The sequence below is a fragment of the Pseudomonas sp. PF05 genome, from assembly GCF_056521845.1.
The window spans coordinates 113,501-224,234 of sequence record NZ_JBWLPW010000004.1 but is presented as its reverse complement, the minus strand read 5'-3'; the positions used below and the strand labels follow the sequence as shown (position 1 = coordinate 224,234).

The window sequence follows — 110,734 nt, the reverse complement described above, 5'->3', positions numbered from 1 at the left end:
CGCCACCAATGACGGCGACGTCGTAAACCTCGGCGAGAGGGGGCGTAGGCAAGGTAGAAGTGGGCATCGGCTGGCCTCGGGCTCTTTTTCGCAATATTTGAATTCGAACATAAATGTTCATTTGCGAAAATACTAGCCCATAAAGACGGCAACAGCCAGTCAACTTCGATTGAAAATACTGATCAAGGGAAGCTGAAAGGAAAATTTTCGAACATGGAAGGGCGGGGGAAGGTGCCAGGGCGCGCTTTTGTGGCGAGAGGGGTTTGTGGGAGCAAAGCTTGCTCGCGAAACAGGCGCCTCGTTCTATGGAGAAACCGTGTTGCCTTCATCGCGGGCAAACCATGCTCCCACAGCAGCCTCGCCACAAGGTATTGAGGCGGTCGTCAGACCACCTCCAGCCGAATCTTGTGCTGGCTCAGCAATTGCGCCAGGGCCGGCACCGGTTGTTGGTCGGTTACCAGGCAGTCGATCAGGCTGATCGGGCCCAGGCGGACCATGGCATTGCGCCCGAATTTGCTGGAGTCCGCCGCCAATAGCACTTGCCGGGCGTTGGCGATGATGGCTTGGGAAACCCGTACTTCCTGGTAGTCGAAGTCCAGCAGGCTGCCGTCTTCATCGATCCCGCTGATGCCCACCAGGGCGAAGTCGACCTTGAACTGGTTGATGAAGTCGACGCTGGCCTGACCCACCACGCCGCCGTCACGCCGTACATTGCCGCCGGCGATCAAAACTTCGAAGTCGTCCTTGGCGCTGAGGATCGAAGCCACGTGCAGGTTATTGGTGATGACCTTCAGATGGTTGTGATTGAGCAGCGCCCGGGCGATGGATTCGGTGGTGGTGCCGATGTTGATGAACAGCGAGGCGTGATCGGGGATCTGGGCGGCGATGGCTTCGGCGATGCGTTGCTTCTCGTCGCGCATCTGATCGGCGCGCATGGCGTAGGCGGTGTTTTCCACGCTTGAGTCGTAGGCGGCGCCGCCATGGTAGCGACGCAGCAGGTTCACTTCCGCCAGTTGGTTGATATCCCGGCGAATGGTTTGCGGGGTGACGACGAATAGCTGCGCCATTTCCTCGATGCTGACATAGCCGCGTTCGCGGACCAGTTCGAGGATTTGTTGCTGGCGGGGAGGCAGATTCATGGGGCTTCCTTTGGGCTGCCGTACAAAATTTGCCCATGATGCCGCAGGAATCCACTCCCGACCAGTTTCAGAACCTTATCAGGCTTTATTCAGCGTCTTCATGGGGTTCCCAGTCACGGGTGCGGCTGACCGCCTTCTGCCAGCCGGCGTAGAGTTTTTCCTTTGCCTGTTCGTCCAGCTGCGGTTCGAATTCGCGCTCGATCACTGCTTTGCCGCGCAGTTCTTCCAGGCTGCCCCAGAAGCCGCACGCCAGGCCCGCCAGGTACGCAGCACCCAGGGCGGTGGTTTCGCGCATTTTCGGGCGTTCGACCCGGGTACCCAGGATGTCCGCCTGGAACTGCATCAGGAAATTGTTCGCCACCGCACCACCGTCAACGCGCAGGGCCTTGAGGCGTTCACCCGAGTCCTGCTGCATGGCGTCGAGTACGTCGCGGGTCTGGTAGGCAATCGACTCCAGCGCCGCGCGAATGATGTGATCGACGCGTACGCCGCGGGTCAGGCCAAACAGCGCGCCACGGGCATAGGGGTCCCAATACGGCGCGCCCAGGCCGGTGAAGGCGGGCACCAGGTACACACCGTTGCTGTCCTTGACCTTGTTGGCAAAGTATTCGGTATCCAGCGCGTCGTTGATGATCTTCAGTTCATCGCGCAGCCACTGGACCGTGGAGCCGCCATTGAAGACCGCGCCTTCCAGGGCGTAGGCCACTTCGCCGCGCGGGCCGCAGGCGATGGTGGTAAGCATGCCGTGATTGGATTTGACGGCCTTGCTGCCGGTGTTCATCAGCAGGAAACAGCCGGTGCCGTAGGTGTTTTTCGCCTGGCCCGGCTCCACGCACATCTGGCCGAAAAGGGCCGCCTGCTGGTCGCCGGCAATGCCGCCGATGGCGATACCGCTCTTGGTGCGGCCATAGATCTCCGAAGAGGACTTCACTTCCGGAAGCATTTCGCGGGGGATGTCGAGGATCTCGAGCATCTTCGCGTCCCATTCGAGCGAGTGAATGTTGAAGAGCATGGTGCGCGAGGCGTTGGTGTAGTCGGTGACGTGGACCTTGCCGCCGGTGAATTTCCAGATCAGCCAGCTGTCGACGGTGCCGAACAGCAGTTCACCGTTTCGCGCACGTTCGCGGCTGCCTTCGACGTTGTCCAGGATCCACTTGAGCTTGGTGCCGGAGAAATACGGATCGGTAACCAGGCCGGTGGTTTCGCTGATGTATTGCTCGTGGCCATCGCGCTTGAGTTGCTGGCAGATTTCGGTGCTGCGCCGGCATTGCCAGACGATGGCGTTGTAGATCGGGCGGCCGGTGGTCTTGTCCCAGACCACGGTGGTTTCACGCTGGTTGGTGATGCCGATGGCGGCTACCTGGTCATGGTGCAGGCCAGCCTGGGCGAGGGCTTCGACCATGACCGCGCTCTGGGTGGCGAAGATTTCCATCGGGTCGTGTTCGACCCAGCCAGCCTGTGGGTAATGCTGGGCGAATTCGCGCTGGGCGGTGCAGACCACGTTGGCGTCACGGTCGAAGATGATCGCACGCGAGCTGGTCGTACCCTGGTCGAGGGCAATGATGTAGTTCTTGTTCTGTATGTCGGTCATGTCGATTGCCTCGGGTCTTTCTATAAAAGGGAGACTAAATAAAGGAAGAAGCCACGGCGCAGACTGGAATGGCAGGAGTCTGCGTCGACTGTTTCAGGATGTTCTGGGCTTGCCGTCAATGGCCGGTTCTGCATCCTTTGTAGCAGTTATGGCGCTGGGCAGGTGGCGGGCAATCAAGCCGCGATAGGCCGCAGCACCCAGGCACGCACCCACAATCGGCGCAAAAATCGGCACCAGGAAGTACGGGATGTCGCGTCCACCCGTGAGGGAAATTTCACCCCAGCCGGCGAAGAAAGTCATCAGTTTAGGACCGAAGTCTCGCGCCGGGTTCATCGCAAAACCCGTCAGGGGCCCCATGGAACTGCCGATCACCGCAATCAACAGGCCGATCAGCAATGGTGCCAGTGGGCCACGGGGCAAGCCATTGTTGTCATCGGTCAGGGACATGATCACGCCCATCAGGATGGCCGTGATGATCATCTCCACAAGGAAGGCTTGGCCGGTGGACAGCGCTGCGTGCGGGTAGGTGGAAAACACCGAGGCCAGTTCGAGGCTCGCTTCGGTGCCTCGAATCATGTGCCGGGACTGTTCGAAATCGAAGAATAGATTGCTGTAGAGCGTGTAGACCAAGAGGGCACCGCAGAAAGCACCGGCCACCTGGGAAACTATATAGAGAGGCAGTTTGCGCCTTTCGAAGTCGGTGAAAATGCACAGGGCAATGCTGACGGCGGGGTTGAGATGGGCACCGGAAATGCCTGCGCTCAGATAGATCGCCATGCTGACGCCGACGCCCCAGATGAGGCTGATTTCCCACAAGCCGAAACTGGCGCCCGCGACCTTGAGCGCTGCGACGCAACCGGTGCCGAAAAAAATCAGTAGGGCAGTGCCCAGGAATTCGGCCAGGCATTGGCTGGACAGGGACGGCTGTTGTAAAGCAGTTGTCATTCAAACCTCGGTTTTTTGTTGTTTTGCTGCGCTTTCGATAAAGCTCGATTGCGCGATCTTCACCGAGGCAGGATCCCCATCCTGATCTCGGGTTGCTGCTTGAGACATGTGATATGACTTTTAGTTTCGAAAAAATATAGACAAGAAACGCTGATGTCAAAGGTCGAAAGTGAACCGTCGGTCACATTTCAACTATTCGTGGCGTGAATGACTCCTCTGCTGGCGACGCATCACCGGTACTCGCGGGGCCGTCCCAAGCCTTTTCGCTGGCGATGGCTTAGAATTCGGCCACTCTTTTTTTGATTTCCTTGTCAGGAGCAGTCATGACACCCGCGTTGGATCTGCTTAAGAAAGTGCGCGCCGAACATCGCATCCACAGTTACGAACACGATCCCAAGGCCGCGTCCTACGGTTTGGAAGCGGCGGAAAAGCTCGGGCTGGATCCGGCGCAGGTGTTCAAGACCTTGTTGGCGGCGAGTGAAAAAGGTGAACTGTTGGTGGCGGTGGTGCCCGTGGCCGGGAGCCTGGACTTGAAAGGCCTGGCCCATGCCGCCGGGGTGAAAAAGGTCGAGATGGCCGACCCAGCTGCCGCGCAGCGTTCGACCGGTTATTTACTTGGCGGGATCAGCCCGCTGGGGCAGAAGAAGCGCCTGCGCACTTTTATCGACAGTTCCGCACAGCCGCTCGCCAGTATGTTTGTCAGTGCCGGACGGCGCGGGTTGGAAGTCGAGTTGGCGCCTTCGGTTTTGAAGGAGCATACCGGGGCGGCGTTTGCTGACATTGGGCGTGCTTGAATAAAAACGGATGGCGGTTGCGCAGCCAGGCGGGAGCGAGCGCCCTCGTCACAAGGGTGTGAAGGGTTAAGCCTGGAGTCAGATTTTGATCCCGCGCTGTAGGGTGAAAATTCTGCTGATCTGTCTCTGGATAAGCCGTGCCGCTGCACCGCATGCTGGCGCATCAAAAAAAGGAGAAGAGCCATGCAGCTTGCGTTTCATCAGGTCGATGCGTTCAGTGATCGGCCGTTTGGCGGTAACCCGGCAATGGTCTATCGACTCGACGGCTGGCTTGCCGATGACTTGATGCAGAAGATCGCCGCCGAACATAACCTGGCTGAAACTGCGTTTCTGGTGCGTGAAGGCCAGCATTGGCATATCCGCTGGTTCACGCCCACCACCGAAGTCCCGCTTTGCGGGCACGCCACGTTGGCCAGCGCTTATGTACTGTTCGAGGTCTATCACGAAACGGTCGAACGACTGGATTTTATCTGCAAGTCCGGTTCGTTGAGCGTTACGCGTGAGGGTGATCGGCTGTGGCTGGATTTTCCGGCCATCGTACCTGCCGAGTTGGGTGCATCCCTGGCCGTCCAGAGTGCCTTGGGTGTCGAAGCTGTGGATGTGCTGAGCTCCAACGAACTGTTCGTGGTGCTGGAATCGGAGCAAGCGGTGCTCGATTGCAAGCCGGACATGGCGGCCCTGGCGAAACTGCCTTGGCCGGGCGCTATCGTGACCGCACCCGGGAGCAAGCATGATTTTGTCTCGCGTTATTTTGCTCCGGCGATCGGCATCAACGAAGACCCGGTGACCGGCTCGACCCACTGCAGCCTGATTCCCTATTGGTCCAAGCGCTTGGGCAAGCACGGCCTGACGGCTTATCAATGCTCGGCCCGGGGCGGGGCGTTGTTCTGCCGGTTGGAGGGTGAGCGGGTGAAGATCGGCGGGAATGCGAGGTTGGTGGCCAGTGGGACGTTGTCCTTGGGCTGATAGCATTTTTCTTGGCGAGGGGATTTATCCTCGCTGGTTTACGCCCTGTAGGAGCTGGCGAAGCCTGCGATCTTTTGATCTTTTGATCTTTCGCTTGAGATTCAAGTGTCTGGGGAAAGATCGCAGCCTCGTTGCACTCGACAGCTCCTACACAGCTCCTACACAGCTCCTACACAGCTCCTACGCGGTGCTATAGCGCCGCACACCGCTGTCCACTGGCGGGATGTGCGCCGCGGTGCTGCCCGAGGCCTGGAACAGCACCAGGTGTTCAGCCGCCACGCGGATGCCGACACTGTCGCCGAGCTGATGGTCGGCGTGGCTGGGGAAGATCGATTCCAATTGCGCGCCTGTTGGCAATTGCAGGCGATACAAGGTTGAAGCGCCCAGGAAGGTCTTGCCGACAATGCTGGCGGTGAGCGGGCTGTCCGGTGCATAGACGATATCGTCTGGGCGCAGCAACACGTCCACCGCACCGCCAATGGGCCAGGTGTAGGCCCGGTTACCGCGCAGGGTGCCCAACTCGGTTTGCACCGACTCCGGGCTGTCGAGCCGGCCGCGAATGAAGTAGCCCTGGCCAATGAAGCTGGCGACGAATGGCGTCAGCGGTTCGTGATACAGGTTGTAGGGCGTGTCCCACTGTTCCAGTCGGCCTTCCTTGAATACCCCGACGTGGTCACTCACGGCGAAGGCTTCTTCCTGGTCGTGTGTGACCAGGATCGCGCTGGTGCCGCGGGCCTTGAGAATATCCCGCACTTCATGGCTGAGCTTGCGTCGCAGCTCGCCATCGAGGTTGGAGAACGGCTCATCGAGCAACAGCAGCTGTGGTTCTGGCGCCAGTGCGCGGGCCAGGGCCACGCGCTGTTGTTGGCCGCCGGACAGTTCATGGGGAAAGCGTTTGCCCAGGTGCTTGAGGTTGACCAGTTCCAGCAGCTCTTCGACGACGCGATCCTTGTCTGGATGCTTGCGAATGCCAAAGGCGATGTTCTCGGCCACGCTCAGGTGGGGAAACAGGGCATAGTCCTGGAACACCATGCCGATACGGCGTTTTTCCGGGGCGAGGGTGAAGCCGGGGCGGGAGATGGTTACACCAGCCAGTTGGATTTCACCCTCGTGCACCGGTTCGAAGCCGGCGATGGCGCGCAACGTGGTGGTCTTGCCGCACCCGGACGAACCGAGCAGGCAACCGATATCGCCGGCATTGAGGTGCAGGTTGAGGTTCTGCACGACCCGCTGGTTTTGGTAGCCGCAGGCCAGGTCATGCAAATTCAGCAGCAGCGAATGGCTCATGCGTGGTGATACGCCGGCTCGACAAGGAACTCGAGCAGTGCCTTTTGCGCGTGAAGGCGATTTTCTGCCTGGTCCCAGGCCACCGAGCGCGGGTCGTCCAGCAAGTCGAAGCTGATCTCCTCGCCACGGTGGGCCGGCAGGCAGTGCATGAACAGCACGTCGGCATCCGCCAGGTCGAGCAAGGCCCGGTTGACCTGCAGCGGCGCGAACAGCTTGAGGCGCTTGGCGGTTTCTTCTTCCTGGCCCATGGAGGTCCAGACGTCGGTGCTCACCAGGTGCGCACCGGCCACGGCCTGTTTCGGATCACGCACGATGGTCACCCGCTCCCCGGCCTTGGCGAGCAGCTCGGCATTGGGGTCATAACCTTCAGGACAAGCAATGCGCAGCTGGAAGTCGAATTGCATCGCCGCTTCTATATAGCTGTTGCACATGTTGTTGCCGTCGCCGATCCAGGCCACGGTCTTGCCCTGGATCGAGCCGCGGTGTTCGAGGAAGGTCTGCATGTCGGCCAGCAACTGGCAGGGGTGCAGGTCATCGGACAGGCCATTGATGACGGGTACGCGGGAATGGGCCGCGAACTCGGTCAGGGTGCTGTGGGCAAAGGTACGGATCATTACTGCGTCGAGCATGCTCGACATGACGATGGCGCAATCGCTGACCGGTTCGCCACGGCCCAGTTGGGTGTCGCGGGGCGACAGGAAGATCGCCTGGCCGCCCAGTTGGATCATGCCGGCTTCGAAAGAGATGCGGGTGCGGGTCGATGACTTCTCGAAGATCATCCCCAGCACGCGGTTTTTCAAGGGCTCGAACAGTACGCCGCGGTTACGCAGGTCCTTGAGCTCCACGCCTCGACGGATCACGCCGAGCAACTCATCGGGCGTGAAATCCATCAGGGAGAGAAAGTGCCTTGCGCTCATGATTGACTACCTTTTTGTAACTGACCGCAGATGCTCAAAGCCTTGTTTATTCAAAAAACGGGCGAGACCTGCGGCAAAAGCCGCACGGGGCGACGAAATAGGGGAAGGCGCGATCTTATAATTAAATGTCGCGTCTTACCAATAGGGCTACGGTTTTTGGGGATTTCAGCGAGGCCATCACGCGAATGCGATGGCATATTTGTGGCCGGTTTCCTGACAGCAGCAACCCATTTGTACACTGGCGCAGCTTGGCTTGGCAATCAAGCGCGGCGGGTGCGCCATGGATGAGGGGCGGTTTATGCCGTGGCACCCCATCCTTTCGCTTGTCTGCTGTGGTTGTGAAACATTTCCTAATGCAAAGGCCTGGGTTATAAATGAGCCACAGCGGTACAGGAGCCCGAAATGGATTCGAAAGAGCAACAATTGATGGAATTGCTGGGGCTGACTGCACGCTCGCTGACGCACCTGACGGCTTCGGTGACTTCCATGTCATTCGAATTGCTGCGCAGCGATGACGAGGTGACCAAGGCCGCGGGCCGCCGGATGATTGATCGCATGGCCACTATCAGCAGCGGCCTCGACGAGCATTGGCGGCTGATTGGCGAGCTCACGGGTGTGCCCATTGCCCAGGAGCAGGTGGAAACCGTCGAAGAAATCCAGATGCTGGCGCCGCCTCCCGACCAGCCTTGATGCCCTGTCATCGGTGGGCCTGATGCCCGGCGATTCACAGGACGAACGTCGCTGGCGCTGCCGGGAATCACGCGCCATAGTTTTGTTCCCGCGGCCGAAAGTGCCCGCCACGAATAAAACAGAGACTGGCCATGACCAAGACTCTCCACCACCGTGCGTGCCATTTGTGTGAAGCCATCTGCGGCTTGACCCTCGAAACCACCGAAACCGACGGCCAGGGCCTGGCGATCACCTCGATCAAGGGCGATGCGCTGGACACCTTCAGCCGGGGTCACATCTGCCCCAAGGCGGTAGCCCTGCAAGATATCCAGAACGATCCGGATCGCCTGCGCCAGCCCATGCAGCGCATCGGCAATGAATGGCACCCCATTGCCTGGGACGATGCCTTCGCATTGGTGGCCGAGCGCCTGGCGGATATCCAGGCGCGTCACGGCCAGAACGCGGTGGCGGTCTACCAGGGCAACCCCAGCGTGCATAACTATGGGCTGATGACCCACAGCAACTATTTCCTGGGCCTGTTGAAAACCCGCAGCCGTTTCTCGGCGACCTCGGTGGACCAACTGCCTCATCACCTGACCAGCTACCTGATGTACGGTCACGGCCTGCTGCTGCCGATCCCGGACATCGACCACACCGACTTCATGCTGATCCTGGGCGGCAACCCGCTGGCTTCCAACGGCAGCATCATGACCGTGCCGGACGTGGAGAAGCGCCTCAAGGCGATCCAGGCCCGTGGCGGCAAAGTGGTGGTGGTCGATCCGCGTCGCAGCGAAACGGCGGCGATTGCCAACCAGCATGTCTTTGTACGCCCCGGCGGCGATGCTGCGTTGCTGTTTGGTTTGCTCAATACATTGTTCAGCGAAGGCCTGGCCCGTGGCAGCCACCTGCCGGTGGACGGCCTGGACGAGGTGCGCGAGGCCGTCGCCACTTTCACGGCTGAAGCCATGAGCCCGCTCTGTGCGGTGCCGGCAGCGCAGATCCGGCAATTGGCCCGGGACTTCGCCGCCGCGCCGTCAGCGGTGTGCTACGGGCGGATGGGGGTGTCGACCCAGGCGTTTGGCACGCTGTGCCATTGGCTGATCCAGGTGATCAACCTGGTCACCGGCAATCTTGATCGAGTGGGCGGGGCGCTGTGCACCGAGCCGGCGGTGGACCTGGTCGCCACCACCTCGGGCGGGCATTTCAATCGCTGGCAGAGCCGTGTGTCCGGGCGTCCTGAATATGCGGGGGAGTTGCCAGTGTCGGCCCTGGCCGAGGAAATGCTCACCGAGGGCGAAGGCCAGATTCGTGCGCTGGTCACCGTGGCTGGCAACCCGGTGCTGTCCACACCCAACGGGCGACAATTGGAGCAGGCCCTGGACGGGCTGGAGTTCATGGTCAGCATCGATTTGTACATCAACGAAACCACGCGTTACGCCGACCTGATCCTGCCTTCGACCTCGGCCCTGGAAAACGATCATTACGACACCACGTTCAACCTGTTCGCGGTGCGCAACGTGACCCGTTTCAACCGGGCGATCCTGCCCAAGCCCGAGGGAGCGCTGCACGACTGGGAAATTTTCGTCGGCCTGGCCAAGGCTTTTGCCGCCCGGACCGGCAAGGAACTCAAGCCGACCATGCCACCGGCGCAGATGATCGATTTCGGCCTGCGCAGTGGGGCATATGGCGACGCCTCGCCGCACAAGCTGTCCCTGGCCACCCTGTTCGATCATCCCCATGGCGTCGACCTCGGCGCACTCAAGCCCAACCTGGCTGCGCGCCTGAAAACCGAAAACCAACGTGTGCAGGCCGCGCCGGCGGTGATTCTTGCCGACCTTGCGCGCTTTGCCGCGTTGCAGGCGCCAAAACCGGATGAGTTGCTGATGATTGGCCGTCGCCATGTGCGCAGCAACAACTCCTGGATGCATAACTTCCATCGACTGGTGAAGGGCAAGCCGCGTCATCAGTTGCTGATGCACCCGGATGACCTCGCCAGTCGCGGCCTTGTCGACGGGCAACGGGTGACCGTCAGTTCGCGGGTCGGCGTCATCGAAGTCGAGGTGCTGGGCAGCCTGGACATGATGAAAGGCGTGGTCAGCCTGCCCCACGGCTGGGGCCATGCCCGGCCGGGCGTGCAGATGACCATTGCCAGCGGACAGCCGGGCTCCAGCGCCAACGACCTGACCGATGATTGTCAGCTCGATGAGTTGTCCGGCAACGCGGCGCTTAACGGCGTACCGGTGAAGGTGGCGGCTGCGTAAAATTGTCTCTGGAGCACGTTCGGCTTTCCGTTACAATGCGTCACCGTGTCGACAACTTAAGTCGCAAAAGTTTTAAGCCGAGGTGCTCCATGGATATCATCGAAACGATTAAAGACCAGATTGCCAACAACACCATCCTGCTTTACATGAAAGGCTCGCCGAACGCGCCACAGTGCGGTTTCTCGGCCAAGGCTGCTCAGGCGGTAATGGCGTGTGGCGAGAAGTTTGCCTACGTGGACATCCTGCAGAACCCGGAAATCCGCGCCAACCTGCCCAAGTACGCCAACTGGCCAACCTTCCCACAGCTGTGGGTGGGTGGTGAGCTGATCGGTGGTAGCGACATCATGACCGAGATGGCCGCTGATGGCTCCCTGCAGACCACGATCAAGGCAGCGGTGGAAGCAGCTGCGGCGAACAAGACCGAAGCCTGATTTATGGACGTTTTCGGCGTGGCCTGAATTCAGGCAATAAAAAGCCCCGCCTCTCGAAAGAGGGCGGGGCTTTTTAGTGGCGTGCTTTCGGGGAAGCTTACTCTTCACCCATCTGCGATTGCAGGTAGTTCTCAAGACCGACTTTGTCGATCAGGCCCAATTGGGTTTCCAGCCAATCGATGTGCTCTTCCTCTGACTCGAGAATATCTTCCAGCAGTTCGCGGCTACCGAAGTCGCCAACGCTTTCGCAATGGGCGATAGCGGCCTTCAGGTCGGCGTGGCCGGTGCGCTCGATACGCAGGTCGCACTCAAGCATCTCGCGAGTGTGTTCGCCGATGTGCAACTTGCCCAGGTCCTGGACGTTCGGCAGGCCTTCGAGAAACAGGATGCGCTTGATCAGCTTGTCCGCGTGCTTCATCTCGTCGATGGACTCGTGGTACTCGTGCTTGCCCAGCTTGTTCAGGCCCCAATCCTCGTACATGCGCGCATGCAGGAAGTATTGATTGATCGCGACCAGCTCATTGCCGAGGATCTTGTTGAGATGCTGGATGACTGTGTTGTCGCCTTTCATGATCAGACCTGCCCTGTAATAGCTGTATATAGGGCAGAGTTTGAGCCGCGCATTTACGAGTGTCAAACCTAAGTTATTGAATAATAAATGAAAATTAATCGGAATAAGAATGTTTGTGTTCCGCGTCTGAACGCTAAGCATTTGATTTACAGGCATAAAAAAACCGGACACTGGGTCCGGTTCCTTGAAATGCTGTTCATCACGCCGCGGTAAATTCTACCGGGTAGGGGATCGAGGCCTGTGCCGTTTGCACTTTGGCGAGGGTTTCACGAACCACTTCCTTGGCCAGGCAGGCACATTTGCCGCATTGGCTGGCTACGCCGGTGGCCTGGCGGACTTCGCGATAGCTGCAGCAACCTTCGTAGATTGCTTCGCGGATTTGCCCGTCGGTGACGCCAGTGCAGAGGCATACATACATAAGTAAGAACCGTCGCTGGTTGTGACTCAATTGAGATGGATCTTAATGTTAACGAGAATGATTGTCAAAGTGGTTTCTCGAGGTTTTGCGCTAGAGTGTTGCCAGGCTGACGGACGGTTCATCCAGGACGACTGAGGCAGCATGAAACGGGGCGGCAATTTTTCGGTGCCACCGAAAAACCGTTGAAGACAGTCCAAATGCGCGGTGTATGATGATCGGCCCTTGCAAGCGGGTTCGTGTCACAGGGCTGTCGCCTGAGGGTGACAGGCTGGCCCGGACCTTGTTTTCACGCTATTACATCAGGAGATATCCAATGAGCGTACTCGTAGGCAAACAAGCCCCAGACTTCACCGTTCCAGCCGTCCTCGGCAACGGCGAAATCGTCGACAGCTTCACCCTGTCCTCGGCCATCAAAGGCAAATACGGCCTGGTGTTCTTCTATCCGCTGGACTTCACCTTCGTCTGCCCGTCCGAGCTGATCGCACTGGATCACCGCATGGATGATTTCAAGGCGCGCAACGTCGAAGTGGTCGCTGTTTCGATCGACTCGCACTTCACCCACAACGCCTGGCGCAACACCCCGATCAACAATGGCGGTATCGGTCAGGTGAAATACACCATGGCTGCCGACATGAAGCACGAAATCGCCAAGGCCTATGACGTAGAGTCCGAAGGCGGCGTGGCTTTCCGTGGCGCGTTCCTGATCGACGACAAAGGTGTTGTCCGTTCGCAGATCATCAACGACCTGCCACTGGGCCGTAACATGGAAGAACTGATCCGTCTGGTCGACGCGCTGCAATTCCACGAAGAGCACGGCGAAGTTTGCCCGGCCAACTGGAAAAAAGGCGACAAGGGCATGACCGCTTCGCCTGAAGGCGTTGCTGCTTACCTGGGCGAGCACAGCGACAAGCTGTAAGCGCACCCCAGGCATAAAAAACCGGCCCATGATGGGCCGGTTTTTTTATAGGTGTTTCAAACCTGTCGGCTGAAACACGGGACCTTATGGCGAGGGAATTTATCTGTGGGAGCAAGGCTTGCCCGCGATGGCAGCGATGCGGTCTTCCAAAAAACCACTCGCCTGCATCGCGAGCAAGCTTTGCTCCCACAGAGTGTCACCGACAGACACAATGGCTCTGCTCTTTAGTCGTCGAAATCCTGCCAGCCACCCATCTCTTTCCACCGGTTGACGATGCCGCAGAACAGCTCGGCGGTCTTCTCGGTGTCGTAGCGGGCCGAGTGGGCTTCACGGCCATCGAAATCGATGTCGGCCGCCTGGCACGCCTTGGCCAGGACGGTCTGGCCGTACGCCAGGCCTGCCAAGGTCGCGGTATCGAAGCTGGAGAACGGGTGAAACGGGTTGCGCTTCATGTCCAGGCGCGCGACGGCGGCGTTGAGAAAGCCCAGGTCGAAGCTGCTGTTGTGGCCGACCAGGATCGCTCGCTTGCAACCGTTGGCCTTGAGTGCCTTGCGCACGCCACGGAAGATGTCGGTCAGGGCCGTTTCTTCGCTGACTGCCATGCGCAACGGGTGATCGAGCTTGATCCCGGTGAATTCCAGGGCCGCCGCTTCGACGTTGGCGCCTTCGAACGGTTCGACACGGAAGAAATAGGTGTGGTCAGGGAACACAAAGCCTTTTTCGTCCATGCCGATGGTGGTCGCGGCGATTTCAAGCAAGGCGTCGGTGGCGGAGTTGAAACCACCGGTTTCTACGTCGACGACGACCGGCAGATAGCCACGGAACCGAGCGGCCATGGGATGGCGGGCGCCGCCCGAACCACCGTTGCCGTCCAGTTCGTCGTCGAAATGATCTTCACTCACACGTTTTCCTCCAGCAGGCGCCAGCGCAGTTTTTCACCGGCGCGCAGCGGGATGACAGCCAGATCGCCGAAAGGCAGGCTGGCGGGGGCAGTCCACTCGTCGCGGACCAGGGTAATACGATCGGTGTTTACCGGCAGGCCATAGAACCGTGGGCCATGCAGGCTGGCGAAGCCTTCGAGTTTGTCCAACGCGTTGCGCTGTTCGAACGCCTCGGCGTACATCTCGATGGCGGCATAGGCGGTGTAGCAACCGGCACAACCGCAGGCCGCTTCCTTGGCGTGCTGGGCGTGAGGGGCCGAGTCGGTGCCGAGGAAAAACTTGGCGCTGCCGCTGGTGGCGGCGTCCAGCAAGGCTTCCTGATGGGTATTGCGCTTGAGGATCGGCAGGCAATAGAAGTGCGGCCGGATCCCGCCCACCAGCATGTGGTTGCGGTTGTACAGCAGGTGATGGACGGTAATGGTCGCGCCGACGTTGGCCGGGGCCTCGTTGACGAACTGCACGGCATCGCCAGTGGTGATGTGTTCGAAGACCACCTTGAGGGTCGGGAAACGCTCCACGACGCGGCGCATGTGCTCGTCGATGAAGATTTTCTCGCGGTCGAACACGTCGACGTCGCCCCGGGTGACTTCACCATGGATCAACAACGGCATGCCGACTTCGGCCATGGCCTCCAGCGCCGGGAAAATCTTGTCGATGCTGGTCACACCGGAATCGGAGTTGGTGGTGGCGCCAGCCGGGTACAGCTTGGCGGCATGGACAAAACCGCTGGCCTTGGCGTCGCGGATCTCTTCGGGCTGGGTGCGGTCGGTGAGGTACAGCACCATCAGCGGTTCGAAGCGGCTACCGGCCGGGCGCGCGGCGAGGATACGCTGGCGATAGCCGTCGGCCTCGGCGGCGTTGCGCACGGGCGGAACCAGGTTAGGCATGATGATTGCGCGCCCGAAGGTGCGCGCGACATCGGCGACGGTATGGGTCAACACAGCACCATCGCGAAGATGAATATGCCAGTCGTCGGGACGCAGCAGGGTCAGGCGGTCGGACATTGGGGGGCTTCCAGGCGGGTCAAACTCTGGGGAATGCTACCGGAAAAGACCGATTCAGGCACCCGCTATCAAGTTCTGCCGCAACTTACCGATAGCTCCTACAGGTGTGCCGCGAATCCGTGCAGCGCCCCGGACAGGCGTCATGCCCCCCTGGCATGCGTCGATCTTTGTATAAAAGTCAGTGGAGCCTCCCGTGCGCCAGCGTTATCTAGCCTTGCTCAGTGTGTTTGCCAGCCTTCCCGCCATGGCGCTCACTTTCCAGACCCGTCTGGAGAGCATTGAGTGGACGGTCGAAGGCGACAAGTTCGAGTGCCGGCTGAGCCAGCCGATCACTGATTTTGGCAGTGGCGAATTCGTGCGTCGGGCCGGCGAACAGGCTACGTTTCGCCTCAAGACCTACAACCCGATGCTTGGCGGTGGTTCGGCAACCCTATTGGCGGCCGCCGCACCGTGGCAACCGGGGCGGGGCGATATCAACCTGGGGTCGGTCAGGATCGGCAGCGGCGATGTACTGTTCAACAGCTCCCAGGTCCAGGCGGGCCGCTTGATCAGTGGACTGATGGAAGGTCGCAGCCCCGTGGTGCGCCGCAACGCCGAAGACGGCCGGGTCTCGGAGGTACGCCTCCTGCCGGTGCGTTTCAGCAAGGCTTTCAGCGATTATCAGGGTTGTGTAGCGAAACTGTTGCCGAAGAACTTTGAGCAGATCAAGCAAACACAGATCGGCTTCCCCGGCGACGGAGTGGTGCTCGACACCCAAGCCAAGGCCCAACTGCAGGTGATGCTCGATTTCATCAAGGCCGACCCGAGCGTCAACCATGTCGAGCTAGATGGCCATTCTGATAACAGTGGCAACCGCTTGACCAACCGTGAGCTGTCGCGCCGCCGGGCCCTGGCGGTCCAGGACTTCTTCAAGGCCAATGGCTTCCAGGAGTCGCAGATTACCCTGCGCTTCCACGGCGAGCGTTACCCCCTGGTGCCCAACACCAATGCCGCCAACCGTGCCAAGAACCGTCGAGTGGTCGTGCGCCTGGAGCGCGTGGCGCCGACCGAAGCGCCGGCACCTGCTGCGCAGCCCGCGCCCACTGCGGCGCCGGCCAAGACACCCGCCGTCGCGCCCGCCGGGGCGACTTCGCGCACGTCCTGAGTCGATTTTGACCGTCGCACGCTCGACATAATCTGTCGCTTCGTCGTCATAAGCTGTCGCGCCCCTGTAAATTATCCGCGCTGGACGTTAGACTTCACGGCTTTCCGTACAACCCGTGGAGTGATGGCATGGCGGACGTAAACAAGGTCGTTCTGGCGTATTCCGGCGGCCTGGACACTTCGGTGATCCTCAAGTGGCTGCAGGACACTTATAACTGCGAAGTGGTGACCTTCACCGCTGACCTGGGACAGGGCGAAGAAGTCGAGCCTGCACGCGCCAAGGCCCAGGCCATGGGCGTCAAAGAGATCTACATCGATGACCTGCGCGAAGAATTCGTCCGCGATTTCGTGTTCCCGATGTTCCGCGCCAACACCGTTTACGAAGGCGAGTACCTGCTGGGTACGTCCATCGCCCGTCCGTTGATCGCCAAGCGCCTGATCGAAATCGCCAACGAAACCGGCGCCGACGCCATTTCCCATGGCGCCACCGGCAAAGGCAACGACCAGGTGCGCTTCGAACTGGGTGCCTATGCCCTCAAGCCGGGCGTGAAAGTCATTGCCCCGTGGCGTGAATGGGACTTGCTGTCCCGTGAAAAACTGATGGACTACGCCGAGAAGCACGCGATTCCGATCGAGCGCCATGGCAAGAAAAAATCCCCGTACTCGATGGATGCCAACCTGCTGCACATCTCCTATGAAGGCGGCGTGCTGGAAGACACCTGGACCGAGCACGAAGAAGACATGTGGCGCTGGACCGTCTCCCCGGAGAAGGCTCCTGATACCCCGCAATACCTGGAACTGACCTATCGCAACGGCGATATCGTCGCGCTGGACGGCGTTGAGATGAGCCCGGCCACCGTGCTGGCGACCCTGAACCGCATCGGTGGCGAACACGGCATCGGTCGCCTGGACATCGTCGAAAACCGCTATGTGGGCATGAAGTCCCGCGGCTGCTACGAAACCCCAGGTGGCACCATCATGCTGCGTGCCCACCGGGCGATCGAGTCGATCACCCTGGACCGCGAAGTGGCTCACCTCAAAGATGAGTTGATGCCCAAGTATGCCAGTCTGATCTACACCGGCTACTGGTGGAGCCCTGAGCGTCTGATGCTGCAACAGATGATCGACGCCTCCCAGACCAACGTGAACGGTGTCGTGCGCCTGAAGTTGTACAAGGGCAACGTGATCGTGACCGGGCGCAAGTCCGACGACTCGCTGTTCGATGCCAACATCGCGACCTTCGAAGAAGACGGCGGTGCCTATAACCAGGCTGACGCGGCCGGCTTCATCAAGCTCAACGCCCTGCGCATGCGCATCGCGGCGAACAAGGGTCGCAAGCTGTTCTGACCTTGGCTGTACAAAGAAAACGGCCTGCTTCGAGCAGGCCGTTTTTTTACCTCTTCTTTTGCGCAGGCCCATTCGCCGTAGCGCTGCCCCACGATCGCTCATTCATCCTGCCCTGGTGCGGCACGCTCGGTGCTGTTGTAGATGATGCACACAACGATGCCAGTGCGCTTTACGTGCACAGACTGGCAGGTTTCGATCAGATGCCCCGATTGGCTGCACACAATGAAAAGCGTGTCCGCTGATTCGCGCCCGTGTCGTTGAAAACGTATCAACAGCCACTCTTTGGCCTTTCCCGCCCGGCGCAGGATCCGTTTACGCCGACAGGGCGAATCATCCATGGTCTTTATGAAATGTTTGCTCTTGCGAAAATCTGAAGGTGAGTACAGGGAACGATAATTGAAATTGAGGGTGATGAAAAAAAGCAGCAATAGATAAAAAGGAAAACTGATCAAGAACCAAAGATAGTATTCACGATCGTCATCATCCAGAAAGGGTAACGAAATGGCTGCGGACGTTTCGGATAAAGTTGCAAATATGGCAATGAGAGTCATGGGGTTGGTGATGGTTTTCAAAGGTTTGTTCATGGTAAATGCTCATGAAATATTCATGCTCGGTGAGTGGGCTGGAAAGTGGTTGTCTATGCTTGATAAATATAGGTGTGGTTGCAAAGGCTGCCGATGCTGGATGTCGGGTGCCTGAGTGTGTTTTATATATGAATCTTCTTCCTGGAGTGAGTGGAAGGTAGTTTTAACAGTAAATAATTCAGTTACTTTCTATGAGTGAAGTGTTTTTCAACGGGGTTTCCGCAGCTGGGTATGGCGCTGAAAGAGCGCATTGTTCATAGGGTTGCCGGGTTGTTGAGAGAGGTCATTTTTTCTCGGTAAAAAAATTCATGACACATTTTTTCTGGGGTAATTCGTAGGAATTTTCTGTATAGCTTGTAGGTTCTGTCTCTCGGTGCGAGCGTTCAGGGGGGGGCAGCATGCCAAGGTAGAAATGACTAGGCTATTGTGCGTGCTCTAAAAATTCGAACAGCGAAGTTGGATTTGCCCATGAATAAAGTGCTGATCGTGGATGATCATCCCGTCATTCGTCTTGCTGTACGTTTGCTGATGGAGCGTCATGGTTATGAAGTCGTTGCCGAAACCGATAATGGCGTCGATGCTTTACAGTTTGCCCGCGAACTTATGCCCGATATCGTCATTCTCGATATCGGTATTCCGAAGTTGGACGGATTGGAAGTCATTGCTCGCCTGACGACTATTCCTTCACCCATGAAGGTGTTGGTGCTGACTTCCCAGTCGCCGGGACATTTTTCGATGCGCTGTATGCAGACGGGGGCGGCCGGATATGTATGCAAGCAACAGGATCTTACCGAGTTACTGAGTGCTATCAAGGCAGTACTGTCCGGCTACAGTTACTTTCCCAACCAGGCACTGCATACGGTGCGGTCGAGTCTGGGCAATGCCAGTGAGTCCGATATGGTCGATCGATTATCGGGGCGCGAGATGATGGTCTTGCAGCAACTGGCGCGCGGAAAGACCAACAAGGAGATCGCCGATGGAATGTTCTTGAGCAACAAGACCGTCAGTACCTACAAGACGCGCCTGTTATTGAAGCTCAATGCCCGTTCGCTGGTCGACCTGATCGAACTGGCACAGCGCAATGGGTTGGCGTGAGTTTACGGAACACGCGTACAGTAAAAAGCCTCCATCAGGGAGGCTTTTACGTGTCAGAGGTCAAAGTCATAATCGGCCAGTTGCTTCTGCAGGCGGCGCTCTTCCAGCAGGTTATCAATGGTGCGGCGCTTGCTCAGGTTGGTTTTCGCCACTTCCACGACCACAGGTTCGACGTCGTCGGCCTCAGCGGCGATGAATTCGTCTTCTACATCCAGTTGTTCTTTGCCAGCACTCATGGGTTCGACTCCAGGCTAAGACTGCCATTGGCGCTCCTTATATCCATAAACCACGGGCGGGTAAAAAAGATTTTTTCAATCGATGGATCGATAAAAGCAATAGCGTCTCAATCGTCGGAGGTCTTGTGCTTGTATTCGCATAAATCTTCGATTCGGCAGCTGCCGCAGCGAGGCTTGCGGGCCAGGCAAACGTAACGCCCGTGAAGGATGAGCCAGTGATGGGAGTCCAGCAGGAATTCCTTGGGGACAAATTTCATCAGTTTCTTCTCGACCTCCACCACGTTTTTGCCGGGGGCCAGCCCGGTGCGGTTGCTGACGCGGAAAATGTGGGTGTCGACCGCCATGGTCAACTGCCGAAACGCGGTATTGAGCACGACATTGGCGGTTTTGCGGCCGACCCCCGGAAGGGCTTCCAACGCTTCGCGAGTCTGCGGGACTTCACCGCCGTGGCGCTCGATCAGCAGGCGGCAGGTCTCGATCACGTTTTTCGCCTTGCTGTTGAACAGCCCGATGGTCTTGATGTACTCGGACAATCCTTCGACGCCCAGGGCATGGATCGCCTCCGGCGTATTGGCCACCGGGAACAGTTTGGCCGTGGCTTTGTTGACGCCGACGTCGGTGGACTGGGCTGACAGAATGACTGCGATCAGCAACTCGAACGGCGAGGAATAAGCCAGTTCGGTTTTCGGTTCCGGGTTGTCCTCGTGAAAGCGACGAAATATTTCCAGGCGTTTTGCGGCGTTCATGGGCGCGGCGTTTCCTTAACGGATGAATGGGGTTTGGCGGTCGTCCAGGCCTGTCGGGCCGCCAACAGCAGCCCAAGCAGAATGAACCCGCCAGGGGCGAGCAGGGCCAGGGGCAGGCCGCTGCCGATCAGCCCACGCACGGCGCCCAGGCTGATCATCAAGAGGCCAAACAGCCCGGCCAGCCTGAGGCGGCCGGACCAGCGAGACTCAACGAAGAAACCTTCGTGCTCCAAGGTCACGCAGCTCAGGGCGATCCAGCCAACGTAAAGGCTCAACGGTCGATAAAGCTCCAGCGCCCAGGCCTGGACGACAAGGCCAGTGCAGGTGGTCAGGGTCGCGGCCAGTACGATGGAGGCGAGCAGCCGTTGACAGGCTGTCAGGCGTTGCCGGACAAGCCCCATTGCCAAGCCATGGCTGAAAAGAACCCAGGCCCAGGCCAGCCATAACCCCAGCGCGCCAACCAGCGAACCGCTCGCGCCAACCAAAGGGACGAGCAGCAGGCCGTGTGTCAGTGCCCATGGCTTATTCATTTGCAGCCACCCCCATCAACTGAGCCTTGTGCTCGTCGAAGTAACGCAACGCATCGTGAACAGCCTGCAGGACCGCCCGGGACGTCACTGTCGCGCCTGTCAGTTGATCGAACTGGCCCTGGTCCTTTTTCAAGGCCCAGCCGCTGTCATCAGGCGCCTGGCGTGATTTACCCGTGAAAGTCTGCAACCAGGCATTCGGCCAGCCGGCAATCGCCGCGCCCAATCCGGGTGTCTCGGATTGACGCAAGGTCTTGACGCCCAGCAACCGGCCTTGTGGCTCGATGGCGATCAACAATTCGATGCTGCCTTCATAACCCAGCGCCTGGCTACGCAGCAGCACGGCGCTGGGTTGGCCGCTGCGAGTCGCCAGGTAGCCACCCAGCAGCGTGCTATGGGCCAGGGGCACCGAGGCTGTGACAACGGGGTGCGCCAAAGGCTGGTTATCATAGTGGTCGGTGGGCAGCACCTCGAGCAAGGCCCTGTTCGCCAGTGCTTGTCGCTGGGCCTCGATGCGCCCGGTCGTGCCCAGGTGCGTGAGGTAAGTGGCACCGACACCCAGGCCGATCAACAAGGTCAGGAGTGCCACGCCGACGGGATTGTTCATGTCAGTGGCCGCCGTTGTCGCGCCTCGGCAAACCGGTCCAGCGCCGGCACGCCGAGGTTCATCAGCAACACCGCGAACGCCACGCCGTCCGGGTAGCCACCCCAGGTGCGTATCAGATAGACCAGCAACCCCATGCCCGCGCCAAACAGCAGGCGGGACAGAGGGGCCTTGGCACCCGAGACCGGTTCGGTCGCGATAAAAAATGCGCCGAGCATGGTTGCGCCGCTGAACAGATGAAACAGCGGCGAGCCATGGGAGTCGGAGCCCGAGCCGTTCCAGCACAGCAGGCTGACGATGGACAGGCTCACCAGCATGCCCACCGGTGCATGCCAACTGAACACCCGTTGCTGCAGCAGAAACAGACCACCCGCCAGGAAGGCCAGGTTGACCCATTCGACACCCCGGCCCCCGAAGCGTCCGAACGCCGGATCGTTGGCGAACAGTTCATCGACGGTCAGGCTCGTGTTGATCCGCACACTTTCCAGCGCGGTCGCCCCGGCCCAGGCATCGGGCGTCGGATGAGCGCCGAATACCTGCTGCAAGCCTTCAGACAGGCCCATGCCGTGGAGCGCCGGCCAGTGACTCATCTGGGAAGGAAACGCCACCAGTACCAGGGCGTACCCGAGCATCGCCGGGTTGAACGGGTTGCTGCCGACGCCGCCCCACAGGTGCTTGCCCAACAGCAAGGCGCAAGCGGCCGCCGTGACGGTCAGCCACCAGGGGCAATAGGCCGGCAAGGCCAGGGCCAGCAGCGTGGCGCTGACCAGCGCGCTGCCATCGTTCAGGTCGGGCTTGAGTGGCCGGCGTCGCAGGCGCAGCACCAACGCTTCGACCGCCAGCGCAGTGACGCCGGACAACAGCAAGTTGAGCGCCACGCCCCAGCCATGGAACCACAGCAACGCCAGCGTGCCGGGCAGTGTCGCCAGCAACACTCGCGTCATTGCTTGGCGCAGCCGTTCGTCCACTGGCTCAAGAGGCGGCATGGGCGTCCACCTGGCGTTCGGCATCCTTCACCGCTTGTTCCAATGCCTGCAGTTGTTCATCCGATGCCGTAGCTGCCCGGGCTTTGCTGAGTTCGGCGCGGCGCATCGCCAGTTGGATCTTGGCCCGCTTCAGCTCGGCGTTTTGCGTCGGTGCAGGGGTTGGCGCGGCCGCGGGTGCGGCGTTTTCCAGTTGGCTCAAGGCCTGTTCGGCCGCTTCGAACTGGCGTTGCAGCACGATCAGTTGCGACTGCTGCTCGAAGGTGGGCGGGTGGCCGAAGGCTTTCAAGGATTTGTTCAATTGCGCCCGGCTCATGGCCAGCTCAACCTTGGCTTTTTTCAAGGCGGCATCGGCGGTGGCGGCTTTTTGCGCGCGCACGCGTTCCAGTGCCGCTTGTACGGGATCGAGTGCCTGATCCTGGGTTTGAACCTGGGCCTGCGCCGCTCGCTGGGCCCGAGCCAGGCGTTCGGCCTGGCGCTGCTCTTCTTCGCGGCGCAGGCGCGCATTGCGTTGTTCGAAGCGGCGCCGGGCATGATTGCGCTTGGCGGTTCGCGCCTGCTGTTCTTCGGCGCTGAAAGCCAGGCCGCCGACGATCGGCAGCACGTTTGCCGTCGGCAGAGGGTGCATTTCAATGCAATCGACCGGGCAGGGCGCCACGCACAGATCGCAGCCTGTGCATTCGTCGATGAGGACGGTGTGCATCAGCTTGGCCGCGCCGACAATCGCGTCCACCGGACAGGCCTGGATGCACTTGGTGCAACCGATGCATTCGGCTTCACGGATAAAGGCGATTTGCGCCGGGGCCACGCCGCGGCTGGTGTCGAGCTCCAACACCGGTATTTTCATCAGCTCGGCCAGGGCGGCGAGGGTTTCACGTCCCCCGGGCGGACATTTATTGATCGGCTCGCCCTGGGCGATGCCTTCGGCGTAGGGCTTGCACCCGGGATGGCCGCACTTGCCGCATTGGGTCTGCGGCAGCAGGGCGTCGATACGTTGAATCAGGTTCATGTTTTGACCAGCCCGCGCAATCCGAGAAAGGCCACCGCCATCAGCCCGGCGCTGATCAACTGAATCGGCAGGCCCCGAAAGGGCAAGGGAATATCGTTATTGAAGGTGCGCTGGCGCAGATCGTCGAACAGGCTCAGCACCAGCCAGAAGCCCAGCCCGGCGCCCAGGCTCAGGGCCACGGCGTGGACCAGGCCTCGGTCATCCTGGCCGTTGAGCAGCGTGACCCCCAGTATGCCCGCATTGCCGAGCAACAGCGGCCACAACCCCTCGAACGGCATTGCCGGGAGCCCGCGTGCCAGCAGGCGCAGCAAGGGGGCGATCAGCAACACGCTCAAGGACAGCCACGCCAGCAGGCGCAGCGAGACCAGGTTTGTCGGCGCCAACAGCCCATGATCGACCAGATAGCCCAGGGTGCCGACGATCAGCATCAGGCATGCCGTCGCCAGCCCCAAGGCGTGTACCTGCCTCCTACCGTTGACCGCCAGCAGCGGATCGACGCCCAGCGGCCAATGCAACACCAGGTTGTTGATCAGGGCAGCGCTGAACAGCGTGAGGACGATTTCGGTCATGGGCGTGTTGGCGACAAAGGGCCTGTTACAAGATTAGGCATTATCCGGCACGCCGCAGGCGTGGGCCAGATATGAAAATCCCACAGCCACCGGCATGGCGGCTGTGGGATCGGTGCAGCGAGCGGTCGTGTTACTTGATCCGCTGGCCCGGCTTGGCGCCGCTGTCAGGGCTCAACAGGTAGATTTCCTCGCCGCCGGGGCCTGCCGCCATCACCATGCCTTCGGAGATGCCGAAGCGCATTTTGCGTGGCTTGAGGTTGGCAATCATCATCGTCAACCGGCCTTCGAGCTTGGCCGGGTCCGGGTAGGCACTCTTGATGCCGGAGAACACGTTACGTTGCTCATCGCCGATGTCCAGGGTCAGGCGCAGCAGCTTGTCGGCGCCTTCGACGGCCTCGGCCTTGACGATCAGCGCCACGCGCAGGTCAACGGCGGCAAAGGCGTCGAAATCGATTTCCGGCGACAGCGGGTCCTTGGCCAGCTCGCCATTGCCGGCAGGCGCGCCGGTGTCGGTCTGGCTGGCGGCCAGGTCTTCCTTGGAGGCGTCGATCATGGCTTGCACCTTTGCGGCGTCGATACGGGTCATCAACGGCTTGAACGCGTTCAACTGATGGTTGCTCAGCAGCGTCTGGTGATCGTTCCAGGTCAGTGGCGCGACGTTGAGGAACGCCTCGGCATCGGCAGCCAGCAGCGGCAGCACCGGCTTGAGGAAAATCACCAGTTGGCGGAACAGATTGATGCCCAGGGCGCAGATCGCCTGGACTTCGTCCTGTTTGCCTTCCTGCTTGGCCAGGGACCAGGGCGCCTTGTCGGCGATCCAGGCGTTGGCGCGGTCGGCCAGTGCCATGATTTCGCGCATGGCACGGGCAAAGTCGCGGGACTCGTAGGCTTCGGCGATGCTTGGCGCGGCCGCCAGGAAGGCGTCGGTCAGTTCCGGCGCGGCGTTGCCAGCGACCAGGACCCCGGCGTTACCCTTGTGGATGAACCCGGCGCAACGGCTGGCAATGTTGACGACCTTGCCCACCAGGTCGGAGTTGACCTTCTGCACGAAGTCTTCGAGGTTCAGGTCCAGGTCGTCGACGCCGCGACCGAGCTTGGCCGCGTAGTAGTAACGCAGGTATTCCGGGGACAGGTGGTCCAGGTAGGTCCGGGCCTTGATGAAGGTGCCGCGGGACTTGGACATTTTCTGGCCGTTGACGGTCAGGTAGCCGTGGACATTGATCGCGGTCGGCTTGCGGAAACCGGCGCCTTCGAGCATGGCGGGCCAGAACAGCGCGTGGAAGTTGACGATGTCCTTGCCGATGAAGTGATACACCTCGGCCGTGGAGTCCTTGCCCCAGAAGGCGTCGAAGTCCAGCTCCGGGGTGCGGTCGCAAAGGTTCTTGAAGCTCGCCATGTAGCCGATGGGCGCATCCAGCCACACGTAGAAATACTTGCCGGGTTCGCCGGGGATTTCGAAGCCGAAGTACGGCGCATCGCGGGAAATGTCCCACTCTTGCAGGCCGGAGTCGAGCCATTCGGAGAGCTTGTTGGCCACCGCGTCGTGCAACGTGCCGCTGCGGGTCCAGGTTTGCAGCATCGCCTGGAAATCAGGCAGCTTGAAGAAGAAGTGCTGGGAGTCCCTGAGCACCGGGGTGGCGCCGGAAATCGCCGATTTCGGGTCTTTCAGGTCGGTCGGTGCGTAGGTAGCGCCGCATTTTTCACAGTTGTCGCCGTACTGGTCTTCGGTGCCGCATTTCGGGCACGTGCCCTTGATGAAGCGGTCGGCCAGGAACATGTTCTTTTCCGGGTCGAAATACTGGGTGACCGAACGGGTGGCGATGTGCCCAGCGTCACGCAGCTTCAGGTAGATCTGGCTCGACAGCTCACGGTTTTCTTCGGAGTGAGTGGAGTGGAAATTGTCGAAGTCCACCAGGAACTCGGCAAAGTCGGCGCTGTGTTCGGCCTGGACGTTGGCGATCAGTTGTTCCGGGGTGATGCCTTCCTTTTCCGCGCGCAGCATGATCGCCGAACCGTGGGCGTCGTCGGCGCAGACATAGATGCACTGGTTGCCGCGATGTTTCTGGAAGCGCGTCCACATATCGGTCTGGATGTATTCCAGCATATGGCCGAGGTGAATCGAACCATTGGCATAGGGCAGGGCGCTGGTGACGAGAATCTTGCGTGGCTCGGACATGGGGCTCGGCTACTTGATGAAACGGAGGTCGGCCACTATAAAGCGCCGGCGGCTTTTTTTCACCCTTCGGGGCTGTTTCGGGGTGCATTGCCGGGAGCAGCAGAGCACAACTGTGGCGAGGGGATTTATCCCCGCTGGACTGCGCAGCAGTCCCAAAACATTCGAACCTGACCAGTTTGGTCCACCGAGGCGCCTGGTTTTGGGGTCGCTTCGCAACCCAGCGGGGATAAATCCCCTCGCCACAAAGATATCCGCGCGACAGTAATCGGGTCGCCACACAAGCATGCGCGGCGTAGGATAGCGGCCTGTTTTCAAGTCTTGTTATCGGAGTTGCCCATGAGCGCCGTCAATCGCGCAGCGGTGGAAGCCGTCCTTCGCCAGTACACCGACCCTTACCTGAACCAGGACCCGGTCAGCGCCGGATGCGTGCGCGCCATCGACATCCAGGGCGATCGCGTCAGCGTCCAGCTGGAAATCGGCTACGCTGCCGACCTGTTCAAGAATGGTTGGGCGCAGATGCTGCAAATGGCGATCGAGGCCCTGGACGGGGTGAGCGCCGCCAAAGTCGACATCACCAGTGTGATCGCCGCCCATAAGGCCCAGGCGCAGGTGCCGGGGCTGGCGAACGTCAAGAACGTGATCGCCGTGGCTTCGGGCAAGGGTGGCGTGGGCAAGTCCACCACCGCGGCCAACCTGGCCCTGGCCCTGGCGCGTGAAGGGGCGAAGGTCGGGATTCTCGACGCCGACATCTACGGTCCGAGCCAGGGCATCATGTTCGGTGTTGCCGAGGGCACCCGGCCCCAGGTCAAGGACCAGAAGTGGTTCGTGCCAATCCAGTCCCATGGCGTGGAAGTCATGTCCATGGCCTTCCTGACCGACGACAACACGCCAATGGTCTGGCGCGGGCCGATGGTTTCCGGCGCCTTGCTGCAACTGGTCACGCAAACCGCCTGGGGCGACCTGGATTACCTGGTGATCGACATGCCACCTGGCACCGGCGATATCCAGCTGACCCTGGCGCAGAAAGTCCCGGTGGCCGGTGCGGTGATCGTCACCACGCCTCAAGACCTGGCCTTGCTGGACGCACGCAAGGGCGTGGAGATGTTCCGCAAGGTCAACATCCCGGTGCTGGGCGTGGTGGAGAACATGGCTGTGCACATCTGCTCGAACTGTGGGCATGCCGAGCATCTGTTCGGCGAAGGGGGCGGGGAAAAACTGGCGAGCCAGTACGGCGTCGAATTGCTGGCTTCGCTGCCGCTGTCGATGCTGATCCGCGAACAGGCCGACGGCGGCAAGCCGACAGTCATCGCTGAACCGGACAGCCAGATCGCCATGGTCTATCAGGAACTGGCCCGCCACGTGGGCGCGCGGATCGTGTTGCAGGAGGCTGCGTCACCGGCGATGCCGAACATCACCATGAGCGACGATTGACCGGCTGAACAGCAATCCCATGTGGGAGCGAGCCTGTGGGAGCAAACCTGTGGGAGTAAACCTGTGGGAGCACAGCTTGCTCGCGATAGCGGTTTTAAAGCCACAGATGTGTTGTATGTGACGCCGTCATCGCGAGCAAGCTGTGCTCCCACAAGCCCACTCCCACATTTGGTTATGCGCTGGGTTTAGATCCGCAACCCGCCATCCATCTCCAGGATCCGACCGGTGTAATAGTCGTTCTCGAAGATATACGCTGCCGAATGAGCGATCTCCTCGGGCTTGCCCATGCGCTTGAGTGGGATCCCCGAGGTCATTTTTTCCAGGGCCTCGGGCTTCATGCCCAGGGTCATCTCGGTTTCGATGAAACCCGGTGCGATGCCCGCCACGCGGATGCCGTAGCGCGCCAGTTCCTTGGCCCAGGTCACGGTGGCGGCGGCCACGCCGGCCTTGGCGGCGGAGTAGTTGGTCTGGCCGACATTGCCGGCGCGGGAGATCGACGAGATATTGATGATGGCGCCGCTGTTCTTCAGCTCGACCATTTTCGCCGCCACTTCACGGGTGCACAGGAATACACCGGTGAGGTTGACGTCGATCACGGCCTGCCACTGGGCCAGGCTCATCGTGGTCATTTCGCCGTCCTTGACCTTGAGCAGCAAGCCGTCGCGCAGGATCCCGGCGTTGTTGATCAGGCCGTGGATCGCGCCGAAATCCTCGGCGACGCGGGCGACCATGTCGATCACCTGCTCTTCATTGGCGACGTTGCACAGGTACGCCCGGGCTTCGACGCCCTTGGCTACACACGCGGCAACCGCCTGGTCGAGTTTCTCCTGGTTGAGGTCCACCAGGGCCAGCTTCGCGCCTTTGCCCGCGAGATACTCGGCCATGGAGCGGCCCAGGCCCTGGCAACCGCCGGTGATAATGATTACTTTGTCAGTGAGTTGCATGCTCATGTCCAGGTGGCGCAGCGGTGGAGGGGACCTTCGGGGACGTCTCTCGATTTGCGACGGTGTAGCCCGGTTGCACACGAGAACTGCCCTATCGGTGTATCGGAACATTACTCCAGTCGCCTGACCGTTTTCTAGACGGATTTCATTAAAGGAGTCATAAATTGAGCGTTGAAGCTGTCAAGCATGCCCGCGAGCTGCTGCTCAAGGAATACCGTGGAGTGCTCTCCACTCATTCCAAATCCATGCCCGGCTTTCCGTTCGGCTCCGTGGTGCCCTATTGCCTGGACGATCAAGGCCGGCCACTGATCCTGATCAGCCGGATCGCCCAGCACACTCACAACCTGCAAAAAGACCCCAGGTGTTCGATGCTGGTGGGCGAGCGGGGCGCCGAGGATGTGCAGGCCGTGGGGCGCCTGACCTACCTGGCCGAGGCCCGCAAACTCGAAGACAGCGCTGCCATCGAGGCTGCCGCCGAGCGTTACTACCGCTATTTCCCTGACTCGCAGAACTACCACAAGGCCCATGATTTCGATTTCTGGGTGCTTGAGCCGGTGCGCCATCGCTACATCGGCGGCTTTGGCGCCATCCACTGGATCGACCAGCTCACCCTGGCCAATCCCTTCGCCGGCAAAGCCGAAACCAGCATGATCGAGCACATGAATGCCGATCACGCCAAGGCCATTGCCCATTACGTGGAACTGGCCGGCCTGCCGAAAAGCGAACCGGCGCAATTGGTGGGCATCGACAGCGAAGGCATGCACCTGCGTATAGGACAGGGCCTGCACTGGCTGGCGTTTCCGACGCCTTGCAACACCCCGACACAAGTGCGCGAAGCCTTGGTTTATCTGGCTCACGCCGAGCAATGGCCGAAAAATGCCGAGGTCGACGCTTGAATTCACGAAAGGGCGACGTCATTTAGGTTTTCATAGCAAGGCATTCTTGCGTTGAGGAACCATTTGATGCGCCCTTTTTTGTTGCTCTTTCTGCTGTTCCCGGTGTTGGAGCTGTTCGTATTCGTCAAGGTCAGCGGTGCGATCGGGTTTTTCCCGGCGCTGCTGCTGGTCATTCTCGGCTCGATGCTCGGCGTGTTCGTGCTGCGCATTGCTGGCCTGGCCACGGCTTTGCGTGCCCGTGAAAGCCTGAATCGTGGCGAGTTGCCTGCCCAGACCATGCTCGAAGGCCTGATGCTGGCCCTGGGTGGCGGCTTGTTGATCCTGCCTGGTTTTATCAGCGACGTGCTGGGCCTGGTCATGCTGTTGCCGTTCACCCGTCGGTTGCTGGCCAATAAAATGCGCCAGCGCGCCGAAGAGCAGGCGATTCGTCAGCGCGCCTTCGCCGATGACCTCCAGCCCCGCGGCGGTCCGGCTCCGCGCGAGCCTTTGGGCCGCGAGCCCGACGTGATCGAAGGCGAATTCGAACACCGCGATTCCAAGTAAAACCTGCGACACGGCGCCTTCGGGCGCCGCGTTCATTTTGGCTGCGCGCAGTAAAAAATTTTCTGCCCCGCCCTTGTAATCCACTTGTGCGCCCTTATGTAACGGTCACCGCAAGGTTTCCGGTGGTGACACCGGACAGACTTCCGCGGTTCGACTGACGAACCGCACCCGGCTCTGCCGGCTTTGTTAAACCCGCCGGGACTACACCGGCCGATGAAAACCAAAAATTAGGAGAGATCGACAATGAAGCTTCGTCCTCTGCATGACCGCGTCGTCATCCGTCGCAGCGAAGAAGAGAAGAAAACCGCTGGCGGTATCGTCCTGCCAGGTTCGGCTGCTGAAAAAGCCAACCACGGTGAAGTTCTCGCTGTAGGCCCAGGCAAGGCACTGGAAAACGGTGAAGTACGTGCGCTGGCCGTGAAAGTGGGTGACAAGGTTGTGTTCGGCCCTTACTCCGGCAGCAACACAGTGAAAGTCGACGGCGAAGACCTGCTGGTAATGAGCGAGAACGAAATCCTCGCTGTTCTCGAAGGCTGATTCCCCCGCCCATTTTCCCGTTACTACAAAGTATTTAAGGAATATCGATCATGGCTGCTAAAGAAGTTAAATTCGGCGATTCCGCCCGCAAGAAAATGCTCGCCGGTGTCAACGTCCTGGCTGACGCAGTAAAAGCGACCCTGGGCCCGAAAGGCCGTAACGTGATCATCGAGAAGAGCTTCGGCGCTCCGACCATCACCAAGGACGGCGTTTCCGTAGCCAAAGAAATCGAGCTCAAAGACCGCTTCGAAAACATGGGCGCGCAACTGGTCAAAGACGTTGCCTCCCGTGCCAACGATGACGCCGGCGACGGCACCACCACCGCGACCGTCCTGGCTCAATCGATCGTCAATGAAGGCCTCAAAGCCGTCGCTGCCGGCATGAACCCGATGGACCTCAAGCGCGGCATCGACAAGGCGACCATCGCCATTGTCAAAGAGCTCAAAGCCCTGTCCAAGCCATGCGCTGACACCAAGGCAATCGCTCAGGTCGGCACCATCTCGGCCAACTCCGACAACTCCATCGGCGACATCATTGCCGAAGCCATGGAAAAAGTCGGTAAAGAAGGCGTGATCACCGTTGAAGAAGGCTCGGGCCTGGAAAACGAACTGTCGGTCGTAGAAGGCATGCAGTTCGACCGTGGCTACCTGTCCCCGTACTTCGTCAACAAGCCGGACACCATGACCGCCGAGCTCGACGGCCCGCTGATCCTGCTGGTGGACAAGAAGATCTCCAACATCCGCGAAATGCTGCCAGTGCTGGAAGCCGTTGCCAAAGCCGGCCGCCCACTGCTGATCGTGGCTGAAGACGTTGAAGGCGAAGCCCTGGCGACCTTGGTCGTGAACAACATGCGTGGCATCGTTAAAGTCGCTGCCGTCAAGGCACCAGGCTTCGGCGACCGTCGCAAGGCCATGCTGCAGGACATCGCCGTACTGACCGGCGGTACCGTTATCTCCGAAGAGATCGGCCTGAGCCTGGAAAGCACCACCCTGGAGCACCTGGGTAACGCCAAGCGCGTGATCCTGTCCAAGGAAAACACCACCGTGATCGACGGTGCTGGCGTCGAGACTGACATCCAGGCTCGCGTGACTCAGATCCGCGCACAAGTGGCCGAGACTTCGTCCGACTACGACCGTGAAAAACTGCAAGAGCGCCTGGCCAAACTGTCTGGCGGCGTTGCAGTGATCAAGGTTGGTGCCGGTTCCGAAGTTGAAATGAAAGAGAAGAAAGCCCGCGTTGAAGACGCCCTGCACGCGACCCGCGCAGCCGTCGAAGAAGGCGTGGTACCTGGCGGCGGCGTGGCACTGGTTCGCGCTCTGCAGGCTATCTCCGAGCTGAAAGGCGACAACGATGACCAGAACGTGGGCATCCAGTTGCTGCGTCGCGCTGTAGAAGCCCCGCTGCGCCAGATCGTTGCCAACTCCGGCGACGAGCCAAGCGTTGTGGTTGACAAGGTCAAGCAGGGTTCGGGTAACTACGGTTACAACGCTGCTACCGGCGAATACGGCGACATGATCGAAATGGGTATCCTGGACCCGGCCAAAGTGACTCGTTCGGCTCTGCAAGCGGCTTCGTCGATTGCCAGCCTGATGATCACCACTGAGGCGATGATCGCTGAAATCAAGGAAGACGCTCCAGCTGGCGGCGGTATGCCAGACATGGGCGGCATGGGTGGCATGGGCGGCATGATGTAAGCCAGCCTTACCCCTGTAGCGAAAAACCCCGCCTGCGAAAGCAAGCGGGGTTTTTTATTGCCTTGGGTTTGCCCCTGCATTGAGCTGGGCCCGACTGTCTCTGTGGGAGCAAAGCTTGCTCGCGATTGCGGTGGGTCAGCTTGCCAGGATGTTGAAGCTGCCATCGTATTCGCGAGCAAGCTTTGCTCCCACAGGGTTTGTCCGAGGCGCTTTCAGGCGTTGGCGGGCTGACTCAATGCTACGCGATCAGTCATGACGGCCGGTCGGTACAGGATGTAGTAATAACACCCCAGGCAAATCAGCCAACAGAACACCGCTGTCCACACGTTGTGGGAGAAGAAGTGCGCCCCTTGCATCATCCGCCCCACCGAGAACACCGTTCCCAACGTGAAGGCGAATATAAGGGTCTGGCGGGCCAGGCGTGGGCGGCGGTCGCGCAGGACGAAGAACAGCGCAAACAACGTGAACCCGGTGGCGGCGTGACCGCCGGGCCAGCATCGACCGGGTTTGTCCGTGGCCGGGCGCGGGCTTAGCAGTTCGCTGTAGGTTTCCTTGCCACCGAATTCCTTCAGGCTCCAGGGGCATTGCACCGCCGTCACCGCTTTCATTGGCGTGACGAAGGACGTCGCCAGTGCCAGGGACAGCACCAGGCAACCGAGCTCGCGCTTGAACGGTTTGAGCCAGCTGATGAAGAATGAGCTGATGAATCCCAGGACCGCCAGCACGGAGAATACGATAACCACCTGTTTGGCTCGATCGTGCAGGATGTCTTCCAGAAAAAAGCTGTGCCGACCGATGAATCCACCCGACATCGGGTCGTAAAACAGCTTGGCCACGTCCATGTCCAGCGTGGTCAACTCCAGCAACACCAGCGTCGCTGCGACGACGACAGGCAGGCCCAGGGCAAGCCAGAAATTCAGGGGTCTGGAAGCGGGTCGGATGACGGTGGAAACCATGGCAATACCTTTGATGGGAGTTTTCGTAAAGCAGCGCGTTGCGCAGTCTGGCCTGCGTTGCGTCGGGACGGTGTGAATGCTGGGTGAAAAACTCGTCAATGCCAACGAGTCCCGTGCCTGGGCTCACTTGCCCGCTCCCACAGAGGCCTGAGCTGCCGCGACCCGATACAACCCTAGCCGTGAGGCACGCTTGGCCGTAAGCTGCGCGGGCCAAGATGGCCGTTAACTGTGTACGCAGAGGTGCCCATGCGAATTCTATTGGTCGAAGACAACCGCGATATCCTGGCCAACCTGGCCGATTACCTGGGGCTCAAGGGCTACACCGTCGATTGTGCCCAGGACGGTCTGTCGGGGTTGCACCTGGCCGCGACCGAACACTACGACCTGATCGTGCTCGACATCATGCTGCCGGGCATCGATGGCTATACCTTGTGCAAGCGCCTGCGTGAAGACGCCCGGCGCGATACACCGGTGATCATGCTCACCGCCCGGGATCAGTTGGACGATCGTCTGCAGGGTTTCAAGTCCGGGGCCGATGACTACCTGATCAAACCGTTTGCCCTGTCGGAACTGGCGGCGCGGATCGAAGCTGTCATGCGTCGGTCCCAGGGTGGTGGCCGCCGTGCCTTGCAGGTCGGCGACCTGAGCTACGACCTCGATACCCTGGAAGTGACCCGTGAAGGCAAGCTGCTCAAGCTCAACCCCGTAGGCCTCAAGCTGCTGGCGGTATTGATGCAGAAAAGCCCTCACGTGCTGCGCCGCGAAATCCTCGAAGAAGCGTTGTGGGGCGATGACTGCCCGGACAGCGACAGCCTGCGCAGCCACGTCCATCAACTGCGCCAGGTGATCGACAAACCGTTCGACAAACCGTTGTTGCACACCGTACATGGCGTCGGCTATCGCTTGGCCGAGGGCCGCGATGGAGTTTAAGCAGAGCCTCGCCCAACGGATCATCATCGCCTTTGCGCTGATGAGCGCATTGGTGGCTGGCGCTTTCGCCATGGGCATCGTGGCGACGGTCCATTTGGTCGAAGAAAAACTGATTTCTGCCGGGCTTGGCGGCGATCTGCAGCGCTTGCTCTTGATGGACAGCGTCTCGGACTGGAACCATCGCCCGGAACCCGACCAATTGTTTTATTTCAGCGGCGGTCCAGGTGACTTCGAGTTGCCCAAGGACCTTCGCCATCTGGAACGTGGTTTCCACGAAGTGTTTCGCGAGCAGTTGTCGTATCACGCCATGGTCGAGATCGTTGACGGCCGGCGCTACGTGTTGCTGCAAGACCAGAGTGATTTCGAAGAGCGCGAGCGGGTGCTGTTTGCCGTGGTGCTGGTGGGCTTTGTGCTCAGCCTGGCGCTGGCGGTATTTTTGGGCTGGGTCCTGGCGCGCCGGGTGATGGCGCCGGTGGTTCGCCTGGCCCGGCAAGTGCGCCATCGCGACCAACTCCTGGGCCTGGCTCCGCCACTGGCCCCGGATTATGCCGCCGATGAAGTGGGTGAACTGGCCGTGGCGTTCGACGCAACACTGGGGCGCTTGCGCCAGGCCCTGACCCGGGAACGATTGTTCACCAGCGACGTGAGCCATGAGTTGCGCACACCGTTGATGGTCTTGGCGACCTCCTGTGAATTGCTGGCGGAAAACCCGACACTGGACCTGCGTGGTCGCACCCAGGTCGAGCGCATCAACAGAGCCAGTGAAGAGATGCGCGAACTGGTGCAGACCTTCCTGATGCTCGCCAGGGCCCAGCGTGAAGACAATGGCATGTCGCCTCGGCTGAACCTTGCACAGGTGGCTGAAAATCTCCTCGGCGTGTGGCGCGACCCCATCGAATCCAAAGGTTTGACGCTGATCTTCGAACCGGGACAAACCCTCGACACCTTGTATAACGCCACTTTCCTGACCGCCGTCATGGGCAATTTGCTGCGTAATGCCTTGCACTACACCGACCAGGGGTTCATCCGTCTCTCGTTGACTGCCACTGGCTTCGTGGTCGAGGACAGCGGCGTGGGCATCCCGGAGGAGAAGCGCGAGGCGATGTTCGAGCCATTCGTGCGCGGCAACGAAAAGCGCGGCGAGGGGCTGGGGTTGGGGTTATCCCTGGTGCAACGGATTTGCGAGAACCAGGGCTGGACGGTGAGTCTCAGTACGATGGAACCCAATGGTTGTCATTTCGAAGTGGAATTGAATCCAAAGGGCTAAGCGTATGCACGGAAAAGTCTTGTAAATATTTATGGCATTTACGTGACTTCATTTTCACAGAGACATGACATCTCGAATCATAAAGTGGGCCGATCAGTCACGGAGCCCCCTTTATGTCCAAACCCATCAAGCTGGACTTTTCCGAAAAATACGACGAACAGCACGCCAAGAAATATTTTCATAAGCATCGCAGTGGCTTGAGTCGCCGTCTGTCCAACCAGCGAGACCAACAACTGGCCCGGCGTGCATTGGCGCTTGTCGGTGACCCTGGCCTGGTATTGGACCTGCCGTGCGGTGCCGGGCGCTTCTGGCCCTTGTTGGCCGAAAAACCGAACCGGGTCATCATTGGCGCGGACAATTCCGAGGCCATGCTCAAGACCGCAATGGAGGCTCAATCGGCCGATGTGGTGAAACGGGTACAACCCTTGCACACTTCTGCATTCGACATTGCCTTGCCTGATAACGCCGTCGACAGCATTTTTTGCATGCGCCTGTTGCACCACATCGGTGAACCCGCGCATCGACTGGCGATTCTCAAGGAATTCGAGCGCGTTACCCGTGATAGCGTGATCGTTTCGTTATGGGTCGATGGCAATTTCAAGGCCTGGAAACGCAAGCGTCAGGAACGCACTCGTGGGCAAAAAGACTACCAGAATCGATTTGTGTTACCGGTTGCTACAGTAGAGGATGAGTTTCGGCAGGCAGGGTTTCGCATTCAGGAACGGCTGGATTTTCTACCGCTCTATGCCATGTGGCGAGTTTATGTATTACGCAAGAGGTAAGGGCATGGGTGTGCAGGCAGTAGAGGCATCAACGAATTTTCCCGGTGACTTTGAAGATTTCTGGAGCCAGCAGGGAGAGTGGGTGGAAGAGCCCAATGTACGTCGCGGCGGTGAAAGCGGCGTACAACGTATCAAGAGCAAGGACGGCAAACTGCTTTATGCCAAGCGTCAGACCGGACATATTTATCGTAGCTGGTTGCACCCGTTCGGTAGACCGACCGTGCTGCGCGAGCAAGACGCACTCCTGGCGTTGACCCGACTGGGTGTTCGCGTCCCCCAGCTCATTTTCTGTGGCGCCCAGCGGGACCCGGTTCACAAGTGGCGTGCGCTGCTGGTGACCCAGGCGCTGGAAGGATTTGAAGAGATCGAGCACTGGTATGCCGGAGGTGGCCGCGAGCGCCATGGCGAAGCGGTGCATGATCAAATCCTCCTGGCGCTGGCTGAAAACCTGGCGCGCATGCACAAGGGCCGTTGGCAACATGGCTGTATCTATATCAAGCACGTCTTTGTACGCGTAACCGGGGAGGGCGAGGCGGCCAAGCCCGAGGTGGCTTTGCTCGATTTTGAAAAGTGTCGCCAGCGCCTGACCGCCCAACGTGCGGCATCCCATGACCTTAAGCAGTTGCGGCGCCACTCGTCGTTTAGCGACGCTGACTGGAAAAAACTCGTCTACTTTTACGAGGCGGCGTTTGGCAGCGCTATCAAAGGTTTATAGCGATGAAATTAGAAATTGCTAGAGGTTTGTTTTTAGTCGCAGCCCTGGCAGTTGCATCAATGGCGGTGGCTGTATGGGAGCAGCCCCGCTCGCAGATCCTCAGCGCTTCCAATGCTGATACGTATTGTCCTTTGCCACGTGTGGCAAAGGTCAGCGAGGCGATCCAGCCGGACGATGATCTGCTGCTGTTCATGTTCAGCCTGTCCCAGGGGATGAGGCCGCAAAGTTGAGAGACATGAAGCCAAAATAAAGGCCTCGCTTGTGCGAGGCCTTTATTTTTGTTTTGGTTTTTTAGAAGGCCACTACAAGCCTCCAGTCAAACACCCAACCCGTGGCGAGGGAGCTTGCTCCCGCTGGAGCTTTATGGGCGGGAGCTGTGTAGGAGCTGTCGAGTGCAACGAGGCTGCGATCTTCTCATTGCTCATTGAGTCAAGAGCGAAAGATCAAGATCAAAAGATCGCAGGCTTCGCCAGCTCCTACAGAGCCGAGCGGGAGCAAGCTCCCTCGCCACAAAAACTCCCGTACCAGCAAGTTTGCTTCAACACTCCTCAGGCTTTGTCCGGCTTGGCCAGCAGCGTGTAGACGCAAGGCAACACGAACAACGTGAACAAGGTGCCAATCGACATCCCGGTGGCGATGACCGTGCCGATGTCGAAGCGGCTCACAGCCCCGGCGCCTGTGGCGAAGATGAGCGGCACCATGCCGAACACCATGGCTGCGGTGGTCATCAGTACCGGCCGCAGACGAATCGACGCAGCTTGTTCCACGGCTTCGCGCGGTGTCAGGTTCTGTTCCCTGCGCAGCTGGTTGGCGAATTCGACAATCAGGATCCCATGCTTGCTGATCAGGCCAATCAGCGTCACCAGCCCCACCTGGGTATAGATGTTCATGCTCGACCAGCCTAGGAACAGCGGGATCAAGGCGCCGCAAATCGACAGCGGCACGGTCACCAGGATCACCAGCGGGTCCCGGAAGCTTTCGAACTGTGCGGCCAGTACCAGGAAGATGATCGCCAGGGCCAAGGCAAAGGTCACCCACAACGCGCTACCTTCCTGTACGAATTGGCGCGAAGCCCCGGCGTAGTCGAAGGCAAACCCCACCGGGGCTTCCTCCCGGGCAATCTGGCGGACGGTCTCGATCGCCTCGCCCATGCTCACGATGGGAAAGCCCGAGATGGTCACCGCATTGAGCTGCTGGAACTGGTTCAGTTGTCGCGGCCGCGCCCGGTCGCTGACCTTGATCAGGGTCGACAGCGGGAGTGATTCACCCTTGGCATTTTTCACGTAGTAGTTGTTCAACCACTGCGGGTTGTCCCGGAAGGGGCGTTCGACCTGGGCAATGACCTTGTAGCTGCGTCCCTCGAGGGTGAAGCGGTTGATCTCAGCCTCGCCCAGCAGTGTCGCCAGGGTACCGCCCAGGTCCTGCATCGAGACGCCCATCTGGGCGGCCTTGGCGCGATCGATATCCACCACGACTTCGGGCTTGTCGAACGCCAGGTCAATGTCCATGAAGGCGAACTTGCCGGATTCCAATGCGCGCTTTTTGACCCGCTCGGCAATCTCCAGCAGCGTCGCATAGTCCTTCGGCGAGTTGATGACGAACGCGAACGGCAAGCCTTCACCGGTCCCCGGCAGCGAGGGCAGGTTGAAACCGAAGATCTGCAAGCCAGGCACGCTTTCCAGCTTGGCCTGGACCTCTGGCAGGATTTCCATCTGGGTACGGCTGCGTTCGTTCCAGGGCTTGAGCAGAAAGCCCCCGATGCCCGACTGTACGCCGTTGTAGCCGTTGATCTGGAACGAGGAGTAGTACTCGGGGAACTCCTTGAAGATAGTAATGAAGTGATCGGTGTACGTGTTCAGATAGTCAAGGTTGGTGGGTTGCGGAGCGGTGGCCATCATGAAGATGATGCCCTGGTCTTCGTCGGGTGCCAGTTCGGATTTGGTGAACATGATCAGCACCGGGATCAGCAGCAGGACGATCACGGCGAACACCAGGACCACCGGCCGGGTGTTGAGCGTGCCATGGAGCATGCGCTGGTAACGGCTCTTCAAGCTTTCGAAAGCCCTGTCCAGCCGATGAGCCAACCCCGAGGGGTTCTCGTCGTGGCGCAGGAGCATGGCGCACATCATCGGTGACAAGGTCAGGGCGACGATCCCGGAGATCACCACCGCCCCGGCCAAGGTCAATGCGAATTCCTTGAACAAGGCTCCGGTCAGGCCCTGCAGCAGGCCGATCGGCGCGTACACCGCGGCCAGGGTGATGGTCATCGAGACCACCGGCATGGCGATTTCCCGGGCACCTTCTATCGCGGCGTCGAATGGGGTCTTGCCTTCCTCGATGTGCCGGTGAATGTTTTCCACCACCACGATGGCGTCGTCCACTACCAGACCGATGGCGAGCACCATGGCCAGCAGGGTCAGGAGGTTCATCGAGTAGCCCATCAACTGCATGAAGAACATCACGCCGATCATCGACAGCGGAATGGTCACCACCGGGATGACCACCGAACGCAGGGCACCGAGGAACAGGAACACCACGACGATCACGATCAGCACCGCCTCGAACAGGGTTTTCACCACTTCGTCGATGGAGGCCTGGATGAACAGGGTGGCGTCGTAGGCGATCTCGGCCTTGAGGTTGGCCGGGAGCTGGGCCTCCATGTCCGGCATGATCTTGCGCACTTCCTTGATCACATCCAGCGGGTTTGCACCGGGCGTAGCCTTGATCCCGATGTACACCGAGGGTGTGCCACCAAAGGAGCTGATGGTGTCGTAGTTCTCGGCACCCATCTCCACGCGGGCCACGTCCCGCAGCAACACGCGGCTGTCGCCCTCGGTCTTGAGCGGGATCGCGCCGAAGGCCTCGGCGGACTTGAGTTCGGTATTGGCGTTGATGCTGGTGACCACATACTCGCCTTTCACTTCACCGGCGGCGGAGAGGAAGTTTTGCTGGCGCACGGCATTGGTCACGTCGGCCGCAGTCAGGCCGAAACCGGCGAGCTTGACCGGGTCCAGCCACAGGCGCATGGCAAAGACCTGGTTGCCGAGGATCTCCGCCTCAGCCATGCCTGGCAGGGTCGCCAGTTTGGGCTGGATCACCCGCGACAGATAGTCGGTGATCTGCGGGTTGCTCAGTTCCTTGCTGAAGAAGCTGATGTACATCAGTGCCGAGGCATCGGCGGCCTCGCGGCTGAGGACCGGGTCCTCGGCATCCTGGGGCAACTGGTTCTTGACCTCGTTGGCCTTGGCCAGCAATTCGGTAAAGAGCCGGTCGCTGTTGGAGCCGATGCGGGCGTAGACCGAAATCACCGAGAAATTCTGGCGGCTGACCGAGGTCATGTAGTCGATGCCCTCGGCACTGGCCAGGCTCTGTTGCATCGGCTGGGTGATGTAGCCCTGGATGGTCTCGGCGTTGGCCCCGGGGTAGGCGGTGGTCACCGTGATCAGGGCGTTCTCCATTTGCGGATACTGGCGCAGGGGCAACTTGCTCCAGGCCTGGAAGCCCAGCAGCACGATCAAAAGGCTGACCACGGTGGCGAGCACCGGACGGCGGATGAACGGATCGGTAAAAGCCATGGGGGTTCCTTGATCAGTCCGCGCGGGGCGGGCTGTTCTGTTCGGTCAGGGTCTTGTCGTCGCTGATGGCGATCGGCGTACCGTTATCGAGCTTGAGCTGGCCGGCGATCACGACTTGCTCGCCGCTCTGCACGCCTTTGGTCACCAGCACCTGCCCGTCGCGTCGCTCGCCGGTTTCTACGAAACGCCGTTCAGCGATCAGCACCGGCTGGCCCTTGTCGTTTTTCTCGACAGTGCCGTCGGCGGTTTTCTTCTGGCTCACCACGTACATCGAGTTGCCGTAGAGGGTGTAGGTCACGGCGCTTTCCGGCGCGACGATTCCGGCGGCCACATCCGGCAGGATCACCTCCAGGTTGGCGAACATGCCGGGCAGCAGCTTGTCGTCGGGGTTGGCCAGGGTGGCACGTACCAGGACGTTGCGGGTGCTGTCCTCCACCTTGGGGTTGATCGCGCTGATGGTGGCGACGAAGTTTTGCCCGGGATAGGCCGAGACACTGACGTTGACCGACTGGGCAACGGCAAGCCTGGGCACGCTTTGCTCAGGGACGTAGAAGTCTACGTAGAGGCTGCTGAGGTCCTGCAGGGTGGCGATCACCGTGCCGCTGGCCAGGTAGTCGCCAACGTCCACCTGGCGAATGCCGACGGTGCCGCTGAATGGCGCCAGAATCTGTTTTTTGGCCAGCGAAGCCTTGAGCTGGTTGACCGTGGCCTGGTTCTTCTTCAGTTGCGCCGAGAGCCGGTCGAACTCGCCCTTGGAGATCGCCTGGCTGCCCACCAGTTGTCGGCCGCGCCCGAAATCCAGTTGCGCCAGGCCAAGGTCGGCTTCGGCAGTTTCCAACAGGGCGCTTTCGACGTCACTGTCCAGTTGCAGGAGCGGCTGGCCGGCCTTGACCTTCTGCCCGGACTGGAACTGCACCTTCTGCACGGTCCCGGCGATTTCCAGGCTCAGGTCCACCCCTTGCAGCGCCTTTAGGCTGCCAACGGTGGGCAGACGGGTTTGCCAGGGTCGCTGGGCGACCGTAGCCACGGCCACGCTGACCGGCGGTTTGGGGGCAGAAAACATCTGGATCTGCTGGTAGACGGAGAAGGCCTTGTAGCCGGCGAGCAACAGCACCACCAGCAGGACAACACCCAACATGATCAGCATGCGGCGTCGCAGCATGTTCCACTTCCTTGGAAAGAGCCGAGAGAAAATACAGACAGGCGGGCACATTACCCTGAGTGTGCGGGCTATTCCAGATGTTCGCAGGCGGTTGGTGCGTGGGTTTTTTCCGAAAAAACAGGGAGCTCGGCACCGAGGGTGCTTCGCTCCCTGGCTCAGGCCAGATGCAAATGGTTGTCCCAGAGCCCTGCTGGCAGATCCAGTGGTTTTGCAACCAGTTGTGTCTGCCGGCAATCGTAATATCGGCAACGCCCTTGGCCCGAGGTCACGACAAACCCGTCGGCCACCGCGCCCACACCGGCACAGTCCGGCAGCGGCGCATCCAGGCGTACTTCGCCACTGTCCAGGTCCCAGATAAAGAAGCGGTTGCCACGGGGTGCGGTCAGGGCCACCAGGCGCAGGTCGCTGTGCACGGCGACGCTGGCGGTGTAGTGCCCCATGGCCTGCAATTGCTCTTCGGGCACCGGGAACGCCTGGAACGGCTGGCCCGGCCGCTTGATCGCCAGCAATTGCGACGACTCGTGGGCAGCGCCCATGAACTGCTGGCCGGAGACGATGGTGCCGTCGCTGGCGATGCCCAGGTGGCGCACGCTGTTCATCGATTGGGCGAGGGTTTCCTTGCTCAGCAGGGTGCCATCGCGTTGCATCAGCACCAGGCTCGGCTCCATGGCGTCGAGGTTCATTTCGACCCGGCTTTCGGCCTCGGTGCGAATGCCGCCATTGGCCACCACCAGCGTTTCGCCATCGGGCATCCATGACACCTGGTGCGGACCGATGCCATGGGTGGACATCTCGCCGCTGTGCACCAGTCGCTCGCCTTCGAAACGGTACACGCCCAACAGGCCGCGTCCAGGGTCGGTGGTGTCGTTCTCGGTGGCATACAGCCATTCGCCGCTTTTGTGGATCACCGCGTGGCCATAGAAATGCCGGTTCGGCAACGAGGTGATGGTTTGCAGCAGCGTCCCGTCGCGCAGGTCGATCAGGTAGCTTTCGGTGCCTGGACGACGGGCAACGAACAGCGCAATCGGCTGCGTCGGATGATTGATGATGTCATGGCAACGCTGGCCGACCTGGGTGGCGAACACCCGGGTGCCGTCCAGTCGATAGCCGACGGCGTAGTGCTTGCCGTCGCCATCGTCCCGTGCCGAAAGCAGGAGCGGACTCTTGTCCTTTTGCTTGAACAGCGTCCAGCCGCCCAGGGTGACGACGCCGAGCAGCAAGCTGCCCAGTGCCAGGACCTGACGTCGAAACATGATCAGTCACCGTCGTTGGCATTGAAGCCCAGTTGAATGCCCAACGCCTTGGCCAGTTCGCCCTCGTGCAGGCGATGGACGACGTTGAGGCTGTCATACAAATCGTTGAGTTGCTGGCGCCCGGCGTCATCGTTGAGCATTTCGATCAGCGAACGCTGGCTGCTGGCGAACAACTTCAAGGAGGCATCGTAGGCGGCATCGATCTTGTCGGCCAATGGCTTCTGGTCGCTTGGCAACAGGCCCCGCAGACCCTTGTTGTCCACGCCTGCCCAGACGGTTTTCGCTGCGCTCAGGCTGGCCTCCAGGCCCTGCAACGACGACTGGCTGCGCCAGGCATCGGCCTGGAACGGCTGTGGCACGCCTTTGCTCTGGCGGCCCATCGGTGTGCCGAGTTTTTTCTTCAGCGTATCCAGGGCGGTAACCTGGACCCGCAGCAGATCGGCGATGGCCTCGTGGGAATCGGCGTAGCGCTGGTTGGGGAACTTGCTCATCTGGGCGAGCATGCCGTCGTTGGTGTTCCAGCGCGACAGGATATCTTCGGCCAGTTGTTTCTGGCGTTCGCCGATGGCGGTGAGCAGCGGGCAGTACTTGGCTTTTTGCGTGCTGTCGGCCATGTCGATCTTGGCGTCGAACAGCAGGTATTCATAGGCCGAGAGGCCCTGGACCACGACACTGGACTTGGCCAGGCCAGCGGCGTCGATCTGTGGCTGGCTGTTGACCAATTGCTCGACCTGACGGCCCACCAGGTTTTTCTTGTCCGGCCAGAACTGCACCTGCCAGGCGCGGTTGCCCTCGGCCAGCGGACCGATCAGCAGCGGTTGCAGCTCGGCCCAGGCTTTTTGCGCCTTGAGGAAATCGGCGCGGGCGGTTTCCAGGTTTTCCTTGCCTTGGCAGAACGCCAGGGCGCTGGTCGCCAGTTGCCGGTCGGCATCGACCCAGCGGCTGTAGGTCGGCAGGATCACTTGCTTGGCGATGGCGGCCGAGGTGACCGCTTGCGGGTCCTGGGGCGAGCAGGCGCCTAGGGCGATGGCGGCGAGGCTGGTGAACAACAGCTTGGGACGGAACATGTCGTGCTCCCACTTCTGGAAAAGGCGTTTAAAGGGAATTCAGAAAGGCCAGCAACGCAGTGCGCTGCTCGGCATTGAACGCTAAAACCTGGCGCTGCGCCGCTTGTGCCTCGCCGCCATGCCACAGCACGGCTTCGAGCAGGTTGCGGGCCCGGCCGTCATGCAGGAACTGGGTGTGGCCGTTGACGGTTTCGGTCAGGCCGATGCCCCACAGTGGCGGGGTTCGCCAGTCACGGCCGCTGGCCTTGAATTCGCTGCGGTTGTCCGCCAGGCCTTCGCCCATGTCGTGCAACAGCAGGTCGGTGTAAGGGCGGATGACCTGGTTCGCCAACTCCGGTTCGGCGGCGTTGGCGGCGGTGGTGTATTTCGGTGTGTGGCAGGACTGGCAACCGGCCTGGAAGAACAGATTCTTGCCCGCCAGTACCTGGGGTGAACTCACCTCGCGCCGGGCCGGTACGGCGAGGTTGCGGCTATAGAACAGCACCAGTCGCAGGATGTTGTCGCTGACTTCCGGTTCGCCGTCGGGGCCATTGCCGCTGGGCGCGCGCTTGCAGTCGACCTGGGTCTGGGTGCAATCGTCGAAGGGCCGCAGGCTTGTCGTCAGGCCCATGTCTCCAGAGAATGCGTGGACGTTCTGTTGGTTGAGGTTGGGCTGTCCGGCCTTCCAGCCAAACCGTCCAAGGACGGTTTTTTGCTGGACATCGTCCCAAACCTGGTTGGGACGCCCGGCGATGCCGTTTTTCTCCCGGGCCTGGGCTTCGGCGTTTGCCAGGATGGCCTCGTCAGGGATGGCCTCCAGCAGCCCAAGGCCGATCATCGGTGGGGCGACGCGGGCGGAAAAACGCGTGTCCGGGTGCATCGGCCCATAGGCCAGTTGGGTGATCTGCAAATCCGGCTTGCGCAGTTCCACGACGGTGCCGTCCTTGAAACGCACCGGAACCTTCGTGTAGTCGACCCGCACTTTGCCTTCGGGGGCGACGCCGGGCACGGACATGTCTTGCAACTGCCCGCCGTAAACCGGTTCCGGCACCACCCCCAGTTGTTCGATGACCTTGGCGTAAGGCGGCGCGTCGGGGATCGACAGGCGTACCAGCATCGATACTGCGGTGGGCGCGTCCGGTGCTGGCGGGTGGCCGCGACCGTCCTTGATATGGCAGTTCTGGCAGGCGTTGGTATTGAACAAGGGCCCGAGGCCGTCGCGGGCGGTGGTGGTCGCGGGGGCGATCACCCAAGGGCTGCGGAAGAAACTGTTGCCGACGCTGAAATCCACACGGCGCGAGGGCGGCAGGTTGGCCGAGGGCAGGGAAAAGGCGTTCTGATCCGTCTTGCGTACCGTCGCGGCGCCACCGGAACGGGCTTCACCCGGTTCGGCCTGGGTAAAACGCGGGGCATCATCGCAGGCGCTCAAGCCCAGGGCCATGAACAGCGCACATAAACGAAGAGGCAACGACGGCATCGGGCGTCCTGGGAGATGAGTGAAAACGAGGGCGCAAAGTCTAACAGGGCGGGGCAGTTTGAATAAGAGGAATTATCGTTTGGTTTGAAGGAGGCTGCATGATTCTGACACTGCGTAGGAAGGGCTGTGTCGCAGCGGTGTAGGAGCGGTGTAGGAGATGTGTAGGAGCTGTGTAGGAGCTGTGTAGGAGCTGACGAGTGCAACGAGGCTGCGATCTTGCCCCAGACAATTGAATCTGGAGTGAAAGATCAGAAGATCAGAAGATCAGAAGATCAGAAGATCAGAAGATCAAGATCAAGATCAAGATCAAGATCAAGATCAAGATCAAGATCAAGATCAAGATCAAGATCAAGATCAAGATCAAGATCAAGATCAAGATCAAGATCAAGATCAAGATCAAGATCAAGATCAAAAGATCGCAGCCTTCGGCAGCTCCTACAGTGTGGTGCCTTAAGGCTGGACGACAGCCCCCGGCACCAACGGCAACTCCAGCGTCGCGATGAACCCGCCGTCGGGATGATTGCCCAGCACCAGGGTGCCGCCATGGCGTTCGGCGGCACGGCGTGCGATGGCCAGGCCCAGGCCGTGACCGGCGGCGGTCTGGCCGGGTGCGCGGTAGAACGGTTCGCCCAATTGCCCCAGGTGTTCGGCCGCAACACCTGGCCCATGGTCGCGCACACTGATCAGGATCCGTTCGCCCTGGCGCGCCGCGCGCATCTCGATCGATTGCCCGGCCGGATTGAAGCGCAGGGCGTTGCGCAGCAGGTTGTCCACCGCGCGCTCGATCATGGTCGGCCAGCCCTTGAGGGTCAGGTCCGCCTCGGTTTCGAGCTGCACGGTTTGTTCCGGTGAGGCCAGTTGCGCATCTTTTTGCAGGGTGACCAGCAAGCCGTTGAGTTCCACCTCTTCGGCGCTGGCGTTGTCGGCATCGACCCGGGCCAACACCAGGATTTCACTGATCAGCGCTTCCAGGCGATCGCATTCGCGGGTCAGGCGCGGCCAGAGCCTTTCACGCTCCTCGGGGCTGGCCCGTTCGGCCAATGCCAGGGCAATGCGCAGCCGGGCCAGGGGCGAGCGCAGTTCATGGGACACGTCGCGCAGCAGTTGTCGCTGGCTGGCGATCAAGCTTTGCAGGCGCGCGCCCATGCGGTTGAAGTCAGTGGCCAGTACGCCGAACTCATCCCGCCGGTTGGCCAGCTTGGCGAGACTGTTCTGCTGATAGGCGGCCTGGCCCAGGTCATGCACTGCGCCGCGCAGGCGACTCAGCGGGCGGGTGATGGAAAGCGTCACCAACAGGCTGAACAATGTCAGCACCACCAGCGCGATCCCTAGCGCACTGATGGGCCAGAGCAGGCTGTCGCGGTGCCAGGCGTCGAGTTCGGGATGGGGGATGCGGTAGATGAACAGATACGTGTCACCGGTTTTGGCACTGGTGAATTCGTCGGTCAGCCGCCGCCAGGGCAGGCGTCGCTCGTTGTTGTTCTGCCTAGCCTCGAAGGCTGCGGCGCGATGTGGGAAGGTGCCGCGCACCACCGGGTCGCCGCTTCCATTGAACACTTGGACGTCGACGTGATACTGGCGCTTGCGCTGTTGCAGGATGTCCTGGGCGGCATCCTCACCCTGGCTTTCGTAGGTTTGTGTCCACTCTTCGGGCAGGGTGTTGAGGCCTGGGTGGCGACTGAGGATCCAAGCGTCCTGATTGAGCATGTGGCCCATCAAGAGTGAAAGCCCTGCAACCAGGGCGATGGCCAGCCAGAAACTGGCCAGGATGCGCCAGAACAATGAACGCACGGTAAATCCTCGAAAACAAAGAAAGCCCAACGGCGACTTGCCGTTGGGCTGGGGGCTTCAGTGCATTATTGCGCTTTTTGCGGCTGTTGCGCTTTCCAGGCCTTGAACTCAGCCCACTCGGCGCGACGCTCGGCCTGTTTCTTCTGGATCGCGTCGAACTCTTTCTGTTGCTCAGGCTTCAACAGGCCGCGGATCTGGGCATCGATCTTCTGATGCCGGGCTTGCATTTCGTCCTGCATGGCTTTCTGGTCGGCTGGCGACAGCTTGGCCAGGTACTTGTCTACCAGTTCGCGTTGTTCGTGGCGCTGTTCGCCCATGATCCGGCGAATCTGCTGGCGTTGTTCGCGGCTCAGGTCCAGTTCGCTGTACGGGCCTTTGTCATGCATCATGCCGCCGTGGCGTGGGCCATCCATCGGCCCCATCGGGCCGGCGTCTCCAGGCATGGCCATGGCGACGGTCGGCAGGGCGGCAGCGAACATCAGAGCGATAAGGGTCTTGCGCATGGTGTGTCTCCTTGTCTCATTCCCGGTCAGTTCCGGATGAGTACAGATTACGGAGATCAAGGTCAGCGGCGGTCAGGGGTGGGTAAAGCTTGGGTAAAGACGTTTTGGTGCGGACCTGACAAATCTGCAGGGCCGGACACACAGCCCTGTGGGAGCAAGGCGTGCCCGCGATGAAGATAACGCGGTCTCCAAGGGAACCCAGGCGCCTGCATCGCGAGCAAGCTTTGCTCCCACAGCCCAGCGGCGCAGTGCCTTAAAGGCTGTAGTAGTAACCCCGGCTACGCAGCGCCACGATGCGCGGGCGGCCGTCGGGGTGGGGGCCGATTTTCTTGCGCAGGTTACTCACGTGCATGTCGAGGCTGCGGTCGTACAGGGTCAGCTTGCGGCCCAGGGCGATCTGCGCCAGTTCCTGCTTGTCCAGCGGCTCGCCCGGCTGCTTGAGCAACGCTTCGAGCAGGCGGCTTTCGGAAACGGTGAGGGCCTGTTCCTGTTCATCGATGCTGACCACGCCACGCACCGGGCTGAAGGTCAGGTCACCCAGTTCGATCTGGCTGGACACGGCCGTCGGGTGGCTGCGGCGCAGCACGGCGCGCAGGCGGGCGGTCAGTTCTCGTGGGTCGCAGGGCTTGGCCAGGTAGTCATCGGCGCCCAGTTCCAGGCCGAGGATCCGGTCCAGCGGTTCACCCCGGGCCGACAGCATCAGCACCGGCAGCTCCGGGTGATCGCTACGCAATTGCTTGAGCAGCTCCAGGCCACTGCCGTCGGGCAGCATCACGTCCAGTACCACGGCCGCCGGCGCGGTTTCGGCCAGGGCCCTGCGGGCACTTTGGCCATCGTGACAGGCACGGACCTGAAAACCTTCCTGGCTTAACCAGCTTACGAGGAGCTCGCACAGCTCCTGGTCATCGTCTATCAGTAACAGCTCGCTCATGACTCACTCAATTTAGCCATTGCCGACGTTGTCTACGTCCACCGCTGGCAAAGATACCGCAGAGCAGGGCCAATAGCGCTACCCCGGCACCGATGACAAACCATTGCTGTTGATCGGTCAACAGGCGCGGCAGGGGGCTTGCCTGGGCTTCCTTGAGTTGCAGCTTCAGGCGCTGGTTTTCCTGGCGCAACCGGGCCAGCAAGGCGCTCTCGCGTTCGTTGCCGGCGCTTTGCAATTGCTTGCTCAGTTCTTCGCGCTGGCGTTCGCTGTCTTTCAAGCGTTGCTGCAGTTCGGCGATCTGGCCGCCGGCACTCAGGGACAAAGGCGTCGAATGATTGCCCTCGGTGCTCTCCTCGCCATGGGCGGGTGCCCCGATCGCCAACGTGACCAATAACAGGCACAACGGACCTTTGCGCATTGCAACTCCTGAATTCCAATCGAGATTAGACAGGTTATCGGCAGGCAAACGAGAATAATGAGCAACTGAACGCAATGAGCCGCGAAGACTCATCGCGCCCGGGGGATTTACGGCATGACTTGCTTGAATGGCTTGACCACGACGCTGGCATAGACGCCGGCCTTAACGAACGGGTCTGCCTCGGCCCAGGCTTGTGCAGCGGCCAGGGAGTCGAATTCGACCACCATCAGGCTGCCACTGAAACCCGCGGCGCCCGGATCATTGCTGTCCACCGCCGGATGCGGGCCGGCCAGCACTACGCGGCCTTCGGCCTGGAGTTTTTGCAGGCGCTCCAGGTGCGCGGGACGAGCGGCCTGGCGTGTTTCCAGGGAGTTGGCGACGTCGGTAGCAATGATTGCGTAGAGCATGTCAGTCCTCGGTTTTTGGCGTGGTGGGGTCGGCATCATGCAGATGACGGGACAGGTAGATACCCTGGCCAATCAGGAACAACAGCGTCATGCCCAGGCTACCGAAGACCTTGAAGTCGACCCAGTAGGCCTGGAACGTGAACGCAACGAACAGGTTGGCAGCGCCGCAGAACAGGAAAAAAGCGATCCAGGCGATGTTCAGGCGAGTCCAGATCAGGTCCGGCAGGCTCACGGCATGGCCCATGATGCGCTTGATCAGCAGGCGGTCACCGACGAAGTGGCTGCCGATGAAGGCCAGGGCGAACAGCCAGTTGACCACCGGGGCCTTCCATTTGAGGAAGGTTTCGCTGTGGAACGCCAGGGTCAGGCTGCCGAACACGAGGCAGGCGATCAGGGTCAGCCACTGGCTCTTCTCGAGCTTGCGCTGGGACACGAACAGCGCGCCGTAGACCACCAGAGAACTGATGATCAGCACTGCCGTGGCGCTGTAAATACCGCCTACAGTCAAGGAATGACCGGCGATGTCGACGGCCCGGGGATCAAGTTTGTAGACGATGAAAAACAGCAGGAGCGGGATGAAGTCGATGAATTGTTTCACAGTGGCAGCCAGAAGCAGGATGTGGCGGCATAATAACAAACATCCTTGGCCGCGATAGGGCCAGCTGATTTGAGGTAACAAACTCTCGTGAATGTTGATTTGCACTGCCATAGCACGGCCTCCGATGGCGCCCTGGCGCCTGCGGTTCTGGTGGCGCGGGCGTTCGAGCACGGCGTGCGAGTCCTGGCCCTGACCGATCACGACACCCTTGAAGGCCTCGACGAGGCCCGCAGTGCCGCCACGGCGCTGGGCATGCAGCTGGTCAACGGGGTCGAGTTGTCCTGTACCTGGGGTGGGGCAACCATCCACGTACTGGGCTACGGTTTTGATGTGAATGCCCCGGCGCTGGTCCGGGCCATCGCCGACCTGCGCGATGGTCGCTGGCTACGCTCCGAGGAGATCAGCCGCAAGCTGGCCCTCAAGGGCATGCCCGGTGCACTGGACGGCGCCCGGCAGCTCCAGCAGGCGCTGGGCGACAGCGGCAACGCACCGGCCCGGCCACACTTTGCCGACTGGATGGTGCGCGAAGGGTTCGTCAAGGACCGCGCCGAAGCGTTTCGCAAATGGCTGGGGGCCGGCAAGCTGGGGGACGTCAAGCAGCATTGGCCGACGCTGGAAGAAACTGTCGAAACCTTGCGGGCCGCTGGTGCCTGGGTCAGCCTGGCGCATCCGTGGCACTATGACTTCACCCGCAGCAAGCGCCGCCGCCTGGTCGCCGACTATATTCAAGCAGGGGGCCACGCCATCGAGGTGGTCAATGGCCATCAGCCGGCCGAGCAGGTCGGCAGCCTGGCGATCCTGGCCCGTGAGTTCGGTCTGCTGGTCACCGCCGGCAGTGATTTCCATGGCCCTGGGGGCTGGTCCGAGATCGGCGAATACCGCCCGTTGCCGGAAGATCTGCCACCACTATGGTGTAGATTCAAACATGATCCCGTTACCGCCGCCGTCTGAACAGGTAGAACACGTGAGTCAATTTTTCCAGATTCATCCGGAAAACCCGCAAGCGCGCCTGATCAAACAGGCCGTGGAAATCATTCGTGGCGGTGGCGTGGTGGTCTATCCCACCGACTCGTCCTACGCCATTGGTTGCCAGATCGGCGACAAGAATGCCGTGGAGCGGGTAAGACGCCTGCGTCAACTGGACGACAAGCACAACTTCGCGCTCATCTGCAGCGACCTGTCGCAGTTGGGCCTGTTCGCCAAGATCGACACCGGCACCTTCCGCCTGCTCAAGGCGCATTTGCCGGGGCCGTACACCTTCATTCTCAATGCCACGCGGGAAGTCCCACGGCTGTTGCTGCACCCGAAAAAACGCACCATCGGCCTGCGGGTGCCAAGCCATCCCATTGCCCTGGCGCTGCTGGCAGAACTGGGTGAGCCGCTGATGAGCGTGACGCTGATCATGCCCGGCGAGACCGAGCCGCTGACCGATCCCTATGAGATGCGCCAGATCCTCGAGCATCAGGTGGACCTGATCATCGACGGCGGTTTTGGCGGCATGTCGGCGTCTACGGTGATCAACCTGGCCGATGGCGAGCCCCAGGTGGTGCGTGTTGGTTGTGGCGATCCGACGCCGTTCATGGTCGAGGCCTGAATGTCCGCCGTGGAAACCGCCGTGGACAGCGCAGACAGCCAGGCCGGCGCGCAGCAGGAGCTGCCGTTCGCCATGGTCTATGGCCAGGCGGTCATGGAAATGCCCCTGGACCTGTACATTCCGCCAGATGCGCTGGAAGTGTTCCTCGAAGCCTTCGAGGGCCCGCTTGACCTGCTGCTGTACCTGATCCGCAAACAGAACATCAACATCCTCGACATCCCCGTGGCGGAAATCACTCGCCAGTACATGGGCTATGTCGAGTTGATGCAGTCAGTGCGCCTGGAGCTGGCGGCCGAGTACCTGGTGATGGCGGCCATGCTGGCCGAGATCAAATCGCGGATGCTGCTGCCGCGCTCGGCTGAGGTCGAAGCGGAAGAAGACGACCCGCGGGCCGAGCTGATCCGCCGCTTGCAGGAGTACGAGCGCTTCAAGGTCGCAGCCGAAGGCCTCGATGGCTTGAACCGGGTCGGGCGCGACGTGGTGGTGCCCAAGCTCGATGCCCCCGAGGCGCGGGCGCGCAAGTTGCTGCCGGATGTGAGCCTGGAAGAGTTGCTGATGTCCATGGCCGAGGTTCTGCGCCGGGGCGATATGTTTGAAAGTCACCAGGTCAGCCGCGAAGCGCTGTCCACCCGCGAGCGCATGAGCGATGTGCTGGAGCGGCTCAAGGGCGGCGGTTTCGTGCCGTTCGTCGAGCTGTTCACCGCCGAGGAAGGGCGCTTGGGGGTCGTCGTGACGTTTATGGCGGTCCTGGAATTGGTCAAGGAATCCTTGGTCGAGCTGGTGCAGAATGAGCCGTTCGCAGCGATCCACGTGCGGGCACGAGCCGAATAACGAGCAAATCAATGAATCTGACTGAACCCCGCGAGCTTGCCCCCTTGCTTGAAGCTTTCCTGTTGGCCTCGGGAAAGCCGCAATCGATGGAGCGCCTGTTCGAACTCTTCGAAGAAGGCGAGCGGCCTGAGCCGGCCGTGTTCAAGAAAGCCCTGACACTCTTGGGCAAATCCTGCGAGGGGCGGGCTTTCGAGCTCAAGGAAGTGGCGTCCGGTTATCGCCTGCAGATCCGCGAGAAGTTCGCGCCATGGGTCGGGCGCCTGTGGGAGGAGCGGCCGCAGCGCTACTCCCGCGCCATGCTCGAAACCATGGCGTTGATTGCCTATCGCCAACCGATCACCCGCGGCGAGATCGAGGATGTGCGGGGCGTGGCGGTCAACAGTCATATCGTCAAGACGCTGTTGGAGCGTGAGTGGATCCGCGTCGTCGGCTATCGCGATGTGCCGGGCAAACCGGCGATGTTCGCCACCACCAAGGCCTTTCTCGATCACTTCAACCTCAAGAACCTGGACGACCTGCCGCCGCTGGCCGAACTGCGGGAGCTGGAACCCGAACCGATGCTGGAGTTCGACGACGCCCCGGTGCCCCAGGGCCTGCAGGAGCTGGCCGACGCCAGTGCCGAGCCGGAGGAGCCGAAGGAAGAGACCAGCTTCCACTCTTTGTTGCTGGAGCTGGACACCATGGAGGAGGGCTTGAAGACCGATTTCGACGACCTGCTGCGTGAGGGGCCGGAGCCTGACAGCGAGACGGATGAGTTGCCGGAGCCCGACAGCGAGTCGGAACCCGAGCCTGAGCCTGAGCCTGAGCCGGAAGAGGACATCCTTGGTGTTGCCCAAGCCCGGGAAAAACTGCTGGCCGCTGTCGCCGCCCTCCAGCCGCCGGAACCCGAACTGAGCGACGAAGAAGCCGAAGCCCGGGCCTTGGCCGAAGCGATCGAGAACGAACGGCGCCAGTTCGACGATTGATTGATACACCGCGCTCACATTAAGTAGATGGGCGCCACCGGTCGGCGGAAAAAGTGTCGGGCGCTGGTTGATCAGCTAGTCTCTGATGCGCAATCGCCTCAACGAGCGTATGATTCGCGACCCTTTGGCGATCCCTTCGTCGAAGACCCGTTTTCAAAGCGTCAGGCCAAGCCTGGCTCGACCACACCGGGAGGTGCCCAGAATGAAAGACCAAGACCAGAACGACAGCCAGGAAATCGGCCCAGCAGGCGAGAAGCTGCAAAAAGTCCTCGCCCGTATCGGCGTCGGTTCGCGCCGCGATGTAGAAGCCTGGATCACCCAGGGCCGAATCAAGGTCAACGGCAAAGATGCCACCTTGGGCCTGCGTGTCGACATGCACGATGCCATCACCATCGATGGCAAGGTGATCAAGCGCGAAGAGGCCGCCGAAACCGTGCGCCGCGTGATCATGTACAACAAGCCCGACGGCGAGATCTGCACCCGTGACGACCCGGAAGGCCGTCCGACCGTGTTCGACAAGATGCCGCGCCCCAAAGAAGGCCGCTGGATCAACATCGGTCGCCTGGACATCAACACCACCGGTTTGCTGATGTTCACCACCGACGGTGAACTGGCCAACCGCTTGATGCACCCGTCCTACGAAATGGACCGCGAATACGCCGTGCGTGTGCGTGGCGAAGTCGACGACGAGATGATCGAGCGTCTCAAGGCCGGCGTTGTGCTGGAAGACGGCCCGGCGCGTTTCACCGACATCAAGCAGGCACCGGGTGGCGAAGGCTTCAACCACTGGTACCACTGCGTGGTGATGGAAGGCCGTAACCGGGAAGTACGTCGCCTGTGGGAATCCCAGGGGCTGGTGGTCAGCCGCCTCAAGCGTGTGCGTTTCGGCCCGGTGTTTCTCAATTCCGACCTGCCGATGGGCCGCTGGCGCGAAATGAGCCAGTACGAAGTCGACATCCTGGCGGCCGAAGTGGGCCTCAAGCCGGTGGCAATGCCGCAGATGACCGCCAAGAGCAAGGACAAGCTGGAGCGGATGCAGCGTAAATCCTCGCGCCCGATGGGCAAGACCGAGCGCGTGCGTACGCTGCGTCCGGCTGCCGAAGGCGCGCCGATTGGTCCGCGCCCTTCGCGCGAGCCGCAGATCGAAGGCGAACGCCCGGCCCGCAAGCCTGCCCCGCGTCAGGACGGCGAGCGTGGTCCACGCTCGCCGCGTCCGGCCAACGGTCGGACTGAACGGGGTGAAGGGCGCGGTGCTCCGGCTGGCCGCGGTACGCCAGTCGCCGATCGTCCGGTCGACACCAAGCGTCCGGCCAAGCCTGCGCCGAAAAAGCGCCCGGGTATCGTCCTGGCCGATCGCGATGCGCCATCGGGTAAACGCCGTGGTGCACCGGCAGGTTCGGGTCAGCGTCCGGGGTTTGGGCGTCGCAAGCCGGAGTGATCGGCAGCCGCCCATGAAAAACGCCAACCTTCGGGTTGGCGTTTTTTTTGAGCTGGCTTTAGTGATGGGGCGCAGGTGAGTCCGCCTTCGCGAGCAAGCCCGCTCCCACATTCGACCTTCAGTGGGCATAGCATTTGTGATCACTGGCGATCCAGTGTGGGAGCGGGCTTGCTCGCGAAGAGGCCAGCAGGCTCACCACCTCCCCTCAGGTTGCCCCTAAAGCACAAACCGCCCATCGAACATCGGCTCATTATCCAGCGCCAACACCCCTTTCTCGAAAATCAGATCCAGGTGATGGCTGCCCTTGGCCCCGCCGCCGAGCCCCAGGTGCAGGCCGCAATGGCGCTCCTCGAAACCGGCATTGCGGGCGTACAGGCTCTTGACCCCTTCGTTGGTGCCAATCCCCAGTTCCTCGATGCGGCGGTTGGATGGGTTGGCGTCCAGGTATTTGTTGAAATCGTGTTCCAGGCCCGGCACGTCGGTGGCGATTTTCTGGATGGTAGAGTCTTCGATCCACAGTTCCAGCGGCGATTGCAGCACGCCGTATTTGCGCGCGAACGGGATGGTGCTCAGGAAGGTGCCGACGAAATTCACCCGGCCATTGATGGTGTCGCTGTGGGTGGCGATTTCACCGGGGGCCAGGTCGTAGTTGCCGAGGCCGTTGATGTCGGTCCATTTCTTCACGCTGCCCAGGGCGGTGTCGAAATATGAACCATGGTCATCCTGGTAACTCAGGGTCGTCGCCTGGGACATGCGCCGGATCAGGTGACTATTGAGCCCGGCGATACGCTGGGGAATCACGCTGAAGGTGTCGTAGAAGTAGTCGCCGTAGTCCTTGAACAGCAGCGATTTCTTCCAGTTGTCGGCCATCACGCCTTGCAGTGCGCGGACAAAGTCCGGGCCGTCGGGGCGCGGGTTGGGCAGGGTGGAAGAGTCGTAGAAAAAAATATACAGATCGCTGTCGGCAATGGCCTTGGACAGGCGTTCCGTGGGTTCAAGGTCCAGGCGCATGGCGCTGAACCGGAAGGGCGAGCCGCTGCCCGCCTGTTCGGCAATGGCGCCGGTCAGCGCTTCGTAGTCAGCGGTATGGCCGAGCAACACCTTGGCGGGCTGGATGCCGGCCAGGGCGGGATGGTGTTCGAGGTAGTAAAGGAAATGTGAGATGGCTCGTTGTGTGTCCATGCTTATTCTTCCCTGACAAGTTCATTAAACGTCCCTGACAACCGGCATGAGTGGCGGAGTCGACCGGCCGGATCGCCTCCGCCGGGCAGTGCCTACAGAGGCCACATCGCCGTGCCGAATGGAACGACGGCGTCGGCCTGCATCATTTCAACGGCGGCTTCATGGGTTGGGGCTGCAAACCATTCGTCCAGTTGCAGTTCGGTTTCCAAGTCTTTGTCCAGTGCTTGCATAGTGAATCTCCTAGATGACTTTTACGGAAAGTTGCGGCTCGATTCGGCGAATGCAAACAGGCCGGCGACGGCACCGCAGAACTTGTCGGCACGATGCCTTGGCAAGTCGATGAAAACCTAGTCGAGGGTTTTTTGGATTGCAAAAAAATAATTTTGTTTTTTTTGTTTGAACTTTTTGTTCCATTTTCAGCGACACCATTACCCATTCAAAAACAGCCGCCTGGGTGTTTTTTTAAATAGGTAGCTACCTACCGTCAATTTGCAGTCAATCCGCAAAAGATGGCTGCATGGCAACTCTGCGTTACGGCTTGTAAAGAAATGCTGACGAAAAATGCCCGTCGAGATGGCCGCAAACCCGGTTCCTCCGGGATGTAAGGAAAAGCTTCCGCGAAGCCTGCCCAGGCGGGCTTTCCAAGGCTCTGCCCCGCTTGTTTCCAATCGACCAGAAGGGTGAGATGCGCCCCATGCCTGTCGTGCAGGTGAATAACAAAAAGGAGGCGCAATGAACGCCGCAGCTCAGTTCCATTCCCCCCGTCGTGGCGTTTTTCGCGCTACACCCATCGAGGGCTCGCAAGGGCCTGGACATATTTTTGCAGCCGCCGCGCATGGTCTGGGCGGACACAGGCAATCCCGGCAAAGGGCACGCTGATCCGGTGGTGTCTGGCAGCAGGGGGTCAGCGGTGTACAATGCGCCGCGTTTTACTGTGACCCTTCGCGTACCCACGCACTTTCAAGGTTATCCGCCTTGTTCACTCCGCCACGCCACAAGCGTGTCGGGTTCGATTTCGTCACAGATAAAAACAAACAGGTGACGCATGACCGTTGTAAAAACGCTGAATTCCTGGTGCCTGCGCTGGGGTTTGATCGGCGCTGCTTGAGATCCGATTCGAGCGGCAACGTCTAACGAACATCATCAAACCTTGCGTGAGACCCTTTTCATGAGTGGACAAAACTCGCATTCGGGCGAGCTGAAACGCGGCCTGAAAAATCGCCACATTCAACTGATCGCCCTCGGTGGCGCGATCGGCACCGGCCTGTTCCTCGGCTCGGCGGGGGTGCTGAAATCAGCCGGCCCGTCGATGATCCTGGGCTACGCCATCTGCGGCTTCATCGCCTTCATGATCATGCGCCAGTTGGGCGAAATGATCGTCGAAGAGCCGGTGGCCGGTTCGTTCAGCCACTTTGCCCATAAGTACTGGGGCGGTTTCGCCGGCTTCCTGTCGGGTTGGAACTGCTGGATTCTCTACATCCTGGTGGGCATGTCCGAGCTGACTGCGGTTGGCAAGTACATCCACTACTGGGCGCCGGACATCCCGACCTGGGTTTCGGCGGCAGCGTTTTTCGTGCTGATCAACGCCATCAACCTGGCCAACGTCAAAGTCTTCGGCGAGGCCGAGTTCTGGTTCGCGATCATCAAGGTCGTGGCGATTGTCGGCATGATTGCCCTGGGCAGCTATCTGCTGGTCAGCGGCGATGGCGGGCCGCAAGCTTCGGTGACCAACCTGTGGGCCCACGGCGGGTTCTTCCCCAACGGCGTGAGTGGCCTGGTGATGGCGATGGCGATCATCATGTTTTCCTTCGGTGGCCTGGAAATGCTCGGTTTCACCGCCGCCGAGGCTGACAAACCGAAAACCGTGATCCCCAAGGCCATCAACCAGGTGATCTACCGGATCCTGATTTTCTACATCGGCGCGCTCGTGGTGCTGTTGTCCCTGACCCCTTGGGACAGCCTGCTGACCACGCTCAACGCTTCCGGCGATGCCTACAGCGGCAGCCCGTTCGTGCAGGTGTTCTCGATGCTGGGCAGCAACACCGCGGCGCATATCCTCAACTTCGTGGTGCTAACCGCCGCGCTGTCGGTGTACAACAGTGGCACCTACTGCAACAGCCGCATGTTGCTGGGCATGGCCGAGCAGGGCGATGCGCCCAAGGCCTTGTCCAAGATCGACAAGCGCGGCGTGCCGGTGCGTTCGATCCTTGCGTCGGCGGCGGTCACGCTGGTGGCGGTATTGTTGAACTACCTGGTCCCGCAGCATGCGCTGGAGTTGCTGATGTCGCTGGTGGTCGCGACCCTGGTGATCAACTGGGCGATGATCAGCTACTCGCACTTCAAGTTCCGCCAGCACATGAACCAGACCCGCCAGACGCCGCTGTTCAAGGCGCTGTGGTACCCGTACGGCAACTACATCTGCCTGGCGTTCGTGGTGTTCATCCTGGGCGTGATGTTGTTGATTCCCGGCATCCAGATATCGGTCTATGCGATTCCGGTGTGGGTGGTGTTCATGGCTGTGTGCTATTGGATCAAGAACAAGCGCAGTGCCCGGCATGAATTGGCTGTGGCGGCTGCCACCAAGTAAGCAAGCCTGAAATACAACAAACCCGGCCAAGTGCCGGGTTTGTCGTTCAAGAAGGTACAAAACCTGTGTGAACACGGTCTGTGGGTCAGTCTCCCACAGGCCTCTCCATAGGTCAGGCTCTCACAAGCCTCATTCCAGCGGTTTCGGTTATCCTGTGGGTCCTGATACCGGACACTTTCCATGCTGGCGATTTCCAACACCGTGCACATCCCGGACGCCGAGATCGAGCTGACGGCCATCCGCGCCCAGGGGGCCGGGGGGCAGAACGTCAACAAGGTCTCCAGTGCCGTGCATTTGCGCTTCGATATTCCGGCCTCGTCGCTGCCCGAGTTCTACAAGGAGCGGCTGCTGGCCCTGCGCGACAGTCGCATTACCAGCGACGGTGTATTGATCATCAAGGCCCAGCAATACCGTACGCAGGAACAGAACCGCGCCGATGCCCTGGAGCGCCTGACCGAACTGATCCTCAGCGCCACCAAAGTCGAAAAGAAACGCCGCCCGACCAAACCGACCCTGGGTTCGAAAAAGCGTCGCCTGGAATCCAAGACCAAGCGCGGCTCGATCAAGGCCGGGCGCGGCAAGGTGGACTTCTAGCTTTTCTCCCGTTCCTGGCGATGCCTCGGCGCCTGTCGGTACAGATAGACGCTCAATGCCAACCCGCCCAAGGCCGCCAGTGCGGCGAACAGGAAGATCGAGGCAAAGCCGAAACCCGCGGCAATCGCACCGGCCAGTGGTCCGGTGATCCCCAGCGACAAATCAATGAACAGCGAATAAGCGCCCACCGCCGCCCCGCGGCTGGAGGCCGGCACCAGGTTGACCGCTTCCACGCCCAGCGCCGGAAACACCAGAGAGAAGCCGAAACCGCTCAACGCCGCGCCCGCCAGGGCCCAATGGGCATCCGGTGCAAGCCACAGCAGCAACAGCCCCAGGGTTTCCACCGACAGGCAAGCAATCGCCACACGAAAGCCGCCCAGACGGTTGATCAGGTTGCCGAACAGCAGGCGCGCTCCGATGAAGCTGGCGCCGAACAGGCTCAGGCACAGCACCGCGTTATCCCAGTGCTGCGTGGCGTAGTACAGGGTGATGAAGGTCGCGATGGTGCCAAACCCGATGGAGCCCAGCGCCAGGCCGCAGCCGTGTGGCAGCACGCGCCCCAGCACGTGCATGAATGGCAGGCGTTCGCCAGTGACGATGGGCGCGGCGGTTTTGCGCCAGGCCAATGCCAACCCCAGCAAACCGAGCAAGATAATGCTCACGCCCATGCTCCACAGCCCTAGCGCATTGACCAGCCACACCCCCAGCGGCGCGCCAATCGCCAGCGCGCCGTAACTGGCGATACCGTTCCAGGAAATCACCTTGGCGGTATTCGCCGCGCCGACCCGGCCAATGCCCCAGCCAATCGAACCGGAGCCCACCAGGCTTTCCGCGCTGCCGAGCACCAGGCGACCGATCAGCAGGCTGATCAGACTGAACGTTGGCAGGTGCGGTGTCCAGGCAGACACCAGCATGAACACGCCGCTCAGGCCGCAGCCGGCGAGGCCGAACATCACCGCGCGCTTGCTCCCCAGGTTATCGATGATTCGCCCTGCGTAAGGACGACTGAGCAGGGTGGCCAGGTATTGCACGCTGATCACCAACCCGGCGATCACCGCGCCGAAGCCCAGTTCGCCGTGGACGAACCCGGGCAGCACGGCCAGGGGAATGCCGATATTGAGGTAGCCGATGAAGGTGAACAGGACGATGGAAACGACTTGCAGCGTGACCGCCAGGGGGCGCTGGGAATCTGACATGGGAAGAGGTCCACGGAGCAGCTGGATAGATAGGCTGCTTATGATAACGGCGACCGTGGGCCCAGGGCGGGGAAAAGTAAAACTATTTGCCCAATGGTGGCTCAGCTGTCGTTCTGATCGCTGACCAGGCGTGTGGTCACCAGCGCGGCGATGGCGTTTTCTTCGCTGCCAAAGCGCGCCAGCAGGGCCGCTTGTTTCTCGGCAGGAAGGCGGGTCCAGATCTCGACCATTTTTTCGGCAGTGCCGATCAGCACGCTGGCCTGGGCTTCGCTGAAGGGAGGGGTGTCATCGGTCATGGAGGGCTCGGGATTCAGGCAGTGTGGAAAGCGCATCTTAGCGCTTTCCACACGGTCTGGTGGTGCGGGTCAATCAGTCTTCGCTGTCGGCCTGGCGGCGTTCAGTAGCTTCTTTGGGCTCGGGTTGCTGGGCGTCGGATTGGCCCCCGGCTTGTAGCGTGGTCGTCTGCTCAGTGTCGTGCAGGCTTGGGAAGGGGAGATTAGGGATCTCGTGCATATCGCGCTCCTCGCAAAGTCTGTGGATAGATCTGGTAGATCCGCGCTTTTAAAAAGCCTGGGCAGGATACCTCAGGAGAAATGACAAAAAGACTTTTAAATCCCGCTGTGCCGACAAAAGGGGTTGTCTGGACAGGTCATGTTCAATAGTCGCCTCGCTTGCGAAATGCCCAGCGGCCAGCAATCAACGTGAAGGTGGCGACCAGCGCCACCAGGATCCAGAAGCCCTCGGGATCGCTGGCCAGCGGCACGCCACCGACGTTCATGCCAAAGAAACCGGCAATGATGTTGATGGGCAACGCCAATACCGTGACCACCGTCAGGGTGAACAGGGTGCGGTTGCTTTGTTCGTTGAGGTTGGCGGCGATTTCTTCCTGGAGCAGTTTGATCCGTTCGCTCAACGCGGTGAGGTCGTTGATGATCAGGGCGAATTCCTCGGTGGATTTGCGCAGTTCCTTGACATCTTCTTTCTGCAACCATTGCGGCGGGCGGTTGAGCAGGCGTAGCAATGAGCCCGGCTCCAAGGCCAGCAAGCGCTGCAGGCGCACCAGTACCCGGCGGTTGCTGCCCAGCTCGGCGCGGTTGGTGGACAGCCGCGAGGACAGCAACTGATCTTCGACCTGATCGACGCTCAGGCTGGTCTTGCGCACGATCTGGGTCAGCACTTCGCCTTGGTCGCGCAGCAAGTGCACGAGTAATTCCACTGGCGAGCGAAAGCACTCGCCGGCCTTCACCGACGAGCGCAGTTTGTCGACCGAGTGCAAAGGTTGCAGGCGCGCGCTGACAATCAATCGACTGTGCACGCAAACCCATAAGGTGGAGACATCCGAGGACACCAGGTTGCTGAGGTTGAACACGACATCGTTCACCACGGCCAGCAACGCCGAGTCGACATGCTCGATGCGGGTCGAGCGCGAGCCTTCGTGCAAGGCTTCGAAAAACTCCTGGGGCAGGGCCAGGTGACTTTTCATCCAGCGCTCGCACGCCGCGTGGGCCAGGTTCAGGTGCAGCCAGAGGAACTCATCCGTGTCTTGCGGGTGTTGCAGGCTCCGTAAGGCCTGGGCCGAATCGATCTCCTGGCCGCGCTCGCCGGGGTTGAAACGAAAACCATAAAGCAGGCCGAACAGATCCGGATCGCGGTGGCTTTGATCGATGCTGTGGTTCATGAAATCTCGCTGGCGGGAAGTGCCTGTCGCGGCTACAGGTTCACTTGAACGTCATCTTCGCAAGCTTTCTTGATGGTTTTGTGACAGTTCCCTTCACGCCGCCAAGCGGGTGCTACCGGCGGTCGCCAAGGCTCAAGAATGCCCCAGACAGGCCGATGGTATGTGCATATCCCCCCCGTATTCGGGTTGCGACGCGGTGTGTTGCGGACATGGAGGTCGGGACGTCGTTCCTGTTCTCCTTGCTTAGAGATTGCTCCCCATGATTCTACAAAAATCCCTTCGAGCCCAGATTCTCGCTCTGTTGAGCGGCAGCTTGCTGGCGATGTTGCTGATCGCCTTGGCGTCCTTTCATTTCCTTTCCAATGGTGTCCAGAGCTATCGCAACCTGATCGATGGACCGTTGCGTGCTTCGCAGTTGATCGATGAGGCCAACCTGCAGTTCAAGGTGCAGGTGCAGGAATGGAAAAACGTCCTGCTGCGCGGCAAGCAGCCGGCGGACCTGGATAAATACTGGAAGCAGTTCGAGGAGCGTCAGCGTGATGTCCAAGACATCCTTGGCCAATTGAGCGGGCGTGAGGGTGTGCCGGCGGCAATCAAGACGCGCATCGAGGCCCTGCGCGATGAGCATCATCAGTTGGGCGCTGCCTACCAAAAGGGCCGTGACGCATTTGTCGCCTCCGGTGGCGATGCGGCGGCGGGCGATGCGGCGGTCAAGGGCGTGGACCGCGCGGCCAGTGAGCAAATGAGTACGCTGGTGGTAGAACTGCGCAAGCTGGGCACCGAGCAATCGACGCTGATCAGCGCCAGCGCCGATCGCACGATTATGCTGGGCACCGTGATCATGCTGGTGTCGGGCGTACTGATCGGACTGTTCAGCCTGTGGCTGGTCAATCGCAACCTGGTTCAACCGATCCGTAACCTGATCGACTACGTGACCCGACTCAGTCATGGGCGTTTCGCCGAACGTGTGACGAGCAACCGTCAGGACGAGCTGGGCAACCTGGCAGTAGCGGCCAACACATTGCGCGATTTCCTGGCCGAAACCTTTACTCGCCTGCAACGCAGTGCCACGGAGCTGGACAGTGCCAGCGGTGAGCTCAATGCCATCGCCAGCCTGATGAGCCAGGGCACCAGCGAGCAATTCGAACGCACCGATCAGGTGGCGACGGCGATGAACGAAATGTCCGCCACGGCCCAGGAAGTGGCCCGTCATGCCGCCGACGCGGCGCGGGCAGCCGATGACGCCGATCAATCGGCGCAACAGGGCGAGAAGGTCATGCAGGGGACCATCCACACCATCACCCGGATGCGCGGCGAGATCGCCAACACGGCCACGGTCATCCGTCAGTTGGAAACCGACAGCGGGCGCATCGGCAAGGTGTTGGAGGTGATCCGCGGGATCGCCGAACAGACCAACCTGCTGGCCCTCAATGCTGCCATCGAAGCCGCGCGGGCCGGGGAGGCGGGTCGCGGTTTCGCGGTGGTCGCCGATGAGGTACGCAGCCTGGCACAACGCACGGCCTCGTCTATCATCGAGATCAACCAGATTATCCAGACTGTACAAACGGGGGCGGTGGACGCCGCTCAAGCCATTGAGAGCGGGCAGTCGCGCAGCGAAGAAAGTGTGGAGCAAGTGACCCAGGCCGGTGTGATGCTCGAACGCATCACCCAGGCTGTCGAAGCGATTCGCGACATGAACCGCCAGATCGCCACCGCAGCCGAAGAGCAGACTTCCGTGGCCGAAGACATTTCCCGCAACCTGACTGAAATCACCTGTATTGCCAGCACTAACCTGGACAATGTGCAGCGCACCGAAGCCGCCAGTCGGGATCTGCATGGCTTGTCGGGGCAGTTGAATGAAGTGACGGCGCGGTTGAGTGCCTGACGGTCGTTCGCGACAGTGATGGATAAACGCAAAAGAGCCGCGCAACCCTAAGGTTGCGCGGCTCTTTTTATTAATGCATCAGGTGTCTTGCTTGTTGCTCAAGACTTTGCCGGTCGTGGCATCGAAATCAACATCGAACTCTTTGCCGTCGGCGGTTTTCAATTCGACTTCATATTCATAACCGTTGAAGTGGTTATCCAGGTCAGTGTCGGTGATGGTGGCGCCCGGGTGCAACTTCAGGGCTTCTTCGTTCATCGATTCAAGGGACTTGATCTTGCCTTCCTTGACCAATTGAGGAATCTGATCGACGCGAACATCCGCCTGGGCCAGGCCGGCAGTCAGGGTCAGGGCAGCAGCGGTAAACAAGGCAGTCAACGTTTTCATAAGTTCTTTCCTGGGTGTCGTTAAGGGTGAGTCGTTTAAGTGGGCTCAGATTATCTGTGGCAACTTAATTCACCCTTAATTCGGAAAACTTGCAGCGACTGCACCGCTCCGGCCCTGATTCCTCAGTAACCGTTCTCCTCCAATAGTTGCGCCACACTGCCTGTTTCGGGACGCTTGAAGTACTTGAGCAACTCACTGGCACGGTTGGTGAAAATGCCATCCACGCCGGCATCCATCACTTTCTTGAAGTCCACCGGCTCATCCACAGTGTAGACATGCACCAGCAGACCTTGGTCATGGGTGTACTGGTTCATCCACGGCTGCACCAGGTCCGAATAACTCTGGCTGCCGCCATGGGTCAACATCGCCGAAGGACCGGTGCCGATGGCGCCCTGGGCCTTGGCGTACTGAATCCATTTTTCGAATTCAGCCTTGTCCTTGGGTTCCTGCTTGGCGTAATAGGCGGCTTTGTCCGTTTCGCCGGACTCGGCAAAAGGCACCTTGGACTTGGGCTCGATGTTGCCTTCGCCCACCCACAACAGCAGGATTTTCGGCACCTTCGGCATCTCTTTGTGCAGCAGTTCGAGACTGCTCTTTTCAAAGGTCTGCAAGACCACTTTGCCCTTGCCCTGGCCAACACCGGTGGCGCGCTTGGCCAGTTTGGACCCGGCGGGGCTCAGCCAACCGCGGTCCTGCAATTTGTCCTTCAGGTCGCGTTCGATACCGGGGAACAGCTTCGGCTCCTTGGTTTCGATGTACAGCCCGGGTTTTTGCTGTGGGTTGCCTTCGGCGATGTTGATCACTTCGTCGAGGGTCAGGATTTTCAAGCCTGTGAACGAAGGACGCGCGCGGTCCGGGTAAGCGGTGTTGAACCAACTGCCAGCATCGAGGGTTTTGAGCTCCGCCATGGTGAATTCGTTGGCGGTACTGTCCTTGCGCTCGGGGAACTTGACCGCGACGTCCGTGGTGCGCAGCAGGCTGTCGTCATGCAGGACGAACAACACACCGTCCTTGCTGCGTTGCAGGTCCAGTTCCAGGTAGTCGGCGCCCAGGTCGCGGGCCAGCTTGTAGGCGGCAGCGGTGGATTCCGGCGCGTCGAACGAGGCGCCGCGATGGGCGATCACGGCGGGGTGCGGAATCCCCTGGAGGGCCGCCAGGGCCTTGGGGCTAGGGGCCTCGGACGCTTGGGTCTGGCCGAAGCCGAGCAACAGGCTCAGCATCAAGGCGGTGCGGGTGAAGATGACAGGCATGCTCGAAATCCTTTCGTAGGTGTATGCAAAAACCTATCTTTTAACAACTGAACGCTGTCGGCGCTATCGCCATACCGACATAAACTTGTGCAAAGAAGATTTTTCCCACGCATTTCCAGGCCGCTTTGCAGTACCCTTGCCCGCATCAGTTTCCCCGGCAGAGGGAAACCTTAAATCCTTTTCCGCTTGCCCTGCGTGTAAACCATCGATCAGACGTCCTGAGGGACGCATCCATGAGGTTTACCATGCGCACCACTTCGACATTCATCTGCCAGGCCGCCGATCAGCTCAAGGGTTTTGTCGGCCTGAACCGCAAGACCGGTCAATACATCGTACGTTTCAGCGAAGACGCCTTCGGCATGGACGTGGCCGACGACGGCATCATCCCCACCTGCGAATTTGTCTGGGCTCCCGTGGCGGACGGCACCATGGCCCTCAAGCGTGAGCGGATCCAGTTGTTGCTGGACCAGCACATCGACGACCGGATCAACCTTTGCGAACCTTTGCGGGTGTACATGGCCCGCAGCGACCTGCCGGAAATCGTGGCGGTGCGGCAGTTGGTGGAAGGCTGAGCCGCAATCTCGAATTGAGCAAGAGCCCCTGTGGGAGCAAGGCTTGCCCGCGATGGCGGCGGCACATTCAGCATTGCAGCAAGCTGACCGACCGCCATCGCGAGCAAGCTCAGCTCCCACAGGGGAGGCTGAAGACAAGGTCTGTGAACACCTCGAGATTCAGTGTGGGAGCAAGGCTTGCCCGCGATGGCGGCGGCACATTCAGCATTGCAGCAAGCTGACCGACCGCCATCGCGAGCAAGCTCAGCTCCCACAGGGGAGGCTGAAGGCAAGGTCTGTGAACACCTCGAGATTCAGTGTGGGAGCGGGCTTGCCCGCGAAGACGGTGGCACATTCAACATCGCAGCAAGCTGACCGACCGCCATCGCGAGCAAGCTCAGCTCCCACAGGGGAGTTGTGCTGAAGGCAAGGCAAGGTCTGTGAACACCTCGAGATTCAGTGTGGGAGCAAGGCTTGCCCGCGATGGCGGCGGCACATCCAGCATCGCAGCAAGCTGACCGACCGCTATCGCGAGCAAGCTCAGCTCCCACAGGGGATTTGTGCTGAAGGCAAGGTCTGTGAACACCCAGCTCCCCCATCAGGTTTTGTATCCTGGCATCAGGTTTGGCGTCGGAACGCATAATCGCGTTCGACCTTGCACACCCGCGTATGGCAATGGGTATACCAGGTGGAGCGGCCGCGCTCGCGGATCGCGCTGTGTTCGGGATGCTGCTTCCAGGCCAGGATCGCCGCTTCGCTGTTCCAATAGGACACGGTGATGCCCAAGCCATCTTCGCCGCGCGCCGATTCGACGCCGAGAAACCCCGGTTGTTCTTTAGCCAATGCCAGCATGCGTTCGGCGGCTTCGGCGTAGCCTTGGTCCCCCTCAGTGCGCAGTGACGTGAAAATCACGGCGTAGTAGGGGGCGCTCATGACGTTGTCCTGGCGCAGGCTTCGACAAACGCGCTGACCAGCGGCGGCACGCGCCCTTCCAACGCAGCACGTTCGGGCTGGAATAGCGTGGCGACAAAGAACGGATGGTCCAGCAACTCTACCGCTCGCAGGCCGCCGGCCGAGTCCCGGGCCACGGCGTGCAGGCGCTGATTGAACAAATCCTTTTCAAAATCCGGGTTGACCCCGAAGCGGCAATGGTAGCCCTCGAATACCATCAGACGACCATAGGCCTTGGCAATCAACGAGTCCGCCTCGAGCTGAAGGCTGTCGATGGTTTCGACCAAGGCGCAGCTCAGCGGCGTCAGCAGCGCCCGTTCAGCCTCGGGATCGGTTTCGCCATGGGCGGCGTCGGCCCAACCCATCACGTTGCGGGCATATTCCAGCACGGCATGTTGAAAACCACCGCAGGTGCCCAGGAAAGGGCGACGCTGTTCGCGGGCAAAACGAATCGCCTGCAAGGCGCCGTTTTCGTTTCGGTAGGGGCTGCCGGGCACGCACCAGATACCGTCGAAATCCTCCAGCACTGCGTTGTCGGCGATGAGCGGCGTTGCCAGCCATTGGACGTGAACGGCATGGCCGGTTTGCCCGCCGCCCAGCTCAATTGCGATGGGGATCGCGCGGTGAGCGGTGATATGTGGGTCGTGGTCGCCGACCAGGGCGATGTTTAAAGGACGTTGTTTTTCCATGAGAGGCTCGCCACTTGTTGATTCCTGGTCGCCACTATAGATTGGCGCTCACGCAATCAATATTGGCGTTTATCCAAGTGATTAATGCAGCGACGCACTATCGTCTGGACTATCCCGACCTGTCCCTGATCCTCGCGCTGGTTCGTGGCGGTTCACTGGCCCGAGCTGCTCGACTGCTGCAGGTGGACGTGTCCACGGTGTTTCGTTCGGTACGTCGACTGGAGGCGGCCCTGGGTCAGCCTTTGTTCGAAAAAAGCCGTTCCGGGTACTTGCCCACGAGTCTTGCCCAGGCATTGGCCGAACAAGCCGAGCGCGCCGAGCAGGCCTTGGAGGCGGCGCGGGTGGGGGTGGAGCAGGGCGGCGAGGTCATCAGCGGGACGGTACGCCTGACGTGCAGCGACTCGGTCCTGCAAGCGTTGTTGCTGCCTGCGCTGGCGCGCTTCATGCCCGCTTATCCGGCGTTGACTCTTGAGCTGAGCACCTCGAACGACTTCGCCAACCTGAGCCGCCGCGATGCCGACATTGCGTTGCGCCTGACCCGTACACCGCCGGAACACCTGGTCGGTCGAAAGCTGGGCAACGTGGCTTACCGGGTATGTGCCAGTGCCACGTACCTGCGTTCGGCGGATGCGATTGACCTGGCCGCCATGACCTGGATCGCGCCGGACGATTTCCTCCCGGACCACCCCACCGTGGCCTGGCGCCGCCAGCATCTACCCGGCGTGGTGCCCGCCTATCGCTGCAACAGCATGCTCTCTGTCACCGAACTGGTGCGAGCCGGCTTGGGTGTGGCGGCGCTGCCGGACTTTCTGATCGATGAACACCAGGGCCTGATGCCCCTTGGCGAACCGCTGGAGGGGTACGACACGGCCCTGTGGCTCCTGACCCGCCCAGACTGCCGGGCCTTGCGCTCGGTGGTGACCTTGTTCGATGAGCTGGGTCGCCATCTGCGCTGGCGCTGACTTTTAACGGGAAGGGTGTGCATGACGCAATGGATGACAGTCCCCCAACGGTTATAGTGCCTTGAGCACCAGCCCTTGGCAGAGAACACCACGATGACGAAGTCTTCCACCCCCAACCCCGTTGACCATTTGCGTTTTCATCGCCCTCACGCGCATCTGGCGCCGACCTTTGGCAATGACCGTTTTGCGCTGAGGGCGGAGGCGTTCGCGCGTTTTTTCGGAACGCCGATGTTCCTCGGCGCGCAAACTTTGATCGTGCTGATATGGATCAGCCTGAACCTGGTGGGCGTCTTTCATTTCGACGCTTACCCGTTCATTTTGCTGAACCTGGCGTTCAGCCTGCAGTCGGCCTATGCCGCGCCGTTGATTCTGCTGGCGCAAACTCGCCAGGCCGCTCGGGACAAAGCCCAGGCGGAAGCCGATGCCCTGCATCGTGAGGCCTTGGCCATTGCCAACAGCGAGCGTCAGGCCCAGGCCGCGCAGAATACCGCGCAGTTGCTCGAATTGTTGGAGCAGAACACCCGTCTGACGGAAATGACCAAGGTATTGACCGAGCGTATCGACAACTTGACCACTGAAATGCACAAGAAGGTCGTGCACAACCCATCAATGCAGTAGCCCTTCATTCCTGGACTTGTTGATCAGGCCTGGTAACGGCTCAGGAACATGTCGAGGGCCGATTCGATCACCTGGGCCTGCTCATCCTGGGTCAGGCTGGGTTGCCCCATCGAAACCTGCGGCCAGAAGGCGAACGTCTTGAGCAGCCCATGCATTTGCTGGGCGGCAAATGCCGGTTCCACGGGTTTCAAGCGGCCATCGGCCTGGGCTTGGCGAATCCAGGTCGTCAGGCTTTCTTCACGCTGGCCCATGCGCGACACCATGTCCTGGGCTCGCTCGGGAGAGTGGATGGTTGCGGCGATGGCGATGCGCGCCAGGTCGAGGAAGTTCTCGTCCGCCAGCATGTTCAGTTTGGCTTGCAGCAACGTTTGAAGCTGTTCCCGTAGCGGCTTTTGCGGGCTGTAGGGCAGGTCCTGTTCTGCAGTAATGCTGTTCCATAACCGATTCAGAATTTCGGCAAACAACGCTTCCTTGCTCGGGAAATGGTTATACACCGTGCGCTTCGATACGCCGGCAGTCGCCGCGATCTTGTCCATGCTGGTGATCTCGAAACCGCTGCTACGGAATTCAGCAATCGCCGCCTGGAGGATGGCTTCGCGTTTTCGCTCGGTAAGGCGCTGCGGTACGGTCATGGGCAATTCGTCGGTTGAAAGGAGAGAACTTGCACTCGGAAGTTTACTTGCTCCCGGGATTCATGCAATCTAGAAACTACACCGAGTGGTGTAGTTTTCGAGTCAAGCGGCTGAGCGTGCATGCAACGGCCATCCAGCGTCCCACAACGGCGAAGCGCAATTGCGACGACGTCCCTGGAGTTATCGCACCATGACCATTCCTTCTCTTTCTACCGACAATCCATCTGCCCATGACGCATCCCTGCATGAACAGGGTAAATATCGCAATCATGCCTTCACGCCTCGGGAAGGTCTTGGCACCACCCTGCGCATCATCTGGAACATGATCTTCCACAAGCCGCGCACCACCCGGCCTGCGGGCGCCATCGAGGTTCAAGCGCTGACGCGCGCGGCGCTGCTGGCGGCGCCGAACAACAGCGTATTCCGTCTCGGTCATTCCACCGTATTGCTCAAGCTGCGGGACAAATTCTGGCTGACAGACCCGGTGTTCGCCGACCGCGCCTCACCCGTTCAATGGGCCGGCCCTAAGCGTTTTCATCAACCGCCCATCAGCCTGGAAGAGTTGCCGCCGATCGAAGCGGTGATCCTTTCCCATGATCATTACGATCACCTCGATTATCAGGCCATCCTCAATCTGGCAGCCAAGACCCGCCACTTCCTGGCGCCCCTGGGCGTGGGCGACACCCTGATCAAATGGGGCGTCGACGCCAGCAAGGTGCGTCAGCTGGATTGGTGGCAAGGTACCGAGGTGGACGGTATCGAGTTCGTTGCCACGCCTTCCCAGCATTTTTCCGGGCGTGGCCTGTTCGACAGCAACAGCACCTTGTGGGCCTCGTGGGTGATGATCGATGGCGCCACGCGAATTTTCTTCAGCGGCGACACCGGCTACTTCGAGGGTTTCAAACGCATCGGCGAGCGATATGGCCCCTTTAACCTGACCCTGATGGAAACCGGCGCCTATAACGTCGATTGGCCCCACGTCCACATGCAGCCGGAGCAGACCCTGCAGGCTCATATCGATCTCAAGGGCCGTTGGCTGCTGCCGATCCACAACGGTACGTTCGACCTGGCGATGCATGCCTGGTATGAACCCTTCGATCGCATCCTGGCCCTGGCCTGGGAGCGCAATGTTTGCATTGCCACGCCACAAATGGGCGAGGCATTCACCCTGACGCAGCCGCAACGTGGCCGCGCCTGGTGGTTGGACGTGGAACCCTCGGCGTACCAGGACCAGGCTGGTATCGCCTAGCACTCACAGGATTGTCGTTATTCAATCATCGCGTAATCGGAGCGCCCCATCGGGTCCGGCGTCGCGCCCTTGATGTTCATGCCGCGCCCCGGTGCGAAGCCGGGGAAGAACACCAGGCCTTCGGCCTCCAGGCGAAACGCCAGGGCCAGGCGAGTCACATCGAGCAACTCGCCTCCGGCCTCGAAGCGGCGGATGGCCTGGACCGAGACACCGGATTGGCGGGACAGCTCCTCGACGCTCCAGCCCAGCATGGCGCGCGCCTGTGCACTGTGAGCAGGGGTGAATTGATAGACAGCGATGCGTTCCAGGGTGGTTTTGATTGCAAGAGAGGCCATGGGGGGCTCCAAAGCTGTGGGATTAAAAAAACACTGTGTTTTTGTACAGTTGTTTTGAATCCCGATCAATCTCATTTTTTTGATCAATGACCGGCGGTCTTCTCCAGCCAGGCGCTCGGGGCGTGGCCCAGTACGCGACGAAACATCGTGGAGAAAGCCGCAGGGCTGTCGTAGCCCAGGTCCAGGGCGATTCGGGTCACTGAGTTGCCGATGGCCAATCGGGACAATGCCGACATCACGCAGGCTTGTTGTCGCCATCGACTGAAACTCAACCCGGTTTGCTGGCTGAACAGGCGATTGAATGAGCGCAAGCTGATATGCAACTGCGCCGCCCATTGCACGGGCGAGACGTGGGCGTCCGGGCGTTTCAGAAATGCCTGGCACAGGCCGAGCAGGCCCGGGTCTTGGGGCAGTGGAAGGTGCAACGGCAGATGGGCGCTGCGCAGCAGTTCGTGCAGCAGCAGATCGATCAACGCGCCATCGCGTCCAACCTCGTCGTAGTCCAGCGCAAGCTCCACGGCTTCCATCAGCAACTGGCGCATCAGGGGTGACACGCTGATGACCTGGCAACGGGCGTCCATGGCCGTTACCACAGCCGGTTCGATATACAAACTTCGAGTGCTGACGCCCAGCATCAGCACCTCATGGGCAACCCCGGGCGGGATCCACACTGCCCGTTGCGGCGGCACCACCCAATTGCCGTCCGCCGTGCTGACCTGCATCACCCCGGTGGCGCCATAGAGCAACTGCGCGCGGCGATGGCGATGCGATGGCAACACTTGTCCGTGAGCGTAATCGGTGCCAATGGCAACCACGGCCCTGGGTGTCGCATCCAATAAATCGATCGAAGTGTTGCGCATCGATGAGCCACTCGTGTCTGGCGTAAACGCGAACATTATTGGCCTGTTTGCTACAGCGGGCCAAGCTTCGCTGACCTATCGTGGGCGCCTCCTATTCCACGGATTCTCCTCGATGTTCTATGTATTGCTTGCCTGCTTCGGCTGCTTGAGTGGTGTGACGGCTGTGTTGTTCGGCTTCGGCGGCGGATTCGTTGTGGTGCCCTTGCTATACCGCATGCTCACCGCCAGCCACGGCGCTGACGACCCTATCGGCCAATCGGCGATGCACATCGCCGTGGCCACCTCGACCTGCGTGATGATCGTCAACGCGCTGATCGCCACCGCCAAGCATTACCGTGCCGGTAACCTCATTCGCCACTACGTGTGGCCGTTGGGCGGCTTCATCGGCCTGGGCGCTATTGTCGGCGCCGTTGCCGCGATGTGGGCGAGTAGCGAAATCATTCGCTATGCCTTCATCGTTTATCTAGGCGTGACCATTCTGGACTGCTTGTTCAGACGCGGTTTTCTGACACAGTCTGGCGCTGTAATCCCACGGCGATTGGGCAGGGCAGAGGTCTCAGCAGGCGGGATCAGCATCGGCGCCATTGCCACTTTTCTGGGCGTGGGTGGCAGTGTCATGACGGTGCCATTATTGCGCCGTTGCGGGTTGAACATGTCGCGCGCGACGTCCATGGCTAACCCGTTGAGTTTGCCGGTTGCGGTGGCCGGGACACTGACCTACATGGCCATGGCCGGGTTTACCGAGTTTGATTTGGGGCAGTGGTTTGTGGGTTACGTCGACTTGATGGCCTTCGCTGTGCTGACACTCGGCGCGTTAGTGGGGATTCGTCTGGCAACGCCGTGGATCGGGCGGATACCCGATCGGTTGCATGCGTGGGTGTATGTGGGGTTATTGCTGGTGGTAATGGGCGGAATGTCGCTGGGATAGGGTTGCTATTTACCTACCAACCCCGGCGCCTCCCGAACAATGAAGTGATCCAGGTTCTCGATATTGGCACTGAACACCCCGAACGTTTCTTCGGGGTTCTTCTTGCTCGGCACCTGTTTCAACTCCGGCGTCACGCCATAAAAGAAGCAATACAACGGCGCATCGCTGTCGACGGCATGCTTGATCTCTGCCAGGAACGCCTTGCGCTTGCGGTAGTTGTCGATCAGCTTCTTGCTCAGGTAAACGTTGACCGAGTAGGGCTTCTTCTTCGCCTCGTCCGGTTGCTTGAACCAGATCTTTGCTTCGAAATCGATGCGAAAGCTTTGCGTGTAATCCTTTATCTCCTTGATCTTGCCCCAGTAAATCAAGCCCTTGTTGTCCTGCAAGTACTCGATCTTCTTGAAGAACGATCCATAGGGCGCGGTGTGCTCGCCAATCTTCAACAGCTTGCGCTTGAGCAGGTCCTTGTCTGTGAAGTTCGACACAAAACACTCCACCGGGTGGGCGAAGACGCTGGTCTTGTCGGGTGTCGAATCATGGGCGGAGTGGGCGTCATCACCATGGGACGATACGGAGGGGGACGTAGGCCGAGTCGCTGCTTCAACGTCCTTCGACGGATCGGACGGTTTACGCACGTACTGACGTCGAGTCAGCAACAGCTCCGACGGAAAATGCTCCTCGCGGTCGTCATCCGTTTCCGCCTCGCCACTCTGCGCACCCAACCCCGGCGTTTTCGGACTGACGTAAGGGCAGCCCTCGATATGCTGGGTCGTTGGTTGATTCTTGAAATGTGGCGTGCGGATGTAATTGACGTTCTTGGCGTTGAACGTCGTCAGCCGATTGTCCTCATCAAACGCCGCCCGACAGGCATCGTTGGGGCACTGAAAGCGCTCCTTGGCCGAATCGAAGGCCATGGTCTCGTCGAAATTCAGATCCCGAACGTCATAGATCGAAAGCTTGGCATCGAGGCTGAGGCAGTAGGCGGTGTCGAATTTCATCGGGGCTCGGGTCCATGAGAGGAAGTGTATTAATACCGAAGGACGCGGCGGGCTGCACCCAAAGTTTCAACACACCACAAACCCCCTGTGGGAGCGAGCCTGCTCGCGATTCCCAAAACCAACCCCGCCATCAAACCTGCCACCTATCGGCGCCCTGACACCAACCTGTGGCGAGGGGATTTATCCCCGCTGGGCTGCGTAGCAGCCCCGGTTTTACGGCCCCAAACTCGGATAAATCGGTATCATAATGCCGGTTATAGCTCAACCTTTCAGATAACCGGCAATATATTGCCGGAAGCAGTAAATGGGAAACTTCTATGAAAGAGAGCATCGGTGAACGGCGCAGGGAAATCATTAGAGTGGTGATCACCAAGACCGGCAAGCCTTATCTGGAGGCGCGCAAGCCTGGGCGGTTGAAGGGGAAGATTCGGATGTCGGCGGATTTCGACCGCACCCCCGAGGACATCATCGATGGTTTTGAGGGCCGGCTCTGAGTGCAGACGAGTCTTCCTGATCTGAGATTTCAGTAGGCACCTCAGCCATGCAGGCCTCGTCAAACTCTCGCATAGTGGCCTTGTCGATAGCGCCGATTTTCAGCAGCGCTTCGGCCGAGCTGTGAATCGATTCGAAGGCCTCACTTTTGATTTCTTTCGTCATTGCATATCCCCATATGTCCTTTTTCGTCCAACAAAAACTGGGCGTTTCCCGCAACCACTATTCCACACTGCCAAAGCGTGGGCCCCCCGCGATCTTCAAAACAACGCAGCAACCAAGCACTACACCAATCTGTGACTTGACACCTGTGGCGAGGGAGCTTGCTCCCGCTGGGCTGCGCAGCAGCCCCAATTCAATATTCCCAACAAAAAACCGCCGCCCGAACACGGACGACGGCTTCCGATTGAATCTCAGAACCCTCGCAAAATACGAGAAGCTCTCCGCCACCAGGATTCATGCTGACTAAACGGATCATCCACCAGCACCGCCGGCATATCCCGCAAGCGAATCCATGGCTCATCCTGCCAGTGCAACATGCAGAGCGACATCTTTGGCCAATCCAACACGCTCAACGTAGGCCGCTCCACCTTATGCGAGTGGCGCTCATCCCGCAGGGTTGGCACTATCTGATGCGTGATCCACTCACGCAGCAATCGATACTCAGGGCAGTAGTGATAAACCAGCAATGCATAGACGCCCGACTCGCTCAGCATCAGACGCTCTTCAGTCAAACCGTGGACATGCACGAGCATCATCCGGCGCTGATCAGGGTCAAGCTTGCGTGTCATGCGCTCATCAAGGTGCTTGCTCATAAAGCGACCCAAATCTGAGGCACTGAACCAAGCTTGGTTTTCAACCAAGAGGGTATGCAGATGGAGGTTGTGACGGGTGAAAACCGCCGGAATGTAAGCATCAGGCATGATGGGTCTCCGAGGTATACGGAGAGCAGAGCAGCGTTCTTGTGGGCATAACCACCTCTACGTTCGAAGGTTAGCGGCGCGAGCCCGACGTAGAGGATGCAAGAAAAATCCCAACAAGCTATTGCCCTGCACAGAATGACTAATGTCCTTAGACAGTACGCGGTTCTATGTTTGGCGATTAGCTACTACGTTGGGCGTTTCTTAGGCACCTGTGACTAAGATAGGTAACGAGACGATACGGCGTCAATGCGGAAAGATTCTGAGTTTTTCGTAGGGTAAAGGTAGTGTGCCGGTCCCAGAGTTAAACGCAGTTTTGGTCCTGTAGAAATACAAAAACCCCGTTTTCACGGGGTTTTTAGTTATGCGTGGAGCCTAGGATTTTTCTTTCGGATCAATCCCAGCTCAAAGCCCCACCGGTCTGATACTCAATCACGCGCGTCTCAAAGAAGTTCTTCTCTTTCTTCAAGTCCATGATCTCGCTCATCCAAGGGAACGGGTTAGTCGTACCTGGATACTCTTCCTTCAACCCAATCTGCGACAAACGACGGTTAGCGATGAACTTGAGGTAGTCCTCCATCATCGCCGCGTTCATGCCCAGCACGCCGCGAGGCATGGTGTCGCGGGCGTATTCGATCTCCAGTTGGGTCCCTTGCAGGATCATCTGGGTCGCTTCTTCCTTCATCTCGGCATCCCACAGGTGTGGGTTTTCGATTTTGATCTGGTTGATCACGTCGATGCCGAAGTTCAGGTGCATGGATTCGTCGCGCAGGATGTACTGGAACTGCTCGGCGACGCCGGTCATTTTGTTGCGGCGGCCCATGGAAAGGATCTGGGTGAAGCCGCAGTAGAAGAAGATGCCTTCCAGGACGCAGTAGTAAGCGATCAGGTTGCGCAGCAACTCTTTGTCGGTGTCCGGGGTGCCGGTTTCGAACTTCGGATCGGAGATCGAACGGGTGTATTTCAGGCCCCAGGCGGCTTTTTTCGCGACCGATGGGATCTCGTGGTACATGTTGAAGATCTCGCCTTCATCCATGGCCAGCGATTCGATGCAGTACTGGTAGGCGTGGGTGTGGATCGCCTCTTCGAACGCCTGGCGCAGGATGTACTGGCGGCATTCCGGGTTGGTGATCAGGCGGTACACGGCCAGGACCAGGTTGTTGGCAACCAGGGAGTCGGCGGTGGAGAAGAAGCCCAGGTTGCGCATCACGATGCGGCGCTCGTCGTCGGTCAGGCCTTCCGGGTTTTTCCAGAGGGCGATGTCGGCGGTCATGTTGACTTCTTGCGGCATCCAGTGGTTTGCGCAGCCGTCCAGGTACTTCTGCCAGGCCCAGTCGTATTTGAATGGCACGAGCTGGTTGAGGTCCGCGCGGCAGTTGATCATGCGCTTTTCATCGACGGCGACACGGGCGGAGGCGCCTTCGAGTTCGGCGAGGCCTTCGGCAACGTCGAGTTTGTCGAGGGCGGCCTTGGCGCGAATGATCGCGGCCGAGTCGCTGGCCGTCACGGCCCGGGCTTCGAGGGCGGCGGCACCGCCGGCGCTGTCGAGGCGGTCCATGTTGGCTTCAGAAGCGTGGCCGGCGTTGGCGCCTTTTACAGCAACTTCGCCGTCTTCTTTGTCGAATTCGTCCCAGCTCAGCATGACGTGTCGTCTCCTGCGTGAGGGCCAGATGCCCGATGAAGGCCTACTGGCCGCGGTGGATCTTGGAAAAATCGTTTGTTGCAGCAGCTGACGCAGGCAATAAACAGAAAAATGTACGGGTCATTCCGGAGCGGCTGTGAACGCGAGGAGGCGATTGGCCTCTGCGTGGGCTCCAGGTTGGCGTGATCCCCTGTAAGGGAATATTGCAGGCCCGTTTAAGGCGGCATTATAAGGACTTTTTTGCCTACGTGCTGCGACGAAATAGCTCACAGAAGGGGGCGCGGGCGGCATATCCGCGTGGGAGCGAGGGTTTACAAGGCTTTGGCCGCTGAAGATTTTTTTTGCATGGAGCGGATCGCGGTTTTTTTTGATCAAAAAACCAGCGGTTTTTGCGGTTTTGCACTACATGTTGTGTTTGTGGAGGGTTTTCGGCGGTTCCAGACACAACCAGGCCCGATCGAAACCGGGCCATGGAAAATGTCAGTAATGATCAGCCGATGCGGGCTGAACGGGTGCGATCGTAGCCATCGGCGGCAACGGTAGCAGAGCCGGTGCGGCTGTAGCCGTCCTCTGCGACGGTAGCGGAGCCGGTGTGGTCGTAACCGTCTTCGGCGACGGCGGAGCCAGTGCGATCAAACCCGTCGGCGGCGAAGGTATTGGCGGCCAGTACGGACAGGGTCAAGGCCAGGATCAGGTTGGTTTTCATGGTGGTTGCTCCAAATTCCTTTATTAAGTCAATCAGCCGTTGGAGCAGCCGTTGCCCATGATGCTGTAGCGCAGGATGTGGCGCTGGCCTTTTGAATCTTCATATTCCATCTTCGCCGGGACCACTTCGCAGACGTTCGGGATCTCGCTCATGGAGATGACTTTGGCGATGTCCAAGTGGGTGGAGTAGGTGTACTCCTCAATGGCCGGTTTTTGCTGTGCAGCATCGGTCGGGGCCTCGTCTGCCATCGCGGTGGCGCAAAGGCTGCCGAGGACCAGAACCCATAAAGCTTTCATCTAATTCACCTTTCTTGAGGTCGAGTGGGGTCACGCAACCTTTTTAGGGTTGCGTGTGGAGCTGATTTTGGAAGTTTGATTAACGGCCTTCGTGGGGGCTGTGTTGCGCTAATCGTGTTTGCCGGTTGGCGAGGTGGATTTTAGAAGGTGAGGGTGGGCGCAAAAAGCCGTGGTTTTGATAAACACTGTTGGTTGATCTGGTAATAATCGCTGCAGATGGGGGGCTGTGCATCTATGTTGGATGTGCTGCCGTCATCGCGAGCAAGCTCGGCTCCCACTGACTCGGCTCCCACAGGCTCGGCTCTTACACAGGAAAATGCCGGCAGGCAGAGGCTTGCACGTTAGTACCGACATTTTGTAGGGACTTGTTACTACCATCGTCGAATGGTTCTATAGGCCCGCCCCGGGCTACAACGGGATCATACAAAAACAACTATTCACCGAGGTAAGAAAGATGAGTGCGGCTTCTGTGTATCCCGTTCGTCCCGAGGTTGCGGCCAATACGCTGACTGACGAGGCGACCTACAAGGCCATGTACCAGCAATCGGTCGTCAACCCCGACGGTTTCTGGCGCGAGCAGGCCAAGCGCCTCGATTGGATCAAGCCTTTCACCGCGGTGAAGCAGACGTCCTTCGACGATCACCATGTCGACATCAAGTGGTTCGCCGACGGCACCTTGAACGTTTCCTACAACTGCCTCGACCGTCACCTGGCCGAGCGCGGCGATCAAATTGCGATTATCTGGGAGGGCGATGACCCGGCCGAGAGTCGCAACATCACCTATCGCGAACTGCATGAGGAAGTCTGCAAGTTCGCCAACGCCCTGCGTGGCCAGGACGTGCACCGCGGCGACGTGGTGACCATCTACATGCCGATGATCCCTGAAGCCGTGGTCGCCATGCTGGCCTGTGCCCGGATCGGTGCGATTCACTCGGTGGTGTTCGGCGGTTTCTCGCCGGAAGCGCTGGCCGGCCGGATCATCGACTGCAAATCCAAAGTGGTGATCACCGCCGACGAAGGCGTTCGCGCCGGCAAGAAGATCCCGCTCAAGGCCAACGTCGATGACGCGCTGACCAACCCGGAAACCAGCAGCATCCAGAAAGTCATCGTGTGCAAGCGCACGGCTGGCAACATCAAGTGGAACCCGCACCGCGACATCTGGTACGAAGACCTGATGAAAGTGGCCGGCACCGTTTGCGCGCCGAAGGAAATGGGCGCCGAGGAAGCGCTGTTCATCCTCTACACCTCCGGTTCCACCGGCAAGCCCAAGGGCGTGCAGCACACCACGGCCGGCTACTTGTTGTACGCGGCGCTGACCCATGAGCGGGTGTTCGACTACAAGCCTGGCGAGGTCTACTGGTGCACCGCCGACGTAGGTTGGGTCACCGGCCACAGCTATATCGTCTACGGCCCGTTGGCCAATGGCGCGACCACGCTGCTGTTCGAAGGCGTGCCGAACTACCCGGACATTACTCGGGTGGCCAAGGTTATCGACAAGCACAAGGTCAACATCCTCTACACCGCGCCGACCGCCATCCGCGCGATGATGGCTTCGGGCACCGCCGCCGTCGAAGGTGCTGACGGCAGCAGCCTGCACCTGTTGGGTTCGGTGGGCGAGCCGATCAACCCGGAAGCCTGGGACTGGTACTACAAGAATGTTGGCAAGGAACGTTGCCCGATCGTCGACACTTGGTGGCAGACCGAAACCGGTGGCGTGCTGATCAGCCCGTTGCCAGGCGCCACGGCGTTGAAGCCAGGTTCGGCCACGCGTCCGTTCTTCGGTGTGGTGCCGGCGTTGGTGGACAACCTGGGCAACCTGATCGAAGGCGCCGCCGAAGGCAACCTGGTGATCCTCGATTCGTGGCCGGGCCAGGCGCGTACGCTATACGGCGACCATGACCGTTTTGTCGACACCTACTTCAAGACTTTCAGTGGCATGTACTTCACCGGTGACGGTGCGCGTCGCGACGAGGATGGCTACTACTGGATCACCGGTCGGGTGGATGACGTGCTCAACGTGTCCGGCCACCGCATGGGTACGGCAGAGATCGAGAGCGCCATGGTCGCCCACCCGAAAGTCGCCGAAGCGGCGGTGGTGGGTGTGCCGCACGACATCAAGGGGCAGGGCATCTATGTTTATGTCACCCTCAATGCCGGCGAAGAAACCAGCGAGGCCCTGCGCCTGGAGCTGAAGAACTGGGTGCGCAAGGAGATCGGTCCTATTGCTTCGCCGGACGTGATCCAGTGGGCGCCGGGGCTGCCGAAAACCCGTTCCGGCAAGATCATGCGCCGCATCCTGCGCAAGATCGCCACGGCGGAGTACGACGGGTTGGGTGATATCTCCACCCTGGCCGACCCGAGCGTGGTGGCGCATCTGATCGAGACGCACAAGACCATGAACGTTGCCTGACGGTAACCCGTAAAACCGAAAGCCCCGCCCGGCAGTGCCGAGCGGGGCTTTTTTATGGGTGCGGCGTGGCCCCTTGGGGAGAGGGATTTATTCCCGATTTGTGGGAGCAAGGCTTGCCCGCGATGCAGGCGATGCGGTCCTTCAGAAACCGAGGCGCCTGCATCGCGGGCAAGCTTTGCTCCCACAACTCAGCGAGTCTGGAGCAATCTGCGAATAAATATCGGCGTTTAAAGTAGGAGGTGTCTGAACGTTACCGGTTTTTCGAAATGTGTAACCAAAGGCGCCACAACGGGGCGATGTGAAACGCCAAGCCCCGTTACAGAGCGGCGCCAGGCGTCTCCTGAAATAAGCCGACACGCTGTGCTTGCCGGATTAGAAGGGTTTGCGAATAATGGGCCCGCTATTTGCAGCATAGATCGGTTTCCCTTCTTTTGCTCTTGCATGAATTTGCTGGGCTGTCAATGCGCTCGAACCGCTTTCTCGGTGCTTCTGTAATTTGTTGTCGCATTGAAGAAATATCGACTTCGGGCCTGTCGTTAGAATGCCGATCACTCGCTCGTCGTGGCTTGCGTTGAAATAATCGTGAGCTTCCTAGGACGCAGCACCAAAGTTCGTTTCACCATTCGCATATTGGGCTGTTGCTCACTCTGCCGTTTTTGCCCTTTACCGATGGAGTTCCAAGATGAAGAAACTTGTGCTGCTTGGCGCCCTGGCACTGTCCGTGCTGTCCCTGCCGACTTTCGCTGATGAGAAGCCCCTGAAGATTGGTATCGAAGCGGCCTACCCTCCGTTCGCCTCGAAAGCCCCGGATGGCAGCATCGTCGGTTTCGACTACGACATCGGCAATGCGCTGTGCGAAGAGATGAAGGTCAAGTGCGTGTGGGTCGAGCAAGAGTTCGACGGCCTGATCCCGGCGCTCAAGGTTCGCAAGATCGACGCGATCCTGTCCTCCATGTCGATCACTGAAGATCGCAAGAAGTCGGTTGATTTCACCAACAAGTACTACAACACCCCGGCTCGTCTGGTGATGAAGGCTGGTACCCAGGTCAGCGACAGCCTGGCCGAGCTCAAGGGCAAGAACATCGGCGTGCAGCGCGGTTCGATCCACGAGCGTTTCGCCCGTGAAGTCCTGACCCCGCTGGGCGCCGAGATCAAGCCGTACGGTTCGCAGAACGAGATCTACCTGGACGTGGCCGCCGGCCGCCTCGACGGCACCGTGGCAGACGCTACGCTGTTGGATGACGGCTTCCTCAAGACCGATGCCGGCAAGGGCTTTGCATTTGTAGGTCCAGCCTTTACCGACGAGAAATACTTCGGCGACGGTATCGGTATCGCGGTTCGCAAGGGTGATGCCCTGAAAGACAAGATCAATGGCGCGATCACCGCCATCCGCGAGAATGGCAAGTACAAGCAAATCCAGGACAAATACTTCGCTTTCGACATCTACGGCAAGTAACGACGTCCCGCCACTCGTGCGAAATGGCGCAAGCAACAGGATCTCTGCGGTTTGCGCCATTTTTTCATCCCACTTTCGAGGACCTGAATCATGTTGAAAGGCTACGGGGCTGTCATCCTCGATGGCGCATGGTTGACGCTTGAGCTCGCCTTGTCGTCCATGGCCCTGGCCATCGTCCTGGGGTTGATCGGCGTTGCGTTGCGCCTCTCTCCGGTACGCTGGCTGGCGTGGCTGGGCGACCTGTATGCCACAGTCATCCGCGGCATTCCCGATCTGGTGTTGATCCTGTTGATTTTCTACGGCGGCCAGGACCTGCTCAACCGCGTGGCGCCGATGCTCGGCTACGACGACTACATTGACCTGAACCCATTGGCGGCCGGTATCGGCACCCTGGGCTTCATCTTCGGTGCCTACCTGTCGGAAACCTTCCGCGGTGCCTTCATGGCGATCCCCAAGGGGCAGGCCGAGGCGGGCATGGCGTACGGCATGAACGGGTTCCAGGTGTTTTTCCGGGTGCTGGTGCCGCAGATGATTCGCCTGGCTATCCCGGGCTTCACCAACAACTGGCTGGTGCTGACCAAGGCCACCGCGCTGATTTCGGTGGTGGGCCTGCAAGACATGATGTTCAAGGCCAAGCAGGCGGCGGATGCCACGCGCGAGCCTTTCACCTTCTTCCTCGCAGTGGCGGCGATGTACCTGGTGATCACCAGTGTCTCGTTGCTGGCATTGCGTCACCTTGAGAAGCGCTACTCGGTAGGCGTAAGGGCGGCTGATCTATGATCTTCGACTACAACGTCATCTATGAAGCCTTGCCGCTGTATTTCAGTGGCTTGCTGACCACCCTGAAGCTGTTGGCCCTGTCGCTGTTCTTCGGCCTGTTGGCGGCGTTGCCCCTGGGGCTGATGCGGGTGTCCAAGCAGCCGGTCGTCAACATGACGGCCTGGCTCTACACCTACGTGATCCGCGGCACGCCGATGCTGGTGCAGCTGTTCCTGATCTATTACGGGCTGGCGCAGTTCGTCAGCGTGCGCGAAAGCTTCCTCTGGCCGTGGCTGTCCAGCGCGACCTTCTGTGCGTGCCTGGCGTTCGCCATCAACACCAGTGCCTACACCGCCGAAATCATCGCTGGCAGCTTGCGGGCCACGCCCAACGGTGAGATCGAAGCGGCCAAGGCCATGGGCATGTCGCGCTACAAACTGTATCGCCGGATCCTGCTGCCATCGGCCTTGCGTCGGGCGCTGCCGCAATACAGCAACGAAGTGATCATGATGTTGCAGACCACCAGCCTGGCCTCCATCGTGACCCTGATCGACATCACCGGTGCCGCGCGCACGGTGAACGCGCAGTACTACTTGCCGTTCGAGGCCTACATCACGGCCGGCGTTTTCTACCTGTGCCTGACCTTCATCCTGGTGCGCCTGTTCAAACTGGCCGAGCGCCGCTGGCTGGGTTACCTGGCCCCGCGCAAGCACTGATAACGCATCGATCCGATCGACTGCTCAACGACTGACGTTTTGTGAGAACCGACCGCATGTACAAGCTTGAAGTCCAAGACCTGCATAAACGCTATGGCAGTCACGAAGTGCTCAAGGGCGTGTCCCTGAAGGCCGCCGCCGGCGATGTGATCAGCATCATTGGCTCCAGTGGCTCCGGCAAGAGTACTTTCCTGCGTTGCATCAACCTGCTCGAGCAACCTCACGCTGGCAAGATCCTGCTCAACAACGAAGAGCTGAAACTGGTTGCCGGCAAGGATGGCGCGTTGAAGGCCGCAGACCCCAAGCAACTGCAGCGCATGCGTTCGCGGCTGTCGATGGTGTTCCAGCATTTCAACCTGTGGTCCCACATGACTGCGCTGGAAAACATCATGGAAGCGCCGGTGCATGTGCTGGGCGTGGCCAAGGCTGAAGCGCGGGAGAAAGCCGAGCACTACTTGAACAAGGTCGGCGTGGCCCATCGCAAGGACGCCTATCCGGGCCATATGTCCGGCGGCGAGCAGCAGCGTGTGGCGATTGCCCGTGCGCTGGCGATGGAGCCGGAGGTGATGCTGTTCGACGAACCGACCTCGGCGCTGGACCCGGAGCTGGTAGGCGACGTGCTCAAGGTGATGCAGGCCCTGGCCCTGGAAGGCCGGACCATGGTGGTGGTAACCCACGAAATGGGCTTTGCCCGTGAAGTGTCGAACCAGCTGGTGTTTTTGCACAAGGGCATCGTCGAAGAAAGCGGCAACCCGCGCGAAGTGCTGGTCAACCCGCAATCCGAGCGCCTGCAACAATTTCTGTCGGGCAGCCTCAAGTAATCGCTCCCGTTACGCACCTGATTTGGGTCATGCTGCGCACCGCGCGCCAGATGGTCTAATTTGGTTGCAGCCGCTTTTGGCTTTAACACTGTTTTCGCTTCGGATCGCCCGCCATGACTGCCCATCGAATAGGTTTCCTGATTTGGCCCAGCACTAAAGCCTTGACGCTGGCGCTGGCCGAGGAGGCCTTGCGTGTTGCTCAACGGGTGCATCCGGATGTGGTCTACGAGCTGTCGTTCTTGCAGGCCGAACCGCCGGCCGACGGTGCCTGGCAGCTGCCGGGCGAGCCTTGGGCGGGCAAGCTCGAAGGCTTCCAGAAGCTGTTTTTGCTGGCCGATGAGCCGCCGGCTGCGCTGGCCTCGCCCCTTAGCGGCGCCCTCAAGCAACTGGTGCGTGCCGGTTGTGTGATCGGCGGTTTGTCTGCCGGTGTCTATCCCTTGGCCCAACTGGGTTTGCTCGACGGTTACCGTGCCGCCGTGCATTGGCGCTGGCAGGACGATTTCTCCGAGCGCTTCCCCAAGGTCATCGCTACCAGCCATCTGTTTGACTGGGACCGCGATCGCCTGAGCGCTTGCGGTGGCATGTCGGTGCTCGACCTGTTGCTGGCGGTGCTGGCTCGCGATCACGGCGCGGAACTGGCCGGTGCGGTGTCGGAAGAATTGGTGGTCGAGCGCATTCGCGAGGGTGGCGAGCGTCAGCGCATCCCGTTGCAGAACCGCCTTGGCTCCAGCCATCCAAAGCTCACCCAGGCGGTGCTGCTGATGGAAGCCAACATCGAAGAGCCGCTGACCACCGACGAGATCGCCCAGCATGTCTGTGTATCCCGTCGGCAACTGGAGCGGATCTTCAAGCAATACCTCAACCGCGTGCCCAGCCAGTATTACCTGGAGCTGCGCCTGAACAAGGCCCGGCAGATGCTGATGCAGACCAGCAAATCCATCATCCAGATCGGCCTGTCCTGCGGCTTCTCCTCGGGGCCGCACTTCTCCAGCGCCTACCGCAACTTCTTCGGCGCCACGCCGCGGGAAGACCGCAACCAGCGACGCAGCAGCAGCCCGTTCGAATTGTCGTCGGTGCCGTCCGAGCGCGGCTAAGTGGCACAACACGCTTCTGTGGGAGCAAGGCTTGCCCGCGATGCAGGCGATGCGGTCCTTGGTGAACCGAGGCGCCTGTATCGCGAGCAAGCTTTGCTCCCACAGATAAGTCCCCTCGCCACAAGTGTTTTGCATGGCCGAGGGAAATGTAGAAGCCAGCCCCTCAAATATACCGACAACGTTTAAACTGCGCCTTTGCGACGCTATTTGTCGCATTGCCGTAAACCCGCGAAAAACGTGGGTTGGCGCTATAAGAAGTTGTCGCTTGGCGGCAAGGCCGGGCTGAAAACTGTCCTTACAATCCTTACCAAGCCCGCCAGTTCCAGGCGGGTGTTCCTCATCAGGAGACTCCGATGTCCGTTGAGCAAGCCGCGGTACAACGCGCCGATTTCGACCAGGTTATGGTTCCCAACTATGCACCTGCAGCCTTCATACCTGTGCGTGGCGCCGGTTCCCGCGTATGGGACCAATCCGGTCGTGAGTTGATCGACTTTGCTGGCGGTATTGCAGTCAACGTATTGGGCCATGCCCACCCGGCACTGGTCGGCGCACTGACCGAGCAGGCCCACAAGCTGTGGCACGTGTCCAACGTCTTCACCAACGAACCGGCCCTGCGCCTGGCCCATAAGCTGGTCAACGCAACCTTTGCCGAGCGCGCGTTCTTCTGCAACTCCGGCGCCGAAGCCAACGAGGCCGCCTTCAAGCTGGCCCGTCGCGTCGCGTTCGATCGTTTCGGCAGCGAAAAATACGAAATCATTGCCGCGCTCAATAGCTTCCACGGTCGCACCCTGTTCACCGTCAACGTTGGCGGGCAGTCGAAGTACTCCGATGGCTTCGGACCTAAAATTACCGGCATCACCCACGTTCCTTACAACGACCTGGCCGCTTTGAAAGCCGCCATTTCGGACAAGACCTGCGCCGTGGTGCTGGAGCCGATCCAGGGCGAGGGCGGTGTGCTGCCGGCCGAGCAGGCCTACCTGCAAGGCGCCCGCGACCTGTGCAATGCCCACGACGCATTGCTGGTGTTCGACGAAGTGCAGACCGGCATGGGCCGTAGCGGTCATCTGTTCGCCTACATGCATTACGGCGTGGTCCCCGACATCCTCACCAGCGCCAAGAGCCTGGGCGGTGGTTTCCCGATCGCGGCGATGCTTACCACCGAAGCGCTGGCCAAGCACCTGGTCGTCGGCACCCACGGCACCACCTACGGCGGCAACCCGCTGGCGTGCGCGGTGGGTGAAGCGGTGATCGATGTGGTCAATACCCCTGAAGTGCTCGCGGGTGTCAAAGCCAAGCATCACAAGTTCAAGGTTCGCCTGGAGCAGATCGGCGAGAAGTACGGCCTGTTCACCCAAGTGCGCGGCCTGGGCCTGCTGATCGGCTGCGTGTTGAACGACGCCTGGAAAGGCAAGGCCAAGGACATCTTCAACGCCGCCGAACAGGAAGGCCTGATGATCCTGCAAGCCGGCCCGGACGTGATTCGCTTTGCTCCGAGCCTGGTGGTGGAAGACGCCGACATCGACGAAGGCCTGGACCGCTTCGAGCGGGCTGCGGCGAAGTTGACGCAAGCCTGATTTGAGCCTTGACCGGCTCCAGTGTGGGAGCCGGGCTTGTGTAGGAGCGGGTTTGTGGGAGCAAGGCTTGCTCGCGATGCGGGTTCCTCAGTTCACCAAGGACCGCGTCGCCTGCATCGCGGGCAAGCCTTGCTCCCACAAGCTTTGCTCCCACAAACCCGCTCCCACATTTGAGTCTGTAGGGAAGTTGGTCCCGGTATTTTTTCTCTGTGTATCGACCCAGTGGTCGACCCATTTATTTCAAGTTAAGGAGTGACACCATGCTGGTGATGCGCCCTGCGCAAATGGCTGATCTGGGCGAGGTACAGCGTCTGGCTGCGGACAGTCCGATCGGTGTCACTTCCTTGCCGGATGACGTGGAACGCCTGAGCGACAAGATCGCCGCAAGCGAAGCCTCGTTCGCCGCCGAAGTCAGCTTCAACGGTGAAGAGAGTTATTTCTTCGTCCTTGAAGACACCGCGACCGGCAAGTTGGTGGGCTGTTCGGCCATCGTCGCTTCGGCCGGTTATTCCGAACCGTTCTACAGCTTTCGCAACGAGACCTTCGTTCACGCCTCCCGTGAGCTGAAGATCCACAACAAGATCCACGTGCTCTCCCAGTGCCACGACCTGACCGGTAACAGCCTGCTGACCAGCTTCTACGTGGTGCCGGAATTGGTGGGCTCGCCGTGGTCGGAACTCAATTCCCGCGGGCGCCTGCTGTTCGTCGCCAGTCATCCGGAGCGGTTTGCCGATTCGGTGGTGACCGAGATCGTCGGCTACAGCGATGAGCATGGCGACTCGCCGTTCTGGGACGCTATCGGTCGCAACTTCTTCGACCTCAACTACGCCGCCGCCGAGCGCTTGTGCGGGCTGAAAAGCCGTACTTTTCTCGCCGAGCTGATGCCCCATTACCCGATCTACGTGCCGCTGCTGCCGGACGCCGCCCAGGAAGCCATGGGCCAGGTCCATCCGCGGGCGCAGATCACCTTCGACATCTTGATGCGCGAGGGTTTCGAGACCGATCACTACATCGACATCTTCGACGGCGGCCCGACCCTGCATGCTCGTGTCTCGGGCATTCGCTCGATTGCCCAGAGCCGTGTGGTGCCGGTCAAGATCGGCGAACCGGTCAAGGGTGCCGGGCGCCAATACCTGGTGGCCAATGCCCAATTGCAGGATTACCGCGCCGTGCTGCTCGAGCTCGACTACGCGCCGGGCAAACCGGTGACCCTGGACATGGAAGCGGCCGAAGCCCTGGGCGTTGGCGAAGGTGCCAGCGTGCGCCTGGTAGCCGTTTAACGCCTTACCGCTGAGTTTCGCGGGTGGCGTGAGCGACCCGTTTGAGGAGATAGCATGATCGTTCGTCCCGTACGCAGCAGCGATTTACCCGCTCTGATCGCCCTGGCCCGCAGCACCGGCACCGGCCTGACCACCTTGCCGGCCAACGAAGAGCGCCTGGCCCATCGGGTCGGCTGGGCCGAGAAGACCTTTCGCGGCGAAGCCGGGCGTGGTGACGCGGACTACCTGTTCGTGCTCGAAGACGACGACGGTCGCGTGGTGGGCATTTCCGCCATCGCCGGTGCCGTGGGGTTGCGCGAGCCTTGGTACAACTTCCGGGTCGGCCTGACGGTCAGCGCTTCCCAGGAATTGAACATCTATCGGGAAATCCCGACCCTGTTCCTGGCTAACGACCTGACCGGTAATTCCGAGCTGTGCTCGCTGTTTCTGCATGCCGATTTCCGCAGTGGCCTCAATGGCCGGATGCTGGCCAAGGCGCGGCTGTTGTTCATTGCCGAATTCCCACAGTTGTTCGGCAACAAGATCATCGCCGAGATGCGCGGCATGTCCGACGACAATGGGCGGTCACCGTTCTGGGAAAGCCTGGGCCGGCACTTCTTCAAGATGGAATTCAGCCAGGCCGATTACCTCACCGGGGTGGGCAACAAGGCGTTCATCGCCGAGCTGATGCCCAAGTTCCCGCTGTACACCTGCTTCCTGTCTGAAGATGCCCGGGCCGTGATCGGCCAGGTTCACCCGGACACGGAACCGGCATTGTCGATGCTCAAGAGCGAAGGTTTCAGCTACCAGGGTTACGTCGACATCTTCGACGCCGGCCCGGCGGTGGAGTGCGAAACCGGCAAGATCCGCGCGATTCGCGACAGTCAGGCGCTGGTCCTGGCCATCGGTACGCCGGGCGACGATGCCACGCCGTTCCTCATTCATAACCGCAAGCGCGAAGACTGCCGCATCACCGCGGCACCGGCGCGCTTGGCTGCAGGCACCCTGGTGGTCGACCCGCTGACCGCCAAACGTCTTCAACTCAACGCCGGTGATCAGGTACGTGCCGTCGCCTTGTCTGCCGCTCGGGAGTCCAAATAATGAATTCGCTGTACATCGCAGGAAGTTGGCTGGAAGGCCAGGGCGACCTCTTTGAGTCGTTGAACCCGGTGACCCAACAGGTGGTGTGGGCGGGCAACGGTGCCACCGCCGCGCAAGTGGAATCGGCGGTGCAGGCCGCGCGCCAGGCGTTCCCGGACTGGGCACGGCGCTCGCTGGATGAACGCATCCAGGTGCTGGAAGCCTTTGCCGCTGCCCTGAAAAACCATGCGGACGAACTGGCCCATTGCATCGGTGAAGAAACCGGCAAGCCGTTGTGGGAAGCAGCGACCGAAGTGACCAGCATGGTCAACAAGGTCGCTATCTCGGTGCAGAGTTACCGCGAGCGAACAGGCGAGAAGAGCGGCCCCCTGGGCGACGCCACCGCCGTGCTGCGCCACAAGCCCCACGGTGTGGTGGCGGTGTTCGGCCCCTACAACTTCCCCGGCCATTTGCCCAACGGCCACATCGTGCCGGCGCTGCTGGCCGGCAACAGCGTGTTGTTCAAACCGAGCGAGCTGACGCCGAAAGTCGCCGAACTGACGGTCAAGTGCTGGGTCGAGGCCGGTCTGCCGGCGGGCGTACTGAACCTGGTGCAAGGCGCGCGGGAAACCGGCATCGCCCTGGCGGCGAACCCTGGCATCGACGGGCTGTTTTTCACGGGCTCCAGCCGTACCGGCAATCTGTTGCACCAACAATTTTCCGGGCGCCCGGACAAGATCCTCGCGCTGGAAATGGGCGGTAACAACCCGTTGGTGGTGGATGAGGTCGAGGACGTCGATGCGGCGGTCTACACCATTATCCAGTCCGCTTTCATTTCTGCCGGGCAGCGCTGCACCTGTGCGCGCCGCCTGCTGGTGCCGGAAGGCGCCTGGGGCGATGCCTTGCTGGCGCGCCTGGTGGCGGTCAGTTCGACCCTTGAAGTCGGTACCTTCGACCAGCAACCGGCGCCGTTCATGGGCTCGGTGATTTCCCTGGGTGCGGCAAAGGCCTTGATGGACGCGCAAAACCATTTGCTCGGCCTGGGGGCCGTGGCGCTGCTGGCCATGACCCAACCCCAGGCCCAGGCGGCGTTGCTGACGCCGGGTATCCTGGACGTGACGGCGGTGGCCGAGCGTCCTGACGAAGAGTTGTTCGGGCCGTTGCTGCAGGTGATTCGTTACAAGGATTTTCCTGCGGCGATTGCCGAGGCCAACAATACTCAGTATGGCCTGGCCGCCGGGTTGCTGTCCGATTCCCAGGAGCGTTACCAGCAGTTCTGGCTGCAAAGCCGCGCCGGTATCGTCAACTGGAACAAACAGCTGACGGGGGCTGCCAGCAGCGCGCCGTTCGGCGGTGTCGGCGCTTCGGGCAACCACCGCGCCAGTGCTTATTACGCTGCAGATTATTGCGCGTACCCGGTGGCTTCCCTGGAAACCCCGAGCCTTGTGATGCCGGCTGCCCTGACCCCCGGCGTGCGCATGTCTTGAGACCGCCATCGCGGGCAAGCCTTGCTCCCACAGGTTTTGTACCTGGCCTATGGGAGCAAGGCTTGCTTTCACAAGTCCTGCATCGGGCCTGTGGGAGCAAGGCTTGCCCGCGATAGCCGCGACTCGGTTGTTATTGATGCCTATAAAAAAACAGATTCTCGTGGAGCCTCGCTGATGAAATCCTATGAAGTCAACTTTGACGGTCTAGTGGGGCCGACCCATAACTACGGCGGGCTCTCGTACGGCAACGTCGCCTCCCAGAGCAACAGCCAACAGTCCTCCAACCCCAAGGAAGCGGCGTTGCAGGGCCTGGCGAAAATGAAAGCGCTGATGGACATGGGTTTCCAGCAAGGTGTGCTGGCGCCACAGGAACGCCCGGACGTGGCGGCCCTGCGCCGGCTGGGCTTTGCCGGCAGCGATGCCCAGGTCATCCAGCAGGCCGCGAAGGAAGCGATGCCGCTGCTGGTTGCCAGTTGCTCGGCCTCCAGCATGTGGGTGGCCAACGCCGCCACGGTCAGCCCGAGCGCCGACACAGCCGATGGCCGCGTGCATTTCACCGCCGCCAACCTGAATTGCAAATACCACCGCAGCATCGAACATCCGACCACCAGTCGCGTGCTGGGAGCGATGTTCGCCAACCCGCAACACTTCGCCCACCACGCCGCCCTGCCGGCGGTGGCGCAGTTCGGTGACGAAGGCGCGGCCAACCACACCCGTTTCTGCCGCGCCTACGGCGAGGCCGGTGTCGAGTTCTTCGTTTTTGGTCGCAGTGCTTTTGACACCCGTTACCCCGCACCGCAGAAGTACCCGGCGCGCCAGACCCTGGAAGCTTCCCAGGCCGTTGCCCGCCTGCATGGGCTGAGGGAGGAGGGCGTGGTGTACGCCCAACAGAACCCATCGGTGATCGATCAGGGTGTGTTCCACAACGACGTGATCGCGGTGGGCAATGGCGAAGTGCTGTTCTATCACGAGGATGCATTTCTCGAGACCGACAAGATGCTGGCCGAGTTGAGCAGCAAACTCGCCAAGGTCGGTGGGAAATTTCAATCGGTGTGCGTACCGCGTTCGGCGGTCACCGTCGATGATGCGGTGCGTTCCTACCTGTTCAATAGCCAGTTGCTGTCGCGTCCCGACGGTTCGATGCTGTTGATCGTGCCGGAAGAATGCCGTAGCAACGAACGTGTCTGGCAATACCTGCAAGGCCTGACGGGCGCTGGCGGGGTGATCCGCGAAGTGAAGGTCTTCGACCTCAAGCAGAGCATGCAGAACGGTGGTGGCCCGGCTTGCCTGAGGTTGCGCGTGGCACTTAATGAAACCGAACTGGCGGCCGTCAACCCAGGGGTTATCATGACCGCGTCGCTGTACGATTCGCTGACCCAATGGGTTGAGCGGCACTACCGCGACCGCATGACCGAAAACGATCTGGCAGACCCGCAGTTGCTGCTCGAATGCCGTGCGGCACTGGATGAACTGACACAAATCCTTAAACTTGGCTCGGTTTATCCTTTCCAGATCAATTGAAAGCGCGCGCGACCTGACTACAGTCAAAGCAGGGCGCGTTGCCTTATCCCCAGACGAGAATGTAAAGACATGAGCGATACCCTGCAGCTGATCCTTGAAGACACCGACGGCACCCAACTGGAAACCTCCTGCACCCGCGTCGCGGTGATGTGGCAAGGCAAGGAGTTGTGGATCCAGCAGGATGGCCGCGGTCAGTTGCTGATCGGTGTCGATGTCGAGGAAGGGGACGAGGAATACGCCAACCTGTTGTTGCGTCCATTGGCGACCAACCTGGTCAGCCTGCAACTGGAAATGGAACCGGCGGACGTCGGCGACGATGACCATGTCCATGGCCCGGATTGCGGCCACGACCATTAAGGAAACCGCGCTATGCTCGCCCTCGGCAAACTGCTTGAACTGACCCTCGCTGGCCGTGAACCGGCGGAGAAGACTCAACTGACTGTCGAAGGCGTACGGATGCGCTGGTTGAGCGAGGGCGCGCTGGAGGTCAAGCCGCCCGAAGCCCGGGATAGTGGCCTTGACCTGCTGCTGTCGGCCGGTATCCACGGCAACGAAACCGCGCCGATCGAGTTGCTCGACCGCTTGTTGCATGACATTGCCCGTGGTCATTTGAAACCGCGGGCACGCATTCTGTTCCTGTTCGGCAACCCCGAGGCCATCCGGCGCGGTGAGCGTTTCGTCGAACAGGACGTCAACCGCCTGTTCAATGGCCGTCACGAGCTGAGCGGCGGTTCTGAAGCGCTACGGGCCTGCGAGCTGGAGCGCTTGGCCGCCAGTTTCTTCAGCCGGCCAGAACGCAGCCGCTTGCATTACGACCTGCACACCGCGATTCGCGGCTCGAAGATCGAGCAGTTCGCCCTGTACCCATGGAAGGAAGGCCGTCCCCATTCACGTCGTGAGCTGGCGCGCCTGCGCGCCGCGGGCATGGAGGCGGTGTTGCTGCAGAACAAACCGTCGATTGTCTTCAGCGCCTATACCTACGACCAACTCGGTGCCGAGTCCTTCACCCTGGAACTGGGCAAGGCCCGGCCATTCGGGCAGAACGACGGCGTCAACGTCAGCCTGCTGGAAACCCGCCTGCAACAGATCATCGAGGGCAACGAGCCGGAGCTGGATGAAGGGCTCGATGGCCTGCAGCTGTTCAGCGTCGCCCGGGAAATCATCAAGCACAGCGACAGCTTCCGCCTGAACCTGCCGGCGGACGTCGAGAACTTCTCGGAATTGGGGAAAGGCTACGTGCTGGCCGAAGACATCGCCCAGACCCGCTGGGTGATCGAAGAAGACGGTGCCCGGATCATCTTTCCGAACCCCAAGGTCAAGAATGGCTTGCGGGCCGGGATCCTGATCGTGCCGGCGACCGACGAAAACCTGATCTAACGTCCTCACAAAACCATTGTAGGAGCGAGCTTGCTCCCACAGGTTTTTCAAGCGGCTTTTAGACCGCTACCGCCCGCTGCTCACTGCGGCGCAACGCCCGGGTCTTGTGCAACGTATCGGCGCAGGTCTTCGCCGCTTCCTGGCCCTTGTGCACAAAATGCTCGAAAAAGAACTTCTGATGTTCTTCCCCTGCATGGAAATGATGCGGCGTGAGCACGACCGAGAACACCGGCACTTCGGTTTCCAGCTGAACCTGCATCAGGCCGCTGATCACCGATTGGGCGACGAACTCGTGGCGGTAGATGCCACCGTCCACCACCAGGCCGGCGGCGACGATGCCGGCGTAGCGGCCTGACTTGGCCAGCAGCTTGGCATGCAGCGGGATCTCGAAGGCGCCACCAACTTCGAAGAAGTCGATGTCACTTTCCTGATAACCCTGGATGATCATTTCGGCGACGAAGCCTTTACGGCTCTGGTCGACGATTTCCTTGTGCCAGCAGGCCTGGATGAACGCGACGCGCTCGCCTGGATGACTTTTGCTTTTGCTGTCGATTGCAGTGGGTTGCATGTTCTGGTTCCTGTTTGTGTGAAAAACAGGGCGTCATGAATCGAAGGGGATTCGAGGGTACGCCGCGCGCAGACAGTCGCAGACGGCCCTTGGGTGCCAATCCCGTTCTCTCTTCATCCGGACTATGACCGTCGGCCCCGGAATCACACCGGGTCTGCTGACCTTGTCGCTACACCCCAAAAAGCGGTGCACCACCAAGCGCTCGCGGGCTATGCACGTTGCGTGCAATTACCGCCGGTGGGGAATTACACCCCGCCCTGAGAACGTTTTGCCGCCACGCTTTGTGACGGCGGACAATTTTTAACACATAACCCCTTGTGGGAGCGAGCCGTGGGAGCAAAGCACACAAGGGGGGTGTTGCCCTTTCCGTCGATCAAGCTTGATTATTCCTTGCCATGACCGCAGTAATTGCCCTTCGAAAGGGAATTCCCCCTCCACCTGAACCCGAGGCCAGATTCATGAGTGTTATCGATCTTCGCAGCGACACGGTCACCCAACCCACCGCCGGCATGCTGGATGCCATGGCCAGCGCGCCTACCGGCGATGACGTGTATGGGGAAGACCCGACCGTCAATCGCCTCGAAGCCGAACTGGCCACGCGCCTGGGGTTTGCCGCAGCACTGTTCGTGCCCACGGGCACCATGAGCAACCTGTTGGGGTTGATGGCCCACTGCGAGCGTGGTGACGAATACATCGTCGGCCAACAGGCCCACACCTACAAATACGAAGGCGGCGGTGCGGCCGTGCTCGGTTCTATCCAGCCGCAGCCCCTTGAGGTGCAGGCGGACGGTTCCCTGGACCTGGCGCACGTCGCCGCAGCGATCAAGCCCGATGACTTCCACTTTGCCCGCACCCGTCTGCTGGCCCTGGAAAACACCATGCAGGGCAAGGTGCTGCCGCTGGAATACCTGGCTCGGGCCCGGCGCTTCACCCAGGAACATGGCCTGGCCCTGCACCTGGACGGGGCGCGGCTGTATAACGCCGCGGTCAAGCTGAATGTCGATGCCCGGGAGATCACGCAGTACTTCGATTCGGTGTCGGTGTGCCTGTCCAAGGGCCTCGGCGCGCCGGTGGGCTCGGTCTTGTGTGGTAGCGCCGAATTGATCGGCAAGGCCCGCCGGCTGCGCAAGATGGTCGGCGGCGGCATGCGCCAGGCGGGAATTCTCGCGGCGGCGGGGCTGTACGCCCTGGAACATCAGGTCCAGCGCCTGGCCGATGACCACGCCAATGCCCAGCGGCTCGCCGAGGGTTTGCGTGCGGCGGGTTACGAGGTTGAGCCGGTGCAGACCAACATGGTCTACGTGCAAATGGGCGAGCGGGCCGAGGCAATCAAGGCATTTGCCGATGAACGGGGCGTCAAGCTCAGCGCGGCGCCGCGCCTGCGAATGGTGACGCACATGGACGTGAGCGCGGCGCAAATCGACCAGGTGATCAGCGCTTTCGTCGAATTTTCCCGCCAGTGACCCGTCAACCGGGTCAATTGACAGTTTCTATCGCATAAACACGCTGTACCCCACGCGAAGGGCCGATATAATGCGGCCCTTTGCCGTTGCTTCGTCTGTTGACGTTTTGCACAGGCCTTTGGCCGCAGCCTCCGTGGAAGAACCTAATGAAAAGCGCAGAAATCCGTGAAGCCTTCCTTCGCTTCTTCGAAGAGCAAGGCCACACCCGAGTAGCCTCCAGCTCTTTGATTCCGGGCAACGACCCGACCCTGCTGTTCACCAACGCGGGGATGAACCAGTTCAAAGACTGCTTCCTGGGCCAGGAAAAACGTGCCTACACCCGTGCGGTGAGCAGCCAGAAGTGCGTGCGTGCTGGCGGCAAGCACAACGACCTGGAGAACGTCGGTTATACCGCTCGTCACCACACCTTCTTCGAAATGCTGGGTAATTTCAGCTTCGGTGACTATTTCAAGCGCGACGCCATCACCTTCGCCTGGACCTTCCTGACCTCCGACAAGTGGCTGAACCTGCCCAAGGAGAAGCTCTGGGTAACGGTCTATGCCACCGACGACGAAGCCTATGACATCTGGACCAAAGAAGTCGGTGTCCCGGCTGAACGCATGGTGCGCATTGGCGACAACAAAGGCGCGCCTTACGCCTCCGATAACTTCTGGACCATGGGCGACACCGGCCCATGCGGCCCGTGCACCGAGATTTTCTACGATCACGGCGCCGACATCTGGGGCGGCCCACCCGGCTCGCCGGAAGAAGACGGCGACCGCTATATCGAAATCTGGAACAACGTGTTCATGCAGTTCAACCGCACCGCCGATGGCGTGTTGCATCCGCTGCCAGCGCCATCGGTCGACACCGGCATGGGCCTGGAGCGGATCAGTGCGGTGCTGCAGCACGTTCACTCCAACTATGAAATCGACCTGTTCCAGAGCCTGCTGAGCGCGTCGGCCCAGGCCATCGGTTGCACCAACGACAACCAGGCTTCGCTCAAAGTGGTGGCCGACCACATCCGTTCCTGCGGTTTCCTGATTGCCGACGGCGTGTTGCCGTCCAACGAAGGCCGCGGTTATGTGCTGCGCCGGATCATCCGTCGCGCCTGCCGTCACGGCAACAAACTGGGCGCCAAGGGCAGCTTCTTCTATCAGATCGTCGCGGCATTGGCGGCCGAGATGGGCGATGCCTTCCCGGAGCTCAAGTCCCAGCAGGCGCATATCGAGCGCGTGCTCAAGGCTGAAGAAGAGCAATTCGCCAAGACCCTGGAGCAAGGCCTGAAGATCCTCGAGCAGGACCTGGCCGAGCTCAAGGGCAACGTGGTGCCGGGCGATGTGGTGTTCAAGCTGTACGATACCTACGGCTTCCCGATGGACCTGACCGGCGATATCGCCCGCGAACGCAACCTGACCCTCGACGAGGAAGGTTTCGAGCGCGAGATGGACGCCCAGCGGGTGCGTGCGCGTTCCGCCAGTTCCTTCGGCATGGACTACAACAGCCTGGTCAAGGTTGACGTGGCCACCGAGTTCACCGGTTATGCAGGCACCACCGGCTCGGCCAAGATCGTTGCCATCTATAAGGACGGGCAATCGGTCGACATCCTGAGCGAAGGCCAGGAAGGCGTGATCGTGCTGGACAAGACCCCGTTCTACGCCGAATCCGGCGGCCAGATCGGTGACAGCGGTTACCTGCAGGCGGGCAGCTCGCGTTTCGACGTGCGTGACACCACCAAGACCGGCGGCGCTTTCCTGCACCACGGCGTGCTGGCTTCGGGCAGCCTGATGATCGCAGCCCCGGTGGCGGCCCATGTCGACGCCGACGTTCGGCATGCAACGTCGCTGAACCACTCCGCCACGCACTTGCTGCACGCGGCGTTGCGCCAAGTGCTGGGCGAGCATGTCCAGCAGAAGGGTTCGTTGGTGGACAGTCAGCGCCTGCGCTTCGACTTCAGCCATTTCGAAGCCATCAAGCCTGAGCAACTCAAGGCGCTGGAAGAGATCGTCAACGCCGAGATTCGCAAGAACTCCCCGGTGGAAACCGAAGAAACCGACATCGAGACTGCCAAGCGCAAGGGCGCGATGGCGTTGTTCGGCGAGAAATACGGCGACAGCGTGCGCGTGCTGAGCATGGGCGACTTCTCCGTTGAGCTGTGCGGTGGTATCCACGCCAATCGGACCGGCGACATCGGCCTGATGAAAATCATCAGTGAAGGTGGCGTGGCATCCGGCGTGCGCCGGATCGAAGCGGTCACCGGCGCGGCGGCCCTGGCGTACCTCAACGCGGCCGAAGAACAACTCAAGGACGCGGCAACCCTGATCAAGGGCAGCCGCGACAACCTGATCGACAAGCTGTCGGCTGTGCTGGAGCGCAACCGCCTGCTGGAAAAGCAACTCGAGCAGTTGCAGGCCAAGGCCGCCAGCGCCGCGGGCGACGATCTGTCGGCCCAGGCCGTGGACGTCAAGGGCGTGAAAGTGCTGGCCGTGCGTCTGGATGGCCAGGATGGCAAGGCGCTGCTGGCGCTGGTCGATCAACTGAAAAACAAACTCGGCCGCGCAGTGATCCTGCTCGGCAGTGTCCATGAGGAAAAGGTCGTTCTCGTCGCAGGCGTGACCAAGGACCTGACTGGCCAACTCAAAGCCGGTGATTTGATGAAGCAAGCCGCTGCGGCAGTGGGCGGCAAGGGCGGTGGTCGTCCGGACATGGCGCAAGGCGGTGGTACCGACGTCGGCGCACTGGACGCGGCACTGGCCCAGACCGTTGCATTTGTAGAGCAGGGTATTTAAGGCAGCGCCGCGGGCTCGTGGTCTAGTCACGGGCCCGACCGCTGTTGAGTGATTATTGGGCGCCCTTCATGGGCAGAGGCGGCTTTGAAATGGCTTTGATCGTACAGAAATTTGGAGGCACCTCGGTCGGCACTGTCGAGAGAATCGAACAAGTCGCCGACAAGGTTAAGAAATTCCGCGAGGCGGGCGATGACCTGGTGGTTGTGCTGTCGGCAATGAGCGGCGAGACCAACCGTCTGATCGATCTGGCCAAGCAAATCAGCGGCGACCAGCAACCGGTTCCTCGGGAACTGGACGTGATCGTTTCCACCGGCGAGCAGGTGACCATCGCCTTGCTGGCCATGGCGCTGATCAAGCGTGGCGTGCCGGCGGTGTCCTATACCGGCAACCAGGTGCGTATCCTGACGGACAGCGCGCACAACAAAGCGCGTATCCTGCAGATCGACGACCAGAAGATTCGTGGCGACCTGAAGGCTGGCCGTGTCGTGGTCGTCGCCGGTTTCCAAGGCGTGGATGAGCACGGCAACATCACCACCCTCGGTCGTGGGGGGTCCGACACCACGGGTGTAGCCCTGGCAGCGGCCCTCAAAGCCGACGAGTGCCAGATCTACACCGATGTGGACGGTGTCTACACCACTGACCCACGGGTAGTGTCAGTGGCCCAGCGCCTGGACAAGATCACCTTTGAAGAGATGCTGGAAATGGCCAGTCTCGGTTCGAAGGTGTTGCAGATCCGGGCGGTCGAATTCGCCGGCAAGTACAACGTTCCGCTGCGCGTCCTGCACAGCTTCAAAGAGGGTCCGGGCACCCTCATTACTATTGATGAAGAGGAATCCATGGAACAGCCGATCATTTCCGGCATCGCTTTCAACCGCGATGAAGCCAAGCTGACCATCCGTGGCGTGCCAGACACCCCCGGCGTGGCGTTCAAGATTCTCGGCCCGATCAGTGCCGCGAACATCGAAGTCGACATGATCGTGCAGAACGTGTCGCACGATAACACCACTGATTTCACCTTCACCGTGCACCGCAACGACTACCAGTCTGCCGAAGCGATACTGAAAAAAACCGCAGACGAGATTGGTGCCCGGGAAGTGGTGGGTGATACCAAGATCGCCAAGGTCTCGATCGTCGGTGTCGGCATGCGCTCCCACGCGGGCGTTGCCAGTCGCATGTTCGAATCCCTGGCCAAGGAAAGCATCAACATCCAGATGATCTCGACCTCGGAAATCAAGGTTTCCGTGGTGATCGAAGAGAAATACCTGGAACTGGCCGTGCGCGCCCTGCACACGGCTTTCGAACTCGACGCTCCTGCCCAGCCGGGCGAGTAAAGCGTTGTTCGGAGGGCGCGGTTAGACTGCGCCCTTTGTTTTCTGAATGGCGCGTCCCAAAACTGTTCTTTTGCCCGCGCTGGTCAATACTAGGCCTGTAGGCTTCGACCGTTCCGGTTGTAGGTCCAATGCCTTTTTTTTGCAGACTGTTGTCCCTTAAGTGAATTGCGTGAGGAGAAAGGTATGCTGATTCTGACCCGTCGGTGTGCAGAAAGCCTGATTATTGGCGATGGCGAAATCACCGTGACCGTGCTTGGCGTCAAAGGAAACCAAGTGCGTATCGGCGTCAACGCCCCGAAAGAGGTTGCTGTACACCGCGAGGAAATTTACCTGCGTATCAAGAAAGAGAAGGACGACGAACCAAGCCATTAATTTTTATCGATTTTTATGTTTGCAAACGGGGATGAAGGTGGTTAATATACGCCCCGTGTTGCGGAGAGCTGGCCGAGTGGCCGAAGGCGCTCCCCTGCTAAGGGAGTACACCTCAAAAGGGTGTCGGGGGTTCGAATCCCCCGTTCTCCGCCATTATTCGTTTAGTGCGTCAAAACCTGGCTTGTTCGGTAAGTGATTGAAATTACTGAAAAAAGCGCTTTACAAAAGGAATTGACGACCTATAATGCGCGGCAACAAATGCACTCGTAGCTCAGCTGGATAGAGTACTCGGCTACGAACCGAGCGGTCACAGGTTCGAATCCTGTCGAGTGCACCATTTAAGAGTTGTTTGCAGTGATGCAAATAACTTGGCTTCAACCAGTTGTGATCTGGTATAAAACCACAACCTGCACTCGTAGCTCAGCTGGATAGAGTACTCGGCTACGAACCGAGCGGTCACAGGTTCGAATCCTGTCGAGTGCACCAAACACCAAAAAGCCCGCGTTTAACGCGGGCTTTTTGCTGTCTACGATTTGCCTTTCACGCACCCCCTCTCATCGAACACGACCTCTGCGCTGCGACCTTTCTTCGCCTTGTAGGTATACCGTGTGCTCGAATTCCGAATTTTGATCGAGTCTGGCTTGCCCAGGGCGCTCTCTACGTCCTGTTGGCTCATGCCGGCGATGATGCGTCGGTCCAGGATGGCGTCGCGGCGTTGCCTGGCGTCGATGAGGTTCCCGCAGTGGTCCTGGAACTGGCCGACCACGGTCGGTTCCTTGCGCGTGATTTTGTTGCCGGATGTTTGCCCGCGCTCCGCTTCGGGCAGCATCGCCTCGCTCCTCGGTTCGGTCGAACCTGGCCGGTATGGATGGATCTGTTGTAGGGACAGGGCTTCTCCCGGGCCGCAGCTCAGGGTGGTGAATGTCACGTGCCCTGCGATGTTTTCGCAGCGATGCACGGTCTGCCCGGCAGCCCACAAAGGCAGGCAGGGCAAGCAGGCGAGCAGGAACAGGCAGTGGTTTGGATGCATCCGGTCGTCCTCCTTGACGGTGCAGAAGAGAAGGGTAGTCGCTGCATTTTTGCCGCGGCGTGTGTTTTCTTTTCTGGATAAGTCGTCGTAAAGGAACAGGTTCAGCCTGTGTTCAGGTTTGTCTCGCAAGCGCTTGTTCTTGCCATGATTTTTTAGCGTTTTAAAGCGTCAAGCGGTGTATGATTGCGCCCGTCAGCCCCGCCGGGGCTTTGGAATATCTCCATGGACTTACCCAGTAGTTACTCAATATTTAGTTTTGCCAATCATGAATTGACTGATTGATCCTTCCGGCGTGCTCCACTGCTGGGAGTGGAGTTCGCCTATGACCCAAGTAGAAGTAAAAAAAACGCAGGAAAGCCTTCAGGATCGCCTCGCTCAAGTTATTGAGCTGCTGCAGCGCCAGCGGGTCGTCGAAGACCTGACGCATCGCCAGGAAGGTCCGCATCATGACCGGGTCGAGAACCTGGTCCACCGGCAGAACCTCGTCGAGCTGCAACGCAAGCTCGATGATCTGCACTCCGCCGACGTCGCCTACATTCTTGAAGCCTTGCCACTGGAAGAGCGTCTGACGGTCTGGCAGTTGGTCAAGGCTGATCGCGACGGTGACATCCTGCTCGAAGTGTCGGACTCGGTTCGCGAAACCCTGATCGCCGACATGGATGATCACGAATTGCTGGCGGCGGCCAAGGAAATGGACGCCGACGAGCTCGCCGACCTTGCGCCCGAACTCCCGCGGGACGTTGTCCACGAACTGATGGAAGCCCTCGACGGCCAACAGCGCGAGCGTGTGCGCTCGGCATTGTCCTACGACGAGGAACAGGTCGGTGCGCTGATGGACTTCGAGATGGTGACGATCCGTGAGGACGTCAGCCTTGAAGTGGTCTTGCGCTACCTGCGTCGCCTCAAGGAACTGCCGGGGCATACCGACAAGCTTTTCGTGGTCGACTACGACGGCGTGCTCAAGGGTGTGCTGCCCATCAAGCGTTTGCTCGTCAACGATCCGGAAAAACAGGTGGCCGAGGTCATGGCCAGCGATCCGGTGAGCTTTCACCCGGACGAAGACGCCTATGATGCGGCCCAGGCGTTCGAACGTTATGACTTGATTTCGGCGCCGGTGGTCGACAAGAACGGCAAGCTGATCGGCCGTCTGACCATTGATGAAATGGTCGACTTGATTCGTGAGGAAAGCGAAAGCGAAGTCCTCAACATGGCCGGTCTGCGCGAAGAGGAAGATATCTTCGCCTCGGTCTGGAAATCACTGCGTAACCGCTGGGCCTGGTTGGCGATCAATCTGATCACGGCGTTTGTTGCCTCCCGGGTCATCGGCCTGTTCGAAGGCTCCATCGAGAAACTGGTGGCGCTCGCGGCGCTGATGCCTATCGTTGCCGGTATCGGTGGTAACTCTGGCAACCAGACCATCACCATGATCGTCCGCGCCATGGCGCTGGACCAAGTCAGTACCGGTAATACCTCGCGATTGATGCGCAAGGAACTGGCTGTGTCCTTGATCAACGGCGTGGTTTGGGGAGGGGTGATTGGCGTGGTGGCTTACCTGCTTTATGGCAGTTGGTCGCTGGGGGTGGTCATGACGGCCGCGATGACGCTCAACCTGCTGTTGGCGGCATTGATGGGGGTCTTGATTCCCATGACCCTTTCCCGCATGGGGCGTGACCCTGCCATGGGCGCCAGTGTGATGATCACTGCCGTGACTGACAGCGGCGGGTTCTTCATCTTCCTGGGGTTGGCGACGATTTTCTTGCTCTGAGTCGCTCATCAAGAAAACCGCCTGCTTGGCGTAATACTGTCCACTTAGAAAAAACGGCGCTTCCAGAAATGGGAAGCGCCGTTTTTTTTGCGCTTCTTTTGGTTTGTGGGATGTCAAGAACTCAAGACAAGAGCTGCAGGCAGGTCCAGCCTCTATGCAACTGCACCACCGCTTTCGCGAGCAAGCCCGCTCCCACAGGGAAACGCGGTCTCACCAAGAACCAGGTCGGCTACAAGGCCGCCTCGCGGTGGACGTTGATCTTGGCGCCCTGTTAACCACGAGTTCATCACGCAAAATCCCCCGTACATCACTGCATCAACGCCAGTCGTACAGCCAGTAACACAAAGGCTGCCGAGAACAGGCGGCGCAACCACTGCAACACGGATGGACGCTCCAGAACATGACGGCGCATCGATGCGCAGAACACGCCATAGGTGACGAAGACGACAAAGGTGATCGCCATGAAGATGAAGCTCAGTTGCAGCATGCGCCACATGGCATTCGTTTCTCCTGGCGCGAAAAATTGCGGTAGAAAGGCCAGGAAAAAAATCGACAGCTTTGGATTCAGCAGGTTGAGCAAGATGCCCGAAAAAATCACCGCGCCGTTCGAACGCGGGGTCTTGTGCGGATCAATATGCAATGCCCCATGGCTCTGGAGCGTGCTCCATGCCATCCACAGCAGGTAAGCGACGCCCAGGTACCTGATGGTCTCGAAGGCCAATGGGCTGGCGTGCAGCAGGGCAGCGAGGCCTGTGATGGCTGCCAGCATGTGCGGCACGATCCCCAGGGTGCAACTCAATGCCGCGACTACGCTTGCGCGCCAGCCCCGGGCCAGGCCGGCCGCCACCGTATAGACCACGCCAGTGCCAGGTGAAGCTGCCACGATCAGGGAGGTGACAAAAAATTCGAGGTTCATGCACGCTGGCCTCAGGAGTTATGAAGTCTCCAGCCTGCCTGCGATAAGGAGGTGCATCTTGAACGAAATTGCAGGTCGCTACCGGTGTCTTTGCCGGGCGTACATGCCGGGTGAAAATCCAAAGCTGCGCACGAAGCATCGGGTCATATGGCTCTGATCGGTGAAACCGCTGGCCAGGGACGCATCGGCCAGCGGCATGCCTGCTGCAATCAGTTGTCGTGCTCGGTGGATACGTCGTTGCAGCAGATAGGCATGGGGCGTCAAACCGGTCAGGCGGGTGAAGGCGCGCACCAGTTGAAAGCGACTTAAATCGGCCTCCCTGGCGAGCAGGGCAAGCGACATGGAGGACTGCGGATCGTCGTCGATCAAGGCTTTCGCACGGTTTGCCGCGACCTCGGGTAAAGACGATATCGGCATGGAGCGATCCAGCAAATGTTCGAGCAAAAGCGTGAGCGTTTCTTCGACCTTCAGGTGATCGCCAAATTTCTCGGCTTGAGCGACGGCTTGGTACAAAGTACGGAACAATTCTGCCGCACGCGGGCTTTGCAGCACCGGATAAGCGAATTCCTGGGCGCAGATGCCCCCATCGTTCGCCATATCCTTGAAGGCCTGTTCAATCAGCGGCGGGTCGAAATACAGCATCTGCCAGCGACGCGTTCCGTTTCCGATGGGAGCGCCGTCATGCACTTCGGCCGGATTGACCGATATAAGGTCGCCAGCCGTCGCTTCTACCAGGCCTCGGCCGCTGGCCGAGCGTTGCGCCCCGCGCACAAGCAAGCCAATGCCAAAATGCTCGTGCATATGCCGGACAAACGTTCGATCTGAATCGGCCTCGACGATTTCCACGCCCAGCCCTGCGATCCTTTGAATCTTGAATGCGTGACCTGTCATGCAGGCCTCCGTGCCCATACTTTTTAGCGGATCAATTTAGCATCACTGCCATGGATCAGCAGTGGTATTGGTTCGATGGCTCTGATGAGTGCTTGAAAAGCAGGCTTGGGCCAAATGCCAGGCAAAAAAAAGCCAGCGCAAGGCTGGCTTGAGTATTTGGGGGTGATCAGGTCGCGTCTGCGGCCATTTCTGCGTCATGGGCAATCAGCGAAACGAGGGCGTTCTGCTGGCGGTGGGAGAGTTGTCGGAAGCGTTGAAGCAGCTCGCGCTCATGCAATGACAGCTCCGGGCTGTCCAGGCGCATGCTCAACTCTTCACCCAACGCGCCTTCCTGAATAAGGCTTTGCTCAAGACGCGCGATGATTTCGGAGTTCATGCTGCGGTGATGATTGCGAGCCACTTCGGCAATGCGTTCCCGCATTCCGTCTGGCAGACGTACGACGAACTTGTCAGCCGTGCGGCTGGAATAAATTGCCTGTTTCAATGGGCGCATATATTTAACCGGTTAGTTCAGGGGAGCGGTTCTCGGGATTGGCCGCAGGATGTCGATAGGACAAGCTCCATTGCCAAATGTTCAACCTGAATTGTTAAGAGGCCCGCATCATGCCTCAAAATTGCCAGATCATTGGCGCCAATTCTGTGACAAATTCTGATCCGGGTAAAGGCGTTCTGCCAGTACCCTTCATCAAAAAATGCGGACTGGTTGGTAAAAAACAACAGGTTCGCATCTGTGACCGTCGGATTGTGTCTATGTGCCATACCGTCTGGCGGATAACGGAAATGGACAAAAAACGCCTGCCGTCCCTGTCTTGTACAGGATAGTGGCAAATGGCCGATTTACTAGGCTCAGCGAGCCAGGGCGGATGAATGGCGGCCAAAACTCGGCGTCCAGGACCTGCCGTCTACAGGGCGTACTATTTGCCTACACTTAAAAAGCCATGGGCGACATGACAAACGCAGGGCAGGTCGTTAACATGCACGCCGTCCTGCGCACCGCGTCTCTCGTGGTCGACTCGTGTCTCAGTAGCTCAATTGGATAGAGCATCCCCCTCCTAAGGGGAAGGTTGGCAGTTCGAACCTGCCCTGGGACACCATTATAAACAATGAGTTAGCGAAATTTCCGCTGACTTTTCCTGCTCCCATCCCCATCTCCGAACGATCAACTCCGGCCTGAGCGCGCTGTTCAGGCCTTGCACGGCCATTTCTCCCCTCAATGCTGTGACCGACTGCCCATTTCTACCTATTTGTATCGAGGATATTTCGGTAATGCGAAACTTTCCCCCCTCTCTGCCATCTGACCGTCTCGGTACGCCGTAGGACTTTTCCTTCATTTCCGACGGAATCCATACCTCTTTTTATCTGTGTCAGCGCCAGTGCCATGTTCGGCTGGCCTGGCCCATTGTGTCTTTGATTCAGGCCACAAGGATGTGACATGCACCCAGCCGCACCCTGCCGAACGCGTAACCCGAGCAACGCTCGCCGTTGTGTTGACCGAACCCGTTCATCTGCACAGAACGCCAAGCGTCTCGCGCTGCTGTTGATGGCTGCGTGGATGACGGGGGCGTGGAGCGCTGCGCAGGCGGCTGGGCCTGAAGAAGAACTGCTGCGCCAGCAAGAGCGCGAACGGGTTTTGCGCGATCAGTTGGAGTCCCGGCCCGACGTGCGCCTGCAGGCAGCACCCGTGGATGAAGGCGCCGATCGCTTGCCGGCCAAGGAAAGTCCCTGCTTTGCCATCAATGACATCCGTCTGATTGGCGAGGCGTCGGAGAAATTTCAGTGGGCGCTGCGCGCCGCCAACCCCAAGGAGGACCCCGCCATTGGCCGTTGCCTTGGTGGCGGTGGGATCAACCTGACGATGAAGCGTATGCAGAACGCGATCATCGAGGCCGGCTACGTCACCACTCGCGTGCTCGCCGAAGCCCAGGACCTGAACAGCGGTGTGCTGGTCTTGACCCTGGTGCCGGGGCGCATCCGCGAGATTCGTTTCGAGGAGGGCACCAGCTCCCGCGCCAATGCCTGGAACGCGATGCCGGCCAATCCTGGCGATCTGCTCAACTTGCGCGACATCGAACAGGCGCTGGAGAACTTCAAGCGCGTTCCGACCGCCGAGGCCGACATCAAGATCGCGCCAGCCCGTGCCGCCGACGCCAGACCCGGTGAGAGCGACGTGGTGATTGCCTGGAGCCAACGGTTCCCCGCCCGGGTGAGTCTGTCGGTGGACAATTCGGGCAGCAAGAGCACAGGCAAATACCAGGGCAACGTGTCGCTGTCCTTGGACAACCTGCTGTCGCTCAACGATTTATTCTATGCCAGCGTCAACCATGACTTGGGCGGCGGCGAGTCCGGGCACCGCGGTTCCGATGGCAGCACGCTGCATTATTCGCTGCCGTTCGGTTACTGGCAGTTGGGGTTCACCAGCAGCGAATACAACTACGAACAGTCTGTCGCTGGCGCCAACCAGACCTATCAGTACCGGGGCGAGAGTCGTAACAACGAGGTGCGCCTGTCACGCCTGCTGTACCGCGACGCCGTTCGCAAGACCACCGCTTGGGGCAGCCTCTGGACGCGTTCGTCGGAGAACTTCATCGACGACACCGAAGTCGGCAACCAGAAACGCCGCATGGCCGGTTGGCAGTTGGGGTTGGATCATCGGGAGTTCATTGGCGCTTCGATTCTTGACCTGGGCGTCGCCTATCGTCGCGGCACCGGTGCCCATGATTCGCTCAGGGCACCCGAGGAAGATTTTGATGCCGGCACGTCTCGCTCGCAGATCATCACCGCCGATGCCCAATTGCAGGTGCCGTTCCAGGTCGGTGATCAGCGACTGCGCTACATCGGCGGCTGGCGCGCGCAATGGAACCGTACGCCGCTGGTACCCCAGGATCGTTTCTCGATTGGCGGGCGCTACAGCGTGCGGGGCTTCGATGGTGAAAACATTCTTTCCGCCGACCGTGGCTGGACCCTGCGCAACGAGGTCGGCCTGTCCTTGGGGCAGACCGGCCAGGAGCTCTACACCGGTATCGACTATGGCGAAGTCAGCGGTCAATCCAGTGAGTTCCTGATCGGCCAGCGCCTGGCAGGGGCCGTGGTGGGCATTCGCGGTGGTTACAAGGGCCTGTCCTATGACTGGTCGGTGGGCACGCCGTTGAAGAAACCCGATGGTTTCGAGACGGCCAACGTGACCAGCGCCTTCACCGTCATCTGGTCATTCTGAGGTGATCCCATGCAGTTCGAGACGCTAGACATTATCGCCCCCGGCCTGATCGATGAACCCTGGAGCGAAGCCGCGGTGTTCGGCTCTGCCACTTGGTTGTGGATGCATTCCAAGGCCCATCGCGATGCGCCGTTGCACACCTTGCCGACGCTGCTGCTGCCGGCCCTCAAGCATCGCCAATTCGTGCTCGGCTCCGAGCACGGCAAGCCGGTGTTCTACCTGTCCTGGCTCAACCTCGACGAGGCGGCAGAGCAACGTTACCTGCGCCAGTCGCCGCTGGCGCTGACCCAAGACGACTGGAACAGCGGCGAGCGCCTCTGGCTCAACGACTGGGTCGCTCCCTTTGGTCACACGGCGGCATTGAGCCGCTTGTTGCAACGTCACCTTTTCATCGATCGCTGCGCCCGTGCGCTCTATCACCGAGGCGATGAGCGCGGCCTGCGGGTCAAGACATTCCAAGGGATCGGGGTCATTCCCGAACAGGCCCAGGCCTGGTTCGCCGCCCACCCACTGGCAATCGAAGCGTAACTCCAACCACTGGTCGTGCGGGCTGGCTCCGCAAATGGAATTGCTATGAACAAGCATCTGTACCGAATCGTTTTCAACAAGGCCCGCGGACTGCTGATGGTCGTGGCCGAGAACGTCACCAGCCAAGTCAAGGCGCCGGGGACCCGCTCCGGGCCGACGACGAGCGCAGCGGCTTGCACGGCGACACTCGGGGCGTTGCGCTTTGCCTTGATGACCGCGATTGGCCTGGTGTCCTTGAGCGTGGCGCCGGCCTGGGCTGGAACCATCGTCGCCGATCCTGGCGCTCCGGCCGGCCAGCAACCCATGGTGATACAAAGCGCCAACGGCACGCCGCAGGTCAATATCCAGGCCCCCAGCGCCGGCGGTGTCTCGCGCAACACTTACAACCAGTTCGACGTCGATAGCCGGGGGGTGATCCTCAACAACGGCACGGGCAATAGCCAGACGAAACTGGGCGGTTGGATCGAAGGCAACCCGATGTTGGGCAATGGCAGCGCGCGGGTCATCCTCAACGAAGTCAACGCCAGCAATCCCAGTCAACTGCGCGGTTACGTCGAAGTCGCCGGCCAGCGCGCCGAAGTGGTGATCGCCAACCCGGCCGGCATCACCTGCAACGGTTGCGGCTTCATCAACGCCGACCGGGCCACCCTCAGCACCGGCCGGGCGCAGTTGGAGAACGGTCGCATCACCGGCTACACCGTGCAGGGCGGCACCATCAATATCGAAGGCAAAGGCCTGGATGCCCGCGAGACCGACTACACGGACCTGATTGCCCGCTCGGTGCAGGTCAACGCCGGGGTGTGGGCCAACGACTTGAAGGTCACCGCCGGACGTAATCAGGTCAATGCCGACAACACCCAGGCCACGCCGCTGCCAGGCACCGAAGGAGACAAACCCACCGTTGCCATCGACGTTGCCAAGCTCGGCGGCATGTATGCCGGGAAGATCATGCTGGTGGGCACCGAATCCGGCGTGGGTGTGCGCAACGCCGGGCAGATCGGCGCCATGGCTGGCGAGGTCGTGATCAGCGCCGACGGCAAATTGCAAAACCAGGGTGCGATCAGCAGCGCTACAGCGACCCGAATCAATGCCGCCAGTGTTGAAAACAGCGGCACACTCTACGCCAAGGGCGACCTGGGCCTCGACAGTACCGGTGACATCGACAACAGCGGCACCGTTGCCAGCCAGAACCACACGACACTGACCGCCAAGAACATTCGCAGCACCACGGCCTCGAGCCTGGCGGCGGGCGTCGGGGCGGACGGCAAGTTGGGCAGCAGCGGCAACCTCGCGTTTCGGGCCACCACGGTCAAGGCGCAAGGCCAGAACCTTGCCGGCGGCGATGTCAGCGTCGAGGCCGCTGACCTGGACCTGAGCAGCAGCCAGACCCTGGGTCAAAACGTCACCCTGACGGCCAGCGGCGGCGATGCCAACCTCAGTGGCAGTCAAGTCGATGCGACCCAGGTGCTGACTGCCAAAGCGACCAATACCCTGCGCACCAATGGGGCCAAGGTCACCGCTGGCAACCTGCAATTGGGCGCGCGGGATGTTGCCAATGTCGGCGGTGAGCTGGTGCAGACCGGCACCGCCGACGCGTCGATCAAAGCCACTGCCACGCTCGACAACAGCGGTGGCCGTATTGCCTCCAACGGCAACAACCTGAAGCTTGGCGCCGATCGCCTCGACAACAGCAAGGGCAAGGTCGAGCACGCCGGCAAAGGTACCTTGGACATCCAGGCCAGCCAGTTGGCTGGCAGCAAAGGTACCCTGGCGAGCAATGGCACATTGAGCGTCAAGGCCCGCGAGGTGGTGGTCGATGATGGCCTGACCCAAGGCCAACAGATCACGCTCGACACCACGACCCTGTCCAACCAGCGCGGACGCATTCTCCAGACCGGCGCGCAGCCCTTGCAGGTCACCGCCCGTGAACGCTTCGACAATCAGGCCGGACAAGTCAGCAGTCCAGGGGCGGTGGTCCTGAAGGTCGGGACGTTTAACAACCAGGACGGCAAAGTCCTCGCCACCGATAACGGTGCGTTGACCGTCACGGCCGACAAAGAGGTCAATAACGACGGCGGGACGCTGGCCGCCAGCGGGACGACAAAGGTCAGCGGCGAGGCGCTGGATAACACTCAAGGCACCGTGAGTGCTGGCGGTGAGCTGTACGCGACGTTCGATCGCTTGAACAATATCGGC

The 110,734-nt window shown here is 60.3% G+C and carries 110 protein-coding genes, 4 tRNA genes and 1 riboswitch (2 of these 115 cut by a window edge); of the genes, 58 read left to right on the top strand and 56 right to left on the bottom strand.

Translation table 11 applies throughout. The features are described 5' to 3' along the window. The 4 genes from glpD to AC09SL_RS10070 all read right to left on the bottom strand — a co-directional run. Positions 1–67 carry the 5' end (the start) of a glycerol-3-phosphate dehydrogenase gene (gene glpD, locus AC09SL_RS10085; protein ID WP_058542201.1) on the bottom strand. The gene continues 1,472 nt to the left of window position 1, outside the view, so the window shows 67 of its 1,539 coding nt (coding positions 1–67); it begins with the start codon at positions 65–67; its stop codon lies beyond the left edge, outside the window. 316 nt (positions 68–383) lie between these two features. Next, positions 384–1,139: a DeoR/GlpR family transcriptional regulator gene (locus AC09SL_RS10080; protein ID WP_003204973.1), complete on the bottom strand. Its 756-nt coding sequence runs from the start codon at positions 1,137–1,139 to the stop codon at positions 384–386. Between the two features lie 85 nt (positions 1,140–1,224). Further along, the gene (gene glpK, locus AC09SL_RS10075; RefSeq protein ID WP_058542202.1) at positions 1,225–2,730 is read right to left on the bottom strand and encodes a glycerol kinase GlpK; all 1,506 of its coding nucleotides are present in this window, start codon (positions 2,728–2,730) and stop codon (positions 1,225–1,227) included. A gap of 93 nt (positions 2,731–2,823) precedes the next feature. Next, the gene (locus AC09SL_RS10070; protein ID WP_058542203.1) at positions 2,824–3,675 is read right to left on the bottom strand and encodes an MIP/aquaporin family protein; all 852 of its coding nucleotides are present in this window, start codon (positions 3,673–3,675) and stop codon (positions 2,824–2,826) included. A 323-nt stretch (positions 3,676–3,998) separates the two neighbouring features. Between AC09SL_RS10070 and ybaK the strand changes: the two genes are divergently transcribed. Then, positions 3,999–4,469, top strand: coding sequence for a Cys-tRNA(Pro) deacylase (ybaK, locus tag AC09SL_RS10065; protein ID WP_053124560.1), 471 nt, complete (start codon positions 3,999–4,001; stop codon positions 4,467–4,469). Between the two features lie 183 nt (positions 4,470–4,652). Then, complete coding sequence (locus AC09SL_RS10060) at positions 4,653–5,435, top strand: PhzF family phenazine biosynthesis protein (protein WP_058542204.1); 783 nt, start codon at positions 4,653–4,655, stop codon at positions 5,433–5,435. A 180-nt stretch (positions 5,436–5,615) separates the two neighbouring features. On the opposite strand, the gene AC09SL_RS10055 is transcribed toward AC09SL_RS10060, so the two are convergent. Continuing rightward, positions 5,616–6,722 carry an ABC transporter ATP-binding protein gene (locus AC09SL_RS10055; protein WP_058542205.1) on the bottom strand — a complete coding sequence of 369 codons (1,107 nt, stop codon included), beginning with the start codon at positions 6,720–6,722 and terminating at the stop codon, positions 5,616–5,618. Further along, positions 6,719–7,639, bottom strand: a complete 921-nt coding sequence (gene argF / locus AC09SL_RS10050; RefSeq protein ID WP_058542206.1) for an ornithine carbamoyltransferase — start codon at positions 7,637–7,639, stop codon at positions 6,719–6,721. Before argF ends, AC09SL_RS10055 begins: the two co-directional genes overlap by 4 nt. Before the next feature lie 402 nt (positions 7,640–8,041). On the opposite strand from argF, the gene AC09SL_RS10045 reads away from it, so the two are divergent. The 3 genes from AC09SL_RS10045 to grxD all read left to right on the top strand — a co-directional run bounded on the left by AC09SL_RS10045 (position 8,042) and on the right by grxD (position 11,000). Continuing rightward, positions 8,042–8,329, top strand: coding sequence for a hypothetical protein (locus AC09SL_RS10045; RefSeq protein WP_003204960.1), 288 nt, complete (start codon positions 8,042–8,044; stop codon positions 8,327–8,329). 131 nt (positions 8,330–8,460) lie between these two features. Continuing rightward, entirely contained in the window at positions 8,461–10,569 is a 2,109-nt protein-coding gene (locus AC09SL_RS10040; RefSeq protein ID WP_058542207.1) for a molybdopterin oxidoreductase family protein, read from the top strand. 89 nt (positions 10,570–10,658) lie between these two features. After that, a complete protein-coding gene (grxD, locus tag AC09SL_RS10035) occupies positions 10,659–11,000 on the top strand; it encodes a Grx4 family monothiol glutaredoxin (protein WP_058542208.1) in 342 nt (113 codons plus the stop codon). A gap of 97 nt (positions 11,001–11,097) precedes the next feature. On the opposite strand, the gene bfr is transcribed toward grxD, so the two are convergent. Next, complete coding sequence (gene bfr / locus AC09SL_RS10030; protein ID WP_058542209.1) at positions 11,098–11,571, bottom strand: bacterioferritin; 474 nt, start codon at positions 11,569–11,571, stop codon at positions 11,098–11,100. 199 nt (positions 11,572–11,770) lie between these two features. Further along, positions 11,771–11,989 carry a bacterioferritin-associated ferredoxin gene (locus tag AC09SL_RS10025; protein WP_003178704.1) on the bottom strand — a complete coding sequence of 73 codons (219 nt, stop codon included), beginning with the start codon at positions 11,987–11,989 and terminating at the stop codon, positions 11,771–11,773. Positions 11,990–12,302: 313 nt separating this feature from the next. Here AC09SL_RS10025 and AC09SL_RS10020 point away from each other — a divergent pair, with 313 nt between their 5' ends. Then, entirely contained in the window at positions 12,303–12,905 is a 603-nt protein-coding gene (locus AC09SL_RS10020; RefSeq protein WP_003204949.1) for a peroxiredoxin, read from the top strand. Between the two features lie 224 nt (positions 12,906–13,129). Here the strand turns inward: AC09SL_RS10020 and rnt are convergent, their stop codons facing one another. Both rnt and pyrC read right to left on the bottom strand, forming a co-directional pair. Next, positions 13,130–13,807, bottom strand: a complete 678-nt coding sequence (gene rnt / locus AC09SL_RS10015) for a ribonuclease T (RefSeq protein ID WP_003204947.1) — start codon at positions 13,805–13,807, stop codon at positions 13,130–13,132. After that, positions 13,804–14,850 (bottom strand): dihydroorotase, encoded by a 1,047-nt coding sequence (pyrC, locus tag AC09SL_RS10010; RefSeq protein WP_058542210.1) that lies wholly within the window; start codon positions 14,848–14,850, stop codon positions 13,804–13,806. The genes rnt and pyrC overlap by 4 nt, the downstream gene beginning before the upstream one ends. Before the next feature lie 193 nt (positions 14,851–15,043). Between pyrC and AC09SL_RS10005 the strand changes: the two genes are divergently transcribed. Next, on the top strand, positions 15,044–15,994 hold the full coding sequence (locus tag AC09SL_RS10005; RefSeq protein ID WP_058542211.1) for a flagellar protein MotY: 951 nt from the start codon (positions 15,044–15,046) through the stop codon (positions 15,992–15,994). 128 nt (positions 15,995–16,122) lie between these two features. Beyond that, positions 16,123–17,340 carry an argininosuccinate synthase gene (locus tag AC09SL_RS10000; RefSeq protein ID WP_053124536.1) on the top strand — a complete coding sequence of 406 codons (1,218 nt, stop codon included), beginning with the start codon at positions 16,123–16,125 and terminating at the stop codon, positions 17,338–17,340. Positions 17,341–17,438: 98 nt separating this feature from the next. Here the strand turns inward: AC09SL_RS10000 and AC09SL_RS09995 are convergent, their stop codons facing one another. Then, entirely contained in the window at positions 17,439–17,924 is a 486-nt protein-coding gene (locus AC09SL_RS09995; protein ID WP_058542212.1) for a hypothetical protein, read from the bottom strand. Positions 17,925–18,392: 468 nt separating this feature from the next. Here AC09SL_RS09995 and AC09SL_RS09990 point away from each other — a divergent pair, with 468 nt between their 5' ends. Continuing rightward, positions 18,393–19,019: a response regulator transcription factor gene (locus tag AC09SL_RS09990; RefSeq protein WP_058542213.1), complete on the top strand. Its 627-nt coding sequence runs from the start codon at positions 18,393–18,395 to the stop codon at positions 19,017–19,019. A 53-nt stretch (positions 19,020–19,072) separates the two neighbouring features. Here AC09SL_RS09990 and AC09SL_RS09985 read toward each other — a convergent pair whose 3' ends face one another. The 8 genes from AC09SL_RS09985 to metG form a co-directional block, all read right to left on the bottom strand. Beyond that, a complete protein-coding gene (locus tag AC09SL_RS09985; RefSeq protein WP_003204937.1) occupies positions 19,073–19,255 on the bottom strand; it encodes a PA3496 family putative envelope integrity protein in 183 nt (60 codons plus the stop codon). A gap of 107 nt (positions 19,256–19,362) precedes the next feature. Next, positions 19,363–20,001, bottom strand: coding sequence for an endonuclease III (nth, locus tag AC09SL_RS09980; RefSeq protein WP_058542214.1), 639 nt, complete (start codon positions 19,999–20,001; stop codon positions 19,363–19,365). Next, on the bottom strand, positions 19,998–20,531 hold the full coding sequence (locus tag AC09SL_RS09975; protein ID WP_058542215.1) for an Rnf-Nqr domain containing protein: 534 nt from the start codon (positions 20,529–20,531) through the stop codon (positions 19,998–20,000). Before AC09SL_RS09975 ends, nth begins: the two co-directional genes overlap by 4 nt. Further along, positions 20,524–21,135, bottom strand: coding sequence for an RnfABCDGE type electron transport complex subunit G (locus AC09SL_RS09970; RefSeq protein WP_058542216.1), 612 nt, complete (start codon positions 21,133–21,135; stop codon positions 20,524–20,526). The genes AC09SL_RS09975 and AC09SL_RS09970 overlap by 8 nt, the downstream gene beginning before the upstream one ends. Further along, positions 21,132–22,118, bottom strand: a complete 987-nt coding sequence (locus tag AC09SL_RS09965) for an RnfABCDGE type electron transport complex subunit D (RefSeq protein ID WP_058542217.1) — start codon at positions 22,116–22,118, stop codon at positions 21,132–21,134. The genes AC09SL_RS09970 and AC09SL_RS09965 overlap by 4 nt, the downstream gene beginning before the upstream one ends. Next, complete coding sequence (rsxB, locus tag AC09SL_RS09960) at positions 22,105–23,124, bottom strand: electron transport complex subunit RsxB (protein ID WP_058542218.1); 1,020 nt, start codon at positions 23,122–23,124, stop codon at positions 22,105–22,107. Before rsxB ends, AC09SL_RS09965 begins: the two co-directional genes overlap by 14 nt. Then, entirely contained in the window at positions 23,121–23,693 is a 573-nt protein-coding gene (locus tag AC09SL_RS09955; protein ID WP_058542219.1) for an Rnf-Nqr domain containing protein, read from the bottom strand. The genes rsxB and AC09SL_RS09955 overlap by 4 nt, the downstream gene beginning before the upstream one ends. Positions 23,694–23,823: 130 nt before the next feature. Then, a complete protein-coding gene (gene metG / locus AC09SL_RS09950; RefSeq protein ID WP_058542220.1) occupies positions 23,824–25,869 on the bottom strand; it encodes a methionine--tRNA ligase in 2,046 nt (681 codons plus the stop codon). A gap of 336 nt (positions 25,870–26,205) precedes the next feature. Here metG and apbC point away from each other — a divergent pair, with 336 nt between their 5' ends. Further along, positions 26,206–27,300: an iron-sulfur cluster carrier protein ApbC gene (gene apbC, locus AC09SL_RS09945; protein ID WP_058542221.1), complete on the top strand. Its 1,095-nt coding sequence runs from the start codon at positions 26,206–26,208 to the stop codon at positions 27,298–27,300. Positions 27,301–27,485: 185 nt separating this feature from the next. On the opposite strand, the gene AC09SL_RS09940 is transcribed toward apbC, so the two are convergent. Then, complete coding sequence (locus AC09SL_RS09940; RefSeq protein ID WP_058542222.1) at positions 27,486–28,244, bottom strand: SDR family oxidoreductase; 759 nt, start codon at positions 28,242–28,244, stop codon at positions 27,486–27,488. A 164-nt stretch (positions 28,245–28,408) separates the two neighbouring features. On the opposite strand from AC09SL_RS09940, the gene AC09SL_RS09935 reads away from it, so the two are divergent. From AC09SL_RS09935 to groL, 4 genes are all read left to right on the top strand, one after another. Then, positions 28,409–29,140 carry a HugZ family pyridoxamine 5'-phosphate oxidase gene (locus tag AC09SL_RS09935; RefSeq protein ID WP_058542223.1) on the top strand — a complete coding sequence of 244 codons (732 nt, stop codon included), beginning with the start codon at positions 28,409–28,411 and terminating at the stop codon, positions 29,138–29,140. A gap of 66 nt (positions 29,141–29,206) precedes the next feature. Further along, on the top strand, positions 29,207–29,683 hold the full coding sequence (locus tag AC09SL_RS09930; protein WP_058542224.1) for an FxsA family protein: 477 nt from the start codon (positions 29,207–29,209) through the stop codon (positions 29,681–29,683). A gap of 243 nt (positions 29,684–29,926) precedes the next feature. Then, a complete protein-coding gene (locus AC09SL_RS09925) occupies positions 29,927–30,220 on the top strand; it encodes a co-chaperone GroES (protein ID WP_003204913.1) in 294 nt (97 codons plus the stop codon). Positions 30,221–30,270: 50 nt separating this feature from the next. Next, a complete protein-coding gene (gene groL / locus AC09SL_RS09920) occupies positions 30,271–31,914 on the top strand; it encodes a chaperonin GroEL (protein WP_025215160.1) in 1,644 nt (547 codons plus the stop codon). A 212-nt stretch (positions 31,915–32,126) separates the two neighbouring features. Here the strand turns inward: groL and AC09SL_RS09915 are convergent, their stop codons facing one another. Continuing rightward, entirely contained in the window at positions 32,127–32,870 is a 744-nt protein-coding gene (locus tag AC09SL_RS09915; protein ID WP_058544499.1) for a phosphatase PAP2 family protein, read from the bottom strand. Between the two features lie 246 nt (positions 32,871–33,116). On the opposite strand from AC09SL_RS09915, the gene colR reads away from it, so the two are divergent. From colR to AC09SL_RS09890, 5 genes are all read left to right on the top strand, one after another. Continuing rightward, entirely contained in the window at positions 33,117–33,800 is a 684-nt protein-coding gene (colR, locus tag AC09SL_RS09910; protein WP_058544498.1) for a two-component system response regulator ColR, read from the top strand. Next, positions 33,790–35,067 (top strand): sensor histidine kinase, encoded by a 1,278-nt coding sequence (locus AC09SL_RS09905; protein ID WP_058544497.1) that lies wholly within the window; start codon positions 33,790–33,792, stop codon positions 35,065–35,067. Before colR ends, AC09SL_RS09905 begins: the two co-directional genes overlap by 11 nt. 113 nt (positions 35,068–35,180) lie before the next feature. Continuing rightward, on the top strand, positions 35,181–35,849 hold the full coding sequence (locus AC09SL_RS09900) for a class I SAM-dependent methyltransferase (protein ID WP_058544496.1): 669 nt from the start codon (positions 35,181–35,183) through the stop codon (positions 35,847–35,849). Positions 35,850–35,853: 4 nt separating this feature from the next. Beyond that, on the top strand, positions 35,854–36,564 hold the full coding sequence (locus tag AC09SL_RS09895) for a lipopolysaccharide kinase InaA family protein (RefSeq protein WP_058544495.1): 711 nt from the start codon (positions 35,854–35,856) through the stop codon (positions 36,562–36,564). 2 nt (positions 36,565–36,566) lie between these two features. Beyond that, positions 36,567–36,794 carry a hypothetical protein gene (locus AC09SL_RS09890; protein WP_058544494.1) on the top strand — a complete coding sequence of 76 codons (228 nt, stop codon included), beginning with the start codon at positions 36,567–36,569 and terminating at the stop codon, positions 36,792–36,794. Between the two features lie 318 nt (positions 36,795–37,112). Here the strand turns inward: AC09SL_RS09890 and AC09SL_RS09885 are convergent, their stop codons facing one another. The 11 genes from AC09SL_RS09885 to AC09SL_RS09835 form a co-directional block, all read right to left on the bottom strand. Next, a complete protein-coding gene (locus AC09SL_RS09885) occupies positions 37,113–40,139 on the bottom strand; it encodes a multidrug efflux RND transporter permease subunit (RefSeq protein WP_058544493.1) in 3,027 nt (1,008 codons plus the stop codon). Between the two features lie 13 nt (positions 40,140–40,152). Further along, a complete protein-coding gene (locus AC09SL_RS09880; RefSeq protein WP_058544492.1) occupies positions 40,153–41,301 on the bottom strand; it encodes an efflux RND transporter periplasmic adaptor subunit in 1,149 nt (382 codons plus the stop codon). A 155-nt stretch (positions 41,302–41,456) separates the two neighbouring features. Then, positions 41,457–42,554 carry a DUF1513 domain-containing protein gene (locus AC09SL_RS09875; RefSeq protein ID WP_064107036.1) on the bottom strand — a complete coding sequence of 366 codons (1,098 nt, stop codon included), beginning with the start codon at positions 42,552–42,554 and terminating at the stop codon, positions 41,457–41,459. 2 nt (positions 42,555–42,556) lie between these two features. Then, a complete protein-coding gene (locus AC09SL_RS09870) occupies positions 42,557–43,621 on the bottom strand; it encodes an imelysin family protein (RefSeq protein WP_058542351.1) in 1,065 nt (354 codons plus the stop codon). 28 nt (positions 43,622–43,649) lie between these two features. Then, positions 43,650–45,077: a di-heme oxidoreductase family protein gene (locus AC09SL_RS09865; protein WP_058542352.1), complete on the bottom strand. Its 1,428-nt coding sequence runs from the start codon at positions 45,075–45,077 to the stop codon at positions 43,650–43,652. A 450-nt stretch (positions 45,078–45,527) separates the two neighbouring features. Then, entirely contained in the window at positions 45,528–46,868 is a 1,341-nt protein-coding gene (locus tag AC09SL_RS09860; protein WP_058543425.1) for a sensor histidine kinase, read from the bottom strand. Between the two features lie 65 nt (positions 46,869–46,933). After that, the gene (locus tag AC09SL_RS09855; protein WP_058543426.1) at positions 46,934–47,371 is read right to left on the bottom strand and encodes a Spy/CpxP family protein refolding chaperone; all 438 of its coding nucleotides are present in this window, start codon (positions 47,369–47,371) and stop codon (positions 46,934–46,936) included. Positions 47,372–47,624: 253 nt separating this feature from the next. Beyond that, a complete protein-coding gene (locus tag AC09SL_RS09850; RefSeq protein WP_058543427.1) occupies positions 47,625–48,302 on the bottom strand; it encodes a response regulator transcription factor in 678 nt (225 codons plus the stop codon). Positions 48,303–48,309: 7 nt separating this feature from the next. After that, positions 48,310–48,720, bottom strand: a complete 411-nt coding sequence (locus AC09SL_RS09845) for an SH3 domain-containing protein (RefSeq protein WP_058543428.1) — start codon at positions 48,718–48,720, stop codon at positions 48,310–48,312. Positions 48,721–48,827: 107 nt separating this feature from the next. Then, the gene (locus AC09SL_RS09840; protein WP_058543429.1) at positions 48,828–49,127 is read right to left on the bottom strand and encodes a YciI family protein; all 300 of its coding nucleotides are present in this window, start codon (positions 49,125–49,127) and stop codon (positions 48,828–48,830) included. Position 49,128: 1 nt separating this feature from the next. After that, on the bottom strand, positions 49,129–49,725 hold the full coding sequence (locus tag AC09SL_RS09835) for a septation protein A (protein ID WP_058543430.1): 597 nt from the start codon (positions 49,723–49,725) through the stop codon (positions 49,129–49,131). An 87-nt stretch (positions 49,726–49,812) separates the two neighbouring features. On the opposite strand from AC09SL_RS09835, the gene AC09SL_RS09830 reads away from it, so the two are divergent. From AC09SL_RS09830 to rluB, 5 genes are all read left to right on the top strand, one after another. Next, the gene (locus AC09SL_RS09830; protein WP_058543431.1) at positions 49,813–50,676 is read left to right on the top strand and encodes a PHP domain-containing protein; all 864 of its coding nucleotides are present in this window, start codon (positions 49,813–49,815) and stop codon (positions 50,674–50,676) included. 13 nt (positions 50,677–50,689) lie between these two features. Continuing rightward, positions 50,690–51,319 (top strand): L-threonylcarbamoyladenylate synthase, encoded by a 630-nt coding sequence (locus tag AC09SL_RS09825; protein ID WP_053124883.1) that lies wholly within the window; start codon positions 50,690–50,692, stop codon positions 51,317–51,319. Positions 51,320–51,451: 132 nt separating this feature from the next. Continuing rightward, positions 51,452–52,150, top strand: a complete 699-nt coding sequence (locus tag AC09SL_RS09820; protein WP_165826070.1) for a segregation and condensation protein A — start codon at positions 51,452–51,454, stop codon at positions 52,148–52,150. Positions 52,151–52,161: 11 nt separating this feature from the next. Then, positions 52,162–53,115 carry an SMC-Scp complex subunit ScpB gene (gene scpB, locus AC09SL_RS09815; RefSeq protein WP_058543433.1) on the top strand — a complete coding sequence of 318 codons (954 nt, stop codon included), beginning with the start codon at positions 52,162–52,164 and terminating at the stop codon, positions 53,113–53,115. A gap of 202 nt (positions 53,116–53,317) precedes the next feature. Next, positions 53,318–54,553 carry a 23S rRNA pseudouridine(2605) synthase RluB gene (gene rluB, locus AC09SL_RS09810; protein WP_058543434.1) on the top strand — a complete coding sequence of 412 codons (1,236 nt, stop codon included), beginning with the start codon at positions 53,318–53,320 and terminating at the stop codon, positions 54,551–54,553. Between the two features lie 216 nt (positions 54,554–54,769). On the opposite strand, the gene AC09SL_RS09805 is transcribed toward rluB, so the two are convergent. Both AC09SL_RS09805 and AC09SL_RS09800 read right to left on the bottom strand, forming a co-directional pair. After that, positions 54,770–55,735, bottom strand: coding sequence for a M29 family metallopeptidase (locus tag AC09SL_RS09805; protein WP_058543435.1), 966 nt, complete (start codon positions 55,733–55,735; stop codon positions 54,770–54,772). Between the two features lie 92 nt (positions 55,736–55,827). After that, positions 55,828–55,965 carry a hypothetical protein gene (locus AC09SL_RS09800; RefSeq protein ID WP_058543436.1) on the bottom strand — a complete coding sequence of 46 codons (138 nt, stop codon included), beginning with the start codon at positions 55,963–55,965 and terminating at the stop codon, positions 55,828–55,830. Between the two features lie 938 nt (positions 55,966–56,903). Between AC09SL_RS09800 and AC09SL_RS09795 the strand changes: the two genes are divergently transcribed. Together AC09SL_RS09795 and arfB are read left to right on the top strand one after the other, a co-directional pair. Beyond that, entirely contained in the window at positions 56,904–58,322 is a 1,419-nt protein-coding gene (locus tag AC09SL_RS09795) for an amino acid permease (protein ID WP_058543437.1), read from the top strand. Positions 58,323–58,502: 180 nt separating this feature from the next. Then, on the top strand, positions 58,503–58,916 hold the full coding sequence (gene arfB / locus AC09SL_RS09790; protein ID WP_013694088.1) for an alternative ribosome rescue aminoacyl-tRNA hydrolase ArfB: 414 nt from the start codon (positions 58,503–58,505) through the stop codon (positions 58,914–58,916). Here arfB and AC09SL_RS09785 read toward each other — a convergent pair. The 4 genes from AC09SL_RS09785 to AC09SL_RS09770 form a co-directional block, all read right to left on the bottom strand. Beyond that, positions 58,913–60,112 (bottom strand): MFS transporter, encoded by a 1,200-nt coding sequence (locus AC09SL_RS09785; RefSeq protein ID WP_003204857.1) that lies wholly within the window; start codon positions 60,110–60,112, stop codon positions 58,913–58,915. The two genes, arfB and AC09SL_RS09785, sit on opposite strands and share 4 nt — an antisense overlap. Positions 60,113–60,213: 101 nt before the next feature. Further along, the gene (locus AC09SL_RS09780) at positions 60,214–60,444 is read right to left on the bottom strand and encodes a hypothetical protein (protein ID WP_081264498.1); all 231 of its coding nucleotides are present in this window, start codon (positions 60,442–60,444) and stop codon (positions 60,214–60,216) included. A gap of 37 nt (positions 60,445–60,481) precedes the next feature. Next, positions 60,482–60,625 (bottom strand): hypothetical protein, encoded by a 144-nt coding sequence (locus AC09SL_RS09775; RefSeq protein ID WP_165826009.1) that lies wholly within the window; start codon positions 60,623–60,625, stop codon positions 60,482–60,484. 142 nt (positions 60,626–60,767) lie between these two features. After that, on the bottom strand, positions 60,768–61,790 hold the full coding sequence (locus AC09SL_RS09770; protein WP_058543438.1) for a transporter: 1,023 nt from the start codon (positions 61,788–61,790) through the stop codon (positions 60,768–60,770). 259 nt (positions 61,791–62,049) lie between these two features. Here AC09SL_RS09770 and AC09SL_RS09765 point away from each other — a divergent pair, with 259 nt between their 5' ends. Next, the gene (locus tag AC09SL_RS09765) at positions 62,050–63,675 is read left to right on the top strand and encodes a methyl-accepting chemotaxis protein (protein WP_058543439.1); all 1,626 of its coding nucleotides are present in this window, start codon (positions 62,050–62,052) and stop codon (positions 63,673–63,675) included. A gap of 78 nt (positions 63,676–63,753) precedes the next feature. Here the strand turns inward: AC09SL_RS09765 and AC09SL_RS09760 are convergent, their stop codons facing one another. Both AC09SL_RS09760 and AC09SL_RS09755 read right to left on the bottom strand, forming a co-directional pair. After that, complete coding sequence (locus AC09SL_RS09760) at positions 63,754–64,059, bottom strand: PepSY domain-containing protein (protein ID WP_018604552.1); 306 nt, start codon at positions 64,057–64,059, stop codon at positions 63,754–63,756. 122 nt (positions 64,060–64,181) lie between these two features. Continuing rightward, positions 64,182–65,309 carry a glycerophosphodiester phosphodiesterase gene (locus tag AC09SL_RS09755; protein ID WP_058543440.1) on the bottom strand — a complete coding sequence of 376 codons (1,128 nt, stop codon included), beginning with the start codon at positions 65,307–65,309 and terminating at the stop codon, positions 64,182–64,184. A 245-nt stretch (positions 65,310–65,554) separates the two neighbouring features. Here AC09SL_RS09755 and AC09SL_RS09750 point away from each other — a divergent pair, with 245 nt between their 5' ends. Continuing rightward, positions 65,555–65,881 carry a DUF2025 family protein gene (locus tag AC09SL_RS09750; RefSeq protein WP_058543441.1) on the top strand — a complete coding sequence of 109 codons (327 nt, stop codon included), beginning with the start codon at positions 65,555–65,557 and terminating at the stop codon, positions 65,879–65,881. 597 nt (positions 65,882–66,478) lie between these two features. Here AC09SL_RS09750 and AC09SL_RS09745 read toward each other — a convergent pair. Together AC09SL_RS09745 and AC09SL_RS09740 are read right to left on the bottom strand one after the other, a co-directional pair. Further along, a complete protein-coding gene (locus AC09SL_RS09745) occupies positions 66,479–66,793 on the bottom strand; it encodes an antibiotic biosynthesis monooxygenase family protein (protein ID WP_058543442.1) in 315 nt (104 codons plus the stop codon). Beyond that, entirely contained in the window at positions 66,790–67,500 is a 711-nt protein-coding gene (locus AC09SL_RS09740; protein ID WP_058543443.1) for a CTP synthase C-terminal region-related (seleno)protein, read from the bottom strand. Before AC09SL_RS09740 ends, AC09SL_RS09745 begins: the two co-directional genes overlap by 4 nt. A gap of 14 nt (positions 67,501–67,514) precedes the next feature. Here AC09SL_RS09740 and AC09SL_RS09735 point away from each other — a divergent pair, with 14 nt between their 5' ends. Further along, entirely contained in the window at positions 67,515–68,462 is a 948-nt protein-coding gene (locus AC09SL_RS09735; RefSeq protein WP_058543444.1) for a LysR family transcriptional regulator, read from the top strand. A gap of 93 nt (positions 68,463–68,555) precedes the next feature. Next, a complete protein-coding gene (locus tag AC09SL_RS09730; RefSeq protein ID WP_058543445.1) occupies positions 68,556–69,080 on the top strand; it encodes a DUF1003 domain-containing protein in 525 nt (174 codons plus the stop codon). Between the two features lie 23 nt (positions 69,081–69,103). Here AC09SL_RS09730 and AC09SL_RS09725 read toward each other — a convergent pair whose 3' ends face one another. Beyond that, positions 69,104–69,712 carry a TetR/AcrR family transcriptional regulator gene (locus tag AC09SL_RS09725; protein WP_058543446.1) on the bottom strand — a complete coding sequence of 203 codons (609 nt, stop codon included), beginning with the start codon at positions 69,710–69,712 and terminating at the stop codon, positions 69,104–69,106. 190 nt (positions 69,713–69,902) lie between these two features. On the opposite strand from AC09SL_RS09725, the gene AC09SL_RS09720 reads away from it, so the two are divergent. Further along, positions 69,903–70,961 (top strand): MBL fold metallo-hydrolase, encoded by a 1,059-nt coding sequence (locus tag AC09SL_RS09720; RefSeq protein ID WP_058543447.1) that lies wholly within the window; start codon positions 69,903–69,905, stop codon positions 70,959–70,961. A gap of 17 nt (positions 70,962–70,978) precedes the next feature. Here AC09SL_RS09720 and AC09SL_RS09715 read toward each other — a convergent pair whose 3' ends face one another. Together AC09SL_RS09715 and AC09SL_RS09710 are read right to left on the bottom strand one after the other, a co-directional pair. Further along, entirely contained in the window at positions 70,979–71,296 is a 318-nt protein-coding gene (locus AC09SL_RS09715) for a helix-turn-helix domain-containing protein (protein ID WP_003204826.1), read from the bottom strand. An 83-nt stretch (positions 71,297–71,379) separates the two neighbouring features. Further along, the gene (locus AC09SL_RS09710; protein WP_058543448.1) at positions 71,380–72,156 is read right to left on the bottom strand and encodes an AraC family transcriptional regulator; all 777 of its coding nucleotides are present in this window, start codon (positions 72,154–72,156) and stop codon (positions 71,380–71,382) included. 112 nt (positions 72,157–72,268) lie between these two features. Here AC09SL_RS09710 and AC09SL_RS09705 point away from each other — a divergent pair, with 112 nt between their 5' ends. Then, a complete protein-coding gene (locus tag AC09SL_RS09705) occupies positions 72,269–73,084 on the top strand; it encodes a sulfite exporter TauE/SafE family protein (RefSeq protein WP_058543449.1) in 816 nt (271 codons plus the stop codon). 5 nt (positions 73,085–73,089) lie between these two features. Here AC09SL_RS09705 and AC09SL_RS09700 read toward each other — a convergent pair whose 3' ends face one another. Continuing rightward, the gene (locus tag AC09SL_RS09700) at positions 73,090–74,082 is read right to left on the bottom strand and encodes a hypothetical protein (RefSeq protein ID WP_058543450.1); all 993 of its coding nucleotides are present in this window, start codon (positions 74,080–74,082) and stop codon (positions 73,090–73,092) included. Positions 74,083–74,399: 317 nt separating this feature from the next. Between AC09SL_RS09700 and AC09SL_RS09695 the strand changes: the two genes are divergently transcribed. Then, entirely contained in the window at positions 74,400–74,576 is a 177-nt protein-coding gene (locus AC09SL_RS09695; protein ID WP_196764488.1) for a hypothetical protein, read from the top strand. Here the strand turns inward: AC09SL_RS09695 and AC09SL_RS09690 are convergent. From AC09SL_RS09690 to AC09SL_RS09670, 5 genes are all read right to left on the bottom strand, one after another. Continuing rightward, positions 74,548–74,739 (bottom strand): DNA-binding protein, encoded by a 192-nt coding sequence (locus AC09SL_RS09690; RefSeq protein ID WP_081264499.1) that lies wholly within the window; start codon positions 74,737–74,739, stop codon positions 74,548–74,550. The two genes, AC09SL_RS09695 and AC09SL_RS09690, sit on opposite strands and share 29 nt — an antisense overlap. Positions 74,740–74,987: 248 nt before the next feature. Continuing rightward, entirely contained in the window at positions 74,988–75,497 is a 510-nt protein-coding gene (locus AC09SL_RS09685) for a BRO-N domain-containing protein (protein ID WP_058543451.1), read from the bottom strand. A gap of 391 nt (positions 75,498–75,888) precedes the next feature. Next, entirely contained in the window at positions 75,889–77,136 is a 1,248-nt protein-coding gene (locus AC09SL_RS09680) for a ribonucleotide-diphosphate reductase subunit beta (RefSeq protein ID WP_003204812.1), read from the bottom strand. 490 nt (positions 77,137–77,626) lie between these two features. Next, positions 77,627–77,842 (bottom strand): hypothetical protein, encoded by a 216-nt coding sequence (locus AC09SL_RS09675; RefSeq protein ID WP_058543452.1) that lies wholly within the window; start codon positions 77,840–77,842, stop codon positions 77,627–77,629. A gap of 32 nt (positions 77,843–77,874) precedes the next feature. After that, the gene (locus AC09SL_RS09670; protein ID WP_058543453.1) at positions 77,875–78,138 is read right to left on the bottom strand and encodes a DUF2790 domain-containing protein; all 264 of its coding nucleotides are present in this window, start codon (positions 78,136–78,138) and stop codon (positions 77,875–77,877) included. Positions 78,139–78,592: 454 nt separating this feature from the next. Here AC09SL_RS09670 and acs point away from each other — a divergent pair, with 454 nt between their 5' ends. From acs to astE, 13 genes are all read left to right on the top strand, one after another. Next, on the top strand, positions 78,593–80,548 hold the full coding sequence (gene acs / locus AC09SL_RS09665; protein WP_058543454.1) for an acetate--CoA ligase: 1,956 nt from the start codon (positions 78,593–78,595) through the stop codon (positions 80,546–80,548). A gap of 682 nt (positions 80,549–81,230) precedes the next feature. Continuing rightward, on the top strand, positions 81,231–82,004 hold the full coding sequence (locus AC09SL_RS09660) for an ABC transporter substrate-binding protein (RefSeq protein WP_058543455.1): 774 nt from the start codon (positions 81,231–81,233) through the stop codon (positions 82,002–82,004). Positions 82,005–82,094: 90 nt separating this feature from the next. Beyond that, positions 82,095–82,784 carry an ABC transporter permease gene (locus AC09SL_RS09655; protein ID WP_003204800.1) on the top strand — a complete coding sequence of 230 codons (690 nt, stop codon included), beginning with the start codon at positions 82,095–82,097 and terminating at the stop codon, positions 82,782–82,784. Further along, positions 82,781–83,479, top strand: coding sequence for an ABC transporter permease (locus tag AC09SL_RS09650; RefSeq protein WP_058543456.1), 699 nt, complete (start codon positions 82,781–82,783; stop codon positions 83,477–83,479). The genes AC09SL_RS09655 and AC09SL_RS09650 overlap by 4 nt, the downstream gene beginning before the upstream one ends. A 56-nt stretch (positions 83,480–83,535) precedes the next feature. Then, entirely contained in the window at positions 83,536–84,300 is a 765-nt protein-coding gene (locus tag AC09SL_RS09645) for an ABC transporter ATP-binding protein (RefSeq protein ID WP_018612663.1), read from the top strand. A gap of 113 nt (positions 84,301–84,413) precedes the next feature. Continuing rightward, complete coding sequence (gene argR, locus AC09SL_RS09640; RefSeq protein ID WP_058543457.1) at positions 84,414–85,394, top strand: transcriptional regulator ArgR; 981 nt, start codon at positions 84,414–84,416, stop codon at positions 85,392–85,394. A 353-nt stretch (positions 85,395–85,747) separates the two neighbouring features. Further along, positions 85,748–86,968: an aspartate aminotransferase family protein gene (locus AC09SL_RS09635; RefSeq protein WP_058543458.1), complete on the top strand. Its 1,221-nt coding sequence runs from the start codon at positions 85,748–85,750 to the stop codon at positions 86,966–86,968. Positions 86,969–87,228: 260 nt separating this feature from the next. Continuing rightward, complete coding sequence (aruF, locus tag AC09SL_RS09630) at positions 87,229–88,248, top strand: arginine/ornithine succinyltransferase subunit alpha (RefSeq protein WP_058543459.1); 1,020 nt, start codon at positions 87,229–87,231, stop codon at positions 88,246–88,248. 54 nt (positions 88,249–88,302) lie between these two features. After that, positions 88,303–89,328, top strand: a complete 1,026-nt coding sequence (gene astA, locus AC09SL_RS09625; RefSeq protein WP_058543460.1) for an arginine N-succinyltransferase — start codon at positions 88,303–88,305, stop codon at positions 89,326–89,328. After that, positions 89,325–90,794: a succinylglutamate-semialdehyde dehydrogenase gene (gene astD / locus AC09SL_RS09620; protein WP_165826071.1), complete on the top strand. Its 1,470-nt coding sequence runs from the start codon at positions 89,325–89,327 to the stop codon at positions 90,792–90,794. Before astA ends, astD begins: the two co-directional genes overlap by 4 nt. A 174-nt stretch (positions 90,795–90,968) precedes the next feature. Then, on the top strand, positions 90,969–92,315 hold the full coding sequence (gene astB / locus AC09SL_RS09615) for an N-succinylarginine dihydrolase (protein ID WP_058543462.1): 1,347 nt from the start codon (positions 90,969–90,971) through the stop codon (positions 92,313–92,315). A 69-nt stretch (positions 92,316–92,384) separates the two neighbouring features. Next, complete coding sequence (locus AC09SL_RS09610) at positions 92,385–92,672, top strand: hypothetical protein (protein ID WP_003178862.1); 288 nt, start codon at positions 92,385–92,387, stop codon at positions 92,670–92,672. Positions 92,673–92,684: 12 nt separating this feature from the next. After that, positions 92,685–93,692: a succinylglutamate desuccinylase gene (astE, locus tag AC09SL_RS09605; RefSeq protein WP_058543463.1), complete on the top strand. Its 1,008-nt coding sequence runs from the start codon at positions 92,685–92,687 to the stop codon at positions 93,690–93,692. 58 nt (positions 93,693–93,750) lie between these two features. On the opposite strand, the gene AC09SL_RS09600 is transcribed toward astE, so the two are convergent. Next, entirely contained in the window at positions 93,751–94,260 is a 510-nt protein-coding gene (locus AC09SL_RS09600) for a 6,7-dimethyl-8-ribityllumazine synthase (RefSeq protein WP_024618891.1), read from the bottom strand. A 100-nt stretch (positions 94,261–94,360) separates the two neighbouring features. Beyond that, positions 94,361–94,529: riboswitch (FMN riboswitch) on the bottom strand. Positions 94,530–94,718: 189 nt separating this feature from the next. Between AC09SL_RS09600 and ltaE the strand changes: the two genes are divergently transcribed. From ltaE to AC09SL_RS09565, 7 genes are all read left to right on the top strand, one after another. Beyond that, entirely contained in the window at positions 94,719–95,723 is a 1,005-nt protein-coding gene (gene ltaE / locus AC09SL_RS09595) for a low-specificity L-threonine aldolase (protein WP_064107039.1), read from the top strand. Between the two features lie 146 nt (positions 95,724–95,869). Then, positions 95,870–98,491, top strand: coding sequence for an alanine--tRNA ligase (gene alaS / locus AC09SL_RS09590; RefSeq protein ID WP_064107040.1), 2,622 nt, complete (start codon positions 95,870–95,872; stop codon positions 98,489–98,491). An 89-nt stretch (positions 98,492–98,580) separates the two neighbouring features. Then, a complete protein-coding gene (locus tag AC09SL_RS09585; protein WP_058546594.1) occupies positions 98,581–99,822 on the top strand; it encodes an aspartate kinase in 1,242 nt (413 codons plus the stop codon). A 183-nt stretch (positions 99,823–100,005) separates the two neighbouring features. Then, positions 100,006–100,194 carry a carbon storage regulator CsrA gene (gene csrA / locus AC09SL_RS09580; RefSeq protein WP_003178872.1) on the top strand — a complete coding sequence of 63 codons (189 nt, stop codon included), beginning with the start codon at positions 100,006–100,008 and terminating at the stop codon, positions 100,192–100,194. 62 nt (positions 100,195–100,256) lie between these two features. Beyond that, positions 100,257–100,347 (top strand) — tRNA-Ser (locus tag AC09SL_RS09575). A gap of 107 nt (positions 100,348–100,454) precedes the next feature. Beyond that, positions 100,455–100,531, top strand: a tRNA-Arg gene (locus tag AC09SL_RS09570). Positions 100,532–100,603: 72 nt separating this feature from the next. Further along, positions 100,604–100,680 (top strand) — tRNA-Arg (locus AC09SL_RS09565). 40 nt (positions 100,681–100,720) lie between these two features. Here the strand turns inward: AC09SL_RS09565 and AC09SL_RS09560 are convergent. Further along, positions 100,721–101,224 (bottom strand): hypothetical protein, encoded by a 504-nt coding sequence (locus tag AC09SL_RS09560; RefSeq protein WP_058546595.1) that lies wholly within the window; start codon positions 101,222–101,224, stop codon positions 100,721–100,723. Positions 101,225–101,546: 322 nt separating this feature from the next. On the opposite strand from AC09SL_RS09560, the gene mgtE reads away from it, so the two are divergent. Then, complete coding sequence (gene mgtE, locus AC09SL_RS09555; RefSeq protein WP_058546596.1) at positions 101,547–102,989, top strand: magnesium transporter; 1,443 nt, start codon at positions 101,547–101,549, stop codon at positions 102,987–102,989. Positions 102,990–103,296: 307 nt separating this feature from the next. Here the strand turns inward: mgtE and AC09SL_RS09550 are convergent, their stop codons facing one another. The 3 genes from AC09SL_RS09550 to AC09SL_RS09540 all read right to left on the bottom strand — a co-directional run bounded on the left by AC09SL_RS09550 (position 103,297) and on the right by AC09SL_RS09540 (position 105,289). Further along, positions 103,297–103,905, bottom strand: coding sequence for a LysE family translocator (locus tag AC09SL_RS09550; protein WP_058546597.1), 609 nt, complete (start codon positions 103,903–103,905; stop codon positions 103,297–103,299). Positions 103,906–103,983: 78 nt separating this feature from the next. Continuing rightward, positions 103,984–104,751 (bottom strand): AraC family transcriptional regulator, encoded by a 768-nt coding sequence (locus tag AC09SL_RS09545; protein ID WP_231139255.1) that lies wholly within the window; start codon positions 104,749–104,751, stop codon positions 103,984–103,986. A 211-nt stretch (positions 104,752–104,962) separates the two neighbouring features. After that, positions 104,963–105,289 carry an Arc family DNA-binding protein gene (locus tag AC09SL_RS09540; protein WP_003204761.1) on the bottom strand — a complete coding sequence of 109 codons (327 nt, stop codon included), beginning with the start codon at positions 105,287–105,289 and terminating at the stop codon, positions 104,963–104,965. A 524-nt stretch (positions 105,290–105,813) separates the two neighbouring features. On the opposite strand from AC09SL_RS09540, the gene AC09SL_RS09535 reads away from it, so the two are divergent. From AC09SL_RS09535 to AC09SL_RS09520, 4 genes are all read left to right on the top strand, one after another. Next, positions 105,814–105,890, top strand: a tRNA-Arg gene (locus tag AC09SL_RS09535). A gap of 458 nt (positions 105,891–106,348) precedes the next feature. Next, positions 106,349–108,010 carry a ShlB/FhaC/HecB family hemolysin secretion/activation protein gene (locus AC09SL_RS09530; protein ID WP_064107041.1) on the top strand — a complete coding sequence of 554 codons (1,662 nt, stop codon included), beginning with the start codon at positions 106,349–106,351 and terminating at the stop codon, positions 108,008–108,010. Positions 108,011–108,019: 9 nt separating this feature from the next. After that, on the top strand, positions 108,020–108,538 hold the full coding sequence (locus AC09SL_RS09525; RefSeq protein WP_003204758.1) for a toxin-activating lysine-acyltransferase: 519 nt from the start codon (positions 108,020–108,022) through the stop codon (positions 108,536–108,538). 45 nt (positions 108,539–108,583) lie between these two features. Further along, positions 108,584–110,734 carry the 5' portion of a two-partner secretion domain-containing protein gene (locus AC09SL_RS09520; RefSeq protein WP_479571943.1) on the top strand. The gene runs 6,954 nt beyond the window's last position, so 2,151 of the gene's 9,105 nt are visible here — the first part of the coding sequence; the start codon lies at positions 108,584–108,586; the stop codon falls past the right edge of the window.

What these genes read in the sequence shown, in the direction of transcription:
- AC09SL_RS09660 (WP_058543455.1), top strand. Translation starts at nt 81,231, where the DNA reads ATGAAGAAACTTGTGCTGCTTGGCGCCCTGGCACTGTCCGTGCTGTCC.
- AC09SL_RS09670 (WP_058543453.1), bottom strand. Translation starts at nt 78,138, where the DNA reads ATGAAAGCTTTATGGGTTCTGGTCCTCGGCAGCCTTTGCGCCACCGCG.
- AC09SL_RS09650 (WP_058543456.1), top strand. Translation starts at nt 82,781, where the DNA reads ATGATCTTCGACTACAACGTCATCTATGAAGCCTTGCCGCTGTATTTC.
- AC09SL_RS09805 (WP_058543435.1), bottom strand. Translation starts at nt 55,735, where the DNA reads ATGGACACACAACGAGCCATCTCACATTTCCTTTACTACCTCGAACAC.
- AC09SL_RS10070 (WP_058542203.1), bottom strand. Translation starts at nt 3,675, where the DNA reads ATGACAACTGCTTTACAACAGCCGTCCCTGTCCAGCCAATGCCTGGCC.
- bfr (WP_058542209.1), bottom strand. Translation starts at nt 11,571, where the DNA reads ATGAAAGGCGACAACACAGTCATCCAGCATCTCAACAAGATCCTCGGC.
- argR (WP_058543457.1), top strand. Translation starts at nt 84,414, where the DNA reads ATGACTGCCCATCGAATAGGTTTCCTGATTTGGCCCAGCACTAAAGCC.
- AC09SL_RS09730 (WP_058543445.1), top strand. Translation starts at nt 68,556, where the DNA reads ATGACGAAGTCTTCCACCCCCAACCCCGTTGACCATTTGCGTTTTCAT.
- ybaK (WP_053124560.1), top strand. Translation starts at nt 3,999, where the DNA reads ATGACACCCGCGTTGGATCTGCTTAAGAAAGTGCGCGCCGAACATCGC.
- pyrC (WP_058542210.1), bottom strand. Translation starts at nt 14,850, where the DNA reads ATGTCCGACCGCCTGACCCTGCTGCGTCCCGACGACTGGCATATTCAT.
- AC09SL_RS09680 (WP_003204812.1), bottom strand. Translation starts at nt 77,136, where the DNA reads ATGCTGAGCTGGGACGAATTCGACAAAGAAGACGGCGAAGTTGCTGTA.
- astE (WP_058543463.1), top strand. Translation starts at nt 92,685, where the DNA reads ATGCTCGCCCTCGGCAAACTGCTTGAACTGACCCTCGCTGGCCGTGAA.
- groL (WP_025215160.1), top strand. Translation starts at nt 30,271, where the DNA reads ATGGCTGCTAAAGAAGTTAAATTCGGCGATTCCGCCCGCAAGAAAATG.
- AC09SL_RS09715 (WP_003204826.1), bottom strand. Translation starts at nt 71,296, where the DNA reads ATGGCCTCTCTTGCAATCAAAACCACCCTGGAACGCATCGCTGTCTAT.
- apbC (WP_058542221.1), top strand. Translation starts at nt 26,206, where the DNA reads ATGAGCGCCGTCAATCGCGCAGCGGTGGAAGCCGTCCTTCGCCAGTAC.
- AC09SL_RS10080 (WP_003204973.1), bottom strand. Translation starts at nt 1,139, where the DNA reads ATGAATCTGCCTCCCCGCCAGCAACAAATCCTCGAACTGGTCCGCGAA.
- AC09SL_RS09895 (WP_058544495.1), top strand. Translation starts at nt 35,854, where the DNA reads ATGGGTGTGCAGGCAGTAGAGGCATCAACGAATTTTCCCGGTGACTTT.
- AC09SL_RS09975 (WP_058542215.1), bottom strand. Translation starts at nt 20,531, where the DNA reads ATGAATAAGCCATGGGCACTGACACACGGCCTGCTGCTCGTCCCTTTG.
- AC09SL_RS09755 (WP_058543440.1), bottom strand. Translation starts at nt 65,309, where the DNA reads ATGCCTGTCATCTTCACCCGCACCGCCTTGATGCTGAGCCTGTTGCTC.
- AC09SL_RS09800 (WP_058543436.1), bottom strand. Translation starts at nt 55,965, where the DNA reads ATGCAAGCACTGGACAAAGACTTGGAAACCGAACTGCAACTGGACGAA.
- AC09SL_RS09525 (WP_003204758.1), top strand. Translation starts at nt 108,020, where the DNA reads ATGCAGTTCGAGACGCTAGACATTATCGCCCCCGGCCTGATCGATGAA.
- mgtE (WP_058546596.1), top strand. Translation starts at nt 101,547, where the DNA reads ATGACCCAAGTAGAAGTAAAAAAAACGCAGGAAAGCCTTCAGGATCGC.
- AC09SL_RS10020 (WP_003204949.1), top strand. Translation starts at nt 12,303, where the DNA reads ATGAGCGTACTCGTAGGCAAACAAGCCCCAGACTTCACCGTTCCAGCC.
- astA (WP_058543460.1), top strand. Translation starts at nt 88,303, where the DNA reads ATGATCGTTCGTCCCGTACGCAGCAGCGATTTACCCGCTCTGATCGCC.
- rsxB (WP_058542218.1), bottom strand. Translation starts at nt 23,124, where the DNA reads ATGAACCTGATTCAACGTATCGACGCCCTGCTGCCGCAGACCCAATGC.
- AC09SL_RS09940 (WP_058542222.1), bottom strand. Translation starts at nt 28,244, where the DNA reads ATGCAACTCACTGACAAAGTAATCATTATCACCGGCGGTTGCCAGGGC.
- AC09SL_RS09600 (WP_024618891.1), bottom strand. Translation starts at nt 94,260, where the DNA reads ATGCAACCCACTGCAATCGACAGCAAAAGCAAAAGTCATCCAGGCGAG.
- AC09SL_RS09915 (WP_058544499.1), bottom strand. Translation starts at nt 32,870, where the DNA reads ATGGTTTCCACCGTCATCCGACCCGCTTCCAGACCCCTGAATTTCTGG.
- acs (WP_058543454.1), top strand. Translation starts at nt 78,593, where the DNA reads ATGAGTGCGGCTTCTGTGTATCCCGTTCGTCCCGAGGTTGCGGCCAAT.
- AC09SL_RS09770 (WP_058543438.1), bottom strand. Translation starts at nt 61,790, where the DNA reads ATGAACCACAGCATCGATCAAAGCCACCGCGATCCGGATCTGTTCGGC.
- AC09SL_RS09710 (WP_058543448.1), bottom strand. Translation starts at nt 72,156, where the DNA reads ATGCGCAACACTTCGATCGATTTATTGGATGCGACACCCAGGGCCGTG.
- AC09SL_RS09690 (WP_081264499.1), bottom strand. Translation starts at nt 74,739, where the DNA reads ATGACGAAAGAAATCAAAAGTGAGGCCTTCGAATCGATTCACAGCTCG.
- AC09SL_RS09970 (WP_058542216.1), bottom strand. Translation starts at nt 21,135, where the DNA reads ATGAACAATCCCGTCGGCGTGGCACTCCTGACCTTGTTGATCGGCCTG.
- AC09SL_RS10000 (WP_053124536.1), top strand. Translation starts at nt 16,123, where the DNA reads ATGGCGGACGTAAACAAGGTCGTTCTGGCGTATTCCGGCGGCCTGGAC.
- AC09SL_RS09930 (WP_058542224.1), top strand. Translation starts at nt 29,207, where the DNA reads ATGCGCCCTTTTTTGTTGCTCTTTCTGCTGTTCCCGGTGTTGGAGCTG.
- glpK (WP_058542202.1), bottom strand. Translation starts at nt 2,730, where the DNA reads ATGACCGACATACAGAACAAGAACTACATCATTGCCCTCGACCAGGGT.
- AC09SL_RS09585 (WP_058546594.1), top strand. Translation starts at nt 98,581, where the DNA reads ATGGCTTTGATCGTACAGAAATTTGGAGGCACCTCGGTCGGCACTGTC.
- AC09SL_RS09780 (WP_081264498.1), bottom strand. Translation starts at nt 60,444, where the DNA reads ATGCGCTTTCCACACTGCCTGAATCCCGAGCCCTCCATGACCGATGAC.
- AC09SL_RS09785 (WP_003204857.1), bottom strand. Translation starts at nt 60,112, where the DNA reads ATGTCAGATTCCCAGCGCCCCCTGGCGGTCACGCTGCAAGTCGTTTCC.
- AC09SL_RS09745 (WP_058543442.1), bottom strand. Translation starts at nt 66,793, where the DNA reads ATGAGCGCCCCCTACTACGCCGTGATTTTCACGTCACTGCGCACTGAG.
- rluB (WP_058543434.1), top strand. Translation starts at nt 53,318, where the DNA reads ATGAAAGACCAAGACCAGAACGACAGCCAGGAAATCGGCCCAGCAGGC.
- AC09SL_RS09740 (WP_058543443.1), bottom strand. Translation starts at nt 67,500, where the DNA reads ATGGAAAAACAACGTCCTTTAAACATCGCCCTGGTCGGCGACCACGAC.
- csrA (WP_003178872.1), top strand. Translation starts at nt 100,006, where the DNA reads ATGCTGATTCTGACCCGTCGGTGTGCAGAAAGCCTGATTATTGGCGAT.
- AC09SL_RS09880 (WP_058544492.1), bottom strand. Translation starts at nt 41,301, where the DNA reads ATGCTGCGACGCCGCATGCTGATCATGTTGGGTGTTGTCCTGCTGGTG.
- AC09SL_RS09900 (WP_058544496.1), top strand. Translation starts at nt 35,181, where the DNA reads ATGTCCAAACCCATCAAGCTGGACTTTTCCGAAAAATACGACGAACAG.
- AC09SL_RS09870 (WP_058542351.1), bottom strand. Translation starts at nt 43,621, where the DNA reads ATGTTCCGTCCCAAGCTGTTGTTCACCAGCCTCGCCGCCATCGCCCTA.
- alaS (WP_064107040.1), top strand. Translation starts at nt 95,870, where the DNA reads ATGAAAAGCGCAGAAATCCGTGAAGCCTTCCTTCGCTTCTTCGAAGAG.
- AC09SL_RS09560 (WP_058546595.1), bottom strand. Translation starts at nt 101,224, where the DNA reads ATGCATCCAAACCACTGCCTGTTCCTGCTCGCCTGCTTGCCCTGCCTG.
- AC09SL_RS09685 (WP_058543451.1), bottom strand. Translation starts at nt 75,497, where the DNA reads ATGCCTGATGCTTACATTCCGGCGGTTTTCACCCGTCACAACCTCCAT.
- scpB (WP_058543433.1), top strand. Translation starts at nt 52,162, where the DNA reads ATGAATCTGACTGAACCCCGCGAGCTTGCCCCCTTGCTTGAAGCTTTC.
- AC09SL_RS09645 (WP_018612663.1), top strand. Translation starts at nt 83,536, where the DNA reads ATGTACAAGCTTGAAGTCCAAGACCTGCATAAACGCTATGGCAGTCAC.
- AC09SL_RS09550 (WP_058546597.1), bottom strand. Translation starts at nt 103,905, where the DNA reads ATGAACCTCGAATTTTTTGTCACCTCCCTGATCGTGGCAGCTTCACCT.
- AC09SL_RS09750 (WP_058543441.1), top strand. Translation starts at nt 65,555, where the DNA reads ATGCGCACCACTTCGACATTCATCTGCCAGGCCGCCGATCAGCTCAAG.
- AC09SL_RS10045 (WP_003204960.1), top strand. Translation starts at nt 8,042, where the DNA reads ATGGATTCGAAAGAGCAACAATTGATGGAATTGCTGGGGCTGACTGCA.
- AC09SL_RS09885 (WP_058544493.1), bottom strand. Translation starts at nt 40,139, where the DNA reads ATGGCTTTTACCGATCCGTTCATCCGCCGTCCGGTGCTCGCCACCGTG.
- AC09SL_RS09675 (WP_058543452.1), bottom strand. Translation starts at nt 77,842, where the DNA reads ATGAAAACCAACCTGATCCTGGCCTTGACCCTGTCCGTACTGGCCGCC.
- AC09SL_RS10025 (WP_003178704.1), bottom strand. Translation starts at nt 11,989, where the DNA reads ATGTATGTATGCCTCTGCACTGGCGTCACCGACGGGCAAATCCGCGAA.
- AC09SL_RS09705 (WP_058543449.1), top strand. Translation starts at nt 72,269, where the DNA reads ATGTTCTATGTATTGCTTGCCTGCTTCGGCTGCTTGAGTGGTGTGACG.
- AC09SL_RS09635 (WP_058543458.1), top strand. Translation starts at nt 85,748, where the DNA reads ATGTCCGTTGAGCAAGCCGCGGTACAACGCGCCGATTTCGACCAGGTT.
- nth (WP_058542214.1), bottom strand. Translation starts at nt 20,001, where the DNA reads ATGAACGCCGCAAAACGCCTGGAAATATTTCGTCGCTTTCACGAGGAC.
- AC09SL_RS09720 (WP_058543447.1), top strand. Translation starts at nt 69,903, where the DNA reads ATGACCATTCCTTCTCTTTCTACCGACAATCCATCTGCCCATGACGCA.
- ltaE (WP_064107039.1), top strand. Translation starts at nt 94,719, where the DNA reads ATGAGTGTTATCGATCTTCGCAGCGACACGGTCACCCAACCCACCGCC.
- AC09SL_RS09840 (WP_058543429.1), bottom strand. Translation starts at nt 49,127, where the DNA reads ATGCTCTACGCAATCATTGCTACCGACGTCGCCAACTCCCTGGAAACA.
- AC09SL_RS09700 (WP_058543450.1), bottom strand. Translation starts at nt 74,082, where the DNA reads ATGAAATTCGACACCGCCTACTGCCTCAGCCTCGATGCCAAGCTTTCG.
- astB (WP_058543462.1), top strand. Translation starts at nt 90,969, where the DNA reads ATGAAATCCTATGAAGTCAACTTTGACGGTCTAGTGGGGCCGACCCAT.
- AC09SL_RS09925 (WP_003204913.1), top strand. Translation starts at nt 29,927, where the DNA reads ATGAAGCTTCGTCCTCTGCATGACCGCGTCGTCATCCGTCGCAGCGAA.
- AC09SL_RS09540 (WP_003204761.1), bottom strand. Translation starts at nt 105,289, where the DNA reads ATGCGCCCATTGAAACAGGCAATTTATTCCAGCCGCACGGCTGACAAG.
- argF (WP_058542206.1), bottom strand. Translation starts at nt 7,639, where the DNA reads ATGAGCGCAAGGCACTTTCTCTCCCTGATGGATTTCACGCCCGATGAG.
- AC09SL_RS09845 (WP_058543428.1), bottom strand. Translation starts at nt 48,720, where the DNA reads ATGCGCAAAGGTCCGTTGTGCCTGTTATTGGTCACGTTGGCGATCGGG.
- AC09SL_RS09965 (WP_058542217.1), bottom strand. Translation starts at nt 22,118, where the DNA reads ATGCCGCCTCTTGAGCCAGTGGACGAACGGCTGCGCCAAGCAATGACG.
- AC09SL_RS09610 (WP_003178862.1), top strand. Translation starts at nt 92,385, where the DNA reads ATGAGCGATACCCTGCAGCTGATCCTTGAAGACACCGACGGCACCCAA.
- grxD (WP_058542208.1), top strand. Translation starts at nt 10,659, where the DNA reads ATGGATATCATCGAAACGATTAAAGACCAGATTGCCAACAACACCATC.
- AC09SL_RS09985 (WP_003204937.1), bottom strand. Translation starts at nt 19,255, where the DNA reads ATGAGTGCTGGCAAAGAACAACTGGATGTAGAAGACGAATTCATCGCC.
- AC09SL_RS09795 (WP_058543437.1), top strand. Translation starts at nt 56,904, where the DNA reads ATGAGTGGACAAAACTCGCATTCGGGCGAGCTGAAACGCGGCCTGAAA.
- AC09SL_RS09760 (WP_018604552.1), bottom strand. Translation starts at nt 64,059, where the DNA reads ATGAAAACGTTGACTGCCTTGTTTACCGCTGCTGCCCTGACCCTGACT.
- aruF (WP_058543459.1), top strand. Translation starts at nt 87,229, where the DNA reads ATGCTGGTGATGCGCCCTGCGCAAATGGCTGATCTGGGCGAGGTACAG.
- AC09SL_RS10040 (WP_058542207.1), top strand. Translation starts at nt 8,461, where the DNA reads ATGACCAAGACTCTCCACCACCGTGCGTGCCATTTGTGTGAAGCCATC.
- AC09SL_RS09775 (WP_165826009.1), bottom strand. Translation starts at nt 60,625, where the DNA reads ATGCACGAGATCCCTAATCTCCCCTTCCCAAGCCTGCACGACACTGAG.
- AC09SL_RS09695 (WP_196764488.1), top strand. Translation starts at nt 74,400, where the DNA reads ATGAAAGAGAGCATCGGTGAACGGCGCAGGGAAATCATTAGAGTGGTG.
- AC09SL_RS09875 (WP_064107036.1), bottom strand. Translation starts at nt 42,554, where the DNA reads ATGTTTCGACGTCAGGTCCTGGCACTGGGCAGCTTGCTGCTCGGCGTC.
- AC09SL_RS09725 (WP_058543446.1), bottom strand. Translation starts at nt 69,712, where the DNA reads ATGACCGTACCGCAGCGCCTTACCGAGCGAAAACGCGAAGCCATCCTC.
- AC09SL_RS09530 (WP_064107041.1), top strand. Translation starts at nt 106,349, where the DNA reads ATGACGGGGGCGTGGAGCGCTGCGCAGGCGGCTGGGCCTGAAGAAGAA.
- AC09SL_RS09850 (WP_058543427.1), bottom strand. Translation starts at nt 48,302, where the DNA reads ATGAGCGAGCTGTTACTGATAGACGATGACCAGGAGCTGTGCGAGCTC.
- arfB (WP_013694088.1), top strand. Translation starts at nt 58,503, where the DNA reads ATGCTGGCGATTTCCAACACCGTGCACATCCCGGACGCCGAGATCGAG.
- AC09SL_RS10055 (WP_058542205.1), bottom strand. Translation starts at nt 6,722, where the DNA reads ATGAGCCATTCGCTGCTGCTGAATTTGCATGACCTGGCCTGCGGCTAC.
- metG (WP_058542220.1), bottom strand. Translation starts at nt 25,869, where the DNA reads ATGTCCGAGCCACGCAAGATTCTCGTCACCAGCGCCCTGCCCTATGCC.
- AC09SL_RS09990 (WP_058542213.1), top strand. Translation starts at nt 18,393, where the DNA reads ATGAATAAAGTGCTGATCGTGGATGATCATCCCGTCATTCGTCTTGCT.
- AC09SL_RS09765 (WP_058543439.1), top strand. Translation starts at nt 62,050, where the DNA reads ATGATTCTACAAAAATCCCTTCGAGCCCAGATTCTCGCTCTGTTGAGC.
- AC09SL_RS10060 (WP_058542204.1), top strand. Translation starts at nt 4,653, where the DNA reads ATGCAGCTTGCGTTTCATCAGGTCGATGCGTTCAGTGATCGGCCGTTT.
- AC09SL_RS09890 (WP_058544494.1), top strand. Translation starts at nt 36,567, where the DNA reads ATGAAATTAGAAATTGCTAGAGGTTTGTTTTTAGTCGCAGCCCTGGCA.
- AC09SL_RS09955 (WP_058542219.1), bottom strand. Translation starts at nt 23,693, where the DNA reads ATGACCGAAATCGTCCTCACGCTGTTCAGCGCTGCCCTGATCAACAAC.
- AC09SL_RS09855 (WP_058543426.1), bottom strand. Translation starts at nt 47,371, where the DNA reads ATGCGCAAGACCCTTATCGCTCTGATGTTCGCTGCCGCCCTGCCGACC.
- AC09SL_RS09995 (WP_058542212.1), bottom strand. Translation starts at nt 17,924, where the DNA reads ATGAACAAACCTTTGAAAACCATCACCAACCCCATGACTCTCATTGCC.
- colR (WP_058544498.1), top strand. Translation starts at nt 33,117, where the DNA reads ATGCGAATTCTATTGGTCGAAGACAACCGCGATATCCTGGCCAACCTG.
- AC09SL_RS09905 (WP_058544497.1), top strand. Translation starts at nt 33,790, where the DNA reads ATGGAGTTTAAGCAGAGCCTCGCCCAACGGATCATCATCGCCTTTGCG.
- AC09SL_RS09655 (WP_003204800.1), top strand. Translation starts at nt 82,095, where the DNA reads ATGTTGAAAGGCTACGGGGCTGTCATCCTCGATGGCGCATGGTTGACG.
- AC09SL_RS09865 (WP_058542352.1), bottom strand. Translation starts at nt 45,077, where the DNA reads ATGCCGTCGTTGCCTCTTCGTTTATGTGCGCTGTTCATGGCCCTGGGC.